Origin of the sequence: Nocardioides bruguierae, assembly GCF_023656415.1 — a bacterium.
Classification (GTDB): Bacteria; Actinomycetota; Actinomycetes; order Propionibacteriales; family Nocardioidaceae; genus Nocardioides; species Nocardioides bruguierae.
In genome coordinates, this window is sequence record NZ_JAMOIL010000001.1 from 166,414 (window position 1) to 281,756 (window position 115,343).

Genomic DNA, 115,343 nt, shown 5'->3' on the forward strand with positions numbered 1-115,343 from the left:
CGCGCCCGCCGTGCTCTTCCTGGCCTCCGCGGACGCGGCCTACGTCACCGGCACGGTGCTCAACGTCGACGGCGGCACCATGGCCTCGACGGGGCAGCCGCACCTCTGAGCCATCAGCTGGCTGCACGCTGACTGCACGGCACGAGGGCCGGCACACCATCGCGGTGTGCCGGCCCTCGCCGTGTCCCTGTGCCCGGCTGCACCTGAACCGAACAGAGCAGCGGGCTCAGTGGAAGCGACCGAGTCGCTCCCGCTCGAGCAGCATGGTCAGCCCGCCGTTCCAGAAGGAGAACCCGGCGCCGGTGATCATGGCGAGGTCGAGGTCCTCGGCCGCGGCCACCACGCCGTCGTCCAGCATGATGCGGGCCTCCTGGGCGAGGCCCTCGAGCACCGTGCGGCGCACGTCGGCGGGCTCCAGGACGACCGGGTCGGCCGGCTTCTCCAGCATCGCGGCGACCTCGGGGTCGAGGGCGCCGTCGGGGCCGAAGTAGGACGGCTTGCGCGCGGCCACCACCCGCTCGAGGGCGGGGGAGACGTAGAAGCGCTCGGGGAAGGCCCCGGCCAGCGTCTCGGTGTTGTGCAGCGCGATCGCCGGACCGACGAGGGCCATCAGGGTGAGCGGCGGCATCGGGGCGACGCCCGAGAACGCGCCGTCGACGACCTCGATCGGGGTGCCGGCGTCCACGACCTTGGACACCTCGCTCATGAACCGGCCCAGGAGCCGGTTGACGATGAAGGAGGGGGAGTCCTGCACGAGGATCGTGGTCTTCTTCAGCGCCTTGCCGGTGGCGAACGCCGTGGCCAGCGTGGCGTCGTCGGTGGCGCCGCCCTGGATGATCTCCAGCAGCGGCATGACGGCGACCGGGTTGAAGAAGTGGAAGCCGACGACCCGCTCGGGGTGCTCGAGGTCGGCGGCCATCTCGGTGATCGACAGCGAGGAGGTGTTGGTCGCCAGCACGCACTCGGCGCTCACGACCTTCTCGACGTCGGCGAAGACCGACTTCTTGACGCCCATCTCCTCGAAGACGGCCTCGATGACGAAGTCCGCGTCCGCGAACGCCTCGGACTTCTCGACGACGCCCGAGACCAGCGCCTTGTGCCGGTTGGCGCGGTCCTGGGAGATCCGGCCCTTGGCCAGCAGCTTGTCGAGCTCGGCGTGCACGTAGGCCACACCCTTGTCGACGCGCTCCTGGTCGAGGTCGGAGAGCACCACGGGGACCTCGAGGCGGCGCACGAACAGGAGCGCCAGCTGAGAGGCCATGAGCCCGGCGCCGACGATGCCGACCTTGGTGACGGGCCGGGCGAGCTTCTTGTCCGGTGCGCCGGCGGGGCGCTTCGCGCGCTTCTGCACGAGGTCGAAGGCGTAGAGGCTGGCCATCAGCTCGGGGGTGGTGGCCATGTCGACCAGGGACTGGTCCTCGGCGGCGAAGCCCTCGTCGCGGGTAGCGGTGCGGGCGCCCTCGATGAGCTCGACGGCGCGCTTCGCCGCGGGGCTGGCGTCGCCGGTGCGGGCGGTGACGATGCCGCGGGCGCGGGCCAGGGCGTCGTCCCAGGCCTGGCCGCGGTCGACCTCGGGGCGCTGCACCTGCTCCTTGCCGGTGAGCACGTCGGCGGCCCACAGCAGGGACTGCTCGAGGTAGTCGGCGCCGGAGAACATCGCGTCCGCCAGGCCGAGCTTGTACGCCTCGAAGCCCTTCAGCGTCTTGCCGTTGTTGAGCGGGTTCTCGAGCATGACCGTGACCGCCTTGTCGGCGCCCACGAGGTTGGGGACGAGGTAGCCGCCGCCCCAGCCGGGGATGAGCCCGAGCATGACCTCGGGCAGGCCGAGGGCCGGCGCGGAGTCCATGACGGTGCGGTAGTCGCAGTGCAGGGCGACCTCGAGGCCGCCGCCCAGCGCGAGGCCGTTGATGAAGCCGAAGGACGTCTTGCCGCCCTCGCCGAGCTTGCGGAAGACCGCGTGGCCCAGCTCCGCGACGACGCGGATGCCCTCCGGGCCGCCGGCGGCGATGCTGGAGAGGTCGGCGCCGGCGGCGAGGATGAACGGCTTGCCGGTCACGCCGAGGCTGGTGACCTCGTCGTCGGCCAGGCCTGCGTCGATCGCGTCGTTGAGGCTGAGGAGGCCGCCGAGGCCGAAGGTGTTCGGCTTGGTGTGGTCCTCGCCGTTGTCCAGGGTGATCAGACCCATGACGCCGGCGCCGCCGGGGAGCGTCACCTTGCGCAGGTGGGCCTGGGTGACGCGCTCGTTCTCGGGGGCCAGCGCCCGCGCCTGCTCGAGCAGGGTGGTCATGTCGGTGCTCATCAGGCGTCGCTCCCGTTCTCGCTGCTGCCGGTCCAGTGGGGGTTCTCCCAGACGACCGTGCCGCCCATGCCGATGCCGATGCACATGGTGGTGAGGCCGTAACGGACGTCGGGACGCTCCTCGAAGCGCCGCGCCAGCTGGGTCATGAGGCGGACGCCGGAGGAGGCCAGCGGGTGGCCCATGGCGATGGCGCCGCCGTAGGGGTTTACGCGCTCGTCGTTGTCGGCGATGCCGAAGTGCTCGAGGAAGGCGATGACCTGGACGGCGAAGGCCTCGTTGATCTCGAAGGCGTCGATGTCCTCGATCGTCAGGCCGGCCTGCTTGAGCGCCTTCTCGGTGGCGGGGATCGGGCCCGCGCCCATCACCTCGGGCTCCACGCCCATGAAGGAGAAGGAGACCAGCCGCATCTTCACCGGGAGGCCCAGCTCGCGGGCGGTGTCCTCGTCGGCGAGCAGGCAGGCGGTGGCGCCGTCGTTGATGCCCGCGGCGTTGCCCGCCGAGACCCGGCCGTGGGGGCGGAACGGCGTCTTGAGCGTGCCGAGGTCCTCCATGGTGGTGCCCGGGCGCATCGGCTCGTCGAAGGTGGCCAGGCCCCAGCCCTGCTCGGCGGAGCGGGTGGCGACCGGCACGAGGTCCGGCTGGATCTGCTCGTTGGCGTAGGCCTTGGCCGTCTTCTCCTGGGAGCGGACGGCGTAGGCGTCGGTGCGCTCCTTGGTGATGGAGGGGTAGCGGTCGTGCAGGTTCTCGGCCGTGCTGCCCATCACGAGGGCCTCGGGGTCCACGATGCGCTCGGAGAGGATGCGCGGGTTGGGGTCGACGCCCTCGCCCATGGGGTGACGGCCCATGTGCTCGACGCCGCCGGCGATGGCGATGTCGTAGGAGCCGAAGGCGATGCCGCCCGCGGTGGTGGTCACGGCGGTCATGGCGCCGGCGCACATGCGGTCGATCGAGTAGCCGGGCACGGACTTGGGGAGGCCGGAGAGCAGGGCGGCGGTGCGGCCGATGGTCAGGCCCTGGTCGCCGATCTGGGTCGTGGCGGCGATGGCGACCTCGTCGACCCGCTCGGCGGGCAGGTCGGGATTGCGCCGGAGGAGTTCGCGGATGCACTTGATGACGAGGTCGTCGGCGCGGGTCTCGGCGTACTGGCCCTTGGCCTTGCCGAAGGGGGTGCGCACGCCGTCGACGAAGACGACCTCTCGCGACTGTCGGGGCACGGGGCCTCCTGTGGTGGGCGGTGCTTGCCCGCCCCACGTTACCCCTGAGTAACTACTCAGCGGTAGCCGGGAGTGTGGGGCGCGTCACGCGCAGTCCTCGCGATCCTGGGCCTCGACGGCGGGGCGCTCGCGGCGCGGACCACCGAGGCCGCGTCCGCGGCGCGCCGGGCGCCGGTGCGGCCACCGCCGTCAGGGCGTCGACGGAATATCGTGGGCGTGCACAGGTTGGTCCTGCCAGGCGGTCCGCCCGCCGCGAAGATGCTGGTCAGGGCGGACGCGACAGAACCACACCGTCCCGAGGGGCGGACGCACGCGTGTCGCCACCGACGAGGTGGACGACCGGGACGGAAGGAGCCCCCGTGGCCGAGGACCGACTGGTCCACATCCTCGACGAGGTGCCCGAGCTGGACGAGCGCCCCGAGGGCTCCGACCTCACGCTCGTGATGCACCTCGACGGCTTCCTCGACGCGGGCAACGCCGCCCGTCGGGCGGTCCAGCACCTCCTGGACGTGGCCGACGACAGCCCTGTCACCGGGCTCGGCGGCGCCGACCTCGCCGGCGCCGGAACCCCGCGGCCCACGGGGTGGCGACCGGGCAAGGTCGTGGCCACCTTCGACGTCGACGAGCTGCACGACTACCGCGCCCGTCGGCCCCCGGTGACGTTCGCGGTCGACCACTACGAGGCCTACGACGCCCCGCGGCTGGTCGTCCGGCTCCTGCACGACTCCGGCGGCAACCCCTACCTGCTGCTGCACGGCCCCGAGCCCGACGTGCGCTGGGAGGCTTTCGTGCGCGCCGTGCGCCGCGTGGTGGAACGCTTCGAGGTCACGCGCGTCGTGAGCCTCGGCGCCGTCCCGATGGCGGCGCCGCACACCCGCCCGCTCGCAATGACGCACCACGCCAACGACGCGGCGCTGCTGCTCGGCACCAGCCCGTGGTCCGGCCAGCTGCGCGTGCCGGCCAGCGCCCAGGCCCTGGTGGAGATCCGGCTGGGGGAGTCCGGGCACGCCGCCCTCGGCTTCGTCGCGCACGTCCCGCACTACCTGGCGCAGCTGGACTACCCCCGTGCTGCGACCGCCCTCCTGGAGCAGGTCGAGCGCGCCGCGCGGCTCACCATCGACCTCTCCGGCCTCGTCGCCGAGTCCGAGGACCGCGACGCCGAGATCGCGTCCTACCTGGAGGCCAACGACGACGTCGCCGACGTGGTGACCGCACTCGAGCAGCAGTACGACACGTTCGAGCGCGCCGAGACGTCCGGGGAGGGCCTGCTGGCCGAGGACGAGCCGCTGCCCAGCGGCGACGAGCTCGGGCGGCAGTTCGAGCAGTTCCTCGCCGACCTCGACAACGGGGGCACCGACCCGGGCGCCGGTGACGGCGAGGGCGAGGGTCCGCCCGAGTCCGGGTGGGGCAGCCCCCAGGGCTGACCCGCCCCGCCACGTCCCCTTCCCCGTCACCGACCCCAGCCCGCTCGCCGACCCCGCCTGCCCTCCGGAGGAGAACCCGCCCGTGCCCAGCACCACCGACGAGCTGCTCGCGCTGCTCGACCTCGAGACCATCGACGACAACCTGTTCCGCGGCATCCAGCTGCCGTCGATGCTGCCCCGGGTCTACGGGGGTCAGGTGGCCGCGCAGGCGGTGGTCGCCGCCGCGCGGACCGTCGAGCCGGGCTACGCGCTGCACTCGCTGCACTCCTACTTCCTGCAGCCGGGCGACACCGAGGCGCGGATCATCTACGACGTGGAGAAGCTGCGCGACGGGCGCTCCTTCACCACGCGACGGGTGCTCGCGCGACAGCACGGTCGGCCGATCTTCGTGATGACGGTGGACCTGGCACGCGACGAGGAGTCCTGGGACCACCAGGACCGGATGCCCGACTACGTCCCCGACCCCGAGTCCTGCCTGGACCCGCGCACCGTGGTCTCGCCCGGGCAGCGGTTCGACGAGTGGGACGTGGCAGACATCCGTTACGCCGGGAGCTCGGCGGACCTCCTGCCCGAGGATGCCGAGCGCCCCGGTCGGCAGCGGGTGTGGCTCAAGGTGGGCACCGACCTGCCCGACGACCCGCTGATCCAGGCCGCCGCCTTCGTCTACGGCTCCGACATGGCGCTGCTGGGCGCCGCCTACGCGCCCCACGGGCTGCGGTTCGCCGACGGGAAGTCGATGGCCGCGTCGCTCGACCACGCCGTGTGGTTCCACCGCCCGTTCCGCGCGGACGACTGGTGGCTCTACGACCAGCACTCGCCCAGCATGTCCGGCGCGCGGGCGCTCGTGAACGCCCGCGTGTTCACGCAGGACGGCCGGCTGGTGGCCTCTGTCGCGCAGGAGGCGTTGATCCGCAAGCGGGACCCGCGCCGCAACGGCTGATCTGCAGCCGAGCGTCGGCCCGGGCGCTGGGCCTGCCGTGCCTCGGGGTTCAGTCGGGTGTGGGGAACGCGCGCCCGAGCAGGTGCCAGGTCGGGTCGGCGCCGGGAGCACCGGGCCGCGACAGACTGAAGTCGAGACCGCCGTCGCCGCGCGGCCGGCTGCCGAAGGCGACCGAGCCGGGCAGCAGGACCGGCTTGCGGAACGACGCCTCGACGGTGGTGGCAGCCGGCAGGCGGTTCTCGAAGGTGGCCACGCAGCGCGCCATCGTCCACATGCCGTGGGCGATCGCCCGGGGGAAGCCGAAGGCCTTCGCGCTGAGCGGGTGCACGTGGATCGGGTTCCAGTCACCCGCGACGGCCGCGTAGCGCCGCCCGAGGCCGGCGTCGAGACGCCAGACCGCGCCGGACGGAGGGGTCTCGGCCAGCTCGAGGCCGCGGGGCGCCGCCTCGTCCCCGGACCCGCGGTGCAGGTAGCTGGAGGTCTCCTCCCAGACCACGTCTCCGCCCTCGTGGCTGACGACCGTCTCGAAGTCGAAGATCCGCCCGCGCGGGTGGGGACGGGGCTCGCCGACGCGGACCTCGACGTCGACGACCTGGCCCGGCAGGACCGGGGTGTGGGAGCGGATGACGTTGTCCACGTGCACGAGCCCCAGAGCGGGCGCGGGGAAGCCGGGCTCGCTCATGAGGGCCAGCTGCAGGTCGAAGCCCAGCAGGTGCGGGTAGGGCAGCGGGACCGCGTCCTTGCGGGGGAACCCGCACACCGCGGCGTAGCGCGCCGCGTGGTCGGCGTCGACGACGACGCCCGTGCGTCGACGCACCAGCAGCAGGTGGCCGCTGCTGGGCTCCTTGCGGACGCCCGGGAGCAGGGACACCCCCGGGACCGACGGCAGTGCCGCCTTGGCGAGGGTGGCGACGGCGTGGGGTGCCACCTCAGGCGCCCAGCATCATCTGGCCGCAGACGCGGACCACGTTGCCGTTGACCCTCGCCGAGCCCGGGGAGGCGAACCAGGCCACCGTCTCGGCGACGTCCACGGGGAGACCGCCCTGGGCCATGGCGTTGAGCCGCTGGCCCACCTCGCGGGTGGCGAACGGCACGGCCGCCGTCATCTGCGTGATGATGAAGCCGGGCGCCACGGCGTTGATGCGGGTGCCGGCGGGGAGGTCGTCACGCAGGGACTCGACGAGGCCGATGACGCCCGCCTTGGACGTGGCGTAGTTGGTCTGACCGACGTTGCCCGCGATGCCGGCGATGCTCGCGACACCGACGACGGAGCCGCCCTCGTTGAGGACGCCCTCGTCCAGGAGCGCGCGGGTGATGCGCTCGGGCGCGGTCAGGTTCACAGCGATGACCTGCTCCCAGCGGTCCGACTTCATGTTCGCGAGCTTCTTGTCACGGGTGATCCCCGCGTTGTGCACGACGACGTCGACGCCTCCGTGCTCGCGCTGCAGGTGCTGGGCGATGCGCGCTGGGGCGTCCTTGGCGGTGATGTCGAGGGCCAGCCAGTCGCCGTCGAGCTCGTCGGTGAGGCGCTGGAGGTCGCTGGCGGCCTGCGGCACGTCGAGGCCCACGACCGTGGCGCCGTCGCGGTGCAGGACGCGCGCGATCTGCTCGCCGATGCCGCGGCTGGCGCCGGTCACGAGCGCGACCTTGCCCTCCAGGGGGCGTCGCCAGTCGGTCTCGGGGGCCTGGGCCACGGCGCCGTGGGCACCCACGCGGACGACCTGGCCGCTGACGTAGGCGGACTTGGGGGAGAGGAGGAAGGCCAGGGTGCTGGACAGGTCCTGCTCGGCACCGTCGGCGACGTAGACGAGCTGCACGGTGCCACCACGGCCGATCTCCTTGCCCAGGCTGCGGGTGAACCCCTCGAGGGCCCGCTGCGCGACGCGCTCCGCGCCGGAGGTCTGCTCCGGGGGTGTGCCGAGCACCACGACGCGCGGGCAGCTCTCCAGGCTGCGCAGCACCGGCGCCACCTGGTCGCGCAGCGCGCCGAGCATCGAGGACTCGGTCAGGCCGGAGGCGTCGACGACCACGGCCCGATAGCGCGTCTCGGGCGCCTGCTCCGCCACGTGCGCCACCTCGAGGGCGTCGAGCTGCTTGCGGACGTCGGCGGCCAGTCGACCGTCCCCGGTGACGAGGACGGTGCCGTCGACCAGCGCGGCTCCCTCCTCCCACCGGCGGAGCCGGACCGGGCTGGGCAGCCCGAGGTTCTTCACGAGCAGCTTGCCGAACGGGCTGGCGGTGAACGCCTGGTAGCGGTCGGACATCGTCGGCGGACCTCCTGGAGCGGGGGGTGGAGTACAGGGCGCGGGGCTGTGTCGGACGACGGAGCCCACCGTGCCACGCCGGCCTGCGCGGGTGGGCGTCGGAGGCCGTGAGAGGAGGGTGGGTTCCCGCCGATGTAACCGACGAGTAACCTCCACTGTCCACGATACGTGACCTGGACCTCACCACCCTCCGGTGAGGCAGCCGAGAGCGCAAGGATCTCCCCATGCTGAAGCAGACCCGCCGCGTCGCCGTCCTGGGCGGCAACCGCATCCCGTTCGCCCGGTCCAACGGGCCCTACGCCACCGCGTCCAACCAGGAGATGCTCACCGCGGCCCTGGACGGTCTCGTCGACCGCTTCGACCTCCGCGGGGAGCGTCTCGGCGAGGTCGTCGCCGGCGCGGTGCTCAAGCACAGCCGCGACTTCAACCTCGCCCGCGAGGCGGTGCTGGGTTCCGGGCTCGCCCCGGAGACGCCGGCGACCGACATCCAGCAGGCCTGCGGCACCGGTCTCCAGGCGGCCATCCAGGTTGCCAACAAGATCGCCCTCGGACAGATCGACGTCGGGGTTGCAGGCGGCACGGACAGTGCCTCGGACGCCCCGATCGCCGTGAGCGATCGGCTGCGGCGCAAGCTCCTCGAGCTGAACAACGCCCGTGACGCCAAGGCGCGGCTCGCCGTGCTCGCCTCGCTACGGCCCGGCGACATCGGTCTGGCGATCCCGCGCAACAGCGAGCCTCGCACGGGTCTGTCCATGGGCGACCACGCTGCCCTGACCGCGGTGGAGTGGAAGATCGCCCGTGAGGCCCAGGACGAGCTGGCCGCGGCGTCGCACCAGCACCTCGGTGCAGCCTACGAAGCAGGCTGGCTGGACGATCAGGTCACGCCGTTCCGTGGGGTCGAGCGGGACACCAACCTGCGCCCCGACTCCTCGGTGGAGAAGCTCGCCACGCTCAAGCCCGTCTTCGGCAAGGGAGAGGCGGCCACCATGACGGCCGGCAACTCCACGCCCCTGACCGACGGTGCCTCGACCGTCCTGCTCGCCTCGGAGGAGTGGGCCGAGGCGCACGGCATCCCGGTGCTCGCCTACCTCACCGAGTACGAGACGGCCGCAGTCGACTACGTCCACGGCGGCGAGGGACTGCTGATGGCTCCTGCCTATGCGATGGCCCGGATGCTGCAGCGGGGCGGACTGACGCTCCAGGACTTCGACTACTACGAGATCCACGAGGCCTTCGCCTCCCAGGTGCTCGCCACGCTGAAGGCATGGGAGGACCCGGTGTTCTGCCGCGAGCGCCTGGGCCTGGACGAGGCGATGGGCTCCATCGACCGCAGCAAGCTGAACGTGCACGGCTCCTCGCTGGCCACCGGTCACCCGTTCGCAGCCACCGGTGGGCGCATCCTGCCGGTCCTGGCGAAGTTGCTGTCGGAGAAGGGCAGCGGACGCGGCCTCATCTCCGTGTGCGCCGCTGGTGGCCAGGGGGTCACCGCCATCCTCGAGCGCGCCTGACGTCGGAACGGCGCGCCGGGCATGCCGACCAGCCGGGCCCGGAGATCCGGGGCCGGCTGGTCGTGCGTGAGGGATACGCCCGGCCGTCAGCCGCGCGGCACCTGAGGCTCTGGCGCCAGTGAGCCGCGGGCCGGGCGACGCAGGCGGGTCCGGTCTCGACGCCACGCGGGCGGTCCGTCAGCCGCGGCTGCCACAGGTTCGAGGAACTCCGGGCGTCCGTCGTCGACCCGGATGCGCACCTGCCACGGCGATCCGTGGATCAGACGGTGGTGCTGACCGCACAGCATCGCCAGGTTCTCCAACGACGTCGCGCCACCCTCGGCCCATGGCTGCACGTGGTGGGCGTGGCACATCACCGGCGCCCGGGCGCATCCGGGGAACGTGCAGCCGGCGTCCCGGGCCACCAGCGCCCGCCACAGCGCGACCGGGACCACCCGGCTCTGCCTGCCGATGTCGAGGATCTCGGACTCGCCGCCCAGGACGACCGGTAGTACGTCTGCGTCGCAGGCCAGACTGCGCAGCGTGGAGGCCGGCAGCGGCGTCCCGTCCTCGGCCACGCAGGCGTGCGCGTCGTCGCCGCTCAGGACCTGCAGCGGCACCGTGACCGCCAGCCGGGCACGTGCGCCGTGGCTCTCGGGAGGCAGGTCGGTGTCCAGCGCGTGCTGGCCGAGCCGCACGAGGGCGTCCCACATGCGGGCGCCGTGGTCGCGCGGATCGAGCGTGCGCTCACCGCCCGAGGGGTCGACCGCACTCACCGGAGATGTGAGCGGCAGCAGCGCGGCCCGCAGCACTGCCGCGTCCTCGAGGGTGCCGCGCCCGCGCAGGCGGACGCCGCCGCAGCCGTCGTCGGTGATCGACAGGAACCGGCGGTGGTGGGCCACCCGGTCGAGTCGCTCGCGGCTCGCCTCGTGCCTCGCTGCTGCCCCGTCAGGGTCGAGGTCGGCCAGCAGCTGGACGGCAGTCCGGTCCAGGTCGGTGGCGTTGAGCCGGTGGGCGTGGTCGAGGAGCGTCAGCTCCGCGACCTCGCGCAGGGCATCGTCGCCCGGCAGTCGGTCGACCTGCTCGAGCACCACCTGCGCCTGCTCCGGGCTGGCGGCTCCGGTCTCCAGGGCCTCCAGCGTGGCCTGACGCTGCTCGCTGAGGATCGTGGCCGCCTCGACCAGGCGCCTGCCGGCCCCGCGCCGCAATCCGGCGAGGTGCGTGTACCAGTCGGTGGTCGAGCCCCAGCCGAAGGCGGTACGGGCTAAGTCGCGCGCCTCCACCGCGGCCAGGGCCCGGGACTCCAGGGCGGCCAGCCGACTGCGTAGCTGCTGCACGCTTTCGACGAGGTCGTGCAACGCGCCGGCGTCGGCCTGGATGGGGTCGAGCGCGCCGACGTCGTCCACGAGGTCGTGGGCCGCGTCCGCGAAGGCCGCGACCCGCGCGGCCGTGAGGACACCGTGCCCGAGCGGTTCGGGTGCCTCGAGTGGAGTGATCGCCATGGCAGCCAGTGCACCCCGTCAGGTGGGTCGGCACGAGGGCGAGGCCGGCACCTGGGGACAACCACGGCCCAGCCGGAGCCTGTGGATGGTTGGCGGCCCGGTGGGCCACCGCCCCGGTCAGAGCGTGTCGGCCGCCAGCACGGTCGCCACGAGACCGACCAGGACCGCCACCGCCAGGAGCGTCGCCCCGTTGGCGACGGCGGCGTTCGACCCACGGCCGATCTGGGCTCGGCCGAGCACGAGGGCCGCCAGCGTGAGCACAGCCAGCAGGGTCAGCAGCAACGTCACGTCCACCTGCCAAGCCAACCACGACGGCTGGTCGACCCGGCGCCGGGGTCGGGGGAGAGGGGGGAGGCTGGACGAGGTCAGGACGACGCGTCGCCGGGAAGCATCGTCCGCACCGTGTCGATCGTGTCGGCTTCGCCGGCGGTCTTGTCGTCGCGGTATCGCACGACGCGCGCAAAGCGGAGTGCGACGCCGCCGGGGTAGCGCGTGGAGCGCTGCACGCCATCGAGCGCGATCTCCACGACCTGCTCCGGTCGCACGGTCACCACCCACCCGTCATCGCTCGTCTCGAGCGAGCGGAACCGCTCGGTCTGCCAGGCCAGCATCTCGTCGGTCATCCCCTTGAAGGTCTTGCCGACCATCACCAGGTCGTCGGACGCGTCACCTGCACGTGCAGCCAGATGGATGTTGGAGAGCCACCCGCGGCGCCGCCCGGAACCGTGCTCGACGGCCACGACGACGAGGTCGAGGGTGTGCACGGGCTTCACCTTGATCCAGGACGCGCCGCGACGACCTGCCTCGTAGGTGGACTCCAACGACTTGATGACGACGCCCTCGTGCCCGGCCGCCACCGCCTCCTGCGCGAACGCGTCAGCAGCCTGCGGGTCGGAGGTGACCAGGCGCGCGACACGGTGGTCGGTGGGGACCAACGAGGTCAGCACCTCCAGCCGGTCGCGCAGAGGCCGCTCGTGCAGGTCCTCGCCGTCGACGTGCAGCACGTCGAAGAACCACGGGGTGACGGCGAGGTCGGGAGAGTCCTGCCGAGCGGTGCGCGAGGAAGTCTCCTGGAACGGGCGCGGGCGGCCGTCGCGCCCCAGGAGCAGGGCCTCGCCGTCGAGCACGACGCGCGTCACCGGCAGGGCGCGGACCACGGCCACCACCTCCGGCAGGCGCGCGGTGATGTCGTCCAGGGTCCGCGTGACGACCCGCACGTCCTCGCCGCTGCGGTGCACCTGCACCCGGATGCCGTCCAGCTTCACGTCGACGGCCACCTCGCCGCCACCGGTCCGCGCCACCGCGGCCGACACGTCGGGGGCCGAGGAGGCCAGCATCGGCAGCACCGGGCGCATCACCTCCAGGCCCACGGACGCGAGCCCGTGCTCGCCGTCGCGCAGCGCCACCACCACGGCGGTCACGGGCGAGCCGGACATCATGGCCGCGCGGCGCACTGCCGCGACGGGCACCTGGGCGGTGACAGCGGCACCCTCCACCAGCACGGCGTCGAGGGCGCCCTGGCGCACCTGGCCGGTCATGACGGCGCGCAGCCAGTCCTGCTCCGGCCCGGAGGCCCGAGAGAACAGGCCCTCGAGCAGGTCGGCTCGCCGCGCCACGGCGCCCGCCCCGGACACGGCTGCGAGGGCCTCCAGGGCAGCCTCCACCTCCGCGACCTCCAACGTCGGCTCGTCGGCGGCCGCGGGGAGCTCCTGGAGGGAGCGCCAGCCGACGCCGGTGCGCCGCTGCCGCAGGGACCCGCCGAGCCACGACGCCACCACCTCCACCTCGGACGCCGGCGTGCGACCGAGCAGGTCGGCCACCGCGTCCCGCTTGGCCAGCCGGGACCGGGTGGCCGCGACCTGCGCGGACGTGGCGACGACCTCGTGGAGCAGCACGCTCCGATTCAACAGGCCACCGCCGACGTCCGCCTCGCCCCGAGGTGCCCGAGCGGGGGGAGTGGCCTGCACGAAACGGGCAGAGAGGGCCACATGGTGGACGAGGTCAACGGCGCGTTGTGACTGGACCTGTCGCCGATGTGCCCCTGATCGGCCGCGAGACGTGCGCGGCGACGGCGACACACTGGCGCAATGCCGGGGCAACCGCGTTGACGCGGTCGGGCAACAGGCGTCGCAGAGCGTGCTCCACGATGAACAAGCGCATCCTGGTCCTCGTCGCGGTCGTGACCTCCTTCGGCCCCTTCTCGATGGATCTCTACCTTCCCGCCCTCCCGGAGCTGCGCGACGAGATGGGCGCCGGCGCCGCGGCCGTGCAGCTGACCGTCACGGCCTGCATCCTCGGCCTCGGCCTCGGGCAGCTCCTCGCGGGGCTGGTCCCGGAGTCCCGCGGCCGCAAGCCGGTCCTCCTCGTGGGATGTCCTGCTGGGTCGTCGCCACACTGGCCTGCGCCGCCGCGCCCACCATCGCGGTGCTGACCGCGGCCCGCGTCGCGCAGGGGATCTCGGCAGGCGTGGCGATCGCCATGGCGCGCGTCGTGATCTCGGACCTCGATCCGGTCAACCTGACCCGACACCTCTCCCGGATGATGCTCGTGCTGGCCGCGGTCCCCGTCCTGGCGCCCACCATCGGCGGGTTCGCCCTCATGGCGGGCGGGTGGCGCTTCCTGTTCGTCCTGCTCGCCGCGGTGGGCGTCGTCTTCACGCTGGTCGCGTGGCGCCAGATGCCGGAGAGCCTGCACCCGGACGAGCGCGTGCGCCGGCACAGCGTCCTGGCCCGCTACGGGGAGCTGCTGCGCAACCGCCGCTTCCAGGTCCCGGTGCTCGGCAGCGCCCTGGGCATGGGCATCATGTTCGCCTACATCGGGGAGTCCTCCTTCGTCTTCCGCGACGGCTACGGGTTCGGGGAGATCCAGTACGGCCTGCTCTTCGGCTGCAACGCCGTCGCGCTGATCGCCGGCTTCCAGCTCAGCCCGTGGCTCCAGACGAGGCTGGGCGACCGACGCCTGGTCGCCACGGCGGGCGTCGTCGGGGCCTGCTCCGCCCTGACCATGCCGCTGTCGTCGACGCTTGCCCCCGGCCAGGCGGCGCCCGTGGTCGTGGCGCTCATGCTGGTGCTGGGGTCGGCCGGGCTGATCGTGCCGGTCACCTCAGCGCGGGCGCTGCTCGCCATGCCCGAGCACCGCACGGTCGCCTCTGGCCTCATGGGGGCCTGCCAGTTCTTCCTCGGCGCGCTCGTCGGTGCGCTGCCGGCCATGCTGGACGTCGGCGGCCCTGCCGCCCCGTTGGGCCTCACTGCCGCCGCGGCACTGGCCGTCATCACCGTGACGGCCGCCCGCCCCGTCCCGGTGGTGGAGCCCGCAGCGATGGAGGTCCCCGACGCCGCCTGAGGGGCGCCTCTATTCCGGCGGAATTCCGTGTGGCCCCCGGGTGAGGCCGCCGTGACGTGCCCCTGACCTGCGACGTCATCTGCGTGTGACACCAGGGCGGTGGCGCAGTCAACCCGGAGCATCCGCGTGATGCGGGGAGAACCTGCCGGGTGTCGACTTGTCGGGGTCAGACGGCCGGGCCGCTCCGTGGCCGTCATCATCCCCTCATCGCGAGTCGTCGGGTGCGGCCGACCGACGACGAGCCGGGAGCTTGGATGACCGCAACGGCAGGCCTCGACCGGACCCACGACCTGCGCCGGGTCCAGCACCCGCGCTCGGTGCGGACCTCGGCGCAGCAGCGCGGACAGCGCCAGAGTGCGTCGCGCCGCGTCTACGACCTGGTCCGCAGCAGCATCCGCCACGGGCTGGCGCCCGCCGGGACGCTCCTGGTCGAGGAGACACTGACCAAGCAGCTGCTCGCCAGCCGACAGGCGGTGCGGGAGGCGCTGCAGTCCCTGACCGCGGACGGCCTGCTCTCGCGTGCCCGCGGGACGGGCACCACGGTGGCCGGGATGATCGGCGTCGTCCACGCGGACCAGCTGATGTTCCTCGGGCCCGACGAGGCCGACCTGCCCGGCTCGGGCATCGAGGTGCTGGAGCAGCGCCTGCTGCCGTGCCCGCGCTGGCTCGCCCAGCAGCTCGAGGTGGACGCCGGCGACGAGGTGCGGCTGACCGAGCAGCTCGTCCGCGTCGGTGACGAGGCGGTCTGCCTGCGCGTGTCCTACCAGCCGGTCTCGCGCCTGCCCCAGCGCGTCGTGGGCACGGTGCACGACCTCGCCGACGCGTTCGAGCAGGCCTACGGCGTGCCGATGGCCTCCGTGCAGTCGGCCGTGGAGGCGGTGGCCGCCGACCACGGGACCGCTGAGCTGCTCGGGCTGGACGCGGGCGCCCCCGTCCTGCTGCGCGAGACCCTCCTGCGCAGCACCGACGGGCTGGTCCGCGAGGTCTCCTTCGCCCGGTACCGCGGGGACCGCGTGTCCCTGCGCCAGTCCAGCTGCCAGTCGAGCTGCCAGTCCAGCTGCCAGTCCAGCCGCTGCGGCGCCTGACGCCGGCCACCGGGGTACCGTCCTGGGCGTGCCGATCCTCCACGAGACCCGCACCTGGCGGCCACCGCCGCTGGTCGGCGCGAGCGGCGCAGCCGTGCCGTGGCCGGTGCGTCGCGTGCTCGGGCTCCAGCGCCACGGCGGCGGGGACCCCACTTTCCGCGTCGCGGCGGACGAGGCGGTGTGGCGCGGCCTGCGCACACCGCTGGGGCCGGCGACCCTGGTGGTCGCGGCCCGTCCGTCCGAGGGCGTCGTGGTCACCGAGGCCTGGGGCCCGGGCGGGACGTGGGCACTGGACTCGGTGCCCGCGCTGCTGGGCAGCGAGGACGACTGGTCGGGCTTCTCCACCGACCACCCGGTGCTCATGGAGGCCCGCCGGCACCACCCGCACCTGCGGCTGGGGCGCACCGGCCTGGTGATGGAGGCGCTGGTGCCCGCGATCATCGAGCAGAAGGTGACCGGCCAGGAGGCGTTCGCCGGCTTCCGGATGCTGGTGCGGCGGTTCGGCGAGCCGGCGCCGGGGCCACACGCCGCGGCCCTCGACCTGCACGTGCAGCCCACGCCCGAGACGATCCGGCAGGTGCCCTCGTGGGCGTGGCTCAAGATGCACGTGGACCCGGCCCGCTCGAAGGCGATCCTGCGCGCCGCCCGCGTGGCGGCCGCGCTCGAGCGCACCATCGGCCTGGAGGGCGACGAGGTCGAGCGCAGGATCACCAGCATCCCGGGGATCGGGGAGTGGACGGCCGCCGAGGTGCGCCAGCGCGCGCACGGCGACCCCGACGCGGTGAGCTTCGGCGACTACCACGTCGCCAAGGACGTCGGCTGGGCGCTCACGGGCACCCCGTGGGACGACGACCAGCTGCGGGAGTTCCTCGAGCCGTACCGGCCGCAGCGCGGCCGGGTCCCCGCGCTGGTCGCGGCGGCGGGGCTGCACCGGCCGCGACGAGGAGCACGCATGGCGCCGCGCGGTCACCTGCCGGCGCGCGTCACGCGGTGGTGACCGGGACCGGAGGCGGGGGAAGGCTCAGAGCAGCGGCCGCAGCGGGCCGAGCACGGCCTCGGTGAACTTGCGGTGCATGTCGCGGGCCTGCCACTCGCCGAGGGTGAGCTCGAGGCTGTTGGAGCAGTCGGTCGCGAAGATCTCCTCCATGGCCTCGGCCAGGGAGCCGTCGACGACCTCGACGTTGATCTCGTAGTTGCCCGAGAGGGAGAGCCGGTCGATGTTCGCGGTGCCCACCGTCGTCCAGGTGCCGTCGATGGTGCAGGTCTTGGCGTGCACCATGGCGCCCACGAACCGGAAGATCCGCACCCCGGAGGCGAGCAGCTGGGCGTAGTAGCCGCGGGAGGCCCAGTCGGCCACGACGTGGTTCGACTTCAGGGGCACGATGATCCGCACGTCCACCCCGCGGGCGGCCGCGTCCTTGAGCGCGTCGACGAAGTCCTGGTCGGGGAGGAAGTAGGCGGTGGTCAGCCAGATCCGCTCGCTGGCCCGGTTGATGGCCTCGAGGTACATGCCGCGGATGGGGAACATCCACAGCCTCGGCACGTTGCGGTGCACGCGCAGCCAGGTCTCCCAGGAGCCGGCGGTCTCGAGCAGCAGCGGGCGCTCGGAGCTGCGGAAGCGCCGGCGTCGGTGGAGGTTCCAGAAGTCGGCGAACGCGCGCTGGAGGTCCCACACGGCGGGGCCCACGATGCGCAGGTGGGTGTCGCGCCACTCGCTGGCGTACTCGTCGCCGACGTTGTAGCCGCCCACGAACGCGGTCTCGGAGTCGACCACGAGGATCTTGCGGTGGTCGCGTCCGTAGCGGCGCAGGTCGAGGAAGCGCAGGCCGGCCGGGTACACGGGGTAGGGCAGCACGTGCACGTTGCCCGGGAAGCGCTTGAACCGGGGGTCGGAGACCAGGTTGGCGAAGCTGTCGTAGATGCAGTAGACCTCGACGCCGCGGTCGGCGGCCGCCACGAGGGCCTCCTTGATCCGCTCGCCCGTGCGGTCGGACTTCCAGATGTAGGTCTCGAACAGGATCTGCCGGGTCGCCGACTGGATCGCCTCGACCATCGCGTCGAACACGTCGGCGCCGTAGGTGTAGGTCGTCACGCGGCTCTCCCCGACCTCCACCGAGCGCGGGTCCGTCACCGGGAACGGGCGCGACCGCTTGCCGCGACGGCGGTAGGCGTCGACCAGGGACAGCGCGGCGGCCAGTGCGAGCTGGAAGCCGACGACGGCCAGCAGGGCGCGGCGCGCCGAGCGCAGGAGCCGCTCGAGGCGGGTGAGAGGGGAGCCCACGACACTCAACGTAGACGACCCGGCCGGGTGGTCACAGCGGTGGTGCGGACGACGGCGCGCCCGGCGTGTCCCTCGTCGCGCCCACCCGGGCGGGGGCGGGCTGTCGGACCTCCACCGTAGGCTTGCCGCATGCGTCCCACCACCGACCTCGAGCGCCGCGTCGCGCCGTTCCACGTCGAGTCCGACTACCAGCCGTCGGGCGACCAGCCGGCGGCCATCGCCGAGATCAGCAAGCGCATCGGCGGCGGCGAGCAGGACGTGGTGCTGCTGGGCGCGACCGGCACGGGCAAGACCGCGACGGTGGCCTGGGTGGCCGAGAAGCTCCAGCGCCCGCTGCTGGTGCTCCAGCCGAACAAGACGCTCGCCGCGCAGTTCGCCAACGAGCTGCGCCAGCTCTACCCGGAGAACGCGGTCGAGTACTTCGTCTCCTACTACGACTACTACCAGCCCGAGGCCTACGTGCCGCAGACGGACACCTACATCGAGAAGGACTCCTCGATCAACGAGGAGGTCGAGCGGCTGCGTCACTCGGCCACCAACTCGCTGCTGACCCGTCGCGACGTGATCGTGGTCAGCACCGTCTCGTGCATCTACGGCCTGGGCACGCCGCAGGAGTACGTCGACCGGATGCTCCGGCTGCGCGTGGGGGAGGAGCACGACCGGGACGCGATCCTGCGGCGCCTGGTGGAGATCCAGTACACCCGCAACGACCTGTCCTTCACCCGCGGCACCTTCCGGGTGCGCGGTGACACCCTCGAGATCTTCCCGGTCTACGAGGAGCACGCGGTGCGGATCGAGTTCTTCGGTGACGAGATCGAGCGGCTGATGACGCTGCACGCGGTCACCGGCGAGGTGATCACCGAGGACTCCGAGCTCTACGTCTTCCCCGCCACCCACTACGTCGCCGGCCCGGAGCGGATGGAGCGGGCGATCGGCGGGATCGAGGCCGAGCTGGCCGACCAGCTGGCCAAGTTCGAGCGCGAGGGCAAGCTTCTCGAGGCCCAGCGGCTGAGGATGCGCACCACCTACGACATCGAGATGATGCGTCAGGTCGGGTCCTGCTCGGGCATCGAGAACTACTCGATGCACATCGACGGCCGCGGACGCGGCTCCGCCCCCAACTGCCTCCTGGACTACTTCCCGGAGGACTTCGTGCTGGTCGTGGACGAGTCCCACGTGACCGTGCCGCAGATCGGCGGCATGTACGAGGGCGACATGTCCCGCAAGCGCAACCTCGTGGACCACGGGTTCCGGTTGCCGTCCGCGATGGACAACCGGCCCCTGCGCTGGGAGGAGTTCCTCGAGCGCATCGGCCAGACGATCTACCTCTCCGCCACCCCGGGCGACTACGAGCTCGACAAGGTCGGTGGCGACAAGCCCCCGCACGTGGTCGAGCAGATCATCCGCCCCACCGGCCTCATCGACCCCGAGGTCGTGGTCAAGCCGACCAAGGGCCAGATCGACGACCTGATCCACGAGATCAAGGTGCGCGCGGAGAAGGACGAACGGGTGCTGGTCACCACGCTGACCAAGAAGATGTCCGAGGACCTGACCGACTACCTGCTGGACGCCGGCATCCGCACCCGGTACCTGCACTCGGAGGTCGACACGCTCAAGCGGATCGAGCTGCTGCGGGACCTGCGGATGGGCGCGTACGACGTGCTCGTCGGCATCAACCTGCTCCGTGAGGGTCTGGACCTGCCCGAGGTGTCGCTGGTGAGCATCCTGGACGCCGACAAGGAGGGCTTCCTCCGCTCGGACAAGTCGTTGATCCAGACGATCGGCCGCGCGGCCCGCAACGTCTCGGGCCAGGTGCACATGTACGCGGACAAGATCACCCCCTCGATGGAGCTGGCCATCGAGGAGACCAACCGGCGGCGCACGAAGCAGGTCGCCTACAACACCGAGCACGGGATCGACCCGCAGCCGTTGCGCAAGCGGATCGCCGACATCACCGACATGCTCGCCCGCGAGGACGAGAACACCCAGGCGCTGCTGGAGACCTGGGCGGGCACCGAGGCCAAGGGGCGCGCCGGCAAGGCCGGCCAGAAGGCGGGCGAGGGCAGGACGAAGCAGCCCGTGCCGGCGCTCGGCGAGGCCTCCGGCCAGCACGCCAAGGACCTCGCCGGCATGCCGAGCGCCGAGCTCGCGCAGCTCATCCAGGACCTCACGGACCAGATGAAGACCGCGGCGACCGAGCTGCAGTTCGAGGTCGCCGCCCGCCTGCGCGACGAGATCGGCGACCTCAAGAAGGAGCTCCGCCAGATGATGGAAGCGACGAAGTGAGGAGGAACGCCGACCGAGGAACGAGGTCGAGCGATCCCGACGAGCGAGGAGCATCACGAGCGCAGCGAGCGTCGGCGACGTGAGCCCAGCCGCTGCAGGACGCGCCCGATTCGCGGCGTGACGCGCACCGCCGGCCGAGGAGGCGCCCCGGCCGGCGGCACGCTCAGCGCGCGGTGGCCCCGGCGGGCGCTCGCCGCCGCGCCAGCACCCAGACGAGCGCCAGCACGACGACGTGCACGAGCAGGCCCTGCCACCAGCTGTCCCGGTCGAGGCCGGGCACGTTGTCGACGGCGATCGCCTGGAACGCCTGCGCCACGACCACGGTGAGCGCGGCGCGCCCCAGCGGCAGGAGCACGGGGCCGAGGACACGCGCGACCGGCGTCCAGCAGGCGGTGAGCACGAGCAGCGCCGCGACCCCGACCAGGGCGAGGTCCACGAGCCGCCCCGGCTGCAGCAGCACGGGGTCGTAGAGGTGGTCGGCCACCCAGGCGTAGGTGCCGTCGGGGAAGGGCCCGGCCACCCCGTGACGCTCCTGCAGCCACAGCCAGCCGAGGCCGGCGCCGTACACGAGCGCGAGCGCCGCGGCGACGACGCGGATCGGCACACCGACCAGGCCGCGCGCCACGTCCTCCCGGTGGTGGGCCAGCACGAGGCCGTGCACGAACGGGAGCTGCCACACGAGCAGCGGGTAGGCGTCGGCGAACTGCGACCCGAGCAGGGTGGCGCCGGAGAGCACCCCCAGCACGTAGGCGGTCCAGGACAGGCCGAGCAGCGCCCACCACAGGCGGCGGTGCAGCAGCCAGACCAGCACCGGGGTCACGAGGCCGAGGACCACGAACAGTCCCAGCATGGAGACGACCCACGGGCCGAGCTGGAGCAGCAGGAGACGGCGCACCTCGTCCCCGGGCGGGGGGTAGGCGAGCAGGTCGGCGCCGCCGGTGTAGAGGTCGTGGACACGTCCGCCGTCGTCGGTCACGGTCGTGACCGCGTCCGTCCGGACGAACGGGATGCGGGCCAGCAGGTACACGCCGACGGTGGTGCCGAGCGCGGCCGCGTAGATGCGCGCCGCGCGACGCCACGTGGTCACGGCGGCGGCCCACTCCCCGAGCCGGGCGATGGTCGGCGTGGTGACGAGTCCGAGGGCGAGGCCGGAGACGAGGACGAACAGCTCCCGGCCGCTGACGGCGAGCAGGGCGGTGTCGGTGACGGCGGTGAACGGCCCCGCCACCTCGACCTGCACGACGACCAGCGCCACGAGGAGGAGCCCGCGGAGCAGGTCGAGGCGGGCGTCGCGGACGATCCCGGCGGTCCTGGTGAGCGGCCCCGCCGGGGCGCCAGGCTCGTCCTCTGAGCCGTCGACCCCGGTGGGCAGCCGGTAGGCCCACCCCGGGCGCACCCGCGCCACCCACGAGGCCACCAGGAGCAGCAGCGCGAGGACGAGCACGCACAGCGCGATACAGCCCAGCTCGTCGTCGGTGGTCTCGGGCTCGGGGAGGCGGGTGGTGGCCGCGGCCTCGTTGGCGCCGGCCTGGTCGAGCACCGAGGTGACGGGGCCGATGTCCGCACCGGAGCGACGCAGGGCCATGCGCAGGTCGTCGGCCAGTGCCGGACGACGGGTGGCGCGCCAGTCGACGACGGCGTCGGCGACCTCCGCCTCGGTCCGCCGCTGCTCCAACCAGCTGATCGCCTTGATCCGCGGGTGGTCGGTCAACGAGCCCAGCACCTGGTCCCACCAGGTGCTCTTGATGTCGTACTCGCTGTCGCCCTCGGCATCGGGCTCCCAGAGAGCCCCGGTCTCCACGATCATCGGGAGCCGGCGGTCCACGGCGTAGCGCTGGTAGAAGGTCTGGCGGGTGCCGGCGTCGGCCGCGTAGCCGTACCGGTCGTCGAGACGCTCGTCGAACGCCTTGCGGGAGGGGCGCACGTTGGGCTCGAAGCCCTCGCCGAGCCCGGCCTGGGTGCCACCGGTGGCAGGGTCGAGGTCGTTGTCCACGCGCTGCTGGTCGACGCCGAAGTGGTAGAGGGTCAGCCCGACCCAGTCGACGTACTGCTCGCCGGGCCAGTAGGGGCCGTAGGGGTCGTCCGCGGCGTCCACCACGCCGTCCCCGGTCGTGTCCAGGCCGGTGGCGGTCGCGTCCCGGCTGGGGGCGACGTCGCCGTACGCCGCACCGTAGGGGTAGCCGGCGCCGTAGACGGGGGACCAGACGATGGACACGACCGGGAGGGTGCCGCGGGCGGTCTCGCGGTCGTCCCCGACGGCCGTGGCCAGCGAGCGGAACGCCTGCACGTACCCGCCGGGCTGCTGGCCCCACAACGTCCAGGAGCCGTTCATCTCGGGGCCGAAGCGCAGGAGCCAGCGAGTGCCGCGGGTGCGGTGCAGCTCGTGCAGCTCGTCGGCGAGGAGCTGGGCGTCGTCCTCGGTGAGGTCGCGCAGGGCCACGGTCGGCTCCACGTCGAGGACGGCGACGGCCCCCTGGCCGGAGGCCTGCTCGGCGAACTGGCCGAGGTAGGTGACGTCGTCGTCGGAGAGCGGGTAGTCCACCCGCTGCGCGTACAGCGACGGGGTCGCCCCCAGCCGCTCGGCGTAGTCGGCGGCGGAGTCGCTGCCCCACTCCAGGCCCGACCCGAACCAGGCGTGGCCGGAGGCGGGCATCGCCGGCGGGTCCGTGGGCACGGAGGCCTCACGGTCCGACGCCGAGGTGATGCGGTGGGCGACGTAGGCGACGACGAGGGCGAGCACGAGGACGACGGCGAGGACGCCGGCCGCCCGGCCGAGCCGACGCCGCGTCAGGAGGTGATGCGGCACGTGAGCGTCCAGGTGTTGCGCGTCTCGGTGCGCGCGTAGGAGAGCTCGTCCACGGAGGCCAGGGCGATCGGCAGGCCACGGCCGGACTCGGCCTCGGCGTCCGGCATGCTGAGGTCGCTGAGGTCCACGGCGGCCGCCTGGCCGTCGTCCTCGACCACCGCGCGCAGGCGCTCGTGGTCGACGTCCAGCGCGAGGGTCAGCGAGTGGTCCGGGGCGGAGCCCTCCTCGGAGACGTGGGCGTAGGCGTGCTCGACGACGTTGCCGACGACCTCGGTGACGGCCAGCTCGAGGCGGAAGCGGTCTCCCGCCGGCGTCCAGGGAGCCTCGTCCCAGACCTCGGCCAGGAGGGCCCCGACCTCGTCGACGGTCTCGGGCACGGCGGGCAGGCGCACGGAGCGGGTGACGGCGTCAGTCACGGAAGGCCTCCTCCACGCTGGGGCGGGCGCGCAGCACGCGGTCCATGTTGGTGAGCTGCAGGACGGCCATGACCGGCTCGGTGACAGCGGCCAGCCGCAGGTCGCCACCGGCCTGGCGGGCGGTCTTGAGGCCCGCGATGATGGCGCCGAGGCCCGAGGAGTCCATGAACTCGGTGGCGGAGAGGTCCACGACCACCCGGGTGCTGCCGGCGGCGACCAGGTCGGCGAGGAGCTCGCGCATCCGGCGCGCGGCCACCATGGTCAGCCGCCCGTGCGGCCGGACCACGCCGACGCCGTCGGCGAGGGTCTCCACGTCGATGTCGATCATCGTCTGTCTCCTGTGTCGTGCTCGTGGACCTGCTCAGCGGTCCCGGTCGGGGGATGGCTCCGGTCGAGGCCGGTGCCGGTGGGAGTGGTCGCGGGGGTGGTGGGCGACGGGGCGGCGGTCTCCCGCGGTCGTACCGAGAGCGCGATGCGCGTCTCGACGTCCAGCGGCGCCCCCGCACCGACGAGCACCGGGACGGGGCGGGGCGGCGCGGCCGCCGGCTCCTCGGTCTCGGGGCGGTAGCGCACGGCCTGGAGGATCACGGAGAAGATCAGCAGGTCGAACAGGACCCAGCCGATGTTCACGAGCGCACCGAGGGCGGTGGCCTGGCCGACGGCCAGCCGGACCAGGCCGATGACGGCCGCCGCGACGAGCAGCCCCATCGCCCACAGCTGGGGGCGCACGAGGTCCCAGCGGTTGCCCTGGTCCTCGCGCCGGGTCTTGGGCGTGACCGCGAAGTCGAGGCTGCGCCCCAGGAACACGTTGCCGAACGCCGAGGTGAACGACTTGATCCAGACCGGGAACAGCGCCAGCGAGTACTGCTGGCCGCGCCAGGTGGGTCTGCCGTTGGCCACCACCGCGAACAACAGCTGGTTGAGGACGAGGAACGGCACCAGCCGCAGGAAGAAGTCCACGCTGAACGCCTGGACCGGCAGCACCCCGAAGACCAGGTAGACGATCGGGGCCGCGATGTAGACGATCGCGGCGAAGCCGGACAGGTAGCTCCACATGGTGGCGAAGTACATGAGCCGCTGCGTCCAGGTGAGCCGGGGCTGGGTCAGCGGGTTCTCGCGGAGCATCACCTGCACGGTGCCCTGGGCCCAGCGCAGCCGCTGGGTGAGCATGGTCGGCAGGTCCTCGGGAGCGAGGCCGTGCGCCAGCACCTCGTCGTGGTAGGCGCTGCGCCAGCCCATGCCGTGCAGGCGCATGCAGGTGGCCATGTCCTCGGTGACCGAGATGGTCGCCAGCGGCATGATCGGCTGGGCCTCGCCCGAGCGGCCGACGTCGACGGCGGCGACGAGCGCCTCCACGCCCTGGACGGCCCCGAGCGGGGACCAGTCGCGCGCCGCGAGGGCGTCGAGCGCGTCCGGCATCGCGTACGGGTCCTCGGGGAGCACGGTGAGCCCGTCCTGCGCGTGGTCGTGCACCCGCGCGTCGAGAGCGGGCGCGCTCGCGTCGTCCAGTCCGGCCTCCAGCTCCGCGATGATGGCGAGGTCGGCCTGGAGCGCCTCGAGGTCGGCGGCGACGAGCGAGCGGCGCACGGCTGCGACGCGCTGCTGGAAGCGGTAGGTGACGTCGAACAGCGCCTCGCCGCGGTCCAGGGCGCGCTGGGCGCGGCCGACGTCGTGGAGCACCTCGGCCAGGGCGCCGCGGACCTGGTGGTCGTCGGGGCCGGTGGACTCCATCGCGTGCCGCAGCACCGTGCGCGCGGTGCGCAGGGCGCGGTGCACGCCCTCCTCCACCTCGGCCGCGTAGCGGGCGATGCCCAGCTGCATGAGCGCCTCGCGCCGGATGACGGCGTTGGAGCCGCAGAAGAACGCGGCGTTCCAGCCGTCCTTGCCCTGCTGGATGGGGCCGTAGAACAGCGGGGCCTGGCTGCCGAGCGGGTCGCGGGCCGGCACGTTCTTGAACCACTGGGGCGTCTGCACGAGCGCCATCTGCTCGTCGTTGAAGTACCCGAGCGTGCGGTCCAGGATCTCCGGGAGCGGGACCTGGTCGGCGTCGAGGATGAGCAGGAACTCGCCCTCGGTGCTCAGCAGCGCGTTGTTGAGGTTGCCGGCCTTGGCGTGCCGGGGCATGCCGATCCAGTCCGAGGAGCGAGTGATCCAGCCGATGCCCGCCGCCTCGGCGGCGGCGCGCATCTCCGGGCGGTTGCCGTCGTCGAGGATCCAGGTGCTGTGCGGGTAGGTGATGTCGCGGGCCGCCAGCGCGGTCTCCATCACCATCTCGACGGGCTCGTTGTAGGTGGTGATGAAGACGTCGACGGTGCGGCCCGGCGGGGGCGGCACGGGCTCGCCGCGTTCACGCAACCGCCACATCGTCAGCCCGAAGAGCAGCGAGTCGATCAGGCTGTAGGTCTCCGCCAGCACCAGGGGCACGGCGATCCACCACGCGTCCCAGGCGACGGAGAAGAGCCACCGCCAGACGACGTAGTTGATCCCGAGGAGCGCCACCAGCACCACGATGACGCGGATGGCGAGCAGCCTGCGGGTCATGCGGCCCCGTCGCGGAACGCCACGAGCACCGTGACGTCGTCGAGCGGCGTGAGGCGGCGGGTGAGCTCCTCGACGGCGGCCAGGAACCCGGCGGCGTCGGGGGCGTCCAGCACCAGCTGCCCGATCTCGTCGCTCCAGCGCACCGGGTCCTGGAGGAGGTCCAGGAGGCCGTCGCTGAGCAGGAGCAGGCGGTCACCCGGCTCGATGGTCTCGGTGTGCTCGGTCCAGCTGTCCTCGCCCAGTGCCCCGACCGGGCGGTCGTGGCTGCCGAGCCGCTGCACCGTGCCGTCGGCGCGCACCAGCAGGGACAGCCCGCTGCCGGCGTCCACGTAGCGCAGGTAGCCGTCCTCGAGGTCCAGCGCGCACTCGAGGAGGGTGACGAAGGACGCGCTGCGGTCGAGGTCGGCCTGCACGGTGCGGGCCACGCGGGTGGTGGTCACGCCGAGGTCGACGCCGGCGGTGACGGCGTCGTGGGTCGAGCGGACCGCGGCGCGGACGGTCGCGCTGAGCAGGGCGGCCCCCGTGCCCTTGCCCATCACGTCGGCCAGCGTGAGGTGGACGGTGCCCCGCGTCTCCTCGTGGTCGAAGAAGTCCCCACCGACCGCCAGCGACGGCAGGCAGGAACCCCGGACGTCCCAGCCCCGGGCCACGAGGGGCCCGCGGGGGAGCAGCGAGGTCTGCACGAAGCGCGCCTGGCGGGACTCCCCGGAGGAGACGAGCTCCTGCTCCGCCCACGCGGCGAGGTCCTCGAGCGCGTCGACGGCCTCGCCCTCCAACGTCCGCGGCGTGGAGTCGTACAGGGCGAACATCCCCACCACGTTGCCCTGGGGGTCGCGCAGCGGCCGGACGAGACGTGGAGCCGGCAGGAGCTCGCCGCGGCCGTGTGGTCGGGGGAGTTCGTGGAGTCGGACTACCTGGTCGACGTGGCGGTGGGCGGCATCCGCACCAAGCTGCGCCGGGCCGGTTCCCGGGCGCGCTGGATCGACGCCGTCGACGGCTCCTCCTACGTGCTGCGGCGCCAGCCCGCCGTCGGCGCCTGAGGAGACCCGCGCCACCCCGGCGCCGGTCGGCGCCCGGCCCGCCTCGCGGGACGCCGCGTGCGGGGGAGCAGGATGAGCCGGTGAGCTCCGCCGCCGTCGTCCCGCCCGCCGACCCGGCCCCTCTGCGTCGTGCCCTGCTCGTGTGGGGCATCGGGCTCGCGGTCTACCTGCTGGCGATCTTCCACCGCACGTCCCTGGCCGTGGCCGGCCTGGAGGCGACCGACCGGTTCGGCATCACCGCCAGCCAGCTGGCGACGTTCACCATGCTCCAGCTGCTGGTCTACGCGGGCATGCAGGTGCCGGTGGGCCTGCTGGTGGACCGGTTCGGCCCCCGGGCCGTGATGCTCACGGGCGTCGTGGTCCTCTCCGCAGCGCAGGTGGGCTTCGCGCTCGCCGAGTCCTACGGGGTGGCGCTGGTGGCACGCACCTTCGTCGGCATGGGTGACGCCATGACGTGGATCTGCCTCCTGCGGCTGGTCAACCGCTGGTTCGGGCCACGCCGGGTGCCCGTGGCCACGCAGCTGTCCGGCGTGATCGGCCAGCTGGGTGCCATCGCGGCTGCGGCCCCGATGACCTGGGCCCTCGGGACGGTCGGCTGGACGACGGCGTACCTGGTGACCGCCTCGCTCGGCCTGCTGGTCGGGCTCGGGGTGCTCCTCGGCGTCCGCGACTCACCGGCCGCGCGGACGGTGCGGGGCGACGCCCTCTCGCTGGGGCGCGTCCGCTCCCTGCTGGCCTCCGCGTGGTCCCACCCCGGCACCCGGCTGGGCTTCTGGTCGCACTTCGTCACCCAGTTCTCGGCCACCACGATGGCGCTGCTGTGGGGGTACCCGTTCTTCGTCCAGGGCGAGCACCGGACCCCGGCACAGGCGAACCTGCTGCTCACGCTGATCGTGGTGGCCTTCATGTACTCCGGGCCGGTCCTGGGCCGCCTCGTCGCCCGGCACCCGTGGCACCGGTCCTCGATGGTCCTGGTGATCGTCTCGGCCATCGTCACCGTCTGGACCGCCGTCCTGCTGTGGCCGGGCGACGCCCCGCTGTGGCTGCTGGTGCTGCTCACGCAGGTCGTCGGTGTGGGCGGGCCCGCGTCCCTCATCGGCTTCGACCTGGCCCGCACCTCCAACCCGGGGGAGCGGCAGGGCTCCGCGTCCGGCCTGGTCAACCAGGGCGGGTTCGTGGCGAGCCTGGTGCTGGTGGCGGCGATCGGCCTCATCCTCGACTGGCGGACCCCCGCCGGCTCCACCGACTACGACGCCTCGGCGTTCCGCTGGGCCATGAGCTTCCAGTACGTGCTGTGGGGCCTGGGCCTCACGCAGGTCTACCGGCTGCGGCAGAGGACACGCCGCTACCTCACCGACCTCGCGCTGCGCGGCGGTGTGGAGGGGAACGCCGTGCCGGGGGCCCAGGAACGGGCCCAGGACCGGGGCTAGCGCCGCCCGTCGGGGCCGCGGCCCTGCTGTCGTCGCCCGTCGAGGCGCTCGTTCACGCGGCGCAGCACGTCCGCCTCGAGCGCGCGGGCGGCCTCGCCCGCCTTCCGCTTGGCGGCGTCCCGCGCCGCGCGCAGAGTCTCCTCGCCACTCGGCGCCCGGGTCCGGCTGCGGGCCAGCTCCTTGGCCCGGCGGCGCTCCAGCTTCTCCCGCTCGGAGGCCACGATCTCGTCGCGCGTGAGGAGCACGCGGAGCAGGTTGGCGAGGGTCGCGGCCATGACGATCAGCGGCCACGGGAAGGAGGCGTGCCCGTCGCTGGCCAGGTAGACCGCGCCCCAGATGGCCCAGGTGATCAAGGAGGGCGCCAGGACGCCCACCAGCGCCGAGGACCGCTGCCGCCGCCACGCGCGCTCGGCCTCCGCCTGGATCTCGGAGCGGGTGCCGGGGGCCAGCGTCGGCACCGGCACGGCGCGGGCGTCGGGCACGAGGTCGAGCAGGAGCGAGGCCAGGTCGCCCAGGGTGCGGGCCGTCTGGGCCACCTCGACCCGCTCGGCGCGCTCGACGGTGTCCAGGCGCCCCTCCGCGTAGGCCTCGTCCAGGAGGCTGCACGTCACCGCGCGGTCGTGGTCCGCGGCGCGCAGGTGCGCGTGCGCGGGGTCGCGCGGGTCCAGCGCGAAGGAGGACCAGACGAAGGCGTCCACGCGGCCAGCGTAACGGCCTGACGGGCAGCTCCCGGGGCGCCGGTCGAGACCGCACGTGACGTGTGCCGCGCCCGGCAGGGTGGCCCGGGCGGTTCTGCCGCGCGGGCGGGGTGGACGGGCCTATGGTTCGGGGGTGCACGACGAGACGGCCCTGCCCTCGCTGGAGCGCCTCGACTGGGCCGCCCAGATCAAGGACTACGCGATCATCACCCTGGACCCCCGCGGGCTGGTGACGTCGTGGAACGAGGGCGCCGTGCTGGTGAAGGGGTGGAGCGCGCCGGAGATCATCGGCCGGTCCTTCGAGACCTTCTACCCGCCGGAGGACGTGGCCGCCGGGCTGCCGCACCAGCTGCTGGCCCTGGCTCTGGCCGAGGGCCGCACGGAGCACCTGGGGTGGCGCGTGCGGCGCGACGGCACCCGGTTCTGGGGCGACGTGGTGATCACCGCCGTCCATGACGACAACGGGCAGCACACCGGCTTCGTCAAGGTGACCCGTGACCTCACCGAGCAGCGGGCGGTCGAGCGTGCGCGCGAGACCTTCATCGCCGGCCTGGGTCACGACTTCCGCAGCCCCCTGACCAGCATCGAGGGCTACGCCCAGCTGCTCGCCTCCGACCTCGACGACCCGGTGCTCGTCGACTTCGCCCAGCGCATCCGCTCCAACGCGAAGCGGGTGATGGGGATGGTCGAGCAGCTGGTCGAGCAGGCCAAGCTCCGGACCGGAACGGTCGAGATCGAACCGGAGCCCGTCGACCTCGGCGCCTTCCTCCCGGCGCTGGTGGGAGACCTCGGGGGCGTGCTGCGCACGCACGAGGTCGTGGTGGAGCCGTGCGAGGGCGTCTACGTGCTCGCCGACCCCGACGCGCTGCGCCGGGTCCTCACCAACGTCCTGACCAACGCCGCGAAGTACAGCCCCCGCGGCTCGCGGGTCGACGTCGTCGTGACGCCCGCGGCCGAGGCGATGGTGGACGTGGTCGTCGCCGACCGGGGCCGCGGGATCGCGGAGGACGACCGGGAGGCCGTGTTCGGCGAGTTCGAGCGCGGCACCCGCGCGGAGCGCGACGGCGGCTTCGGTCTGGGCCTCGCCGTCGTGCGTCAGCTGTGCGAGCTGATGGGCGGTACGGCTCGTGCGGACGCCGGCCGACACGGCGGCACCGACCTGATCGTCACCCTCCCCGCGGTGTGAGGAGACCCACCGCCTCCCACCAGCTGTCCTACCAGTGAGTAGGGTCCGGGGGACGAGGCCGTCGTCCCGGACGGCGGTGAACGGCCGTGGGCCGAGGAGGAGGTGAGCGTGCGCGTCGCGCTGCTGTCGTACCGCTCCCTCCCGCACGGAGGCGGCCAGGGCGTCTACGTACGACACCTCAGCCGGGCGCTCGCTCGCGCCGGGCACACCGTGGAGGTCTTCTCCGGGCAGCCCTACCCCGTCCTCGACGACCTGCCCGGCGGCGAGGCCCCGGACGCACGAACGCTGCCGGAAGGGTCCGGGAGCATCACGCTGACCCCGGTCCCGAGCCTCGACCTCTACCGCGAGCCGGACCCGTTCCGCACACCGCGGCTCGGTGAGCTGCGCGACCTCGTGGACGTCGAGGAGGTGCTCACCATGCGGGCGGGCGGCTTCCCCGAGCCGCGCACGTTCTCCCTGCGGGTGGCGCGGATGCTGGCCGAGCGTGCCGACGAGTTCGACGTCGTCCACGACAACCAGACGCTCGGGGCGGGGCTGCTCGACGTCGAGCGGGTGCTCCCGGTCGTGACCACGGTGCACCACCCGATCACCGTGGACCGCCGCGTCGAGATCGCCGCGGCCCCCCGGCTGCGCGAGGGCAGCCTGCGCCGCCTGAGCCTGCGCCGCTGGTACGGCTTCCTCGGCATGCAGGCCCGGGTGGCCCGCGCCTCCCGCGTGCTCGTGTGCCCCTCCGAGGCCGCGGCCGCCGACGTCGTCCGCGAGTTCGGCGTCGACCCCGCCCGGGTGCGGGTGGTGCCGCTGGGGGTGGAGGAGCACTTCGTGCCGCCGGCGCAGCCGCGGGTCCCCGGCCGCATCGTGGCCCTGGCCAGCGCGGACGCCCCCATGAAGGGGGTGGCGACCCTGCTGCGCGCCGTGGCCGGCCTGCGCGAGTCCGGGCGCGAGGTCGAGCTGGTGCTGGTCTGCCGTCCCCGCCCGGGCGGTCCCACCGAGCGGCTCGTCGCCGAGCTCGACCTGGGTGACAGCGTCCGGTTCGTCCACGGTCTGGACGTCGAGGACCTGGTGGCACTGATGGGGTCGGCCGAGGTCGGCTGCGTGCCCTCGCTCTACGAGGGCTTCTCCCTGCCCACGGCCGAGCTGATGGCGTGCGCGACCCCGCTGGTCGTCTCCGCCGCCGGTGCCATCCCCGAGGTGGTCGGCCCCGACGGCCTCTGCGCCGACCAGGTGCCGCCCGGCGACGAGGCCGCCCTGGAGAAGGCGCTCGCCCGCCTGCTGGACGACCCGGACCGGCGCGCGCGCTACGGCACCGCCGCCCGCGAGCGGGCCCGGTCCCTGTTCACGTGGGAGGCCGTGGCGGAGCGGACGGCGGCGGTGCACGCCGAGACGGTCGCCGCCTGGCACGCCGCCCCGCCGCGTCCTGGCCGACGCTCGCGCGCCCTGGTGCCCACTCGCCTCACCGCGGCCCCCGCCGCGCCACCGCTCGGGCCGCCCGGCACCGGCGGCGTCCCGTCCGACCCCCTGCCCGCACCGCTCCAGGAGGACCTCCGTGCTGACCGTTGACTTCGACCGCCTCGGCCTGGTGCCCGGCGACCGGCTGCTCGACATGGGCGCCGGGGCCGGCCGGCACGCCTTCGAGGCCTACCGACGCGGCGCCGACGTCGTCGCCCTGGACCGCGACGCCGCCGAGCTGCGTGGCGTCGAGGAGCTGTTCGGTGCCATGCGGTTGGAGGGGCAGGTGCCCGAGGATGCGGCGGCCCGTGTCGTCGAGGGCGACGCCCTGGCCCTGCCCTTCGCCGACGGCGAGTTCGACCGGGTCGTCGCCGCCGAGGTGCTCGAGCACCTGCCGGCCGACATCGCCGCCATCGACGAGCTCGTCCGCGTGCTGCGTCCCGGCGGCACCATGGCCGTCTCGGTGCCCCGGTGGTTCCCGGAGATCGTGAGCTGGCGGCTCTCGGAGGAGTACCACACGGTCGAGGGCGGACACATCCGGATCTACACCGACGCCGAGCTGGTCGCGAAGCTCACCGGCGCCGGCCTCGTGGTCGAGGGCACGGGGTACGCCCACGGCCTGCACAGCCCCTACTGGTGGCTCAAGTGCGCGGTCGGCGTGGACAACGACACGCACCCGCTGGTGCGCGCCTACCACCGGCTCCTGGTCTGGGAGATCACCGACGCCCCGCGCGTGCTGCGCTGGGCCGGCCGGGTGCTGGACCCGCTGATCGGCAAGAGCCTGGTGGTCTACCTGCGCAAGCCCGAGGTGCCGTGAGGGTCCCGAGCCTGCCGGGCGTCCTGACGGTCGCGGAGGTCGAGCGGACGGCGGCGTCGCTGGCGTCCATGCAGGAGCCGGACGGCGCGGTGCCGTTCACCACCGGCCAGCACGCCGACGCCTGGAACCACGTCGAGGCGGCGATGGCGCTGCTCGTCGGCGGCCGGGTCGCCGAGGCGGAGGCCGCCTACGACTGGGTGCTGCGGCTCCAGCGGCCGGACGGCTCCCTGCCCATGCGCGTCGAGCGCGGCGAGGTCACCGACGCGCGCGGCGAGGTGAACATCTCCGCCTACCTCGCCGTCGGGGTGCTGCACCACTGGCAGGTGCGCGGCGACTCCTCCCTCGTGGAGCGCTGCTGGCCCACCGTGGCCCGTGCCCTGGACTGGGTGGTGGCCCAGCAGGCCGACTGGGGCGGCCTGACCTGGACGCCCACCGAGGAGGGTGCACTGCTCGCGGGCTCCTCCAGCGTCTACCAGTCGCTGCGCGCCGGCCTGGCCCTGCTGGACCTCGTCCAGGACTCCACTCCCGGTCGACGCGAGCGCTGGGAGGCCGCGACCGGACGTCTCGGCCACGCGGTGCGGCACCACCGCGACCGGTTCCTGGACAAGTCCACCTACTCGATGGACTGGTACTACCCGGTGCTCGGCGGTGCGGTGCGCGGCGCCGAGGCACAGGCGCTCCTGGCGACCCGCTGGGACGACTTCGTGCGGCCCGGCCTCGGCATCCGCTGTGTCGACACCAACCCCTGGGTCACCGGCGCCGAGACCGCCGAGCTCGTCATGGCGCTGGACGCCGTGGGCGCCCACGAGGACGCGCACCGCCTGCTGGCCGACGTCCAGCACCTGCGCGCGGAGGACGGCGGGTACTGGACCGGCTGGGTCTACGGCGACGACGTCGTCTGGCCGCAGGAGCGCACCACCTACACCGCCGCCGCCGTCGTCCTCGCGGTCGACGCCCTCGCCGCCCGGCACGGCACCGGCACGGGCGGGTCGGGGATCATGCGCGGCGAGGGCCTCGCCCCGCACCCGCCCGAGACCGGGCTGCGGTGCGGCTGCCCCGACGCCCTCCCGATCTCCCCGGAGGCGTAGGGCTCAGCCCTCGAGCGGCTCGCCCGCCTCGCCGCGGGTGCGGACGAGCACCCGCAGCGAGCCCACGTGGTCGACCTCGACGAAGCAGCCGGTCGCCAGTGCACGCTGGTGCACGTGCCAGGGGGCCTGACCGCCGTCAGCGGGGTCGGGGAAGACGTCGTGCACGGCCAGCAGGCCGCCGCGGACCAGGTGGTGCGCCCAGCCCTCGAAGTCGCCCTGGGCGTGCTCCTCGGCGTGGCCGCCGTCCACGAAGACCAGCGACAGCGGCGTGGTCCAGAACGAGGCCACCGTGTGCGAGCGGCCCACCACGGGCACCACCACGTCCTCCAGGCCGGTGGCGGCCAGCGTCGTGCGGAAGCGGGGGAGCGTGTCCATCAGACCCAGGCCGGGCACCACCAGGGACGGGTCGTGGTGCTCCCACCCGGCCTGGTTCTCCTCCGCGCCGCGGTGGTGGTCGAGGGTCAGGACGACGGGCGGGGCGCCTTCCCGGCCGATCGCCGAGCGGGCCGCGGCACCGAGCAGGATGGCGGACTTGCCGCAGTAGGTGCCGATCTCCAGCAGCGGGGCCGGCGCCTGGTCGAGGGCCACCCGTGCCCACCGGTGCAGGGCGGCGCCCTCGTCGACCGGCATGAAGCCGTCCGCCTCGTCGGAGAGCCGTTGCAGCCGCGACTCGACGGGCGGCACGGCGGCCGCCCGCGCTCGCAGGGCTTTGGGGTCGACGCGGTCCGGGTCGGCGGGGTCCGGGTCGGCGGGGTCGGCGGGCGCGGGGTGCACGCCCGTCAGCCTAGGAGGCCCGGACGTGTCAGGGCGGGTCGCACTCGCGGGTGACCGGCACGCACTAGGGTATGCGGCATGGCAGTGATCGTGGCGGTCGAGGACGACCCGGACGTGCACCAGCTGCTGCGCCTCCTCCTGGAGGACGCCGGGCACGAGGTGCACATGGCCACCGAGGCCCTGGTGGGTCTCGACCTGGTCGCCGAGCACGGGCCGGGCCTGGTGATCCTCGACGTCTCGCTGCCCGGCGGCGTCGACGGTGTGGAGGCGTGCACCCGCCTGCGCGCGGACGGTGCGCACGCCGACCTGCCCGTGCTGATGCTGACGGCTCGCGCCCGCGAGGAGGACCAGCGCCGCGGCATGGCCGCGGGCGCCTCGGACTACCTGGTCAAGCCCTTCGACATCGTCGAGCTGCTGGGGCGGGTCGAGAAGCTCCTCGGCTGACGGGGCCGCGCCGGCGGTCCCGCGGATCAGCGCCGACGGATCAGCGCCGACGGATCAGCGCGGGAGCACGATCTCGAACGTCGACCCGACTCCGGGCTCGGAGGTCACCTCCACGGCGCCGCCGTGGGCCTGCACGATCGTCTCCACGATGGACAGCCCCAGCCCCGTGCCCTGCACGGTGGCCTCCACGGCGTGGTCGCCGCGGAAGAACCGCTCGAACAGCCGGGCGCGGTCCTCGGGCGGGATGCCCAGGCCGGTGTCGGTGACCCGGACGCGGTCGTGGGCCTCGTCCCGGACGACCTCGACCGTGATCGAGCCGCCGTCGGGTGTGAACTTGACCGCGTTCGTGACCAGGTTGGTCACCGCGCGCTCCATCTGCTCGGCGTCGAGCCAGGAGGGCACCGGGCTGCCCGGCAGGGCCAGGTCCAGGGTGAGGTCACGGGTGCGACGCATCTCGGACGTCTCCTCCACCGCCGCGCTCACGCAGTCGCGCAGGTCGGCGGTGGTCAGGTCGAGGTCGTCGCGGCGCGACTCCAGACGGGAGAGCGTGAGGATGTTCTCGATCAGCCCCAGCAGCCGGCGGCCGCTGCGGTCGATCCGGGCCAAGGACTCCTTCTGCCGCTCCGTCAGCGGGCCGAGGTGCCCCGAGCTCAGCAGCTGGGTGAAGCCCAGCACGCTGGTCATCGGGGTGCGCAGCTCGTGGCTGACCGAGGAGACGAACTCGTTCTTGGTGCGGTCCAGGTCCTCCAGCCGCTCCACCGCCGCCTGCTCGTGGGCCAGCGCGGCCCGCATCGACGCCTCCCGCTTGCGCCGGTCCGTGACGTCGTCGGCCACCACGAGGAAGCCCAGCTCGCGGCCGTCGGCGGCCTGGAGCGGACGGGTGCGCAGCGTGACGGTGAGGTGGCTGCCGTCGGCCCGCACCCAGGTCCAGTCGCGCCGGTCCGGGCCGTGCGAGCGGGCCGCCCGCAGGAGCACCACGTCCGGCTCGTCGGCGCCGGGGTCGAGGTCGGCCAGCGCGTGCGCGATCTCGGCCGGCGGGTGCAGGTCCCGCAGCGGACGTCCGACGAGCACGGCGGCGCTGACGCCCAGCATCCGCTCGGTGCCGGTGTTGACGTAGGTGAGCCGGCCCTCGCGGTCCGTGCCGACGATGCCGATCTCGGTGGTGCCCCGCAGCAGGGCCGTGGTGAACTCCCGCTCGTCACCGAGGTCCTGGAGCGCCTGGCGCTCGTCGGTGAGGTCGACGAGCTGGGCCACCACCAGGTGGCCGCCGGCGGTGCGGCGATCCGCGTCGGCGCCGCGCAGGTAGGACAGGGCCAGGCGGACGGTGCGGACCGGCTCGGTGTCGAGCACCACCTCGTCCTCCCACAGGGGGCTGCCTCCGGCGGCCATCGTCTCGACGACGGCGGACACCTGAGCCCGGTGCGGGCCCAGCCCGGCCTCCCAGGGTCGGCCGAGCAGGACGCCCTGGGGCGGGCCGAGCAGCCGAGCGGCGCGCTCGTTGGCCTCGAGCACCACCAGGCCCTGGTCGGTGGGGCGCAGGATCAGCATGCCGATGAGGGACTCCGAGATCCCCCGGCGGTAGGTCTCGCGGCTGCTCACGGCGTCCTCGATCGCCAGGCGACGCTGCGCCATCGCCATGGCCAGGGGGAGGGCTGCCAGCACGAGGACGACGAGGAACAGCTGCACCATCGCGTCCCGGATCTCGGGGTCGCCGACGGGAGACTGCGAGAACGGCCCGCCGCCGGCGCCGGTGAGCAGTGTCACCAGCACGCTCATCACGATGACCTCGGCCACCAGCCACCGCACCGGCAGCACCATGGCGCCCCACACCACGAACGGCACGGGCAGGAACGCCAGCGGCAGGACCTGACCGGGCAGGAACACCAGCGTCGAGCCCAGCGCGGCCAGGACCTGGACGGGTCGCCACCACGCGCTGAGGTTGCCGGGCGCCCGGGAGGGCAGCCGCAGGAACAGGGGCGCCACGACGAGCAGTGCGGCCGCGTGCGTGGCGGTGACGGTGCGGAACGTGCTGAACGGCGAGCCGTCCGTGAGCGCGGCGACCGCGGTGGCGCCGAGGGCGGCGGTGAGCAGCGAGGCGGCCAGGGAGGCCACGAGGAGGCGCACCAGGTCCTCGAGGGAGGCGAGCGCCGGCAGCCGCCGACGGCCACCGAGCAGGACCGCGAACACCAGGGCCTCGACGGCCTGGATGGGGCCGTAGACCAGGGCGAGGTCCCACGGCCGTCCGCCGAGGAGGTTGGAGAGGAGGCTGACCAGGGCGATCAGCACCGCCACCAGTGGCCAGCGGCGCGCGGGCGAGAGCAGTAGCGCGGCGGCGGCCATGCCACTGGCCGGCCACCAGGGCGCGACTCGGGCGCCGGCGGCGGAGAGCTCCACCGCGGCGAGCCCGAGCACGAGCTGCCCGAGGAGCAGGCCCAGCAGGGACCACGTGCCGAGCGAGCGCGGTCCGGGGGCGGGTGAAGCAGGCACGGGGACATCATGCGGCTCGGACGCCCCGCGGGACGCGGTGAAACGCCCGGGAGCGGGCACGGGGTTCAGCACGGGTTCAGGACACCCCGGGGTCGGGGTCCGGCTCGCCCTCGTCCGGCGAGCCGGCGCCGGTCATCAGCGCCTCCAGCCGGGCCACGAGGGCGTCCACGTCGAACGGCTTGCGCAGCACCGGGACCCCGGCCGCCGCGGCGGCGTCGCGCACCGGCGTGCTGCGGTCGGCGGTGAGGAGCACGGTGCAGCGGGGGCGGCCACCGGGTGCCGCGTCCAGGGCGCGGACGACCGCGAGGCCGTCGGGCCCCGGCATCGCGAGGTCGAGGACGGCGGCGTCGAAGGAACCCTCGTGGACCGCAGGGGACGCGGACGGGAGCAGCAGCCCGAGCGCCTCCTCGCCGCTGCCGACGGTCTCGACGCGGTGTCCGCGGTCAGCGAGGACCATCGCCACCAGGGCGCGGAGGTCCTCGTCGTCGTCGGCGACGAGGATGCGTGCCACGCGTGTGCTCCGTCCTGGGGGTCCGTGCTGCCCCGCTCGCTGTCGCGGGCACCCGCGCGTGGGCGGGGCGCGGGGCCCGGGCGCCGACCCTGCGGACGGCGACCCGGCCCCCTCCGGTCGCCCACCGGGGGGACGTGGAGGGCCGGTGGCACCACGGTCGCTCCCGGGCCGTGAAGGACGCCTGAGAAGTCGACCCGTCGCCCGTGAAGATGACGTGAAGGATCGCGGGGACGGATGTCGGGAGTCGTCGGACGCCGGGCACGGTCGTGCGCCTAGAGTGGCGGCCATGACACGCGTGCTGGTGATCGACGACGAGCCCCAGGTGCGGCTGGCGCTGCGCAGCGCCCTGGCCCGCGCGGGGTTCGAGGTCCTGCTCGCGGCGGACGGTCGCGAGGGGTTCGAGACGCTCGCGACGGCCGCGCCCGACGTCGTCGTCCTCGACCTGTGGCTGCCCGACACCGACGGGCTCACCCTCGTGCGCACGCTGCGGACCTGGAGCAGCGTCCCGGTGCTCATCCTCTCCGGGGTCAGCGACCAGGCCCGGCGCGTGGCCGTGCTGGAGGCCGGCGCGGACGACTTCCTCCAGAAGCCGTTCGGCCTGGACGAGCTGGTCGCCCGCCTCCGGGCCCTCATGCGCCGCACGCAGCCCGCCGGCGACGACGACCTCCAGCGCTCGCGTCGCTTCGGCGGCCTGGAGGTCGACCTCTCCAGCCGGGCGGTCACCCGTGACGGTGGCTCCCTGCACCTCACCCCGACCGAGTGGCGGCTCCTCGAGGCGCTGGTCACCAACCCCGGCAAGCTGCTGACCCACCGCTGGCTGCTGCACACGGTCTGGGACGCCGGCCACGGCGACGAGACGCGGGCCGCGCTGCGTGCCCACCTCCGGTCGCTGCGGGCCAAGATCGGGGACGACGCCGGCTCCCCGATCTACGTGGCCACCGAGTCGGGGGCGGGCTACCGCTGGATCGCTGTCGAGGGCGGCCCGGCGCCGGCGGAGACGCCCGCCGAGGCGTCCGACGGCCTGGGGGCGGTGGGGCACACGCCCGTGCCCGTGCGCGCGGACTACCCCGACGTGCGACCCGCGGACGAGGTCACCCACGAGCTCAACAACGCCCTCACCGCGCTGCGCCTGGCCGTGCACGTGGTGCGGTCGCGTGCCGAACGGGCCGGTGACGAGGCCTCGCGCGAGCTCGCGCCGCCGCTGGAGCGGTTCGACGCGGCCCTGGCCCGGGTGAGCGGCCTCGTGGTCGAGCTGGAGAAGCACCTCGGGACGCAGCCCGAGGTCGGCGCCGAGTCCGATGCCGAGTCCGATGCCGAGTCCGATGCCGAGACCGGTGCCGAGACCGGTGCCGAGACCGGTGCCGAGACCGGTGCCGAGACCGGTGCCGACCCGGAGGGTCCGTCTGCCGGCTGAGGCTCCTCAGGCGGTCCCGGGGAGGACCAGGCGCGACCGCAGGAACCCCAGCACCTCGTCGACGGCGTGCTGGTCGCGCTGCTCGGTGACGGTGGAGTGCCCCGCCCCGTCCAGCTCGACGGCGAGGAACCCCTCGCCGAGCTCGCGCCGCAGGGTGTCGAACCGCGTCCCGACCAGCGGGTCCTCGGCGTAGCGGACCCCCAGCACGGGGCAGCCCGCACTCACGCGCGCCTTCACGGTCTCCAGGTCACCGGGGGAGAGGTTCAGGTCCGCGCTGCGCCGTCGGCCGATCGCGAAGGGCGCTGACGGCTGGCACAGGACCGGCGCGGCGACGGCCTCGTCCACCATCGTGGCGAGGGCGAAGCCACCGGTGAAGCACATGCCCACGACGCCCACGCCGGGTGCGGCGGCCGGGCCGCCGACGCGCTCGTGCAGGTCGCGCGCGAGCGAGCGGAGCCAGCCGGCCACGGGGGTCGTCACCCCGGTGCCGAGCGCGGTGAACTCCCGGCTCACGCACACCCGGGCCACGGTGCGGGCGAGGTACCCGCCGCTGGGCGGGCGGCCGAGGTCGCCGAACAGGTGCGGCAGCGCCACGGTGAAGCCGGCGTCGACGACCTCCTCGGCGAAGGCCACGACGCTCGGCGTGGGCCCCGGGACCTCGTGAACGACCACCACGCCCGGGCCCTCGCCCCGCTGGTGCACGGGGTGGGTGGTCCCGTCGTGGGTGTGCAACCGGCGGTCCCAGCCCGGGAGGGTCGCGTCGTCGTGGCGCATGGCGGCACGCTACGCCCCCGCCGGGGTGAGCGGCCGCGGGTCCGGGCCTGCCTAGCGTCGGGCCCATGCCGGACCGCCCCGACGAGCGCCACCTGCGGCTCGTGCTGCCCCACCAGCTCTTCGTCGAGCACCTCGACGTCCCGGCCGGCACCGTCGTGGTGCTCCTCGAGCACGACCTGCTCTTCCGGCAGTATCGCTTCCACGTGCAGAAGCTGGTGCTGCACCGGGCCTCGATGCGGCGCTTCGCGCAGCGGCTGCGCGAGGCAGGTCTCGCGGTGGAGCACGTCGAGACGGACGGCCGCACCACCAGCCGGCGGGCCCTGGCCCGGGTCGTGGAGCGGGTACGGCCCACGTCGGTGAGCGTCTTCGACGTCGTGGACGACTGGCTCGCCCAGGACCTCACCGCCGCCCTCGCCGACGGCGGCTACGAGCTGCGGCCCGGCGACGTCCTGGAGACCCCCGGCTTCCTCACCACCCGCGCCGACCTGGTCGCGCAGATGGACGGCGCGAGCGGCCCCCGTGGCAAGGCCGCCCGGATGCAGCACTTCTACACCTGGCAGCGGCGCCGCCTCGGCGTCCTCCTCACCGGTGACGGCGACCCCGTGGGCGGGCGCTGGTCCTTCGACGAGGACAACCGCAAGAAGCTGCCGCGCGGCCACCCCGTGCCCCGCGTCGCGGTGCCGCCGGCCCACGACGAGGTCGCCGCGGCCATGGACTGGGTCCGCCGCGCGTTCCCCGACAACCCCGGCCGGCTGCCCGCGCCCGACGCGTTCCGGTGGCCGACCTCCCACGCCGACGCGGAGGCGGGGGTCGAGGACTTCCTGGAGCACCGGTTCGCCCAGTTCGGCCCCTACGAGGACGCGATCAGCGCCGAGCACGCCCACGTCTTCCACGCGTTGCTGACCCCGGGGCTGAACGTCGGCCTCGTGGACCCCCGACACGTCCTCGACAGGGCCCTCGCGGTCGCCGAGGAGCGCGAGGGTGGCCCGGACGAGGTGCCGCTGGCGAGCCTGGAGGGCTTCGTGCGCCAACTGATCGGCTGGCGCGAGTACATGCGCGCGACCTACACGCTCTGGGGCCGGCGCCTGCGCAGCCGCAACCGCCTCGAGCACGGTCGTTCGCTGGCGCCCGGGTGGTGGACCGCGCAGACCGGGCTGGCACCCGTCGACACGGTCGTGGAGCGGGTGCTGGACTCCGGCTACGCCCACCACATCGAGCGGCTCATGGTGCTCGGCAACGCCATGTGCCTGCTGCGCACCGACCCCGAGGCGGTGCACGAGTGGTTCATGGAGCTCTTCGTCGACGCCTACGACTGGGTGATGGTGCCCAACGTGCACGCCATGAGCCAGTTCGCCGCGGGCGAGGCCGTCACCACCAAGCCCTACGTCTCCGGCTCCGCCTACCTGCGCCGGATGTCGGACCTGCCGCCGGGGGAGTGGACCGACGACTGGGACGCCCTGTACTGGACGTTCGTGCGCGACCACCTGGACGTCTTCTCCGCCAACCCCCGCAGCAGCATGATGGCCCGCGGCTACGAGCGGCTGGACCCGGCGAAGAAGGCCGCCCACACCCGCCGGGCCCAGCCGTGGCTGAGCTCGTGACCTCCCGGCGAGCCTCGTCCGCACGCGTGGCAGGCTGAGCGGGTGCGTCGACCCCACAGCCTCGAGCTCGTCCTCGACGACGCCGGCGACGCGCTCGTCCGGGCGCAGTGGGAGGCCCTGCGCGCCGCCGGTCTGCCCTCCCAGGCCGACCACCCCTCGCCGACCAACGCCCCGCACGTGACGCTGGTGGAGGCCCCGGCCATCCCGGAGGCGGCCCTCGACGTCGCGCACGTGCGCCTGCGCGGCGTGCTGCCCGCCACCGCCCGCGTCGGCGGTGTGCTGCTGCTCGGCCGGCGACGGCTGACGCTCGCCCGCCCCGTCCAGGTGGACGACGACGTGGCGCGTCGGGCCCTGGCGGTGCGGGCACAGGTTCCGGACCGGCTGCACGCCGGCTGGCTGCCGCACCTCACCCTGGCCCGTGGGCTGGAGCCGGGGCAGGTGCCTGCCGCGCTGGCGGCACTCACCGAGGGCGGCGGCACCGTGGACGCGGACAGCGCGAACGGGGCCGCCACGTCGGAGGTCCGGCTGGTCGAGGTGCGCCGCTGGAACCCCGACACCGGGCACACCACGACCGTCTGAGCGCGGTTCCTCCGAGCCCGGGACCTCCGAGTCCCGACCGACCGGGCGAGGTACCTCGCGCCGCTGGCGGGCCTCACTAGGGTGGGGCCATGTCGACGACGCACCCGGCCGACGCGGCCGACCTGGACGAGGTGTCCCAGCGCGTGCTGGGCGCGCTGATGGAGAAGCAGGTCACCGTGCCGGGGTCGTACCCGATGACGCTCAACGCACTGCGCACGGCGTGCAACCAGTCCAGCTCGCGCGAGCCGGTCATGGACCTGGACGAGCAGACGGTGGAGGCCACGGTCCGCGCGCTGAAGGAGCAGGGGCTGCTGCGCATCGTGTGGGCCGACAGCGGTCGGCGCACCCTGAAGTACCACCAGGCGCTGGACGAGGTGCTCGGCCTCGCCGAGGACGAGAAGGCGCTGCTCACGGTGCTCCTGCTGCGCGGTCCGCAGTCGCCCGGCGAGCTGCGCTCGCGCACCGAGCGGCTGCACGCCTTCGCCGACCGCGAGGACGTCGAGCGGACGCTGGAGGAGCTGGCCGCCCGCGAGCAGCCGCTCGTGCGCCGCCTCGACCGTCGCTCCGGCGACCGGGACCACCGCTGGGCCCACCTGCTCGGGCCGGAGCCGGGGGCCGCGGCCGCCGCCGCGCCCGCCCTGCCCGACGACGCCGGAGCCGAGGACGGCCCGGAGGCCAGGGACGCCGTGGTCCTGGGGATGTACGACGGCCTGGCCGACGCCTACGCCGAGCGCTATGCCACGGAGCTCGACGGCTGGGGGCTTCCGCTGGAGCGCTGGCTGCTCTGGCGGGTGGCGGAGCACGCTGCCGAGACGGGACTCCCGCTGGTCGAGGCCGGTGCCGGCCCGGGACACGTCACGGCCTACCTGGCCGCCCAGGGCGCCGACGCCCGGGGCCTCGACGTCAGCCCCGCCATGGCCGCGCTCGCCCGCGCTCGGCACCCCGAGCTGCGCTTCGACGTGGGAGACCTGCGTCGGCTGATGCGGCCCGAGGCCGCCGAGGGCTGGGGCGCGGTCGTCTCCTGGTTCTCCACCCACCACTTCAGCCCCGGCGAGCTGCCGGACGTGGTCGCGGCCCTGGCCCGTCCGCTGGCGCCCGGCGGGCAGCTCCTGCTCGCGACGTACACCGGCACCGAGGTGCATCGGGTCGGGGAGTGGCTGGGCTACGACGTCACCGGCCTGGCCGTGGTGCCCACCGATCCGACGCGGCTCGTCGAGGCCGTGCGGGCCGCGGGGCTGGAGGACGTGGAGTGGTACGTCCGGGGCGCCCGCCCCGAGGACGGCGAGGACTCTGACCGCGTGTTCGTGCTCGCGAGGCGGCCCTGAGCGACGCCGGCTCCTCGACTCCCAGGCGCCTGGGAAGCACTCGGGAAGCACTCCGGAAGCACTCCGGCCCGGCCACCCGCGGGTGGCCGGGCCGGAGAACACGTCGAAAGGGTGCTCCGACGTGGGTCAGAGCTTCGTGCGGCGCGGATTGGCCACCATGCCGGTCACGGCGGGGGCGGCAACCTTCTGGTCCTGCTGGGTCTGCGTCTCGGTCGTCTCCATGGGGAGAGGGTAGGCCCCATGGACGCGGAGCGGGAGCGCGGCGGGGTGGGGTGTGCGCCACGTCACCCGATCGGGGTCGCAGGGCCCGGGCCCTGGTCCGGGATCAGTCCCGGGCGGTGAGGACGAGCGGCCCCTCCGCGGTGATCGCCACGGTGTGCTCCATGTGGGCTCCGCGGGAGCCGTCGGCGGACCGGAGCGTCCACCCGTCCGCGTCGGTGTAGATCTCGTCGGTGGTGTGCAGGAACCACGGCTCGATGGCGATCACGAGGCCCTCGGCGAGCTTGAGGCCGCGTCCGGCTCGCCCGTCGTTGGGGACGTGGGGGTCGCCGTGCATGGTCCGTCCGACGCCGTGACCACCGAACTGGGTGTTGATCGCGAGGCCCTCGGCCCGGGCCACGCCGGCGATGGCCGCGGAGATGTCGCCGAGGCGGTTGCCCACCGTGGCGGCCCCGATCGCGGCGTCCAGGGCCCGCGTGGTGGTCTCGATGAGGCGCAGGTCCTCCTCGCGCGGCGTGCCCACCACGACGCTGAGGGCGGAGTCCGCCACCCAGCCGTCCACGGAGGCTGCGAAGTCGACCGAGAGCAGGTCGCCGTCGCGCAGCACGTAGTCGTGCGGCAGTCCGTGCAGGACCGCGTCGTTGACGGAGGTGCACAGCACCTTGCCGAACGGCGAGGCGCCGAAGCTCGGGTGGTAGTCGATGTAGCAGGACTCCGCCCCGCGCTCCCGGATCATGGCGTGCGCGAGCGCGTCCAGCTCGAGCAGGTTGACGCCCACGTCGGCGGCGCCCTGGAGGGCGGTGAGGACGTCGGCCACGAAGCGTCCCGCGGGACGCATCTGCTGGATCTGGGTCGGGGTGCGCAGCTCGATCACGCGCCCGAGCCTACGCACCGGCGCGCGTGTCTCTGCGCGGGGGAGCGGCAGGCGCAGGCCCGGCCGCGCACCTGGCCGTGACGCCCTGGGCTACGGCTCGTTGTGCCGTGCGTCCCGGTCTCTCCCCCCCAGGCGCGCCGCCCGCACGTCGGAGACCGTGAGGAGCCCCCCGTGACCGTGCACTCCGCCCCGCCCGTCGTCCACACGCTCGACACCGCCGTCGGCGCCGCCCTCGACACCGTCCCCGCGCCGGGCCTCGCCCTCCTCCTGGGCCTCGCCCTGGCCGCGTCGCCGGTGCTGCTGCTCGTCCCGCTCCTCTCCATGGCGCGGCCGGCCCTGTCGCCGGCCGTCCCGCAGCCCCCTGTCGTCGAGAGGCCTGTCGTGGAGAGGCGTGTCGCCGAGCCGGCGGTCGCCGAAGGACCCGGCGTGCCGGAGGACGAGGCGAGTCAGCGGGCTGCCGACCGGTGGGCCGAGGAGGTCGCGATCGAGATCGCGGTGGCCCGGCTCATGGCCGAGGCCGAGATGATCCTGCGGGGTGCTGCCACCCGCGACGAGCGTCGCGGTGACGGTGGTCACCCAGGCTGACGACGAGCTGAGCGCACACCTGTAACGGGCCACTGTGCCCTGGATGATGCAGGTCAAACGCCCAGAGGGGCATTTTTGTCCGCCCCAGGGTGAAGATGGCCCGAACGGGCCGTACCAGTAGTCGCAACGGACCAGGGCAGGACTGTCATTACGACCCTCCCGACAGGTGTCCTGGTGCCCCACCATGGAGCCTGTCGACCTGGGAAGCGCGGGCGACCGGTCCACCCCCAGGTCCGGCCACCGCGGCGTCGACGCACCGGACGTCGTCGGCCCCCATCGATCCAGCAAGGTTCGAGTCCTCGGCCTCCGGGAAGGGGAAGAACTGATGATGCTGCTGCTGATCGCGATGACCGGCCTGCTCGGGACGATCGTCTGGTACGTCGTGGCGGCCGGCCGCGCGCCCGCGCCGGCCGGCGCGAGCTCCGGCGTGTCCGCCCGGACCGAGCTGGGTCGTCTGCTGCGCACCGAGGGCCTCCACCACGCCGACGCGGCCTACGTCATGACGGCCACCACGCGCGTGGACGTGTCGGTGCTGAGCGCGTGGGCGCACCGCCACGACGCCCACGTCCTGGCGGCCGTCGTCCGCGCTGGGACCGACGAGGACGAGATGCGCCGCCACCTGGCCGACGACACGCTGCCGGACCTCGCGGCGCTGCGACGCTACGCGGCCGACCAGGAGGTGCGGGTTGTGGCGCGCGCCGCCCGACCGGTCGTCCGTGCCGAGGGCGGCTCGGCGCTGCCCGAGGTCACCGCCCCGGGCATGCCCGCCGCGGACGCCCCCGTGGTGTCGATGCCGGAGCCCACGACCGCCTCGGGCATCCCGCTGCGCGAGATGCTGGGGGACGAGGAGGAGCTGCTGGCTCCGGGCGGAACCGAGACCGTGGCGGGGCTGACCATCACCCACCCGGGCAGCTGGCCCTACGGAGGACTCGAGGAGACCGGCCGCGCCGGCCGCCGTCACGTGGCCTGAGGCTCGCGTGTCACCAGCCCCGCGCTCGCCACTCGGCGAGGCGGGGACGCTCCGTACCGAGGGTGGAGTCGTCCCCGTGCCCGGGGTAGAACCACGTGTCGTCGCGGAAGCGTGCGAAGACTTTCGTCTCCAGGTCGTCCATGATGGAGGCGAACGCCTCGGGGTCCGGCGTCCTGCCCGGACCACCGGGGAACAGCGAGTCGCCGGTGAACAGGTGGGCGCGGCCGCCGGGCTCGGTGAACGCCAGCACGATCGCGCCGGGGGTGTGCCCGGTGACCCGCACGACCTCCACGGCACAGGAGCCCACGGCCACGGTGTCCCCGTCGGAGACCTCCCGCGTGACCGACACCCCCGTCTGCTCGGACACCGCCGCGGCGTCCGGGGCGCCCACGACCACCTCGGCGCCGGTCGCGGCCACGACGTCGGCCAGCGCCCGGTGGTGGTCCCAGTGCTGGTGCGTGGTGACGACCGCACGGAGCCGCTCCGGGTCGAGGACGGTCAGCAGCGTGGGTGCGTCGTCCGCCGCGTCCACCAGCACCTGGTCGCCGGTGGAGAGGCACGTGAGCAGGTAGGCGTTGTTCGCCATGCGCGGGTCGACCGCGACCTTGGTCACGCGCAGGTCGCCGATCTCCCGGACGGCGGGCGGACCGCCGACGGTGACCTGGCCGGTGTAGCTCTCGCTCATGGGGTGCTCCTCGTCCGCCCGCGTGGGGCCCGGTCGTGCGGTGGGCGCTCACCCACCCGGGGTGTCGGTGGCGCGTGAGAGGCTGGGACCTCCCTGGCGAACACCGTAGGCTGGGGAACGCACGTTCGAACGTCTGCCGTCCCCGACACTCCGTGGCCCCGCCACGCCCGTGGGGCGGCACCCTGCCTGGAGAGGACCCCTGTGGCCGAGTCGGAGGCTCCTGTGGTGGACGACGCCCGCACCCCCGCGCTGAACCAGCTGGTGGTGCGTGGTGCCCGCGAGCACAACCTGAAGGACGTGTCGGTCGACCTGCCGCGCGACTCGCTGATCGTCTTCAGCGGCCTGTCGGGCTCGGGCAAGTCCTCGCTGGCCTTCGACACGATCTTCGCCGAGGGCCAGCGCCGCTACGTGGAGTCGCTGTCGGCCTACGCCCGGCAGTTCCTGGGTCAGATGGACAAGCCCGACGTCGACTTCATCGAGGGCCTCTCCCCGGCGGTCTCGATCGACCAGAAGTCCACCTCGCGCAACCCACGCTCGACGGTGGGCACCATCACCGAGGTGTACGACTACCTGCGCCTGCTCTACGCACGGGCCGGCCGGCCGCACTGCCCCACCTGCGGCTCCCTGATCGAGCGGCAGACGCCGCAGCAGATCGTGGACCGGGTGCTGACGCTGGAGGAGGGCCGCCGCTTCCAGGTCCTCGCGCCGGTGGTCCGCGGCCGCAAGGGCGAGTACGTCGAGCTGTTCTCCCAGCTCCAGACGCAGGGCTACTCCCGCGTCCGGGTCGACGGCGCCACCCACACGCTCGACTCACCGCCCACGCTCGACAAGAAGCTCAAGCACACCATCGAGGTCGTGATCGACCGCCTCGCGGTCAAGGAGAGCGCGAAGCGCCGCCTCACCGACTCCGTCGAGACCGCCCTGCGCCTGGCCGACGGGCTGGTCGTGCTCGACTTCGTCGACCTCGAGGAGGGCGACCCGGGCCGCGAGATGCGGTTCAGCGAGAAGATGGCCTGCCCCAACGAGCACGCCATCGACGTGGAGGAGCTCGAGCCGCGCTCGTTCTCGTTCAACGCGCCCTTCGGCGCCTGCCCGGCGTGCTCGGGCATCGGCACGCGGATGGAGGTCGACCCCGAGCTGGTCGTGCCCAACCCGTCCGCGACCCTGGGCGAGGGCGCGATCGTGCCGTGGGCCCACGCGCACGTGAGCGACTACTTCCTGCGGCTGCTCGGCGCGCTGGGCGACGAGCTCGGCTTCGACCTGAACACGCCCTGGGAGGAGATGCCCGCCAAGGCGCGGCGCTCGATCATCGAGGGGCACTCGACCAAGGTGCACGTGGTCACCCGCAACCGCTACGGGCGGCAGCGTGCCTACGACGCCCAGTTCGAGGGTGTCCGCTCCTACATCGAGCGCCGGCACCGCGAGGCCGAGTCGGACACGAGCCGCGAGCGGTTCGAGGGCTTCATGCGTGAGGTGCCCTGCCCCACGTGCGAGGGCACGCGCCTGCGCGAGACCGTCCGTGCGGTGACGGTGACCTCCCGCGACGGTCGCGAGCTCGGCATCGCGCAGGTCTGCGCCCTCTCGATCAGCGAGGCGGCCGAGTTCCTGGCCGACCTGGACATGACGGCGCGCGAGCGGCAGATCGGCGAGCGGGTCCTCAAGGAGATCAACGAGCGGCTCCAGTTCCTCCTCGACGTCGGCCTGGAGTACCTCTCGCTGGCGCGTCCCTCGGGCTCGCTCTCGGGTGGTGAGGCCCAGCGCATCCGCCTGGCGACGCAGATCGGTGCCGGCCTTGTCGGCGTCCTGTACGTGCTGGACGAGCCGTCCATCGGCCTGCACCAGCGCGACAACGCGCGCCTGATCGAGACGCTGGTGCGCCTGCGCGACCTCGGCAACACGCTGATCGTCGTGGAGCACGACGAGGACACGATGAAGGTGGCCGACTGGGTGGTCGACATCGGTCCGGGTGCGGGCGAGCACGGCGGCCAGGTGGTCCACTCCGGCACCGTCGAGGACCTCTACGCCCACCCCGACTCGCTGACGGGCATGTATCTCTCCGGCCGCCGGGAGATCCCCGTCCCCGCCGTGCGGCGCCCCCGCACCAAGGGTCGCGAGCTCGCCGTCCTCGGCGCGCGGGAGAACAACCTGCGCAACGTGGACGTCTCGTTCCCGCTGGGGCTCCTCGTGGCGGTCACCGGCGTCTCGGGTTCCGGCAAGTCCACCCTGGTCAACGACATCCTCTACACGTCGCTGGCCAAGGAGCTCTACAACGCCCGCACGCTGCCCGGGCGGCACCGGGCCATCACCGGCATGGAGCACGTGGACAAGGTGATCCACGTCGACCAGTCGCCGATCGGCCGCACCCCGCGGTCGAACCCGGCCACCTACACGGGCGTCTTCGACCACGTGCGCAAGCTGTTCGCGGCCACCCAGGAGGCGAAGGTCCGCGGCTACCTGCAGGGCCGCTTCTCGTTCAACGTCAAGGGCGGACGCTGCGAGGCCTGCTCCGGCGACGGCACCATCAAGATCGAGATGAACTTCCTGCCGGACGTCTACGTGCCGTGCGAGGTCTGCCACGGCGCCCGGTACAACCGCGAGACGCTCGAGGTGCACTACAAGGGCAAGACCATCGCCGAGGTCCTCGACATGCCGATCGAGGAGGCCGTCGACTTCTTCGAGGCCGTCCCCGCGATCAACCGGCACCTCAAGACCCTGGTCGAGGTCGGCCTGGGGTACGTGCGTCTCGGTCAGCCGGCGACCACGCTGTCGGGCGGCGAGGCGCAGCGCGTCAAGCTGGCCGCGGAGCTGCAGAAGCGCTCGACCGGCCGCACGGTCTACGTCCTGGACGAGCCCACGACCGGCCTGCACTTCGAGGACATCCGCAAGCTGCTCCTCGTCCTGCACAAGCTCGTCGACAACGGCAACACCGTGCTCGTGATCGAGCACAACCTCGACGTCATCAAGTCGGCCGACTGGCTGGTCGACATGGGCCCCGAGGGCGGCTCCGGTGGCGGCACCGTCGTCGTCGAGGGGACGCCGGAGAAGGTGGCCGGCACCCCGGAGAGCCACACCGGACGCTTCCTCCAGCCCCTCCTGGAGGGCAAGGAGGCCGAGCAGCCGAAGCGCATGCTGCCGGCCAGCGAGGCGCCGGCGCCCACGCGCGGGACCCGCCGCCAGGCGGCCAGCCGGGCGGCGAACGAGCGGGCGGCCTCCCGGACGAGGAAGAAGAAGGCCTGACCCCGCGACGCGCTGGTCGCCGCGACGAGCCGCTCGTGCTGGGCGGGCCCCGGTAGGTTCGGCACACCGACGGGGCGCGTGCGCGCCTCGGGACCCGCACCGGACCGCAGGAGAACGCCGTGACCGACGCCCAGCAGACCGACTCCTCCACCACGGACCAGCACTCGGGCTCCACCGGGTGCTGCTGCGGCGCCGGGCACGGCCTGAGCCGCCGCCGCGCCCTCGGGCTGGGCGCAGCCGGCCTCACGGCGCCGGTGCTGGCTGCCTGCGGCTCCTCCGAGGAGGCCGCCACCGACACCGAGCCGACCGCCACGTCCGGCGAGGCCCTCGGGGCCGCGGCCGACGTGCCGGTGGGCAGTGGCGTGATCTACACCGACGCCGAGGTCGTCGTCACCCAGCCCACCGAGGGCGAGTACAAGGGCTTCTCGGCCGTCTGCACGCACCAGGGCTGCATCGTCAGCCAGATCAGCGCCGACGGGATCGTCTGCACCTGCCACAACTCGGTCTTCGACGTCGCGACCGGCGAGGTCGTCTCCGGCCCTGCCCCGTCCCCGCTGGGCAGCGTCGAGGTGACCGTCGACGGCGACGAGGTCACGGTCGCCTGAGACCAGGGCCGCGTCGCGGGTGACGCACCTGTCGGACCCGGCTCGTAGGCTGACGCGGTGGCTGCACGACGCGTGACGAGGACCTCCGACCCCCTGTCCTACCGACCCGAGCCGGGCACCATCCCCACGCAGCCAGGGGTCTACAAGTTCCGGGACGGCCACGGCCGCGTCATCTACGTGGGCAAGGCCAACAGCCTGCGGGCGAGGCTCTCGAACTACTTCCAGCCGATCCACAACCTGCACCCGCGCACGGCGACCATGGTCACGACCGCGCGCAGCGTGGAGTGGACGGTGGTCAACACCGAGGTCGAGGCGCTCCAGCTGGAGTACTCCTGGATCAAGGAGTTCGACCCCCGGTTCAACGTCAAGTACCGCGACGACAAGTCCTACCCGTGGCTCGCTGTGACGATGTCGGAGGAGTTTCCCCGGGTGATGGTCGGCCGGGGCGCCAAGCGACGCGGCACCCGCTACTTCGGGCCCTACAGCCACGCCTGGGCCATCCGCGAGACCGTCGACGTGCTCCTGCGCGTCTTCCCGATGCGCTCGTGCAGCAACGGCGTGTTCAAGCGCTCCGCCCAGATCGGCCGGCCGTGCCTGCTGGGCTACATCGACAAGTGCTCCGCGCCCTGCGTCGGCAAGGTCTCTCCGGAGGAGCACCGCGCGATCGTGGACGACTTCTGCGACTTCATGGGCGGGCGCACCCAGGCGTTCGTCCGACGCGTGGAGAAGGAGATGTACGCGGCCAGCGAGGACCTCGACTTCGAGCGCGCGGCCCGGCTGCGCGACGACCTCGGGGCCATGAACCGCGCCCTGGAGAAGCAGGCCGTCGTCCTCGGCGACGGGGCGGACGCCGACGTCGTCGCCCTGGCGGAGGACCCGCTCGAGGTGGCCGTGCAGGTGTTCTACGTCCGCGGCGGCCGCATCCGCGGGCAGCGTGGCTGGGTGGCGGACCGGATGGACTCCGGCGACACCGCCGACCTGGTCGAGACCTTCCTGCTCCAGCTCTACGCCGGGGAGTCGGGGGAGGCGGTGCCCAAGGAGATCCTGGTGCCGCAGATGCCCACCGACACCGAGACCCTCGAGGAGCTGCTGGGGGAGCGGCGCGGCTCCCGCGTCCAGGTCCGGGTCCCGCAGCGCGGGGACAAGCGCACGTTGCTGGAGACGGTGGAGAAGAACGCGAAGCAGTCCCTGGCGCTGCACAAGACCAAGCGCGCCAGCGACCTGACCACCCGCAACCGGGCCCTGGAGGAGATCCAGGAGGCGCTCGCGCTCGACGACGTGCCGCTGCGCATCGAGTGCTACGACATCTCCAACCTGCAGGGCACCGAGGTCGTCGCGTCCATGGTGGTCTTCGAGGACGGCCTGGCCCGCAAGTCCGAGTACCGGCGCTTCGTCATCAAGGGCGTCGACGGGCAGAACGACGTCGCGTCCATGCACGAGGTCATCACCCGCAGGTTCAGGCGGCTGCTCGACGAGCAGGCGCGCAGCGAGTACCGCCCCGGGGACGGCGACAGCGGTCCGATGCTGGTCGACCCGGAGACGGGCCGCCCGCGCAAGTTCGCCTACCAGCCGGGACTCGTGGTCGTGGACGGAGGCCCGCCGCAGGTCGCGGCCGCCAAGGCGGCCCTCGACGAGCTGGGCATCGACGACGTGCCGGTGTGCGGGCTGGCCAAGCGGCTGGAGGAGGTCTGGATCCCGGACGACGAGGACCCGGTGATCCTCCCGCGCACCTCCGAGGGGCTCTACCTGCTCCAGCGCCTGCGCGACGAGGCCCACCGCTTCGCCATCACCCACCACCGCAGCCGCCGCTCGAAGTCCATGGTCGAGTCGGTCCTCGACGACGTGCCGGGCCTCGGTGAGGTGCGGCGCAAGACCCTCATGACCCACTTCGGGTCCCTGAAGAAGCTCCGTGCGGCCACCGTCGAGGAGATCGCCGCCGTGCCCGGCATCGGCCCGCGCACGGCCACGGCGATCAAGACGGCGGTCGACCCCGGTGGGTCGCAGCCTGCCGAAGGCGCCGCGAGCGGCGAGGATGGGAACGGCACCGACGCGTCCACGACCCCCTCGACCTCCACGGGCGAGCGCGGGTGGGTCGTCAACACCGCCACCGGCGAGATCGAGGAAGCATGAGCACCAGCAGCGAACCCGTGAGCCACACCGGCAGCGACTCCGGCAGCGATGCGCCGGCGTCGCCGGGGCAGGCCGAGGCAGGACCCCTCGTGGTCGTCACCGGGATGACCGGTGCCGGGCGCAGCACCGCCGCCAAGGAGCTGGAGGACCTCGGGTACTACGTCGTGGACAACCTCCCGCCGAGCCTGCTGGTGGACGTGGTCCGGCTGGTCGACGACAGTCGCGGCGTGGCCCAGCCGGTCGCGGTGGTGGTCGACGTGCGGTCGGGGTCGTTCTTCGACTCCCTCCAGCAGCACCTGGCCGAGGGGGCGCACGGACGACGGTCCACGCTGCTCTTCCTCGAGGCCGGTGACGAGGTCCTGGTGCGGCGCCAGGAGGCGGCCCGCCGCCCGCACCCGCTCCAGGGCAGCGGTCGGCTCCTCGACGGCCTGCAGCGCGAGCGCGAGGTGCTCGCCGCCCTGCGTGGCGACGCCGACCTGCTGATCGACACCACGTCGCTGAACGTCCACCAGCTGACCAAGCGCATCCGCGAGTCCTTCGGCGACCCGGAGTCCACGCGCCTGCGCATTCGCGTCGTCAGCTTCGGCTTCAAGTACGGCATCCCGGTCGACGCCGACTACGTCGCGGACATGCGGTTCCTGCCGAACCCGCACTGGATCCCCGAGCTGCGCGCCTCCACGGGCCGCGACGCGGAGGTCTCCGACTACGTGCTCTCCCAGCCGGGCGCGGCCGAGTTCCTGGACGGCTACCTGCCGGTGCTCACGGGCGTCGCCGAGGGCTACGTGCGCGAGGGCAAGCGCTTCATGCGGATCGCCATCGGCTGCACCGGGGGCAAGCACCGCAGCGTCGCCATGACCGAGGAGGTGGCCCGACGTCTCGTCGAGCAGGGCCTCCAGGCGACGACCACCCACCGCGACCTGGGGCGGGAGTGAGCACCCGACGTGTCGTCGCGCTCGGCGGCGGGCACGGGCTGCACGCCACGCTGCGCGCGCTGCGCGAGCTCAGCTACGACGGCGTCGTGGACGAGGTGACCGCGGTGGTCACCGTGGCGGACAACGGCGGTTCCTCGGGCCGGCTGCGGGGGGAGTTCGGGGTGCTGCCGCCGGGGGACCTGCGGATGGCCCTGGCGGCGCTCTGCGGCTCCGACGACTGGGGCGGCACGTGGGAGCGGGTGCTCCAGCACCGCTTCGCCGGCGACGGCGAGATGCGGGGCCACAACGTCGGCAACCTGCTGATCGTGGCGCTCTGGGAGCAGCTGGGTGACCTTGTCGCCGCCCTGGACCTCGTGGGGAGGCTGCTCGGGGCGCAGGGCCGGGTGCTGCCCATGGCGCTCTCGCCGATGGACATCCGGGCGCAGGTGCGCGGCGCCGACCCCGGGGCCCCGGACGCGGTCTCGACCGTCCGTGGCCAGGTGGAGGTGGCCACCACCCCGGGTCGGATCGAGTCCGTGGCCCTGGAGCCGCACGACCCGGTCCCGTGCGACGAGGCGCTCGCCGCGGTGAGCGTGGCCGACTGGGTGCTGCTGGGGCCCGGCTCGTGGTTCACCTCCGTGCTCCCGCACCTGATGGTGCCCGGCCTGCGGGAGGCGCTGGTGAGCACGCGCGCCCGGGTGGCCGTCGTCCTGAACCTGGCCGAGCAGCCGGGGGAGACCGGCGGCTTCGCGCCCGCCGACCACCTGCGCGTCCTGCGCGAGCACGCCCCCGACCTGCGCGTCGACGCCGTGGTGGTCGACCCCCGCATGCTCGACGGCCGGACCCTCCCCGCCCTCGAGCGAGAGGCGGCCGGCTGCGGCGCGCGCCTCGTCGTCACGCCGGTGGCCATGGCCGACGGCACCCCGCGGCACGACGTGCACCTGCTCGCGGGCGCGCTGGAGGGGCTCGTCACCGATTCCGGGGATGACACGGGCCGCGGCACGGGTCACGACACCGGGCACGACACCGGGCGCGACACCGTCCCCGGAACGGGTGCGCAGGGAGTCCGCGTGGCAGGATCGTCCGCATGGCGATGACGGCACAGGTCAAGGCGGAGCTCGCGAACACGCAGGTCACCCGCACGTGCTGCCGCAAGGCCGAGGTGGCGACGATGCTGCGGTTCGCCGGTGGCCTCCACCTGGTGAGCGGCAAGGTCGTCATCGAGGCCGAGCTCGACACGGGTGCAGCCGCACGGCGGCTCCGCAAGGACATCGCCGAGGTCTTCAACGCCTCCTCCGAGATCGTGATGGTGCAGGGCAACGGCCTGCGCAAGGGCAGCCGCTACCTCGTCCGGGTCCACCGGGACGGGGACGCGCTGGCCCGCCAGACCGGCCTCCTGGACCAGCGTGGCCGACCGGTGCGGGGCCTCCCGCCCGCCGTCGTCTCCGGCGGCACCTGCGACGCGGTCGCCGCGTGGCGCGGCGCCTTCCTCGCGCACGGCTCGCTGACCGAGCCGGGCCGCTCGAGCTCCATGGAGATCACCTGCCCGGGTTCCGAGGCCGCCCTCGCGCTCGTCGGCGTCGCACGTCGCCTCGGGATCTCGGCCAAGGCACGGGAGGTGCGCGGCGTCGACCGCGTGGTCGTCCGCGACGGCGACGCCATCGGGCAGCTGCTGACCCGACTGGGGGCGCACGAGTCGCTGCTGGCGTGGGAGGAGCGTCGGATGCGCCGCGAGGTGCGTGCCACGGCCAACCGGCTCGCCAACTTCGACGACGCCAACCTCCGCCGCTCGGCCCGGGCCGCCGTCGCGGCCGGTGCCCGGGTGGAGCGCGCGCTGGAGATCCTCGGCGACGAGGTGCCCGACCACCTCAAGCTCGCCGGCGCGTTGCGGATCGAGCACAAGCAGGCGTCCCTGGAGGAGCTGGGCCAGCTGCACGACCCCGTGCTCACGAAGGACGCGATCGCCGGACGCATCCGCCGGCTCCTGGCGATGGCCGACAAGCGTGCCGAGGACCTGGGCATCCCCGACACCGAGTCGTCGCTGACCGCCGAGATGCTCGCCGACGAGGCCTGAACCGGGCGACGCGCCCGGCGGGGATTTTTCGATCGTTCCAATCGCTCGTCGGGCGTGGCTTGGCAGATGCACGGTGGCCAGCACGTGACACGGCGGCGAGAGGAGTCCGACATCACCTCGTTACCTGCTCGTAGCACGGACGCCGCCATCCCGCTGGGGCCCTCGGCCCGCTAGGGTCGAGGGGTCTGGACCGAACCAGGCCTCGCAGCGGCGGGACCGAACTCGCCGCGACCCTCACCTGACTATCTGAGCAGGAGCAGCAGTGACCGTTCGTGTAGGTATCAACGGATTCGGCCGCATCGGCCGCAACTTCTTCCGGGCCGTGGCGGCCTCGGGTGCTGACGTCGAGATCGTCGGCATCAACGACCTGACCGCCAACTCCGTGCTGGCCCACCTGCTGAAGTACGACTCGATCCTCGGTGTGCTGCCCGAGGACGTCGAGGCGACCGACGACGCGATCATCGTGGGCGGCAAGACCATCAAGGTCACCTCTGAGCGCGAGCCCGCCAACCTCGCCTGGGGCGAGCTGGACGTGGACGTCGTCGTCGAGTCCACCGGCTTCTTCACCGACGCCACCAAGGCCAAGGCCCACGTCGACGCCGGCGCCAAGAAGGTCATCATCTCCGCGCCCGCCTCCAACGAGGACATCACCATCGTGATGGGCGTGAACCACGACCTGTACGACCCGGCCGCGCACACCGTGATCTCCAACGCCTCGTGCACGACCAACTGCCTGGCCCCGATGGCGAAGGCGCTCAACGACGGCCTCGGCATCACCAAGGGCCTCATGACCACGGTGCACGCCTACACCGCGGACCAGAACCTGCAGGACAACATCCACAAGGACCTGCGCCGCGCCCGCGCCGCCGCCCTCAACATCGTCCCCACCTCCACCGGTGCGGCGAAGGCGATCGGCCTCGTGCTCCCCGAGCTCAAGGGCAAGCTGGACGGCTACGCCCTCCGCGTGCCCACTCCGACCGGCTCGCTCACCGACCTCACCTTCGAGGCCTCGCGCGAGACCTCCGTCGAGGAGGTCAACGAGATCGTCAAGGCCGCGTCCGACGGCAAGTTCCTCAAGTACTCGACCGCGCCGATCGTCTCCTCCGACATCGTCACCGACCCGGCCTCGTGCGTGTTCGACGCACCGCTGACCAAGGTCATCGGCAACACCGTCAAGGTGGCCGGCTGGTACGACAACGAGTGGGGCTACTCCAACCGCCTCGTCGACCTGATCGCGCACGTCGGGGAGACCCTCTGACATGAGCGACTTCCCCGGTCTCGGGGACGTCGCCGGCAAGCGGGTCCTGGTCCGCTCCGACCTGAACGTCCCCCTCGACGGCAGCAGCATCACTGACGACGGACGGATCCGCGCCAGCGTGCCGACCATCCGAGCCCTGGCCGAGGCCGGGGCCCGGGTGGTCGTCACCGCGCACCTCGGCCGTCCGAAGGGCGCCCCGGAGGCGAAGTACTCCCTGGCCCCCGTCGCCGGCCGTCTCGGCGAGCTCCTCGGCGCGCCGGTGGCCTTCGCCACCGACACCGTCGGCGAGTCCGCCACCACCACGGTCGCCGGCCTCGCCGACGGCCAGGTGGCCCTGCTGGAGAACGTCCGCTTCAACGCGGGCGAGACCAGCAAGGACGAGGCCGAGCGCCTCGCCTTCGCCCAGCAGCTCGCCGCCCTCGCCGACGCCTTCGTCTCCGACGGCTTCGGCGTGGTGCACCGCAAGCAGGCGTCCGTCTACGACGTGGCCACGTTGCTGCCGCACGCCATGGGTGGCCTGGTCTCCACCGAGGTCGAGGTGCTCGAGCGGCTGACCGAGTCGCCGGTGCGTCCGTACGCGGTCGTCCTGGGCGGCTCCAAGGTCTCCGACAAGCTCGGGGTCATCGACAACCTGCTGGGCAAGGCCGACAGCCTGCTCATCGGCGGTGGCATGGTCTTCACCTTCCTCGCGGCCCAGGGCCACGAGGTCGGCAAGTCCCTGCTCGAGGCCGACCAGCTGGAGACCTGCCGCGGCTACCTGGCGCGCGCCGAGGAGCTGGGCGTGAAGATCGTCCTGCCCACCGACGTCGTCGTGGACACCACCTTCCCGTCCGGGGACGTGGAGCCGCACCCGCAGGTCGTCGCCGCGGACGCGATCCCGGCGGACAGCCTCGGCCTGGACATCGGCCCGGAGTCGGGCAAGGCCTTCGCGGCCGTGCTCGCCGAGGCGCACACCGTGTTCTGGAACGGCCCCATGGGCGTGTTCGAGGTCGCGGCGTTCGCGGAGGGCACCCGGGCCGTGGCCCAGGCGCTGACCGGCGTCGACGGGCTCTCGGTCGTCGGTGGTGGCGACTCCGCCGCCGCCGTCCGTGCCCTGGGCTTCGCCGACTCCGACTTCGGACACATCTCGACGGGCGGCGGAGCCAGCCTGGAGTACCTCGAGGGCAAGACCCTCCCCGGCCTGCAGATCCTGGAGGACTGACACGTGGCACGCACCCCGCTGATGGCGGGCAACTGGAAGATGAACCTCACGCACGTCGAGGCCGTCGCCCTGGTCCAGAAGCTCGCCTGGACGCTGGACGACAAGAAGCACGACTACGCGGGCGTCGAGGTCGTCGTCGTCCCCCCGTTCACCGACCTGCGGTCGGTGCAGACGCTGGTGGACGGCGACAAGCTGAAGATCGCCTACGGCGCGCAGGACGTCTCCGCGCACGACGCGGGCGCCTACACCGGCGAGGTGTCGGCCGCGATGCTGGCGAAGCTCGGCTGCGGCTACGTCGTCACCGGTCACTCGGAGCGTCGTGAGTACCACGGCGAGTCCGACGCGCTGGTCAACACGAAGTCGCGCAAGGCGCTGGACGCCGGCATGACGCCGATCGTCTGCGTGGGCGAGCCCCTCGAGGTCCGCAAGGCGGGGGAGCAGGTCTCCTACACCCTCGAGCAGGTCGCCGGCAGCCTGGCGGGCTTCACCGCCGAGGAGGTGGCCGGCCTGGTCGTCGCCTACGAGCCCGTGTGGGCCATCGGCACCGGCGAGGTCGCCACCCCCGAGGACGCCCAGGAGGTGTGCTCGGCCATCCGTGGCTGGGTCGCGGAGAACCTGGGCGCCGAGGCCGCGGACGCCGTCCGCGTGCTCTACGGCGGCTCGGTGAAGGCGGCCAACGCCGCCGCGATCATGGCCAAGGACGACGTGGACGGCTGCCTCGTGGGCGGGGCGAGCCTCGTCGCGGACGAGTTCGCAGGCATCTGCCGCTTCGCGGAACTGCCGGCCGTCTGAGCAGCACCCGACCCGTCGTCAGCGGGTCGTCGCAGGAACGTCGGGCACCGGCGGCGGGTCGCAAGGACCCGCTGCCGGTGCCCTTCACCTTCGTCGCCTAGGATGACGCCGTGGCTACCGTCTTCACCGTCCTGCTCGTGATCACCAGCGTGCTGATGATCATGCTCGTCCTCCTGCACAAGGGCCGCGGTGGCGGCCTGTCCGACATGTTCGGTGGTGGCATGTCGAGCTCGCTGGGCGGCTCGTCGGTGGCGGAGAAGAACCTGGACCGCCTGACGATCGGCACCGGCGTGCTGTGGTTCGCCGTGACCATCGCCCTCGGGCTGATCCTGGCGTACTGACCGACCTGGCCTACTGACGCGACGGGGACGAGGAGAGCACGATGGCTGGTGGGGGAAACGCGATCCGGGGCAGCCGGGTCGGTGCGGGTCCGATGGGCGAGGCCGAGCGCGGCGAGGCGGCTCCCCGCCAGGCCGTCTCGTACTTCTGCTCGCGCGAGCACCGCGTGGTCGTGGCGTTCTCGGTCGAGGCCACCGTGCCCGACACGTGGGACTGCCCGAAGTGCGGCCTGCCGGCCAGCGTCGACTCCGACAACCCGCCCCCGGCGCCCAAGATCGAGCCGTACAAGACGCACCTGGCCTACGTGAAGGAGCGCCGCTCCGACAAGGAGGCCGAGGACATCCTGGACGAGGCGCTCAGCCTGCTGCGCAGCCGCCGCAAGTCCGGCGACCTGATCTTCTGATCCACGGCCGGTCCGCGCGAGCGGCCGGCCCCGGGACGACGAGAGCCCCTGACCCGTGCGGGTCAGGGGCTCTCGTGCGTCCGGAGCGGTCTCAGAGCCGGGAGGCGGCGTCGCGGTCCAGGAACCAGCGGGTGTCCTCGGTGCCGGTGAGCCCGACGGCGGGGATCTGCTCCTTGGTGGTGCCCGGGGCGTGCGCGGCGGCCACGGCCTCGGCCTTGCCCTCGCCGGAGACGAGGAACCACACGGCCCGCGCCCGGCGCAGGGCGGGGTAGGTGAGGGTGACGCGCTCGGGCGGCGGCTTGGGGGCGTCCCGGACGCCCAGGACCGTCGCGGTCTCCTCGGCGAGCTGGGGGAAGCCCGGGAAGAGGGAGGCGATGTGGCCGTCGGGGCCGACGCCGAACATCACGACGTCGAACTCCTCGGGTCCGTGCTCGGCCAGCTCCTGCGCGTAGGACGCGGCGGCGGCGTCGACGTCCGAGGCGTCCTCGGTGGCGGGAATGGCGTGCACCCGACGCGCCGGCACGCCGGCCGGGTCGAGGAAGGCGCGCCTGACCTGACCGACGTTGCGGTCGGCGTCCTCGCCGCCGACGAAGCGCTCGTCGCCGAACCAGAGCTCGACCTCGCCGAGGTCGACCCCCGAGGCGGGGGCGAGCCGGGTCAGCTCGTGGTGCATGGCGTCCGCGATGGTGCCGCCGGTCAGCACGACGTGCGGGGTGCGGCCGGCCGCCTGCGCGTCGGAGAGGCGGTGCAGCAGCTCTCCGGCGATGGCGGTGGCCAGGGCGTGGGCGTCGGGGTGGACCTCGACGCGGGGCGCGGCGCGCTCGGGAAGGGGGGACACGGGGGACCTCCGTGGTCGTGCGGCACGTGGTCGGGCCCGGCCCGCGCCCGCGGGGCGTGGACCGGGCCCGGTGTGCCTGTCCGGGTGGTACGGGTCAGGAACGGTGCTGCCGGTAGTAGGCGACGAGGGCCTGCGTGGAGGCGTCCTGGGACGCCGCCACCTCCTCGTCGCCGCCGACGGCGGGGGTGAGCGCCTGGGCGAGCTGCTTGCCCAGCTCCACGCCCCACTGGTCGAAGCTGTCGATGCCCCACACGACACCCTGGGTGAAGGTGATGTGCTCGTACAGGGCGATCAGCTGGCCGAGCACCGACGGGGTCAGCGCGGGGGCCATGATCGAGGTGGTCGGCCGGTTGCCCGAGAAGACCCGGGCGGGGACGACGGCCTCGTCCGTGCCCTCGGCACGGACCTCGTCGGCGGTCTTGCCGAACGCCAGCGCCTGCGTCTGGGCGAAGAAGTTCGCCAGGAACAGCTCGTGGACGTCGGTCTCGCCGTCCTTGAGCGGGTAGGCGGGCTCGGCGAACGCGATGAAGTCCGCCGGCACGAGCCGGGTGCCCTGGTGGATGAGCTGGTAGAACGCGTGCTGCCCGTTGGTGCCGGGCTCGCCCCAGAAGACCTCGCCCGTGGCCGTGGACACGGCGTTACCGGCCCACGTCACGCTCTTGCCGTTGGACTCCATGGTCAGCTGCTGCAGGTACGCCGGGAAGCGGTGCAGCAGCTGGCTGTAGGGCAGCACGGCGTGCGTGTGGGCGTCCAGGAAGTTCGTGTACCAGACGTTGAGCAGGCCCATGAGCGCCGGGACGTTCTCGGCCAGGGGAGCGGTGCGGAAGTGCTCGTCCATGGCGTGCATGCCCTCGAGCAGGTCCGCGAAGGCGTCCGGGCCGATGGCGACGGCCAGGGAGGTGCCGATGGCGGAGTCCATCGAGTAGCGGCCGCCGACCCAGTCCCAGAACCCGAAGGCGTTGGCGGGGTCGATGCCGAACTCCGCGACCTTCTCCAGGTTCGTGGAGACCGCCACGAAGTGCTTGGCCACGGCGGTGCCGGTCTCGGCCCCCGCCTCCTCGAGGCCGTCCAGGAGCCACGCCCGGCACAGGCGGGCGTTGGTGAGCGTCTCCAGCGTCCCGAAGGTCTTGGAGGAGACGATGAAGAGCGTGGTCTCCGGGTCGAGACCTGCCAGCGTGGTGGCCGCGTCGGTCGGGTCGATGTTGGAGATGAAGCGGCACTCCAGGCCCTCGCGGACGTAGGGCTGCAGGGCCTCGTACGCCATGACCGGGCCGAGGTCCGAGCCACCGATGCCGATGTTGACCACGGTTGCGACCGGCTTGCCGGTCACACCGGTCCACTCGCCCGAGCGGACCTGGTCGGCGAACTCGTAGACCCGGCCGAGGACCTCGTGGACGTCGGAGACGACGTCCTGGCCGTCCACCTCGAGCGAGGCGTCGGACGGCAGGCGCAGCGCGGTGTGCAGCACCGCGCGGTCCTCGGTGACGTTGATGTGCTCACCGGTCAGCATGGCGTCGCGGCGCGCCGCGAGCCCGACCTCGTCGGCCAGCGCCACGAGGTCGGAGACCAGCGCGTCGTCCGCCAGGTTCTTCGACAGGTCGACGTGGAGGTCGGCGGCCGTGTGGGTCAGCTTCTCCACCCGGGCGGGGTCGGCGTCGAACCAACCCCGCAGGTCGGGCGTGAAGTCCGCTGCCCGAGCGGCCAACCGACCCCACGCCTGGGTGGACGTGGGGTCGATCGGCGTGCTCACTGGGCGGCCTTCTCCATCTGGGCCTGGACGCTGGCGACGAGGTCGGTCCAGGAGTCCTTGAACTTCGAGACGCCCTCGTCCTCGAGCAGGGTCATGACCTCGGCCCAGTCGACGCCGGCGGCGACGACGGCGTCCAGGACACCCTGGGCCTCGGCGGAGGTGCCCGAGACCTGGTCGCCCTTGACCTCGCCGTGGTCGGCGACGGCCATCATGGTCTTCTCCGGCATGGTGTTCACGGTGTCCGGCACGACCAGGTCGATGACGTACATCGTGTCGGAGTAGTCCGGGTTCTTGACGCCGGTGGAGGCCCACAGCGCGCGCTGCGGGTTGGCGCCGGCCGAGGCCAGCTGCTGCCAGCGGTCGGTGGAGAACGTCTCCTCGAACGCGCCGTAGGCGACGCGGGCGTTGGCCACGGCGGCCTTGCCGCGCAGCGCCAGCGCCTCGTCGGTACCGATCTTCTCGAGGCGCTTGTCGACCTCGGAGTCCACGCGGGACACGAAGAAAGACGCCACCGAGTTGATGGTCGACAGGTCGAGGCCGGCCTCCCGGGCCTGCTCCAGGCCGGTGAGGTAGGCGTCCATCACGGCCTGGTAGCGCTCGAGGCTGAAGATCAGCGTGACGTTGACGCTGATGCCCTCGGCGATCGCGGCGGTGATGGCCGGGAGGCCCTCGACGGTCGCCGGGATCTTGATCAGGGCGTTGGCCCGGTCGACCTCGGCCCACAGGGCGCGAGCCGAGGCGATGGTGCCCTCGAAGTCGTTGGCCAGACCGGGCTCCACCTCGATGGAGACGCGGCCGTCGTACTTGGTGGCGGCCGCGACGGGCTCGAGGATGTCGCAGGCGTTGCGGACGTCCTCCGTGGTCAGCGCGAAGATGACCTCGTCGACGCTCTTGCCGGCGGCGACGAGCTCGCGCACCTGGGCGTCGTAGCGCTCGCCGTTGGAGATGGCGCCCTGGAAGATGGTCGGGTTGGTGGTGACACCGACGACCGACTTCTCCTTGACCAGGTCGGCCAGGTTGCCGGTCTCGATGCGCTCGCGGGACAGGTCGTCGAGCCAGATGGACACACCGGCGTCGGCGAGGGCCTTCAGACGATCACTCATGGTTGCTCCTTCGGATCAGTGCTGTGCGGTGGACCGGGCGCTCAGCCCAGCGAGGCGATCGAGTCGCGTGCGGCGTCGGCGACGGCCTGGGCCGTGATGCCGAACTCGGAGAACAGGCGGGCCTGGTCGGCCGAGGCGCCGTAGTGGTCGAGGGAGACGATGCGGCCGTGGTCGCCGACGTACTCGCGCCAGCCCATCTTGATGCCGGCCTCGACCGAGACACGGGCCTTGACCGAGGGCGGGAGGACGGTGTCGCGGTAGGCGACGTCCTGCTCCTCGAACCACTCCAGGCAGGGCAGGGAGACCACGCGGGCCTTGATCCCGTCCGCCGCGAGCAGGTCGCGGGCCTCCACGGCCAGCTGGACCTCGGACCCCGTGCCCATGAGCACCACGTCCGGCTCGCCGTCGCTGTCGACCAGGACGTAGCCACCCTTGGCGACGCCCTCGGTGGTGCCCCAGCCGTCGGTGCCGCGGGGGAACGTGGGGACGTTCTGGCGCGTGAGCGCCAGCGCGGCCGGTCGGTCGGTGTTCGCCAGGAGGGCGGCCCAGGCCGCGGCGGTCTCGTTGGCGTCCGCCGGGCGGATGAAGTCGAGACCGGGGATCGCGCGCAGGGCGGCGAAGTGCTCGATCGGCTGGTGCGTGGGGCCGTCCTCGCCCAGGCCGATGGAGTCGTGCGTCCACACGTAGGTGACGGGCAGCTTGGAGAGAGCCGCCACGCGGACGGCACCGCGCATGTAGTCGGAGAACGTGAGGAACGTGCCGCCGAAGACGCGGGTCAGCGTGTCCGCCGCGATGCCGTTCATGATCGCGCCCATGCCGTGCTCGCGGATGCCGAAGTGCAGCACGCGGCCCTGGAACGGGTCGACGTCGTACTCCTCGACCTTGCTGGTGGCCGGCAGGAACGACGGGGCGCCCTTGATCGTGGTGTTGTTCGAGCCCGCGAGGTCGGCCGAGCCGCCCCACAGCTCGGGCATGACCCCGGCGATGGCGTTGATGACCTCGCCGGAGGCCTTGCGCGTGGCGACGCCCTTCGGGTCGGCCTCGAACACCGGCAGAGCCGCGTCGAAGCCCTCGGGCAGGGCCCGGGCCTTGAGCCGGTGCAGCAGCTCCGCCTTGTCGGGGTGGGCCTGCGACCAGGCCTGGTACGCCTGGTCCCACTCGGCACCCCAGGCCGCGCCGCGCTCGGTGAGCGAGCGGGTGTGCGCCAGGACGTCGTCGGGCACCTCGAAGGTCTGCTCCGGGTCCCAGCCGAGGATCTTCTTGGTCGCCGCGACCTCGTCGGCGCCCAGGGCCGAGCCGTGGGCGGCCTCGGTGCCCTGCGCGTTCGGCGCGGGCCAGGCGATGACGGTGTCCAGCACGATCAGCGAGGGCTTGTCGGTGACGGCCTCGGCGGCGCGGACCGCGGCGTGCAGGGCGTGCACGTCCTCGGTGTACTCGGTGCCGCCGTTGGTCCAGTCGACGTTCTGGACGTGCCAGCCGTAGGCCTCGTACCGCTGGGCGACGTCCTCGGTGAACGCCACGTCGGTGTCGCCCTCGATGGAGATCTTGTTGCGGTCGTAGATCATCGTCAGGTTGCCCAGCTCCTGGGTGCCGGCGATCGAGGAGGCCTCGCCGCTGACGCCCTCCTCCAGGTCACCGTCGGAGCACAGCGCGTACACGTGGTGGTCGAACAGGCTCTCGCCCGCGGCCGCCTCGGGGTCCAGGAGGCCGTGGACGCGGCGGGCCGACATGGCCATGCCGACGGCGTTCGCGACGCCCTGGCCCAGGGGACCGGTGGTCACCTCGACGCCGGCGGTGTGGCCGAGCTCGGGGTGGCCCGGGGTCTTGGAGCCCCAGGTGCGCAGCGCCTTCAGGTCGTCGAGCTCGAGGCCGAAGCCACCGAGGAAGAGCTGGGTGTACAGGGTGATGCTGGAGTGTCCGCACGACAGCACGAAGCGGTCACGCGAGATCCAGGTCGGGTCCGCCGGGTCGTGCTTCATGACCTTCTGGAAGAGCAGGTAGGCCGCGGGCGCCAGGCTCATGGCGGTACCGGGGTGGCCGTTGCCGACCTTCTGCACCGCGTCCATCGCCAGGACGCGGGCCGTGTCGACGGCCTTGGCGTCGAGGTCGGTCCACTCGAGCTGCTCGCTTGTGGTTGCCACAAAGTTCCTCTCGTCGCTGCTCGCCGGCAGCGTCCTCGTCCGTGTCTGCGTCACCCTGGAGGGGCGGGTTGCGACCCTCCACGGCAACGGGCTGGAGTCCCGGCCTGTTCCCAGGCGATTCCGAGCCTACTCACGTCGGGCAGTAGACTTCTCGCCGCACCTCCCCGCATCACCCGTCCGCACGATCGAAGGTCATCTGTGACGTACGTCGGTTCCTCGTCCGCCTCCCCGCGTGACGACCAGCACGCCGACCAGCAGGCCTCGGGCACCAGCGGTCCGGCGGAGGGTGTGCAGGCAGCGGACGCGGCCGGCGGCCGGGCGGGGGAGCAGCACGAGGCGGCCACCTGGCGAGACGTCGTGGCGGCGTACGTGGGACTCACCAAGCCCCGCGTCATCGAGCTGCTCCTGCTGACCACCGTGCCGGTGATGTTCTTCGCGGCGCGCGGCGTCCCGGACCTGCTGACGGTCGTGGCCACGGTCGTGGGCGGAACGTTCTCCGCAGGTTCCGCGTCGGTCTTCAACTGCGTCTACGACCGGGACATCGACGAGCAGATGCGCCGCACGCGTCGGCGTGCCCTGCCGCGCCACATCGTCAGCCCGCGGGCGGCGCTGGTCTTCGGCGCGGTGCTGGCCGTGGCCTCGACCGCCGTGCTCTGGGGGTTCGTCAACGGGCTCTCGGCCGCACTGTCGCTGGGCGCGAACGCGTTCTACGTCTTCGTCTACACGATGGTGCTCAAGCGTCGGACGACGCAGAACATCGTGTGGGGCGGCCTCGCGGGCTGCTTCCCGGCCCTCATCGGCTGGACGGCGGTCACCGGGTCCCTGGCGTGGACGCCGGTGGTCCTCTTCCTGGTCGTCTTCTTCTGGACCCCGCCGCACACCTGGGCGCTCGCGCTCCGCTACCGCGAGGACTACGCCGGCGTCGACGTCCCCATGCTGCCGGTGGTGGCCCCGGCCGCCGAGGTCGGCCGCCAGGTCGTTCTCTACACGTGGGCGACCGTCGCCACGTCGCTGCTCCTGTGGCCCGTCGCCGGCACCGGGCTGCTCTACCCCGTGGTCGCCGTCGTCCTCGGCGCGGTGTTCCTGGTCGAGGCGCACAAGATGTGGGGCCGGGCGCGCCGCAGCGACGAGCTGTCCGAGATCCAGCCGATGCGGCTCTTCCACCTCTCGAACCTCTACCTCAGCCTCCTCTTCGTGGCCGTGGCGGTGGACCCGCTCCTCTTCATCGGCTGAGTCACCGACTGTTTCCTCGTCCCCCGAGGCCGAGCACGGCCCGCCCTCAGGCGAGCCCCAGGTGAGACTCAGCACCGTGCCGCCTGATGGTGGTCGGCGTCGCCCAACGCCGGTGCGGCCGCGAGGTCACGGGTGGACGCGTGTGATCTGCGAGGCGTCACCCAGGTGGTGTAGACCGCGCCGCAGTGGGCAAGGTCGATAGCAGCGGACACAGATGTGCACCGCAGTGACACCATGGGGGGTTTCACGCATGACCATGCACGCCCAGATCGAGGCGCCGACGACCAGGTCGGCCACCCCGACGGTGAGCGTCGTCGTCCCGGCACTCAACGAGGCCCGCAACCTGGAGGTCGTGCTTCCGACGCTCCGGGCCGCGGACCACCGGATCACAGAGGTGCTGCTCGTCGACGGCGGCTCCGTCGACGACACCGTCGCGACCGCACGACGGGTCCTGCCCGACGTCCGCGTGCTCACGCAGGGACGCAAGGGCAAGGGCAACGCCCTGGCCACCGGATTCTCCGCCGCCACCGGCGACGTGATCGTGATGTTCGACGCCGACGGCTCCGCCGACCCGGCCGAGATCCCGGCGTTCGTCGACGCGCTCGTGGAGGGGGCCGACTTCGCCAAGGGCAGCCGGTTCACCCTCGGTGGCGGCAGCGCGGACATCACGCCCGTGCGCCGGGCCGGGAACTACGGGCTCAACGTCGCCATGAACCGCACGTTCGGGACGCACTTCACCGACCTCTGCTACGGCTACAACGCCTTCTGGACCGACGTGCTCCCGGTCCTCGACCTCGCCGATCCCCAGGCCCCGTCCCGCGACGGGGACATGCTGTGGGGGGACGGGTTCGAGATCGAGACCGTCATCAACTGCCGCTTCGCCGCCGGGGGTGCACGCATCGCCGAGGTGCCCAGCGTCGAGCGCGAGCGGATCTTCGGCCACAGCAACCTCAACGCCGTGAAGGACGGGCTCCGGGTGCTGCGCACGATCGCCACGGAGCGGGTCCGTGCCCGCCGCGGGGTCCCGGCACGCCCGGGCTCCCGCCAGACCGCCGGCGTGACCCGGATAGCGTCGTGAGCGCCCGCGCACGCCGGCGTGGCACGACCCGGACGCTGGGCCTGGCGGTCGCCGGCCTGGCCGGGGTGCTGGCACCCCTGCTCACCAGGCTCAGGGAGCGTCGGCACGGTCTCGTGGCGGTCCCGTCTGCCGGGCCCCGGCCGCGGCTGACGATGGTCACCACGCAGGCCCACCCCGACCTCGGGGGCATCGAGTCCCACGTGGCCGAGGTTGCCGGGCGGCTGGCCGCCCGCGGGTGGGACCTGGAGGTCCTCACCACCGACCGCACCGGCCGGCTCCCGCGCGCGGAGCGCCACGACGGGTACCTGGTGCGCCGCTACGCCGCCTACCCGCGGAACCGGGACTGGTTCGCCAGCCCGGGGCTGCTGCTCGCCCTCCTGCACCGCCGCCACGAGCTGGTCCACGTGCAGGGCGTGCACACGCTCGTCCCGCCCGTGGCCATGCTCGGTGCGCTGCTGCGCCGCAGCCCGTACCTGCTGACGTTCCACTCCGGCGGGGCCACCTCGGACCTCCGGGCCCGCGCGCGCTCGACCCAGTGGCGGCTGCTGGGCCCGCTCCTGCGGCGCGCCCGCGTCCTGATCGGGGTCTCCGACTACGAGGTCTCCCGCTTCGAGGAGGCGACCGGCGCTCCCGTGCGGCTCGTCCGCAACGGCGGTTCCCTGCCCGAGCCGGAGCCCCGCCCGCAGGTCGAGCCGGGGCTCGTGGTGAGCGTCGGTCGGCTCGAGCGGTACAAGGGCCACCACCGGGCGATCGCGGCCCTCCCGGCCCTGCTGCGCCGCCGCCCGGACGCCCGCCTGGAGATCCTCGGCGCCGGGCCCTACGAGGCCGAGCTGCGCAGCCTGGCCGCCGACCTCGGCGTGGCCGACCGGGTGAGCATCCGCTTCGTGCAGCCCGCCGACCGCGTCGGCATGGCCCGCGCCGTGGCCGCCGCCGGCTGCGTGGTGCTCCTCAGCGACTACGAGGCTCACCCGGTCGCGGTCATGGAGGGACTCGCGCTGTCCCGCCCGGTCGTGGTCGCGCGCACCTCCGGCCTGACCGAGCTGGGGGAGCGCGGCTGGGCACGCACGGTCGAGGCAGACGCGCCCGCCGCCGACGTGGCCGAGGTGATCGCGGCCCAGCTCGAGGACCCGCTGGTGCCCGAGGTCAGCGACCTGCCCACCTGGGAGGGGTGCGTCGACGCCCTGGAGGTCGCCTACGCTGACGCGCTGGGCAGGCCGGTCGAGGCGGTGCCGCCCGTCACGGCTGCTCACGCCGCTGCCCACCGCCGGTGAGGAGCCCGGCAGCCCCGATGAGCGACGAGCAGAACCCCGACGGCTCGTCGGCACCCGGTCGCGCCTCCGCGGCGCCCGGTGCCGGTCCGTCGCCCGAGGACCCGGGGACCCCGGTGGGCCGCACCGGCCGGTGGCGGGCGCTGGTGTCCCGGGCCCCGGTCCGCCTCGCCCTGCTCGTCGCCGCCCTCGGGCTCGCGGTCCAGGCCGGCGGGTACGCGGTGGGCTGGGCCGGTCACCCCGGCCTCGCGCTCGTGCCGTACTACGCGGGCCTGGTGGCGATCATCGTGCCGTTCGGCGCGCTGCTGACCGCACCGGGGCTGCGCGCCCGACAGCGGTTCGCCGGCGCCCAGCTGCTGGGCCTGACCATGTGGCTGAGCTGGTTCCTGTCCAACCCGGTGATGGCCACCCGGTTCGACGAGACCCTGCACGTGCGGACCCTGCTGGACCTGCTGGAGGGCGAGGGCCTGTTCACCGCGAACTCCATGCTGCCGGTCTCCCCGTACTACCCCGGCCTGGTGCTGATGGCCGCGGCCGTGCGCTGGACCACCGGGCTGCCCACCATCGTCAGCATCGGGGTCGTGGACGCCGGGTCGCGCGCCGTCCTCGTCGCCGCGCTGTTCGCGCTCGGCACCCTGGTCGGCCGCCTGGCCCAGCGCTGGGCACCCGCCGACGCCCTGCGCCCCGGCTCTGCCTCGCTCGTCGGCGGCCTCGCTGTCCTGCTGTACGCGGCCAGCCCGCAGTTCTACTTCTTCAACGCGCAGTTCGCCTACCAGACCCCGGCGCTGGCGCTCAGCGTGGCCGCCGTCGTGCTGCTGCTCCGGGCGCTGAAGACCTCGGTGCTCACCGGGCCACGCCGGCCCCGCCTCGTCCTGCTCGGGACGGCGCTGGTCGCGGTGGCCGCGACCGCCGTGACGCACCACCTCACCTCCTGGCTGCTGCTGGCCACCTTGTGGGCGCTCGCCGCGCTGCTCGGGCTGGAGGCACGACGTGTGCGGGCCGACGAGCAGGTCGCGGAGACGGCACGGCTGCGCGCCAGGACCGTGCTGGTCGTGGCCGAGCTGGGCACGGTGCTCGCCGCGGCGTGGACGACGGTCGTGGCCCCGCTGCTGCTGACCTACCTGGCCCCCATCTTCGACACCACCGGCTCCGAGCTGATCAACCTGGTCACGCTCAACTCCACCGGCAGCCGGGAGGTGCTGGCCGACACCTCGGGCAGCCGCAGCCCGCTGTGGGAGATCGCCGTCATGGCGCTCTCGATCCTGCTGTGGCTGGCGCTGCTGGTGCCTGCGCTGTGGTCGGGCTGGCGAGGTCGGCTCCTGGGCCCGTCGCGTGCCCGCCTGCTCCTCCTCGCCATCGCGCTGGTCTACCCCGCGCTCTACGCGGTGCGGTTCTTCCCGACCGCCGCAGAGGTCGCCGACCGGGCGACCACCTTCGTGTGCCTGGGCACCGCCGTCCTGGCTGCCGTCTGGGTCGCGCCCCGCCTCGCGTCGGTGCGCAACCTCGTCGTGCCGGCCGTGCTGGTCATGCTGCTCGGCGGCGTGATGCTCGGCGGAGGACCCGACTGGCAGCGGGTGCCGGGCCCGTACCTCGCAGGCGCCGAGCAGCGCTCGGTGGACGCGGGCACCGTGGCCGTGGCCCGGTGGGCCGGCCGCTACCTGCCCGCCGGCTCGCGCATCGTCTCCGACCTCACCCTCGACCGGGTCATCCCCGACTTCGCTCCCGTGGACGCCGTCACCAAGCAGTCCGGCGGCGACAACATGACCCCGGTCTTCATCGACACCAGCGTCGACGACGAGGTGCTCGACCTGCTCACCGACAACGACGTCGACTTCCTCGTGGTCGACGAGCGCATCATCGGGCAGAAGGTCCTCTCCAACGCCTACTTCGAGGCCGGCGCCAGCTACGGCGACGACGCCCAGCAGCCCAACCGCCAGATGCTGACGAAGTTCCGCGGCGTCGAGGGCTTCGACGTGGTCTACGACGACGGCGACGTGGTCGTCTACGACGTCCGCTCCCTGCGTGGCGAGGACGCGACCTTCGCCGACCGCGCCGACCCCGGCCTGCCCGGCGACGCCGACCTGCTCCAGAGCGGCCTCGTCCTGCTCGGCGCCGCGGTCCTGGCCTGGTGGCGCCGCCGCTACCTGCTCACCGTGCTGCGGCACCCGCGCCGCTCCCACCTGGTGGGTGCGACGCTCGTCCTGCCCGTCGCCGTCGTCGTGGGCCTCCTCGGCTCCGTCGGCGGGTACCCGCCGGTGCAGGGTGCCCTCGTGCTCCTGCTGCTGGCGCTCGCAGCGATCCTGCTGCGTGCCGGTCGCGGCGACCCGCCTGCCGAGCCGGCAGCGCCCTGGCGCGAGCGGCTCCCGGGCCTGGTCGCGGGCGGCCTGGCCGTCGTCCTGCTCGTCGGTGCCGGCACCCTCGCCGCCCTCAGCGCGCGGCACGCCCTCCTGGACGAGGACCTGCAGCCCGCCCCCACGGCCTCGAGCAGCGCGAGCACCTCGGGCACCTCGGGCACCTCGGACGAGGGGGGAGCCTCATGAGCACCACGGACACCCCCCGGCGTGAGCACGGCGTGCTGGCGCCGTTCCGCTCGCTGCTCACCGCCCAGCTGGTCGGCACCGGCCTCGGCCTGCTGTTCTGGGTGGTCGTGGCGCGCGTGGTGCCCGCCGACTCGGTGGGCACCGCCTCGGGTGCGATCAACACCCAGACGCTCCTGGGCTCGCTCGTCTCCCTGGGCCTCGGCACCCTCCTCATCGCCGAGCTGCCCCGCCTCGTCCCCGGGCGCCAGCGCGCCCTGCTGCTGCGCGGCGTCCTGGTGGCCGCCACGGTGGGCGCCTCACTGGCGCTCGCCGTCGGGCTCGCCGCGCGCGCCGGCCTGCTGGGGCCGACGCTGCGCGCCGCGCTCGAGCCCGTGGCCGGCCTGGTGGTCTTCGTCGTGGGCGTGGCCGCGGCCGCCTGCGGCGTCGTGGTCGACGAGTCCAGCCTCGGGCTGGGTCGCTCGTCAGTGCAGGTCTGGCGCAACCTCCTGGCCGCCGGCTCCCGCTTCCCGGTGGCCGCCGTGCTCGTGCTGGCCGGGGTCCGCGACCAGCTGGTGCTGCAGGTCTGCTGGGTCGCACCCATCGTGCTCTCCGTCGCCGTCGTGCTGTGGCGGGTGCTGCCGCGCGAGCGGGCGGGCTCCGGCCCCGGGCTGCTGGCCGACCTGCGCGGCTACGCGGCCGCCGCCGCGCACCACCAGGTGCTGAACGTCGCGGTCGCGGCCGCCACGCAGCTCGTGCCCGTGGTCGCGGCCGTCGTGCTGCTCCCGCGCGACAACGCGGCCTTCGCGATCGCCTGGCTGGCAGCCGGCTTCGCCTTCCTGCCGCCGTACCTGCTCGCCGTCGCGCTGTTCGCCCACGGCGCGGACGCCGGGGAGGCGGCGCTGCGCCGCAGCATCGGCACCACCCTGCCCGCCGGGCTGCTGCTCAGCGCCTGCCTCGTCGCCGGCGCCTGGCTCCTGGGGCGTCCGGTGATGTCCTTGTTCGGGCCGACGTACGCCGAGGAGTCGGCCCACCTGCTCGCGCTGCTGGTGCCGGCCGGCCTCTGGATGGTCGTCAAGGACCACCTCGTCGCACTGCTCCGCACCCAGGAGTGCTTCACCCTCGCCTCCCGCCTGGCCGTGGTCGCCCTCGTGCTGGAGCTGACGGGAGCCGTCATCGGTGGCCTGCTGCACGGCGCCGACGGGGTCGCGCTCGGCTGGATCGCCGCCATGGTCCTCGAGGCCCTCCTCGCCGCGCCGCTCGTGCGGCGCACGCTGGGCGGTTCCCCGTGGGTCGCTCCCTCGCCCCGGCGCCTGCTGGCGGCCCGCGCCGGTGGTGGCGGGACGTCCGGCGAAACGGGCGAGGCGCACGCCGAGCGCGGCGCCGTGAGCCTGCGCACCACCACCATCCTGCTCGGGGTCCTCACGCTCGTCCTGCTCCTCGTGGTCGTCGGCATCGGCGTCCGCAGCGTCCGCGCGCCCTCCGACGACGTCGCGGACGGCGGCACCGGGACCGCCGGCACCACCCTGAGCACCTGCATGCCCACCGCGGCGCGGCCGGGCCCGCTGCTGGACCTGGGGGTGCAGGCCGCCACCGGCGACGCCTCCGACCCCGTGCTCGATCCCGAGCAGGTCGACGCCCTCGTCGCCGCGGCCGCCGACGCCGGCGCCGACGTCGTCTCCACTGCCGTGGCGCGGCAGGCCGTCGAGCCCAGCCGGGGCGCACGGCGCTGGGCGGCCGTGGACGAGGTGGTCGACAGCGCCCTGGCCGCCGGGCTCGAGGTCCGCGTGGTCCTCACCGGCTCGCCGTCCTGGGCCGTGGGCGACGGCACGCTGAGCGACGCCGAGGCCCGGTGGCGGGCGCCCACCACACCGGCCGAGCTGCGCCGGTGGCGCTCGTTCGTGGCCGCGGCGGCCGAGCACCTCACCGGCCGGGCCACCTACGTCGAGGTCTGGTCGGAGCCGGACACGCCGGAGTTCTGGACGACGGGCCCCTCGCCCCGCGCCTACGCGCGCCTCCTGACGCAGACCTCGCAGGTGCTCCGCCGGGTCGCGCCCGACCTCACGATCATCTCCGGCGGGCTCGGCGGCAACGACATCGGCTTCCTGCGCCGGGTCTACCGCGCGCTCGGCCCGGGGGAGCGTCCCTTCGACCTCGTCGGCGTGCACCCCTGGCCCGGTGACGACGCGCCCGAGGCCGTCGATGCCTCGGCGCCGCTGACCGGCACGTTCGGCGCCTACGACGACACGTTCGCCGGGTACCGCGACGTGTGGCGGGTGCTGGTGGCACACGGCGACGACGACCTCGGTCTGTACGTGGGCGAGTTCGGCTACAGCACCAGCGACCACGACGACGTCCGGGGAACCGACGACGCCACCCGCGCCGACTACGTCGCCCAGGCGCTCGGCATCGCCACCTGCACCCCGTACGTCGTGGGGTTCTCCTGGTACTACCTGAACCCCACCCCGTGGAACCCCGCCTCGTGGACCCTGCTCGACGACCAGGGCACCACCAACCGGACCTACGCCGCGCTGCGCACCTGGACGCAGGGCCGCCAGGATCTCCTGGACGACACCGGTACCGACTCCGGCACCGGCACGGGGGACGAGTCGTGACCCTCGGCCCGCCGACCGCTCCCACCTGGGACGACTCCGCGCGTTCCTACCCCTTCGAGGAGACTCGCTTGCTACTCTCAAGCGCCGCCTGGGTCCCCGCCCGGCCCGACCAGCACGAACGTCGGACCGTCCAGTCGCGGCTCGTCCCCCCTGGAGGTAGCCGAGATGGCGTTCCGCCCCGGCCACGCGCTGCGCTCCGCAGCGGCCACGATCAGCTGCCGCTGCGGTCACCCGCGCAGTGTGCACCAGCACTACCGGGCCGGCAGCGACTGCGGTCTCTGCGAGTGCCGGGTCTTCCTGCTCCGACTGCTCGGGCGGGTGCGCAGTGAGCGCCCGGCCGGCAGCGGCGGGGCTGCCTGACGCCACCGTCGTCGTCTGCGCCTACACCGAGAGGCGCTGGGACCAGGTCGTCGCCGGCCTCGCGGGCGTGGACGCCCAGACGCGGCCCGCGGCGCGCTACGTCCTGGTGATCGACCACAACGACGCCCTGCTGGAGCGCGCCCGAGCGGCCCTGGCACGTCCCGCGTCGCAGGAGGGGTGCGAGGTCGTGGTCGTGCCGAACACCGGTGCCCGGGGCGCCTCGGGGGCCCGCAACACGGGCACGGCCCTCGTCGACACGCCCGTCACCGTCTTCCTGGACGACGACGCGGTGCCCGAGCCCGCGTGGCTCGAGCACCTCCTCGCTCCGTACACCGACTCCACGATCGAGGCGGTCGGCGGGCACGCCGAGCCGGTCTGGCCCGACGGGGACGCGCCGCCCCAGCTCGCGCCCGAGCTGTGGTGGGTCGTGGGCTGCACGTACCGCGGGATGCCGACCCGCACCTCCCCGGTGCGCAACCTCTGGGGCTGCAACATGAGCGTGCGCACCCAGGTGCTGCGCGAGGTCGGTGGCTTCGACGAGACGGCCGGCCGGGTGGACACCTTCCCGCTGGGCTGCGAGGAGACGGAGCTGTGCATCCGCATGGCGGACCGGCACGGGCGCGGGCGCATCCTGCTCGAGCCGCGGGCCCGGGTGCACCACCACGTCTCCCGCGACCGCGTGGCCTGGTCCTACCTGCGTCACCGCAGCCTCCTGGAGGGTGTCTCGAAGGCCGCGATGGCCGCCCGCGTCGGCGACCACCGCGCCACCGAGACCGAGTGGGGCTACGTCGCCTCGGTGCTGCCTCGCGGCGTGCTGGCCGGTCTCGGCCGAGGTCTGCGCGGCGACCCCGCCGGCTGGTCCGCCGCGGCCGGGATCGTGGTCTCGCTCGCCCTGGCCTCCCTCGGGTACGCCCGGGCGCGGCTCGGGCTGGCCGGGCGTCTCGGCAGGCTCCCCGCCGGAGGTGCCTCGTGACGGACCTGCCCGTGCTGATGTACCACTCGGTCGGCGGACACGTGCCCGCCGCGCTGCGCGAGCTCTGCGTGCCGCCCGGCCTGCTCGCCGAGCAGCTCGCGGCCCTGCGGGGCGCCGGCTACGCCCTCACGGGGCTGACGCACGCGCTGGCCCTCCGTGACCAGGGGGTCGCGGCCGCGGCGGTCACCGTCGACGACGGCTACACCGACTACGTGGAGCACGCGCTCCCCGTGCTGCGCGGCGTCGGTGCCGCCAGCACCCTGTACGTGCCGACCCGGGAGCTCGGTGGCGCCCCCGGCTGGCTGGCGGACGCGGGGGACCTGCGCCTGCTCGGGATGCCCGAGGTCGCGCGACTGGGGGCGGAGCCCGACGTGGAGATCGGCAGCCACGCCGCCGTCCACGTGCCCCTCGACGCGCAGCCCGCGGCCCGCACCGCCCGCGAGGTGGCCGAGAGCCGTCGGGTGCTGCAGGACGCCACCGGGCAGGAGGTGCGCTCCCTCGCCTACCCGCACGGCTACCACGACGGACGGGTGAGAATGGGTGTGCACGCAGCCGGGTACGAGAGTGCGTGCGCCATCGGTCACCGGGTGAGCCCCGCGGGGGAGGACCCGCTGGCCGTCAGTCGCCTGCTGGTCGGCCCCGACGACAAACCGGAGGGGCTGCTGGCACGGGTGCGAGACGCCGGGACTCCCGGCCTCTCCGCCCGGTTCAAGCAGGTGGCGCGCCCACCCTGGCGGTGGACCCGGCGCGCCGTGCACAGCGCCACCGGGAGGTACCTGACATGACGACCAGCAGCCGCGTCGAGGACGACACCACCAGCGCGTCCGCACCCCAGCCGGGGCGGCCCCGACCCGTGGGCACGGTCGGTGTCCTGGTGTGCACCCACGACGCCGCTCGCCTGGACCAGGTGACGGCCGCCGTCGCCTCCGTCCGGGCCCAGACGGCCACGGTGGACGAGGTGCTCGTGATGGTGGACGGCACCGACGACCTCCGCGACCTCGTGCGCGCCCGCCTCCCGCGCGAGCGCGTGGAGGGCCTGGGTGCCAACCACGGGGTCTCGGTGGCCCGCACCCGGGGGGCGCAGGCGCTGGACACCGACGTCGTGGTCTTCCTCGACGACGACGCCGTCGCGGACCCGGGCTGGGTGGAGCACCTCCTGCAGCCCCTGGCCGAGGACGACGTGCTCGGCGTCAGCGGCCGCTCCGCGGGGCTGTGGGACTCCCCGCGCCCCGACTGGCTGCCCGAGGAGTTCCTCTGGACGGTGGGCCTCAGCTTCGCCGGTCAGCCGACGCGCTGCACGCGGGTGCGAAACGTCTACGGGGGCTGCGCGGCGCTGCGGCGCGACGTCTTCCTGGCCGTCGGCGGCTTCGACCCCGACCTCGGCCACCGCGCCGGCGTCAGCGGCGGGGGAGAGGAGGCGGAGTTCTGCCTGCGCGCCTCCGCGCGCACCGGTGGCACCTTCGCCTACCACCCGGACGCGGTCATCCGGCACCACGTGCCCGGTGACCGGCTGACCTGGCGCTTCTTCTGGGACCGGTGCTTCAGCGAGGGGGTGCAGAAGGTACGGCTCTCGCGACTCGTCGCGGGCGCCGCGCTCGGCGACGAGCGGGCGTTCGCGGCCCGCCTGCCGCGCTCGGTGCTCGCCGCCGCGCTGCACCGCGAGACCCGGCCGCGTGCCCTGGGCCTGGTGGTGGGTGCCCTGGCCGTCCTCGCGGGCATGGGGCGTGCACAGGTCGACGGCCGGCGGCTGCGGGGCGGTCGCGCGTGAGGGTCCTGCTGCTGGCGCAGTTCTACCCGCCCGTCATCGGGGGCGAGGAGCGGCACGTGCGCAACCTCGCCACCGCCCTGGCCGCACGAGGGCACGACGTCCACGTCGCCACGCTCGGCACCGACCGCGGGGCCCCGCAGGAGGACGACGGCGTCACCGTGCACGTGCTGGAGCACACCGGCTCCCGCGTCCCCGCGCTCTACCCGACCGCCGACCGGCCCCTGGCGCTGCCGGTGCCCGACCCGTTCACCGTGCGTGGCCTGGCGCGCCTGGCCCGTGAGGTCCGACCCGACGTGGCCCACAGCCACAACTGGATCATCAACAGCTGGCTCGCCGTGCCGGCCGCCCACCGGATCCCGCTGGTGCACTCGCTGCACGACTACAGCCACGTGTGCGCCACCAAGCGCCTGGTGTACGAGGGCGAGGTGTGCCCGGGCCCGTCCCCGCGGCGCTGCCTGTCCTGCGCGCCCGGCCACTACGGGCAGGGGCGGGGCCAGGCGATCTACGCGATGGTGCGGGCCGGGCTGCCGGTGCGACGCCGGTCGGTGGACCTGTTCACGCCCGTCAGCACCTTCGTCGGGGAGGCGAACCGGCTCTCCGAGCAGGGGGTCGACTGGGAGGTCGTGCCGAACTTCGTGCCGGACGACCTTGCCGCCGACGCCCCGGTGGACAGGGACCCGGCCCTGCCCGGCGGCGACTACCTGTTCTTCGCCGGCGACCTCTCCGAGCAGAAGGGCGTGCACACCCTGCTGGAGGCGTGGCGACGCCTGCCCGGCACCGTGGGCGCGGACAAGCCGTCCCTGGTGATGGTCGGACGACCGGACGCCGACCTCGGCACCCTGCCGCCCGGGGTGCTCGTGGACCACGGCTGGACCCACGACCGGGTCGTGTCCGGCTTCCGGCACGCCCGCGCCGCCGTGCTGCCCAGCGAGTGGCCCGACCCCTGCCCGACGACCGTGCTGGAGGCCATGGCCCTGCGCGCCCCGCTGGTGACGACCCGGCAGGGCGGCATCGCCGACATGGTGACCCACGAGGAGTCGGCCCTCGTGGTCCGCACCGGGGACGCGGCCGGCCTGACCGACGCGATCCGGCGCCTGCTCGACGAGCCGGCGCTGGGGGCCCGCCTCGCCGAGGCCGCGGAGCGCGAGGTCGTCCGCTACCGCCAGGGCAGCGTGGCCGACCGGTTCTCCCAGATCTACGCGGACGTGGTGGCGGCCAGGTCCTGAACCGGCTCGTCGCCCCGCGGCTCTCGGGGGGGCTGGCGCACCTGGAGCAGCAGCCACGTCGTCCAGCCCGCGACCATCGTCGTGCCGGCCATGTGCGCCCCGACCAGCACCTCGGGCACTCCGGTGAAGTACTGGACGAACCCGATCACCGCTTGCGCCAGCTGCACCCCGATCAGCCACCAGGCGGCCCGCACCGAGGCCCGAGGCGCGCCCGTGGCCAGCAGGAGGAGCAGCAGGCCGACGGTGAGGCCGATGTAGAGGAACACCGCGTCCGCGTGCAGCTGGGAGACCTGGAGGGTGTCGAGGCCACTGCGCGGCACGTCGGCGTCGCCGGCGTGGGGCCCGGCTCCGGTCACCACGACGCCCAGCACGATCACCAGGGCGGCAGCCGCGAGGACGATCCACGCGAGGACGACGGCAGGGCCACGCCGCGGGGCCGAGGTGCTGTAGGTCCGGTGCAGGAGCAGGACGGAGAGCCCGATCAGGATCATCGAGAGGATCATGTGGGCGCCCACCACCCACCAGGTCAGCCCGGTGAGCACGGTGATGCCGCCCAGGACGGCCTGGACCGGGATGCCCAGCGCCGCCAGGAACGCGATCTTGCGCAGGTCGCGGCGTGCGGTGCGCCAGGCCGCGACGAAGGCCCAGATGGCGATCGCCACGAGCACGTAGGTGAGCAGTCGGTTGCCGAACTCGATGATGCCGTGCAGGTGCGCCTCGGGCGTGAAGCTCGTCGAGGTGCACTTCGGCCACGTGGGGCAACCGAGCCCCGAGGCCGTGAGGCGGACGGCTCCACCGGTCACGACGATCACCGCGTTGGCGACGATCGAGGCCCAGGCGGCCCGTCGCATGGTGCGCAGGCGACCGGCGGGGACGACGTCGGGGTTGCTCATCGGGGTCACTCCCAGGTGAAGGTGCGGGCGGTCACCACGGTGCCGACCAGGGTCCAGGCCGCCAGCACGAGCAGGCTGGCGGCATCGATCGTGCCGTGCAGGAGGCCGGCGCGCAGCGCCTCGCCGAGCGCGCCCGACGGCAGCCAGGCGACCACGTCGCCCACCCCGCCGTACGCGGAGGCGGGCAGGACGACGGCCCCGCCGGCCATCAGCAGCAGGTAGACGAGGTTGGCGCCGGCCAGGGTCGCCTCGGCGCGCAGGGAGCCCGCCATCGCCAGGGCGAGGGAGGCGAACGCGGCCGTGCCCAGCACCGCGGCGAGAAGCGCGCCCAGCAGCCCGACGGCGCCCGGCTCCGGTCGCCAGCCCAGGGCGAGCCCCACCGCGGAGACCACGAGCACCTGGAGCACCTCGACCACCAGCAGGGCCAGGACCTTGCCGGCCAGCAGGCCGGAGCGCGGCAGGGGAGAGGCCCCCAGCCACTTGATGACGCCGTAGCGACGCTCGAAGCCCGTGGCGATGGCCAGCGAGGTGAACGACGTCGACATCACCGCGAGCGCCAGGACGCCCGGGGTGAGGACGTCGGCGACCGGCTGGTCGAAGGTGAGGCCCACCCGCTCGGCACCCAGCACCCCGCCGACGAGCACCACCACGGGGATCACGACGGCGATCAGCAGCTGCTCACCGTTGCGCAGCAGGAGCCGGGCCTCCATCGAGGCCTGGGCGAGCACCTGCCGGCCCCAGGGGGCCGCGCCGGGCTCGGGACGGAACGTGCCGCGCGCGGTCACGTCCTGCTCGTTCGACGACTGGCTCAGCTGCTCGCTCATCGGGCCACCTCCACGGAGCCGTCGGTGCCCGCAGGCAGGGGCTCGCCGCCCGGCTCCGCCGAGTCGCGCCCGGTGAGCTCCAGGAAGGCGTCCTCGAGGGAGCGGGTGCCCAGGCTCAGCTGCACGGGCACCACGTCGTGCTGCTCGCACCAGGCGGCCACGCGGCCGAGCGTGGTCGAGTCGGCCGGCCCGGTGAGCACCAGCGACGTGGCGTCGAGCACCTGGAGCGTGGCGTCCAGCTCGGCGGCCAGTCGCTGCGGCGCGCCCTCGGGCACGGGGCGCTCGAGCACGAGGCGCAGCGTGGAGACCCGGCCGCCCCGGGTGAGCTCGCTGGGCGTGCCCGTGGCCACCAGCCGGCCGCGGTCGATGATGTGGACGACGTCGGCGAGCCGCTCCGCCTCGTCCATGTAGTGCGTGGTGAGGACGACGGTCACGCCGTCCCCGCGCAGCTCCTCGAGCAGCTCCCAGGTGGCGCGACGCGCCTGCGGGTCCATGCCGGCGGTGGGCTCGTCCACGAAGACGAGCTCCGGACGACCCACGACGGCCACCGCGAGGGCCAGCCGCTGCTTCTGGCCACCGGAGAGCCGGCGGTAGGGCGTGCGCCCGCACTCGGCCAGCCCCAGGCGCTCCGAGAGCATCGCCTGGTCCAGCGGGCGGGCGTGCAGGCGCGCGACGTGGCGCAGCATCTCCTCCGCACGCACCCCCGACCAGGCGCCGCCGGACTGGAGCATGACGCCGATGCGCGGCAGGAGGGCACGGCGGTCGGCGACGGGGTCGAGCCCGAGCACGCGCACGCTGCCCGCCTGCGGACGGCGGTAGCCCTCGCACGTCTCCAGGGTCGTGGTCTTGCCCGCGCCGTTGGGGCCCAGCACCGCGGTGATCGACCCGCGCGGCACCTCGAGCGAGAGACCGTCCACGGCCCGGGTGCTGCCGTAGGTCATGGAGAGGTCGCGGACCTCCAGGGCCGGTCCGAGGCCCGCCGACGTGGCGGGGGACGACACCGGGGAGGACACCGGCGAGGACGCGGCCGGGCGGTGGGACGGTCCGGCGTCGGCGCCGGCAGGGTGGGGCACGGGTCGAGTGTAGGAGCGGGCAGCACGCGGGCCCCAACCCGTGGCCGGCGACCCGGCGTCGTGCGTGGCGTCGCCCACGCCCCTAGGCTCCCTGGTCGTGACAACGTGGATCGTGGCGCCGGTGCTCGCCCTCAGCCTGGCGGCCGCCGTGTGGACGGTCGTGATGATCGTGCGGGCCCAGCACCCGCCGAGCGATGCCTACTTCGTGCTCCTCGGCGCGCTGCTGGTGCTGTTGGTCGTGCAGATGGTCGTGGGCTTCGTGGCGCTGGGCGCCACCGACCGCCCCGTCGAGGGCGTGACCTTCGTCGCGTACCTGCTCACCACGGTGGCCGTCGTGCCGGTCGGCGCGGCGCTCGCCCTGGTGGAGCGCAGCCGCTGGGGCACCGCGGTGCTGCTCGTCGCCGTGCTGACGGTCGCGGCGTGCGAGCTGCGGCTCGAGGCCCTCTGGGACGTCGCGGCGGTGGCCGGTGCCTGAGCAGCGCACCACCCTCTCCACCGGGCCCGGGCGGCTCCTGGTCGCCCTGTACGGCCTTTTCGCCCTGGCCGCCACCGGTCGCTCGGCCGTCCAGCTCGGGATGGAGCCGGGCCGTGCGCCGCTGGCCTACACGTTGTCCCTGGTCGCAGCGGTCCTCTACCTCGTCGCCACCGTCTGCCTCCTGCTCGGCGGGCGACGTGCCCGGGTGGTGGCCCTCGTGGCGGTCAGCATCGAGCTGGTGGGCGTGCTCGGGATCGGCACGCTCACGTACCTGGAGCCGCAGCTGTTCCCCGACAAGACCGTCTGGTCGCACTTCGGCCAGGGCTACGGGTTCCTGCCCCTCGTCCTGCCGTTCCTCGGACTCGCCTGGCTGCGCAGCCGGCGCTGACGGTCCGCGCCGGCGGCACCCCGACGGGCAGGCCGTGAAGATCGCGTGAGGACGCCGCCTGGCACGCCCGCGACAGGTTAGGGGAGCCTTCCTTGAAGCCCCGCGAGCATTAACGGCACACTGACGTTGTGGAATTCACCGGGACCGAGCAGAAGCAGGAGCAGAGCACGCGACGCCGCGTGGCCTCGACGCTGCTCGCCCGGGGCCCGCAGACGGCGGCAGCCCTGGCGAGCGAGCTGGGGCTCACCCCTGCGGCCGTGCGACGCCACCTCGAGGCGCTCCAGGCGGACGGCGCCGTGGAGCCCCGCGAGCCCCGCACCGTGGGCTCGCGCGGCCGTGGCCGTCCGGCCAAGGTCTTCGCCCTCACCGAGCAGGGCCGTGAGGGCTTCGCCTCCGGCTACGACGACCTGGCCGTGCAGGCGCTGCGGTTCCTCGCCGAGACCGGCGGGGACGACGCCGTGCGCGCCTTCGCCGAGCAGCGGGTGTCCTTCATCGAGGACAACTTCGAGGACACGATGACCGAGCACCCCGAGGCCACCCCGGCCGAGGTGCTCGCCCTGGTGCTCAGCCAGCAGGGCTACGCCGCGTCCGTGCGCGACGTGCCCGCCCCGGCCGCGACGGGGGAGCAGCTGTGCCAGCAGCACTGCCCGGTCTCCCACGTGGCCCACGAGTTCCCGCAGCTGTGCGAGGCCGAGACGGCGGCGATCAGCCGCGTCCTCGAGCGGCACGTCCTGCGGCTGGCGACCATCGCCCACGGCGACGGCGTCTGCACCACCTGCATCCCCGAACCACCCGCCGCGCCGTCCTTCCCACAGGCCTCGCAGGCCTCCGCGTACTCCCGCCCGTCCGACGAAAGGAAGCAGGTCACCTCATGACCTCCATCGAAGAGCTCAACCCCGAGCTGCAGGGCATCGGCCGCTACGACTTCGGCTGGGCCGACCCGGACGTGGCCGGCGCCTCCGCGCAGCGCGGCCTCAACGAGGCCGTCGTCCGCGACATCTCGGGCAAGAAGAACGAGCCCCAGTGGATGCTCGACCTGCGCCTCAAGGGCCTGAAGCTGTTCGACCGCAAGCCCATGCCCACGTGGGGCTCGGACCTGTCGGCGATCGACTTCGACAACATCAAGTACTTCGTGCGCTCCTCCGAGAAGCAGGCCACCAGCTGGGAGGACCTGCCCGAGGACATCAAGAACACCTACGACAAGCTCGGCATCCCCGAGGCAGAGAAGCAGCGCCTCGTCGCCGGCGTCGCGGCCCAGTACGAGTCCGAGGTCGTCTACCACTCGATCCGCGAGGACCTCGAGGAGCAGGGCGTCATCTTCGTCGACACCGACACGGGCCTGCGCGAGCACGAGGAGCTCTTCAAGGAGTACTTCGGCACCGTCATCCCCGTCGGCGACAACAAGTTCTCCGCGCTGAACACCTCCGTGTGGTCCGGCGGCTCGTTCATCTACGTGCCCAAGGGCGTCCACGTGGACATCCCGCTCCAGGCCTACTTCCGCATCAACACGGAGAACATGGGCCAGTTCGAGCGGACGCTGATCATCGTCGACGAGGACGCCTACGTGCACTACGTCGAGGGCTGCACCGCGCCGATCTACAAGTCGGACTCCCTGCACTCCGCCGTCGTCGAGATCGTCGTGAAGAAGGGCGGCCGCTGCCGCTACACGACCATCCAGAACTGGTCGAACAACGTATACAACCTGGTGACCAAGCGCGCGACCTGCGAGGCCGGCGGCACCATGGAGTGGGTCGACGGCAACATCGGCTCCAAGGTCACCATGAAGTACCCCGCCATCTACCTGATGGGCGAGCACGCCAAGGGCGAGACGCTCTCCATCGCGTTCGCCGGCGAGGGCCAGCACCAGGACGCCGGCGCGAAGATGGTCCACGCGGCGCCGCACACGTCCTCCTCGATCCTGAGCAAGTCCGTCGCCCGCGGCGGCGGCCGCACCTCCTACCGCGGCCTGATCCAGGTCAACGAGGGCGCGCACGGCTCGAAGTCGAACGTGCTGTGCGACGCGCTGCTGGTCGACCAGGTCAGCCGCTCGGACACCTACCCGTACGTCGACATCCGCGAGGACGACGTCTCCATGGGCCACGAGGCGTCCGTCTCGAAGGTCTCCGACGACCAGCTCTTCTACCTCATGTCGCGCGGCATGGAGCAGGACGAGGCCATGGCGATGATCGTCCGCGGCTTCGTCGAGCCCATCGCCAAGGAGCTCCCGATGGAGTACGCGCTGGAGCTGAACCGCCTCATCGAGCTGCAGATGGAGGGCGCGGTCGGCTGACGCCGGCCCTCCCACGTACGCCCCTCCTCGCTCACGACCAGAAAGAACTGCAGTGACCGTCACCGATGCTGCCCGCGACACCGTCGCGGCCGCGCTCGAGTCCGACCGGGTCGAGTCCCACCTCAACCCGCCGCCGTCCTACGACCTCGCCGACCACCCGCTGCCCACCGGGCGCGAGGAGGTCTGGCGCTTCACCCCGCTGAAGCGCCTGCGGGGCCTGCTGGACGGTGAGGCTTCGGACGCCCACCTGACCTGGGACACCACGATCCCCGCGGGTGCGAACCTGACCGAGATCTCCGCCGACGAGGCCCGCGGCCTCGAGCTGCCCCCGAACGAGCGGCCCGCCGCCCTGGCCGCCTCGCTCTCCGGCACGGCCACGCTGCTCGACGTGCCCGCGGACACGCGGGTCGAGGAGCCGATCGTGCTCCGGCTCTCGGGCGCCACGGTCGAGGACCTCGTCCACGGCCGGATGATCTACCGCTTCGGCGCGCACAGCGAGGCCACCGTCGTGCTGGTCCACGAGGGCTCGGCCCGCTACAACGCCATCTCCACGTTCCTCGTGGGCGACGGCGCCAAGGTCACCGTGCTCTCCCTCCAGGACTGGGCCGACGACGCCGTGCACCTGGGCCGCGACTCGATCCGCGTGGGGCGCGACGCGAGCGTCAAGCACGCCTCGATCTCCTTCGGCGGCGACGTTGTGCGGCTGCACGCCAACGTCGAGTACGCGGGCCCCGGCGGCGAGGCCGAGCTGCTCGGCCTGTACTACGCCGACGCCGGCCAGCACCTCGAGCACCGGCTCTTCGCCGACCACAACGCGCCGAAGACCAAGAGCAACGTCAACTACAAGGGCGCGCTCCAGGGCACCGGTGCCCACACCGTGTGGATCGGCAACGTCCTGATCCGCAAGGTCGCCGAGGGCATCGAGACCTACGAGGAGAACCGCAACCTCGTCCTCACCGACGGCTGCCAGGCGGACTCCGTGCCGAACCTGGAGATCGAGACCGGCGAGATCGAGGGCGCCGGCCACGCGTCGGCCACCGCGCGCTTCGACGACGAGCAGCTCTTCTACCTCAAGAGCCGCGGCGTCTCCGAGACCGAGGCCCGCCGTCTCGTCCTGCACGGCTTCTTCGTCGACCTGATCCGCAAGGTGGGTGTGCCCTCCCTCGAGGAGCGCCTGACCGACACGGTCGAGGCCGAGCTGGCCAAGACCGTGACGAGCGGACTGAACCAGCGATGAGCCTGGTCCGCGCCTGCACGCTCGCCGAGGTCCCCTCCGGGGAGGCGCTCGCGGTCGACGTCGAGGAGTACACCCTCGCGCTGACCCGGGACGGCGACGCCGTGCTGGCGATCCAGGACCTGTGCAGCCACGCCGCCGTCGCGCTGAGCGAGGGCGACGTCGAGGCCGGCCCCGACGGGGCCTGCGAGATCGAGTGCTGGCTGCACGGCTCCCGCTTCGACATGCGCAGCGGCGCCCCGAGCGGCCTGCCCGCCACGTCCCCCGTGGCGACCTTCCGCACGGAGGTCCGCGACGAGGACGGCCAGCAGGTCGTCTACGTCGACGTCGCCACCACCCTCAACGGCGTCCGGCCGGACTGACCCGGCCACCGCCCACCCCACACACGCACCCGGCGCTCGCAGTGAGCGCACACCCGCACGCAGCACCGCGAGAACCCGCGAAAGAGAGACATCAATGAGCACCCTGGAGATCAAGGACCTGCAGGTCTCGGTCGAGACCGAGGACGGCCCCAAGGAGATCCTCAAGGGCGTCACGCTGACCATCAAGGCCGGCGAGACGCACGCGATCATGGGCCCCAACGGCTCGGGCAAGTCGACCACCGCCTACTCGATCGCCGGTCACCCCAAGTACACGATCACCGGCGGCACCGTGACGCTCGACGGCGAGGACGTCCTGGCGATGAGCGTGGACGAGCGCGCCCGCGCCGGCATGTTCCTGGCCATGCAGTACCCGGTCGAGGTGCCCGGCGTGTCCATGGCGAACTTCCTGCGCACCGCCAAGACCGCCCTCGACGGCGAGGCCCCCAAGCTGCGCACCTGGGTCAAGGACGTCAACGGCGCGCTCGAGCAGATGAACCTCGACCCGCAGTTCTCCTCCCGCTCGGTCAACGAGGGCTTCTCCGGTGGTGAGAAGAAGCGCGCGGAGATCGCCCAGCTGGACCTGCTCGACCCGAAGATCGCGATCCTCGACGAGATCGACTCCGGCCTCGACATCGACGCCCTCAAGGTCGTCTCCGACGGCATCAACCGCTTCTCGGCGCGCGAGGACAAGGGCCTGCTGCTCATCACGCACTACACGCGCATCCTGCGGTACGTGAAGCCCGACGTGGTGCACGTGTTCGTCGACGGCCGCGTGGCCGAGTCCGGCGGCCCCGAGCTCGCCGAGGAGCTTGAGGCCAACGGCTACGAGAAGTACACCGCCGTGTCGCGATGAGCGGCGCCGGGCGGCGTTGTCGACGCTCGACGGCCCGCTCCGCTCCAAGGCCGCCTTCGCGCCTCCGCCTTGCCCGGCACCACACCTCGCACCACGTCGTCGCACTTCACCCCACTAGGAGATCCACATGATCGAGGGTCTGCTGCCTGACCTGGAGGTCGTCCGCAAGGACTTCCCGATCCTCACCCGGACGACCCCGGGTGGCGGTCCGCTGGTCTACCTCGACAGCGCCAACACCTCGCAGAAGCCGCAGGTCGTCATCGACACGATGGTCGACCACCTCGAGCGGCACAACGCGAACGTGGCGCGGGCGATGCACATGCTGGGTGCCGAGGCCACCGAGGCCTTCGAGGGTGCGCGCGACAAGGTCGCGTCGTTCCTCGGCGCTCCCAGCCGGGACGAGATCGTCTTCACCAAGAACGCCTCCGAGGCGCTCAACCTCGTGGCGACGACGCTCGGCCTCAAGGGCGACCTGCAGGTCGGCGAAGGCGACCTCGTGGTGACGACCGAGATGGAGCACCACTCCAACATCGTCCCGTGGCAGATGCTCTGCGAGCGCACGGGTGCGGAGCTGGCGTGGTTCACCTTCGACGAGCAGGGCTACCTCGACCTCTCCGACATGGACCGCCTCATCACCGAGCGGACCAAGGTCGTCACCCTCACCTGGGTCTCGAACATGCTCGGCACCGTCAACCCGATCGGTGAGATCGCCCGCCGGGCCCACGAGGTCGGCGCCGTGGTCGTGGTGGACGCCAGCCAGGCGGCCCCGCAGCTGCCCATCGACCTGGCCGCCATGCCGGCCGAGGAGCGGCCCGACGCGCTCGTCTTCACCGGCCACAAGGTCGTGGGCCCCACGGGCATCGGCGTGCTCTGGGGCAGCCGCGCGCTGCTCGAGGCCCTGCCCCCGTTCCTCGGCGGCGGCGAGATGATCGAGACGGTGCGGATGACCGGCTCCACCTACGCCGGCATCCCGTACAAGTTCGAGGCCGGCACCCCGCCGATCGTCGAGGCCGTCGGCCTCGGCGCCGCGGTCGACTATCTCTCCGCCCTCGGCATGGAGGCAGTGCACGCGCACGAGCAGGCCATCACCGGCTACGCCCTGGAGGGCCTGGCGAGCGTGAAGGGCCTGAAGGTCCTGGGCCCGCTGGACGTCACCCGCCGCGGCGGTGCCGTCTCCTTCGAGATCGAGGGCGTGCACCCGCACGACGTGATGACGGTGCTGGACACCCGCGGCGTCGCCGTCCGGGCCGGCCACCACTGCGCCCGGCCAGCGCACGAGAAGTACGGCGTGCAGAGCTCGACCCGCGCGTCCTCGTACCTCTACACGACGCCCGCGGAGATCGACGCCCTCGTCGACGCCGTGGAATACACCCGCTCCTACTTCCGCTTGGACAACTGATGAGCAGCGAGCTGGACGCCCTGTACCAGGAGATCATCCTGGACCACTACAAGAACCCGCACCACCAGGGCCTGCGCGACCCCTTCGAGGCCGAGGTCCACCACGTGAACCCGACCTGTGGGGACGAGCTGACCCTGCGCGTGCACCTCGAGGACGGCGCCGTCGCCGACGTCTCCTACGACGCGGTCGGGTGCTCGATCAGCCAGGCGTCGACCTCCGTGCTCGCCGACCTGCTGATCGGCAAGTCCGTGGAGGAGGCGCTTGGCGTGCACCAGACCTTCCTCGAGCTCATGCAGTCCAAGGGCACCATCGAGCCGGACGAGGAGGTCCTGGAGGACGCCATCGCGTTCGCCGGCGTCTCCAAGTTCCCCGCCCGCGTCAAGTGCGCGCTCCTGGCCTGGATGGCCTGGAAGGACGCCACCGCCCAGTCGCTGGGGACGCTCCCCGAGCCGGCCACCACCACCTCGACCCAGGAGGGCTGAGAGAGATGACCGAGAACGCCACCACCGAGGCCACCGCCCCCGACCACGGCGACCTGCCCGAGGTCCCCGAGGCGACCGGCGCCGCCGCGCCGGGCACCTCGCCCGTGTCCGAGGACGAGGTCGTCGAGGCCCTCAAGGACGTCGTCGACCCCGAGCTCGGCATCAACGTCGTCGACCTGGGCCTGGTCTACGGCGTGCACGTCGACGAGGGCTCCAACGTCGTCGTCGACATGACGCTGACCTCCGCGGCCTGCCCGCTGACCGACGTGATCCAGGACCAGACCGACGCCGCCCTCGAGGGCATCGTCAACGACGTCGCGATCAACTGGGTCTGGATGCCGCCGTGGGGCCCGGACAAGATCACCGAGGACGGCCGCGAGCAGCTGCGCGCCCTCGGTTTCAACGTCTGAGCGCTGACGTCCCGAGGAACGAGGGACGTCAGCACGCGCAGAGGTCGAGGAAGCGCACCGTCGAGCTTGCGAGACGGTGACCGCGGCTCGAGACCCGGATCGCGTCAGGCACGTCGCCCGGCCTCGGCTGAGAACAGCCCGCCGACCACCCGGTCGGCGGGCGGCGGCGTTCCGGAGGCGTCCCTAGGCTCACCCCATGACCGACGACGCGGCCGGCCCGGACGACGCTCTCCTGCAAGCCTTCTGGGACGTGGCGCGCGTCCACGCCCGGCTGGGCAGCACCGTCCCGAACTACCTCGGCCCGTCCACGCTCGAGATGCTCCGTCCGCCGTGCTGGTCGTTCGGGGACGACGAGGAGGCTCGCGTGCACACCGCCGAGGTGGTGGGTGGCCTGGTGACGGCCGGGACGTCCCTGCTCAGCGACCACGAGCCCGACGACCTGCCTCAGCCAGGCTCCCTGTCGGTGCTCCTGGACCACGAGATGAGGCCGGTGGCCCTGCTCGCCACCGACGACGTGCAGGTCGTCGCCCTGGCCGACGTCCCCGACGCCCACGTGGCCGCCGAGATGCCGGGGGAGGCCTCGCGGGAGGAGTGGCTGGCGGCGCGCCGCGCCGACCTGGTGGAGCACCCCGACGACCTGCGGCCCGAGACCGAGGTCGTCCTCGAGTCCTTCCGCGTCGTGCACCGTGCCGACTGACGGGGCGACCACGCTGCTGCTGCCCGCGCAGCGACTGCCCCGCTGGCTCGAGAACTTCGCCCGCCGCCACGGGGACCCCGCGTTCGACCTGGACGCCGGCGTCCTCGTCGGGCGCGCCCCGGACGGGGCGTGGTGCCGCGTCGCCCTGCCCGGAGGTCACGAGGCGACGGCGCCCGACGCGGCGGACGTCGCCGCGCAGGCGGGCGCCCTGGCGCGCGCGGACCGCGGTGTCCTGCTGGTGCGGCGCGGCGGCTTCGCGGTCGCGCTCGTGCGCGACGGCGCGGTGGTCGCCAGCAAGGTCGGCCAGCGGCACGTCCAGGGCCGCACGAAGGCGGGCGGCTGGTCGCAGCAGCGGTTCGCGCGGCGCCGGGACGCGCAGGCTCGCGTCGCAGGGGAGGCCGCGGCGGGCCACGCGGCGCGGGTGCTCGACGGCCTGGTCGGTCCGTTGGTGACCGGCGGCGACCGGGCCATCGTGGGCGAGGTCCTGGAGGACCTGCGGCTCGGGTCCGCGCACCCGGACGCGGCGGTGGCCGGCGTCGTGGTCGACGAGCGCTTCCTCGACGTGCCCGACCCCCGCCGCGACGTCCTCGACCGAGCCGTGGTCGACGCGGCCGCGCTGCAGGTGGTCGTGCACAACGGCTGAGCCGTCCAGCCCGGTCCCCGACCGACCCCCGCAGGCGGCCGCGGAGGTCTAGCGTGGGGGCGTGAGCGAGCACGTCATCCACGTGGCCGGCCTGGTGAAGACGTTCGGCCGGTTCCGGGCGCTCGACGAGCTGGACCTGCGGGTGCGGGCCGGCGAGGTGCACGGCTTCCTCGGGCCGAACGGCTCCGGCAAGTCCACGACCATCCGGGTGCTGCTGGGCCTGCTGCGCAAGGACGCCGGGGAGGTGCGCCTGCTCGGCGGCGACCCGTGGCGACAGGCGCCGGCCCTGCACCGTCGCCTGGCCTACGTGCCGGGGGACGTGGCGCTGTGGCCGAACCTCACGGGCGGCGAGGCCATCGACCTGCTCGGGCGGCTGCGCGGCGGGCTCGACCCGGCGCGGCGCGACGCCCTCGTCGACGCGTTCGACCTGGACCCGACGAAGAAGGGCCGCAGCTACTCCAAGGGCAACCGGCAGAAGGTCGCGCTGGTGGCGGCGCTCGCCGCGGACGCGGAGCTGCTGGTGCTGGACGAGCCGACGTCGGGCCTGGACCCGCTGATGGAGGCCGAGTTCCAGCGGCACGTCGAGGCGTTCCGTGAGCGTGGGGGCACGGTGCTGCTCTCCAGCCACATCCTGGCCGAGGTCGAGCGCCTGTGCGACCGCGTCAGCATCGTGCGGGGCGGGCGGACGGTCGAGTCGGGGAGCCTGGCCGAACTGCGCCACCTGACCCGCACCTCCGTGGTGGCCGACCTCGACACCCTCCCGCGTGGGCTCGGCGACCTGGCCGGCGTCCTCGACCTGACCAGCGAGCCGCTGGTGGGCGACAGCGGCGGCGACACGGGCACCGGCACCGGGGTGCGGGTCCGCTGCGAGGTGGACACCGCCCGGCTGGGCGCGGCCCTGCCGCTGCTGACCGCGGCAGGCGTCCGGGCGCTCACCGCGCAGCCGCCGACCCTGGAGGAGCTGTTCCTGCGCCACTACGGCGACCCCGCCCCGTCCGAGCCCCGGGAGGGGGACGGACGGCAGGGCCGGCACCGGAGCGCCCACCGGGACAGGCGAGCGCGGTGAGCCCGCGGGAGGCGCTGCGGGGCCTCGGCACCCTGGTGCGCGCCGACCTGCGGCGCGACCGGGTGATGATCCCGCTGTGGGCGGCCGGCATCGCGCTGCTCTACGGCAGCCAGGGCCCGGCCATCGACGGCCTGTACGCGACGCAGGAGGAGTTCGACGCCGCCGCGGCCGCGATGGGGGCCAACAGCGCCTTCGTCGCGATGGCCGGCCCGGCCCGGGCGCTGAACACGATCGGCGGTCAGGTCACCTGGCAGGCCACCGCCTTCGGGGCACTGGCTGCCGACCTGATGAGCGCCCTCGTCGTGCTGCGGCACACCCGCGCCGAGGAGGAGCAGGGCCGCGACGAGCTGGTCCGGGCCGCGGCGGTGGGACGCTGGGCGCCGCCGGCCGCCGCCCTCGCCGTGGCGGTGGGGGCCAACGTCCTCGCCGGCGTCCTCGTGGCCCTCTCCCTGGTGGTGTTCCCGCTGGCCGTCGCCGACTCCGTCGCGCTCGGGGCGGGCCTCGCGCTCACCGGCTCGGCGTTCGCGGCGCTCGCCCTGGTGGCCGCGCAGCTGACCACCAGCAACCGCGCGGCGGGCGGGCTGGTGGCGGTCGTCCTGGGTGCCTCCTACGCCCTGCGGGCCGTGGGGGACGTCGGCGGTGGCACCCTGTCCTGGTTCTCGCCCATCGGTTGGTACCAGGCCACGCACGCCTTCTCGGGGCTGCGCTGGTGGCCGCTGCTGCTGACGGTGGGCCTGCTCGTCCTGGCGGTCGTCGCGTCGGCGGCCCTGCTGGAGCGCCGGGACATCGGCTCCGGCCTGTGGGCGACCCGTCCGGGCTCGGCTCGCGCCGGGCGGACGCTCGCCGGCCCGGTGGGGCTGGCCTGGCGGCTCCAGCGGGGCGGGGTCCTGGCCTGGTGCGCCGGCCTGTTCCTGACCGGGCTCTCCTACGGGTCGATCGGCGACGACGTCGACTCGCTGCTGGGGGAGGGCGGTGCCTCGTCGGAGATGATGACCCAGGGCCTGGGGGTGGCGACGCCCGAGGCGCTGACGGACGCGTTCTACGCCACGAGCCTGGTGATGATGGCGTTGATCGGCGCCGGCTTCGCGGTCTCCTCGGCGCTGCGGCTGCGCGGGGAGGAGACCGCCGGCCGGGCGGAGACCCTGCTCGCGGCCGGCCTCTCCCGCGGGCGCTGGGCGGGTGCCTCGGTCCTGGTCACCGTGCTGGGCACGCTCGCCGTCGTCGTGGCCGGCGGTCTGGGGATCGGGATCGGCTACGCGCTGGTCACCGGCGAGGCCGGCGCCTGGGCGCAGTACGTGCTGCCGGCGCTGGTGCCCGGTGCCGGGGTGCTGCTGCTGGCGGGGCTGGCCCGCCTGGTGCTGGGGGTGCTGCCGCGGCGGTCGGGTCTGGCGTGGGCGCCGCTCGGGCTGGCCGTCGTGGTGCTCTTCTTCGGAGAGCTGCTCCGGCTGCCCGGCTGGCTGACCGCGCTGTCCCCGTTCGATCACCTGCCGCTGGTGCCCGCCGAGTCGTTCGACGCGGCCCCCGTCGTGGTCGTGCTGGGTCTCGCCGCGCTCGCCTCCGCCGCCGGGCAGCTGGCGTTCCGGCGCCGCGACGTCGGCTGAGCGCGCTCTCCCACGCACGCCAGCGCATCGAAGGACTCGCCGACACCAGGCCCTGACCTGCACCGATCGGGGGAGAACTTCGCTACCGTCGAGCCATGTGGCAGCCACAGCCGGGCTGGCACCCGCTCCCGGGTGGTAGCGCGCCGAGCACGCTGGGGGTCTGGCGCGCCGTCGTGGGGGACGAGCCGGTGTCGGTGAAGCGGCTCGCCCGCCCCGTCCCGGGGGACCCCGAGGAGCTCTCGGACCCCGGCCACTTCGCCTACTGGCGCCGCGCCGCCGACGTGGCGCTCTCGGGGGTGCTGGCCCGGTCCGCCGGGCTGCGGCCGCCGGTGCGCAGCCAGGTCGTCGAGGACGACGAGGGCATCACGATCACCGACGACTGGGTCGAGGACGCCGCGGTCAACGGCCTCTTCGCCGCCCACGCGCTCGGACGCTTCGCCGGCACGCCCGTGCCCGAGGTCGACTGGCTCGCCCGCGACCAGCTGCGCAGCCGCCTCGCCCGCACCGAGACCCGCGGCGGGTGGCCGACGCTGGCCAGGACGCCGGTGGCCGACCTCGCCGACGTCCTGTGGCGCGCCCGCCTGCACCACCTGGCCACGCTGGACGGCCTGCCGCGGGTGCTCCAGCACGGTGACCCGACGCCCGCGAACCTGCTGGGGCGCGAGGGCGACGACGTGGTGGCGGTGGACTGGGGGACGCTCGGCACCGGGGCGCTCGGCGGCGACCTGGGCTACTACCTGCTCTCGGCGCGCGAGGAGTTCGAGCCGCTCCTGGACGCCTACCTCCTGGGTCTTCCGCCCGCCCTCGCCGACCTGCCCGACGTCCGCCACCTGGCGGGCACCGGCGCCCGGGTCGTCGCCGTCTACACCGCCCTGAGCCGCGCCGAGTGGGCCCTGGCCCGCGTCGCGCCGGGCGAGGGCCCCCTGCTGGCCAAGCTCCGGCACCCCGCCGTCGCCCCCTACATCCGCTCCCTCCAGCGGCAGTACCAGCTGATCGAGGCGCTCGTCGACGGGTGATCGCGGTGGGTCCTGCGGCCGGTGGGTGAGGTGCTGGGCACACCGGGGCGCCGTCACGGTCCAGGGAATCGCCCGCCGGGGTCGGGCGACCCTAGACTCGGTGGACGATGATCACCGCTCACCAGCTCGAGGTCCGCGTCGGCGCCCGACTCCTCATGGACGACGTCAGCTTCCGTGTCGGGGCGGGGGACAAGGTCGGTCTGGTCGGGCGCAACGGCGCCGGCAAGACGACCCTCACCAAGATCCTCTCCGGCGAGGCCCTGCCGGCGTCCGGCAACGTGACGTCCAACGGTGAGGTCGGCTACCTGCCGCAGGACCCGCGGACCGGCGACCCCGAGGTCATCGCCAAGGACCGCATCCTCTCCGCGCGCGGGCTGGACACCATCGTCGCCCGGATGCGCAAGGCCGAGGAGATGATGACCTCCGAGAAGGCCAACGAGCGGGAGAAGGCCATGCGCCGCTACTCCCGCGCCCAGGACGAGATGCAGGCGGCCGGCGGCTACGCGGCCGAGTCCGAGGCCGCGACCATCGCCTCCAGCCTCGGCATCCCCGAGCGCATCCTGGAGCAGCCGCTGAAGACGCTCTCGGGCGGCCAGCGCCGCCGGGTCGAGCTGGCGCGCATCCTGTTCTCCTCGGCCGAGGTGCTGATCCTCGACGAGCCGACGAACCACCTGGACGCCGACTCCATCATCTGGCTGCGGGACTTCCTCAAGGCCTACTCCGGCGGCTTCATCGTGATCTCCCACGACAACGACCTGCTCGCGGCCACCGTCAACAAGGTGATGCACCTCGACGCCAACCGGCAGGCCATGGACGTCTACAACATGGGCTGGAAGAACTACCTGGTCCAGCGGGAGACCGACGAGAAGCGCCGCAAGCGCGAGCGGATGAACGCCGAGAACAAGGCCAAGACGCTCACCGACCAGGCCAACAAGATGCGCGCCAAGGCCACCAAGGCCCAGGCGGCGCAGTCCATGCTCAAGCGGGCCGAGAAGCTGATGGCCGGCATCGAGGGGGAGCGGCAGAGCGACAAGGTCGCCGCGATCGCCTTCCCGAAGCCCGCGCCGTGCGGCAAGACGCCGCTCACGGGCGAGGGCCTGTCGAAGACGTACGGCTCGCTGGAGGTCTTCACCGGCGTCGACCTGGCCATCGACCGCGGCTCCCGCGTCGTCATCCTGGGTCTCAACGGCGCCGGCAAGACCACGCTGCTGCGCATCCTCGGCGGCGTCGACCAGGCCGACAGCGGCGAGGTCGTGCCGGGCCACGGGCTGAAGATCGGCTACTACGCCCAGGAGCACGAGACCCTCGACGTGAAGCGCACCGTGCTGGAGAACATGCAGTCCGCGGCGCCTCAGCTGACCGACACCGAGGCGCGCAGCGTGCTGGGCTCCTTCCTCTTCTCCGGGGACGACGTGCACAAGCCGGCCGGCGTGCTCTCCGGTGGCGAGAAGACCCGGCTGGCGCTGGCGTCCCTGGTGGTCTCGGCCGCCAACGTCCTGCTGCTCGACGAGCCCACCAACAACCTCGACCCGGCCTCCCGCGAGGAGGTGCTCGGCGCCATCCGGGCCTACGAGGGCGCGATCATCCTCGTCACCCACGACGAGGGCGCCGTGCACGCCCTCGAGCCGGACCGGGTGCTCCTGCTGCCCGACGGCACCGAGGACCTCTGGAACCCCGACTACGCCGACCTCGTCTCGCTGGCCTGACGCACCTGACGACCTCACGTTCGGTCACCAACGTGGTGCCGGACGGCCTCGGACACGGCGTTGGTGACCGAACCCGGTGCTGCGCCGGGGGTTCACCCCACCCCCGGATGCGCTCCTAGACTGCGTGGCATGACGCCCCAGGAACTCGCGCAGGTCGGACTGTCGCTGTCGGTCACGGACGGCGTGGCCACGCTGACGCTGGACCGGCCGGAGGTGCGCAACGCCCAGACGCCGGACATGTGGCTCGCGCTCGGGCAGGTCGGCGAGGACCTCCTGGCCGACGAGGCGGTCCGGGTGGTCGTGCTGCGGGGTGCGGGGGCGGGCTTCTCGGCCGGCCTGGACCGCTCCGTGCTGGCCCCCACCGCACCCACGCCCGGGCAGCCCGCCCGGGAGAGCGTGCTCGACCTCCTCGCCCTCGACGACGCCGGCATGGCCGACCGGATCGAGGTGTACCAGCGTGGGTTCACCTGGCTGCGCGACCCCCGGATCGTCTCCGTCGCGGTCGTCCACGGGCACGCGGTCGGCGCCGGCTTCCAGCTCGCGCTCTCCTGCGACCTGCGCCTGCTCGCCGACGACGCCTCGTTCTCCATGAAGGAGGCGGCGCTCGGCCTCGTCCCGGACCTCACCGGCACCCTGCCGCTGGTCGAGGCGGTCGGGTACGCCCGCGCCCTCGAGCTGTGCACCACCGCCCGCACGGTGGACGCCGGGGAAGCGCTGCGTCTCGGTCTCGCGCTCGACGTCGTGGCGGCCGACGACCTGGACGGGGCCCTGGCCACCCTGGTGGGCGCCCTCACAGCGACCCCTGCGGCCAACGCCCGGGCGGTGAAGACGATCCTGCGCGCCGCGGTGCCGGGCGACCTCGACGCCCAGCGTCGCGTCGAGCGCGAGCACCAGGTCGGCAGGTTCCGCGAGCTCGCGGCCCTGATGGCCGCTCGCTGAGCCGGACAGCCACCAGCACCAACCAGCACGAACCAGCACGAACCAGCACCACCGCAGCACCGCACCACAGCAGCAGAGAGGAGCCGACACCTCCGTGTCCGGCATGATGAACGCAGGTGGCGCCTGGCGGCACCTGCGCACCGACCGCAGCGTCGTCCACCAGCGCGTCGGCTGGCCCACCGTCCGCCGCATCCTGCGCTTCGCCCGCCCCCACCGCCGGGTGATCGCGGTCTTCCTGGCGCTCACGGTGCTGGACTCCGCCCTCGTGGTGGTCGTGCCGCTGCTGACCAAGCGGGTCGTGGACGTCGGCATCGCCGAGGCGGACACCTCGCTGGTGGTCGAGCTCGCGGCAGCCATGGCCGTGTTCGCCCTGTTCAGCGCCGTGCTCAGCGTGCTCAGCGGGTGGCTGTCGTCCCGGATCGGCGAGGGCCTCATCTTCGACCTCCGCACCCAGGTCTTCGCCCACGTGCAGCGGCAGTCGATGGCGTTCTTCACCCGCACCCAGACGGGTGCGCTGGTCTCGCGCCTCAACAACGACGTCATCGGCGCCCAGCGCGCCTTCACCTCGACGCTGTCGAGCACGGTCTCCAACGTCGTGGCCGTGGTGGTCGTCGGCATCACCATGCTCGCGCTGTCGTGGCAGGTCACGCTGCTGTGCGTCGCGGTGTTCCCGGTGCTGCTCCTGGCCTCCCGCATGGTCGGGCGACGGCTCGCCGGCCTGACCCGGCAGCAGATGGACGGCAACGCCGAGCTGGGCAGCCTCATGACCGAGCGCTTCAACGTCGGCGGCGCGATGCTGCTGAAGCTGTTCGGCCGCCGGGCGGACGAGGACGCCCTGTTCGCCTCGCGCGCCGCGACCGTGCGCGACCTGGGCATCCGCATCGCCCTGGTGACCCGCATCTTCGGGGCCGCCATGACGTCCGTCCCTGCCCTGGCCGGTGCGCTCGTCTACGGCGTCGGCGGCGTGCTGGCCATCGAGGGCCGGCTCAGCGTCGGCACGCTGGTCGCCCTGGCCCTGCTGCTGCTCCGCCTGCTCGGGCCGCTCCAGGGGCTCTCGAACGTCCGGATCGACGTGATGACCGCCCTGGTCTCCTTCGACCGCGTCTTCGAGGTCCTGGACCTGCCCTCCCTGGTGCAGGAGAAGCCCGACGCCGTGGCCGTGCCGCGGGGCGCGGCCACGCTGGAGCTCGACGACGTCACGTTCGCCTACCCCGACGGCTCGGAGGCCTCCCTGCCGTCCCTGGAGGGGGTCACCCGCGAGGGCCAGGTGACGGACGCCGGACCCGTGCTGCACGGGGTCAGCCTCCGTGCCGAGCCCGGCCGGATGGTGGCGCTCGTGGGCCCGTCGGGTGCGGGCAAGACGACGGTAACCAGCCTGGTCGCCCGGCTCTACGACGTGGACGCCGGTGCGGTGCGCGTGGGCGGGCTCGACGTCCGCGACGTCACCCTGGACTCCCTGGAGGACACGGTCGGCTACGTCACCCAGGACGCCCACCTCTTCCACGACACCATCCGCGGCAACCTCCTCTACGCCCGGCCGGACGCCGACGAGGACGCCATGTGGTCCGCCCTGGAGGCCGCCCAGGTCTCGGGGATGGTCCGCCGGCTCCCGGAGGGCCTCGACACCGTGGTCGGCGACCGCGGCTACCGGCTCTCGGGTGGCGAGCGGCAGCGGCTGGCGATCGCCCGGCTGCTGCTGAAGTCGCCGTCCATCGTCGTCCTCGACGAGGCCACGGCCCACCTGGACTCCGAGTCCGAGGCCGCCGTCCAGCGTGCCCTCGACGCCGCCCTGGAGGGCCGCACGAGCCTCGTCATCGCCCACCGGCTCTCCACCGTGCGCGACGCCGACACCATCGTGGTGCTCGAGGACGGTCACGTGGTCGCCCGCGGCACCCACGAGGAGCTCCTGGCTGCCGGTGGCCTCTACGCCGACCTGTACCGCACGCAGTTCGCCACCGACGCTCCGGACGTGGCCCGCGGCTGAGCCCGGCCGCCTGCGCGCCGGGGTCCAGGGGCCCCTCAGGAGCGTGACTGGTCCCGGTCGGCGTCCTGCTGCGCCATCATCCGCGCGTACGGGTGGTTGGTCTGACGCGGCTTGCGCTCCCGCCGAGCCGCCGGCTGCGGCGGGTGCGGCCGTGCGGGGGAGCCGTCCTCGGTCGGGGACGTCGAGCCCGCTGGGCCCGTCGCACCCGTCGCGTCGGCCGCGGCCCTGGCGGCACGCCGCCCCGTCCGCCGCTCGTCGATGGCGAGCCAGACGAACCCGACGACGGCCAGCAGCGCGAAGAACCACCACTGCAGGCCGTAGAAGAAGTGGGGGCCGTTGCCGAGGTCGGGCAGCTCGACCGGTTCCAGGGCGGTGGCCGGCTCGGGGGACTCCGAGCGGAGCTCGACCCAGCCACCGAGCACGTCCAGGCCGAGGGCCTGCCCGACGGCGGCGCTGTCGACGGCACGCGTGGACTGGTCGTCCACGGCGGTGCTGTCGCCCTCCGCGTCCACCCGGACGTAGCCCGTGACGTCGACCTCGCCCGACGGGGGAGCGGGCACGTCGCCCGGGTCGGCGGTGCCGGCGTTGTCCGTGGCCAGCCAGCCGCGGTCGACCAGCAGCGCCGTGCCGTCGTCGAGCAGCAGCGGGACGACGACGTCCACGCCGGCCTCGCCGTCGCGGGTGCGGTAGCGCACGATGACGGTGTCCTCGGGCTCGTAGGTGCCGGTCGCGGAGACCACCCGCCACTCGTCGGCGTCGTCGACCTCGGTGCCCACCGCGAGGACGTCGGTCGCCGGCGAGGCGTCGGCGTTCTCGTTGGCCGTGACCTGGGCGTTGGACGCCTTCTTGTCGGCCAGCCGGCCGAACTGCCACTGGCCCAGCGAGTACGCCAGCCAGGCCAGGAGCACGACCACGACAGCGAGGACCAGCCACCGGCGGCTGAGCAGGAAGGACCAGGACCGCACGGCCTCAGGGTACGGGCCCCGCCTGAGAGCGAGGTGATCCGCGTCCGGCCCGGGCAGGGCTCGCCGCTCCGGGTGGCGTCCCGACATGCCCCCGCAACAGGGCCGACGTACCCTGGTGGTGATGAGGACGCTCCCGCTGCTCGACCGGTTCGGCCGGGTCGGGCGTGACCTCCGGGTCTCGCTCACCGACCGGTGCAACTTGCGCTGCACGTACTGCATGCCGCCCGAGGGCCTGCCCTGGCTGCCCGACGAGCAGGAGCTCTCGGACGACGAGGTGGTGCGTCTGGCCACCGTGGCGGTCGAGCGCCTGGGCATCACCGGCATCCGGTTCACCGGCGGCGAGCCGCTGCTGCGTCGGGGCCTGGTGGACATCGTGCGGCGCGTCCGCGAGGTGCAGCCCGACCGCGGCCGCCTCGGCCTCTCGATCACCACCAACGCGCTCGGCCTGACCCGCCGCGCCGAGGACCTGGCCGCCGCCGGCCTGGACCGCGTGAACGTCAGCCTGGACACCGTCCGCCCCGACACGTTCCAGCAGATCGCCCTGCGCGACCGGCTGCACGACGTCGTCGCCGGCCTCGAAGCCGCGCACCGCGCCGGTCTGGGCCCCGTGAAGGTGAATGCCGTGCTCCTGCGCGGCGTCAACGACGACCAGGCGCCGGAGCTGCTGCGCTGGTGCCTCGAGCGCGGCTACCAGCTCCGGTTCATCGAGCAGATGCCGCTGGACGCCCAGCACGGGTGGGACCGCTCCTCCATGGTCACCGCGGACGAGATCCACGCGCGGCTCGCCGAGGAGTTCGACCTGGCGCCGGCGTCCGAGCCCCGGGGCTCCGCCCCCGCCGAGCTGTTCGCGGTGGACGGCGGCCCGGCCACCGTCGGCGTGATCGCCTCGGTGACGCGGCCGTTCTGCGGCGACTGCGACCGGGTGCGGCTGACCGCCGACGGGCAGGTCCGCACCTGCCTGTTCGCCCGGGACGAGTCCGACCTGCGCACGGCCCTGCGCGCCGGGGCCACCGACGAGGAGCTCGCGGAGCGGTGGGTGGTGGCCATGCGCGGCAAGGCCGCGGGCCACGGCATCGACGACGAGAGCTTCCTCCAGCCCGACCGGCCGATGTCGGCCATCGGCGGCTGACACGGCCTCGGGCCCGCCGCCGACGTGCGGACGGCGGGCAGCCGTGGACGCGGCTAGACCGCCAGGTCCGCGCCCGGCTCGAACGGCACGACGTCCTTGAGGAAGCCGCGGCTGCTCAGGAAGGACGTCAGGGTGGGGCGGTGCTCCTCGCAGGCCAGCCAGACCTTCCGGCGCTCGGGCGTGTGCACCTTGGGGTTGTTCCACAGCAGCGCGTGCTCGGCGGCGGCCGTGCACCCCTTGGACGAGCACACGTCGGGCTCGGTGGCGGGAGGCTCGGGGAGGGTCATCGTCCGCCCTCCACGGCGTCGCGACCCGACGACCCACCCAGCTGGCGCTGGACGTAGGCCGACGAGCGCAGGTCCGCGCCGTCGTCCTTCGTGGTCTGCACGTTGGCGAGGATCACGGCGACGTAGGGCAGGAACAGGGCGCCCACGATGAGGATCGGCCAGAGCCAGCTGACGCCGAAGACCCCGGCCAGGCCCGCACCCACGAAGCAGGCGCTGCGGATGCCCATGGAGATCAGGTAGCGCCGCTGGCGCACCTTCAGGTCCTCGGCCCGGCTGGTCGGCGCGGTGGTGATCCGGACCGGTTCGTCAGCGCGCTGCCTTGCCATGGCTCGAGTGTACGGAGGCGGTCCACAGGTGCCTCATCCCCCGGGCGCCGGGGCGACGTGGCTGGCCTAGGGTGGTGGGACGCGTGAGGCGCCTCACGCGGAACCGGCTCCAGGAGGCTCCCATGACCGACCGCACCTACCGCGTCACCGAGATCGTCGGCACCTCGCCCGACGGCATCGACCAGGCCATCCGCAACGGCATCAGCCGCGCGTCCAAGACGCTGCGGCACATCGACTGGTTCGAGATGACCCAGGTCCGCGGGCACGTCCGCGACGGCGAGATCGAGCACTTCCAGGTCGGCCTCAAGGTGGGCTTCCGCCTCGAGGACGAGTGACGGGCCAGCGCGACCTGTGACACAGCCTTTGCGGTCCGTGCGGCGGGCCGCACTGTGCCTACTGGCCGGTCACCACTAGCGTCCGGGGCGTGAGCGAAGCAGAGCAGAGCAGCACCGACGCACCGCAGGGCCGGTCGGTCCTCGTCACCGGCGGCAACCGAGGCATCGGCCGCGCCATCGCCGAGGCCTTCCTGGCCCAGGGCGACAAGGTCGCCGTCACCACCCGCAGCGGCGGCGCCCCCGAGGGCGCCCTCGACCTGCGGTGCGACGTGACGGACCCCGACCAGGTCGAGGCGGCCTTCAAGGCGGCCGAGGAGGCCCACGGGCCGGTCGAGGTCCTCGTCGCCAACGCCGGCATCACCTCCGACACCCTGCTGCTGCGGATGAGCGAGGACGACTGGGACAAGGTCATCTCGACCAACCTCACGGCCTCGTTCCGGCTCGCCAAGCGCGCCGCGAAGGGCATGCTGCGGCTGCGCCGCGGCCGCATCGTGCTCATCTCCTCGGTCGTCGGACTTCTCGGCTCGCCGGGCCAGGTCAACTACGCCGCGTCCAAGGCCGGCCTCGTCGGCATGGCGCGCTCCATGGCGCGCGAGCTCGGGTCGCGCTCGATCACCACCAACGTCGTCGCGCCCGGCTTCATCACCACCGACATGACGGCGGAGCTCCCCGAGGAGCAGCGCGCCGAGTACGCCTCCCGCATCCCGCTGGGTCGCCTGGGCGCCGTCGAGGACGTCGCGCAGACCGTCACCTGGCTCGCCGGCCCCGGTGCCGGCTACGTCACCGGCGCGGTCATCCCCGTCGACGGTGGCCTCGGCATGGGCCACTGAGCCCGCTCGGCCCCGCAGCCCCGCACCACACCCGCAGACATCCCGCAGCACCACGCTGCACCCACAGGCAGGAGCATCACCACCATGGGCATCCTCGACGGCAAGCGCATCCTCGTCGCCGGCGTCACGATGGACACCTCGATCGGCTTCGCGACGGCCAAGATCGCGCAGGAGCAGGGCGCCACGGTGCTCATCTCCAACTTCGGGCGCGCGCTCGGCATCACCAAGCGGATCGCCAAGCGCCTCCCCGTGGAGCCGCCGGTCCTCGAGCTCGACGTGACCGACCCCGAGCACCTCGAGCGGCTCCCCGACCTCGTCCGCGAGCACGTGGACGGCCTCGACGGCGTCGTCCACTCCATCGCCTACGGCAACCCGGAGACCCTGCTGGGCGGCAAGTTCCTCACGGGCCCGTGGGAGGACGTCTCGCAGGCCGTGCAGGTCTCCGCCTACTCCCTGGCCAGCCTGACCAACGCCTGCCGCCCGCTGATGAGCGAGGGCGGCTCCGTGGTCGGCATGACGTTCGACGCGACCGTCGCCTGGCCCGCCTACGACTGGATGGGCGTGGCCAAGGCCGGGCTGGAGTCGACCTCCCGCTACCTGGCCAAGAACCTCGGCTCCGAGGGCATCCGGGTCAACCTGGTCTCCGCCGGCCCGCTCAAGACGCTGGCGGCCAAGGCCATCCCCGGCTTCGAGGACCTCGAGGAGCTGTGGCAGAACCGCGCCCCGCTCGGGTGGGACAACACCGACCAGATCCCCACCGCCAAGGCGGTCGTGGCGCTGCTCTCGGACTTCTTCCCCGCCACCAGCGGCGAGATCGTGCACGTCGACGGCGGGTTCCACGCCACCGGCGCCTGAGCCCGGCCACCCACGCCCGACGGCGCCCCGCGACCCCGCGGGGCGCCGTCGGTGCGTGTAGGGCACGCTGTGTCCATGCCCATCCCGCCCGCGTCGCCGTCACGCCGCCTCGTCCTGCTGCGCCACGCCCAGGCCGAGCAGCTGGGCAGCAGCGACCACGAGCGGGCGCTGACCGCGCGCGGCTCCCGCAACGCGGTGGCTGCCGGCCGCTGGTTGGCCGAGCAGGGCGTCAGCCCCGAGGTCGCGCTGGTCTCCTCGGCCCGGCGCACCCGCAGCACCTGGGCCGGCGTCGCCGACGGTGCGGGCTGGTCGCTGGACCCCGTGGTCGAGGACGGGCTGTACGAGTCGGGTCCCGCCTCGGTGCTCGACCTCGTCTGGGCCACCGACGACGCCGTCCGCACCCTGCTGGTCGTCGGCCACAACCCGACCATGGCGATGCTCGCCAGCACCCTGGACGACGGCGAGGGCGACCCGGACGCCGGCAACGCGCTCGCGCTGGGCTACCCGCCGGCGTCGGTCGCGGTGCTCAACGTGCCCGGCGGCTGGACGTCGGTCCAGCAGGCCGCCCTGCGGCTCACCGCGTTCCACACCGCCCGGGGCTGACCGAGCCGACCCCACTCCACGTTTGGTCACCAACGTGGGGCTGGGCGGCGTCGGGCACCGGGTTGGTGACCAAACCCGACCCGCTACCCGACCCTTCGACCCGCGCCGGAGGTCAGCCCAGCGGGGGAGCGGGGGTGGTGATGCCGGCGGCGGCGTCGGCCGCCTCGATCTCCTCGCGGGTGATCCCGAGCAGGTACATGATCGTGTCGAGGTAGGGCACGTTGACGGCGGTGTCGGCACGCTCGCGCACCATCGGCTTGGCGTTGTAGGCGATGCCCAGGCCGGCGGCGGCCAGCATGTCGAGGTCGTTGGCACCGTCGCCGATCGCGACCGTGGCGTCCGGCTCGACGCCCACCTGGGCGGCGAACTCGCGCAGGGCCGTGGCCTTGGCGGCCCGGTCGACGACCTGGCCGACGACCCTCCCCGTCAGGCGGCCGTCCACGATCTCCAGCTGGTTGGCCCGGGCGTAGTGGATGCCCAGGTCGACGGCCAGCCGGTCGGTGATCTGGGTGAACCCGCCGGAGACGATGGCGAACCGGTAGCCGAGGCGGCGCAGGGTGCGCACCATCGTCCGTGCCCCCGGAGCGAGCTCGATGCTGTCGTAGACCTCGTGCAGCGCGGAGGCCGGCACGCCCTCCAGCAGCGCGACGCGGGCCCGCAGCGACTCCTCGAAGTCCAGCTCACCGCGCATCGCCCGCTCGGTCACCTCCGCGACCTCGGCCTCGCACCCGGCGTGGGCGGCGATCATCTCGATCACCTCGCCCTGGATGAGGGTGGAGTCGACGTCCATGACGATCAGCCGCATCCCGCGGCGCAGCATGCCCGCCGGCTGCACGGCCACGTCGATCTGCTGCCGGGCGGCCTCGGTGGCCAGCAGCTCGCGCAGCCGCTCGGGCGCGGCACCGGAGACGTGCAGGTCGATCGCGGTGACGGGGTAGCTCGCGAGCCGCTGGATGCGGTCGATGTTCGCCCCGGCTTCGGCGATCGTCGAGGTGATGCCCGACATCGCGGCGGCGCTGAGCGGGGTGCCGAGCACGGTCACGTGGGCGCGTCCGGCCTTGGGCGCCACGGTCAGGCCGGTGCCCGGCTCGACCTCCACCGACATCTCCAGCCGTGCGGCGGTGCCCGCGACGGCCGCGGTGATGGGGGCGGTGTCACCCTCGACGGCCACCAGCACCCCGAGGATCAGCCGGCGTCGCAGCACGATCTGGTCGAGGTCGACCACCGTGCCGCCGTGCTCGGCCAGGGTCGCCAGGATCGCCGAGGTCACGCCCGGCCGGTCACGACCGGAGAGGGTGACCAGGAGGGTGTGGGAGTCGGGACGCGGGGTGGCCGCGGGGACGGCCGGCTGCTCGCTCATCGGGTCAGAAGGCTAGCGCCAGGAGACCGCGGGAGAGGCGTCGGTCCACGGCGGCCACGCCGACGCGGCTCAGCCCGCGGGCGGCCAGCCCTCGGGCGAGCCCGCGGCCACCAGCGCCTCCCGGGCGGCGCGGGCGAGGGGCCGCAGGACGTCTGCCCGCCGCTGGGCCTCCCCGAGGCTCACCGCACCGCCGTCGTCCTCGAGGGCGAGGTCGCAGATCTCCTGAGCCTGGAGCGCGCGAGCCGCCAGGTCGACGGCCCGGGACGGCACCCCCGGCGGGCCCGCCAGCTCCTCGCGGCGCCGCAGGTTCATCAGCACGTCGGCCACCTCGGGCCGCCACCGCGCCACGTCGAGCGCCGCCAGCGCGTCGGCGGCCGCCGGCAGGGCGGCGCGGAGGCCGCGGTCGGCCTCGCCCAGGTCCGTGAGCGGACGACGGCGGGCCGGCTGCGCCACCCAGGTGGTGGCACGGCCGGTCTCGTGCGGCACGAGGCCCACGGGAGGCTCGACCCCCGGCCCGGAGACGACGACCGCCTCGCCGGCGTCCAGCGCCGCGGCGTTGAACGGGGCCGGCCCGCCCAGCCCTGCGGGGTGCCCCTCGGCAGGGAACGCGGCACCGATGGTGTCGGCGCCCTCGGCGCGCAACCGGCCGAGCCCGCCGATGAGCGTCTCGGTCTCGGCGCCACCGAGCCCGAGCCCGGCGAGGCCGTGCACGGCGTGGGTGGCCTGGTGGGCCACCACCTCGTCGATCAGGTGGTCGGCGACCACGTGGCCACGCAGCCACGCGGTGCCCCACCAGGCGAGGCGGAGGGCGTCGGGGAGCGGGCTCGTCACGGACGCGACCGTACGCGGCGCACGCATCCTCGGGCACACCGTCGACACCGTGGGTCGAGCGCTGGGTGGAGTGCTGGGTCGAGCGCTGGGCCGGGCGCTGGATCGAGCCACGGCCACCCGCCGGAGGGCGGTCCCCGGACGGGTGCGGCGGCGCGGCTAGGGTGGCGGCATGCCCGCAGTCCTGGACCTCGTCGACGTCACCGTCCGCAGGGGGAACAACCTCCTCCTCGACCGCGTCAGCTGGACCGTGGAGGCCGAGGAGCGCTGGGTCGTCCTCGGGCCCAACGGTGCCGGCAAGACCACCCTGATCTCGGTGTGCTCCACGCAGATGCACCCCACCTCGGGCATCGCGAGCGTGCTGGACGAGCTCATGGGGGACGTGGACGTCTTCGAGCTCCGCCCCCGCATCGGCCTCACCTCCGCCGCGCTGGCGGACCGCATCCCGGGCCACGAGATCGTCCACGACGTGGTCGTCTCCGCCTCCTACGGCGTGCTCGGCCGCTGGCGCGAGACCTACGACGAGATGGACCACGACCGCGCGACCCAGCTGCTGCGCGAGCTGCACGCCGCGCACCTGACGGACCGGCGCTTCGGCACCCTCTCCGAGGGAGAGCGCAAGCGGGTGCAGATCGCCCGCGCGCTCATGACCGACCCCGAGCTGCTGCTCCTCGACGAGCCGGCCGCCGGCCTCGACCTCGGTGGCCGTGAGGAGCTGGTGGGCACCCTGTCGATGCTGGCGTTCGCGCCGGAGTCGCCCGCCACGGTGCTCATCTCCCACCACGTCGAGGAGATCCCGCCGGGCTTCACCCACGCGCTGCTGCTGCGCGACGGCCGGGTCATGCAGGCCGGCCCCATCGACGAGGTCCTCACCGAGGAGCACCTCTCCTCGACCTTCGGCGTGCCCCTGCAGGTCACCCGCAGCGAGGACGACCGCTGGAGCGCCCGGCGCAAGGCACCGCGCGCCCGCTGACGCTCGCTGACCCCACGACTGACGCCGGCCCACCGGTGGGTGCGGCCTGGCTCACAGCCATACCGCTAGGGTCGAGGGCATGGACTGGCTCTCCGACCACGGCTGGGCCGTGTGGCTCGGCCTCGCGGTGCTGCTGGGCGTGGGCGAGATGCTCACGCTCGACCTCATCCTCGCGATGCTCGCGGTCGGCGCGCTCACCGGCATGGTCGCAGGCCTGCTCGACGCCCCGCTGGTCGTCCAGGCACTCGTCGCCCTCGCCTCCAGCGCCGCCACGCTGGCACTGCTGCGTCCGCGACTGATCGGTCGCCTGCACCGCGGCCCCGACCTGGTCATCGGCCCGGCGCGGCTGATCGGCACGCAGGGCGAGGTGCTGGAGGCGATCACCGGCAACGCCTCGGGCACCGTCCGGCTCGGCCACGACACGTGGACCGCCGTGCCCTACGACCCCACCCTCACCATCGCCCCCGGCGAGCAGGTCGAGGTGATGGAGATCCGCGGTGCGCGCGCCGTCGTCCACCCGGTCTCCGGCTTCACCGGGCTCGGCCCGGCCGGCGACCAGACCTGACAAGCCCGTCCCACACCCGCCCCCCACCGACCGGAGGAACCCGTGGACTCCCTGCCCGTGCTCGTGCTGCTGCTCCTGGTGGCCGTCTTCGTCATCACCGTGCTGAGCAAGGCGGTGCAGATCGTGCCCCAGGCACGCAACGGCATCGTCGAACGGTTCGGCAAGTACAACGGCACCCTCTCCGCGGGCCTGAACCTCGTGGTGCCGTTCATCGACAAGGTCCGCTACATCGTCGACATGCGCGAGCAGGTCGTCTCGTTCGCCCCGCAGGGGATGATCACCGAGGACAACCTGTCGGTCGAGATCGACACCGTCATCTACTTCCAGGTCACCGACGCCGTCACGGCCACCTACGAGATCGAGAACTACATCTCGGCCGCCGAGCAGCTGACCATGACCACGCTGCGCAACATCGTCGGCGGCATGGACCTCGAGGCCGCGCTGACCAGCCGCGACTCCATCAACACGGCGCTGCGCTCGGTGCTGGACGAGGCCACCAGCAAGTGGGGCCTGAAGGTCAACCGCGTCGAGATCAAGCAGATCGACCCGCCGCCCTCCATCAAGGACTCGATGGAGAAGCAGATGCGCGCCGACCGCGACAAGCGCGCCGCCATCCTCAACGCCGAGGGCGACCGGCAGGCCGCCATCCTCACCGCCGAGGGCCAGAAGCAGTCCGCGATCCTGCGGGCCGAGGGTGACCGGGAGTCGGCCATCCTGCGTGCCCAGGCCGAGCGCGAGTCCGCGATCCTCAAGGCCCAGGGCGAGGGGCAGGCCATCAAGACGGTCTTCCAGGCCATCCACGACGGCCGGGTCGACCAGTCGCTGCTGTCCTACCAGTACCTGCAGATGCTGCCGAAGATCGCCGAGGGCGACGCCAACAAGGTGTGGGTCATCCCCAGCGAGGTCGGCAAGGCGCTCGAGGGCCTGGGCTCCACCATGAACCAGATCAGCGGCGTGCCCCAGCAGGTCGACGGGCCCAAGGAGCGCGTCGACATGGGCCCGAGCGAGCCGCAGGTCCCGGACGCCGGCTCCAGCCCGTCCGACGACGTGGTCGCCGAGGCCATCGCCGAGGCCCAGCGCGCCGCCAACCCGGGCAAGCCGGACGACGAGGCCTGAGCCCAGCCCGGCTCCGCCAACGCCGCCCGACCCGGACCGGGCGCCCCGGCCTCAGGCCGGGGCGTCCGCCAGCACGTAGGCCTCGTGCCAGCGGTCGATCTCGGCGTAGGCCCGCTCGCGCACCGGGCGCCGGCTGAGCACCACGTCGTGGATCGCCCCGGGCACGGCGGTGTAGGTCACCTGCGTGGAGAGGCTGGAGGCCCAGCGGCGGATCTGCCGCACGTCGAGCACCACGTCGGTGGAGACGAGGTCGTCGTCGAAGGACGTGGGGTGCGAGCTGCGGTCGGAGGAGAGCACGAGGACCGGCGCCCCGACGTCGAGCCCGCGGTGGACCCGCGCGTGGCCGCGGCGGATCGCCCGCAGCCACCCGGCGTAGACCTTCATCGACTCGGCCGGCTTCCAGTCCAGGTCGAAGTCCCACTCGCCGTGGTGGTCGCGGTGCAGCGCCTCGGTGTAGAAGCCGTCCACCGCGCGCTTGATCTCGAACCGGGGCCTGCGGGCACCCAACTGGTCGATGGCCACCGTGCCGACCGTGCGCAGCCAGACGCTGCCCTGCATGTCGAGCCAGGGGGAGTTGAGGACGAGGCCCGCGAGCTCCGCCGGCCGTGCCTGGTCGAGCCACAGCGGCAGCACGAGGCCGCCGGTGGAGTGGGCGGCCCCGATGACGTGCTCGTGCCCGTCACGCTCGGTGATCCGCGCCCACGCCTGGCCGAGCTCGGCGCCGTACTCCGCCACGTCCGTCACGAACGCCGGCGTCTGGCCGTCACGCAGGGAGCGCCCGTACTTGCGCAGGTCCAGCGCGTAGAAGTCGTAGCCTCGCTCGAGCCACCATGCCGCGAAGTCGACCTGGAAGAAGTAGTCGCTGAAGCCGTGCACGTAGAGCACCGCCCGACGCGTCGGCTGCGGCGCCCGACGGTGCACGAGGGTGGCCACGACCGGACCCTCGTCGTCGTGGCCGAGGTCGAGCGTCTCGGCGGTCCACGGGTCACCGAGGACGTCGGTGACCCGCTCGCCGGCGGGGTCGCCTGCGGGGTCGGAGGTGCCGGGACGGGAGGCGGGGGAGGTGCTCACGGGTCGATCCTGCCAGCCCGCAGCCCGCGGGCGCGCGCCCCACGGGCGGTCACGGTGCGGCGGCGACGTCGCACGCGGTGCGGACGCAGGGCGACCCGCTCCTCGGGGTGCAGCCACCGCGCACCGATGCCGTAGCGGCCACCGCGGTGGGCGTCGCGCACCGCCAGCGCCCGGTCGGGGTGGTTGCTGGTGACCAGCCAGGCCCGCCCCGGGCGCAACCAGCGGCGCAGCCCGCGCTCGGAGTCGACGGTCCACACCAGCAGCGGGATGCCGTGACGGCGTGCGAAGGACGCCGCCCCCAGCCGCGCCACCGTGTACTGCGCGACGACCAGGTTCGCGCGGCTCGCCCGGATGCGGCGGGCGGGCCTGATCTCGGAGAGGCGGGCCGCCACCTGGCGCCACCAGGGCAGCTCGGTGACCGGCCGCCCGAGGCTCAGCCCGACCAGGATGTCGTGGCCGTGGGCGTCGGCCCAGTCGCGGACGGCCCGGACCGACTTGTCCACCAGGGTGGTCACGATGACGTCGGCGGGGCGCAGGTGCTCGAGCGCCAGGCGGGTCACCGCGACCTCGTGCGTGGACGCGGGGTCGGCGTAGGACGAGGTGGGGGAGGTGAGCTTGAGGTCGACGTGGGCGCGGGCGCGGCCGGCGAGCAGGCGCAGGACGTCCTCGAAGAGCAGGTGCTGCGGCGCGGCGGCGGCGAACGCGGCGTAGTCCAGCGACTCCAGGCGTACCCGGCGTCCCTGGAGCGTGACCCTCTCGTCGTGGAAGCAGACCAGCGTCCCGTCCGCGCAGCGGCGCACGTCGACCTCGACGAAGTCGACGCCGGAGGCCAGGGCTGCCTCGAGCGCGGGCCGGGTGTTCTCCAGCGAGCGGTCGTCGCCCGCGCCGCAGCGGTGCGCGCTGACGAGGACCGGGCGTCCGGGCAGCCGGGGATGGATCGGCATTCCTCGAGCGTACAAGCGTGGACGCCCCGACCCAGCAGGGTCGGGGCGTCCTGGTCGCGGTGCCGGGGGAGGCGTCCGCCTCAGACGGTCTCCTCGGCGTCCGTGGGGTGCGGCGCGGGGTCGCCGTGGTCGCCGGAGCGCACGGCCTCCTCGATCCGCTTGCCGATCTCGGCGTCGACGTTGCGCCAGTACTCGAACGCACGCTCCAGCACGGGCTCGCTGACCCCGCCGGCCAGGTGACCGGCCACGTTGCCGACGAAGCGCTCGCGCGCTGCGTCGTCGAAGACGTCGCGGACCATGGTGCCGGCCTGGCCGAAGTCGTCGTCCTCGGCTCGCAGCGTGTACGCCTCGCGCACCATGTCGCCGTCGGTCTCCCAGCCGTCCTCGGCCGGGCCGGTGAGGTCGGAGTAGGGGTCGTCGTAGGTGTTCGGGGCGTACTTCGACCGGTCGCCGACGTGGTCGTAGGCCATGGGGCCGTCGAACTGGTAGGTGTAGGCGCCCTCGACCCGGTGCCGGTTGACCGGCAGCTGCTGGTAGTTCGGGCCGATCCGGTACCGGTGGGTGTCGGCGTAGGCGAAGACGCGGCCGAGCAGCATCTTGTCGGGGGAGAACCCGATGCCGGGGACGATGGCGGAGGGCTCGAACGCCGCCTGCTCGATCTGGGCGAAGTGGTTCTCGGGGTTGCGGTTCAGCGTCATCGTGCCGACCTCGATCAGCGGGTAGTCGCTGTGCGGCCACACCTTGGTCAGGTCGAACGGGTTGAACCGGTAGGTCTTGGCGTCCTCGTACGGCATCACCTGGATCTTCAGGGTCCAGGCGGGGTGGTCGCCGTTCTCGATGGCCTCGTAGAGGTCGCGGCGGTGGAAGTCGGAGTCCTCGCCGGCGATGCGGTTCGCGTCGGCCTGGGTCAGGCACTCCACGCCCTGGTGGGAGATGAAGTGGAACTTCACCCAGAACTTCTCGCCGGCCTCGTTGTAGAGCATGTACGTGTGGCTGCCGTAGCCGTTCATCGTCCGCCACGACGCGGGTATCCCGCGGTCGCCCATGAGCCAGGTGACCTGGTGGGCGGACTCCGGGTTCAGCGTCCAGAAGTCCCACTGCATGTCGTTGTCGCGCAGCCCGGAGCCACCGCGCCGCTTCTGGCTGCGGATGAAGTGCGGGAACTTCATCGAGTCGCGCACGAAGAACACCGGGGTGTTGTTGCCCACCAGGTCCCAGTTGCCCTCGGAGGTGTAGAACTTCAGCGCGAAGCCACGGGGGTCGCGCCAGGTGTCCGGGGAGCCCATCTCGCCGGCGACGGTGGAGAACCGGGCGAGCATCTCGGTCTCGGCACCCGGTTGGAAGACGGCGGCCTTGGTGTAGGCGGTGACGTCGCCGGTGACCGTGAAGGTGCCGAACGCGCCGGAGCCCTTGGCGTGGACGTTGCGCTCGGGCACGCGCTCGCGGTTGAAGTGCGCCATCTGCTCGACGAAGTGGTGGTCGTGCAGGAGCATCGGCCCGTCGGGGCCGACGGTCAGGCTGTTGCGGTCGGACGGCGCGGGAGCGCCGGTGCCGGTGGTGCTGCCGGTCGTGCTGCCGGTCGTACTGCGGGTCTGCTGGGTCGTCATGGTTCCTCTCCCTGGTGGGCGACGGGGACGGACGCGGCGGCGTCCGTCGTCCTCCCTCCACCTTTCTCCCTGGAACGGTTCAGGAAGACACCCGCTCGGGTGGTCGGTCCGCGATCCGCCGACCACCGGGGCCGCGCCACGCGTCGTTCGTTGCCCGTGTCGACCACTCGCCCACTACTGTCGTCCCGTGCCTGACCGTTCACCCCGCCCGGCCTCCGCGCTGCGCGCCCTGCTGCACGCCGGCGACGACCTCGCCGGTCAGTGGCGCTCGGGCACCACGCGCAGCCAGGGCACCGTGCTGGGCGTGCTGCTGGTCGGGGTCGCGGTGTGCGTGGCGATCTCGCTGTGGCGCTATGCGGTGATGCCTGTCAGCACCTACTACGTGTGGCTGGTGCTGGGGATGCTCCTGCTCCGCTTCCGGGCGCTGCTGCTGCTGACCGCGGTCACGCTGCCCGCCGCCTACGTGGTCGGCCTCGTGGACTGGATCTCCGGCGGCGAGTTCGGCTCGGCCCGGGCGTCCGGGATGATCGCGCTGGCCCTGGGGTCCGCGCTGGTGCTGTGGCAGTCCAGCCGGCAGCGCAGCGGCCTGCCGGCCCCGCTGAGCGAGTCGATGCTCGCCGACCTGCGCGACCGGCTCGCCAAGCAGGGCAACGTGCCGCCGCTGCCGGACGGCTGGCGCGTGCAGACCGCCACCAAGGCCGCGCACTCGGTCGGCTACGCCGGCGACTTCATGGTGGCCCGGCTCGACGAGGACCAGCACCACCTGGAGATGATCCTGGTGGACGTGGTCGGCAAGGGCGTGGCCGCCGGCACCGACGCGCTCCAGTTCGCGGGCGCGCTGGGCGGGCTGCTCGGCTCGCTGCCCCCGGTCGCCCTCATGGAGGCCGCCAACGACTTCCTGCTGCGGCAGGACTCCGACGAGGCCATGGCCACCGCCGTGCACGTGCTCGTCGACCTGCGCAGCGGCCGTTTCCAGGTGCACAGCGCCGGGCACCCGCCGGCGCTGTCGTGGGTCGGCACCCGCGGCACCTGGGCCGCGGACGAGGCCCGCGGGCTGGCGCTCGGCGTCATGCACCGGGCCCCGTTCGAGTCCAGCTGTGGGGTGCTGGAGCCCGGCGACGCGCTGCTCTTCTACACCGACGGCGTGGTCGAGGAGCCCGGCGGGGACATCGAGGACGGCGTCGAGTGGCTGCGCGAGACGGCACGACTCGCCGTGCGTCCCGGCTTCGACGGCGCCGCGCGCCGCATCCTGCGGTCGGTGCCTCGTGGCGACGACGACCGTGCCGTCCTCCTGCTCGAGCGCTACGCCCCCGTCCAGCTGCCGCCGGAGCTGCGGGTGGGTCTGGCCGTGCCGCCGCGGCGCTCGACCGCGCAACCGCCGGCCTGACGGGCCCGCGCCGGTGCGCGCCGGTCCGGCGGCAGCCGATCAGCCGGGGCGTGCGGTCGAGTAGAGCCGGGAGATGACCTGCTCGATGTCCGGCTCCTGCAACGAGAGGTCCGCCACCGGGTAGCGGGCGGCGAGCGCGGCGACCAGCGGTGCGGCACTGGCGTCGGCCGGGAACGACAGCCACTGGCGCGGGCCCTCGACCCGGACCACCTGGGCGCCCTCGACCTCGACCGCCGGCCCCGGCTCGGCCAGGTCGACCACGAGCGTGCGGGTCGCCCCGGCGTGCGCCCGCAGGTCGTTCAGGCGGCCGTCGAAGGCCAGCGAGCCGTGGTCCACCACCATCACCCGGTCGCACAGCGCCTCGATGTCGCCCAGGTCGTGCGTGGTGAGCACCAGCGTCGTGCCCCGCTCGCGGTTCAGCTCGCGCAGGAAGCTCCGCAGCCGCGCCTTGCTGACGACGTCCAGGCCGATCGTGGGCTCGTCGAGGTACAGAACGTCGGGGTCGTGCAGGAGGGCCGCGGTGATGTCGCCGCGCATGCGCTGGCCGAGGCTGAGCTGGCGCACGGGGGTGTCGAGGAGCGCGGTGAGGTCCAGCAACGAGGTGAACCGCTCGAGGTTCTCGGCGTACCGCGCGGCCGGCAGGTCGTTGATGCGGGCCAGCAGGTCGAAGGAGTCGCGCAGCGGCAGGTCCCACCACAGACCCGTGCGCTGGCCGAAGACGACGCCCATGCGCCGGGCCAGGTCCGTGCGGCGGCGGCTCGGGTCGACGCCCGCGACGCGCAGGTGGCCCGAGGTGGGCACGAGGATGCCGGTGAGCATCTTGATCGTCGTCGACTTCCCCGCGCCGTTGGGCCCGATGTAGCCGACCATCTCACCGGGCTCGACGGTGAAGCTCACGTCCGAGACCGCGGTCACGACGTCGCGCTCGCGGCGCAGACGACCCCTCCGACGGTGGACGACGAAGTCGCGGCGTAGGTCACGGGCCTCGATGAGCGGCACGGTCGGCTCCTCCTCCCCGGCCCTCACGAGCCGGTCGAGCGGTAGTGGCGGACGCCGAGACGCCACACGAGCCCGGCCAGGGCCAGGACGAGGGCGGCGACGACGGGGGAGGCCAGCCCGAGCCAGCCGGGGTAGCCGGAGGCCTCGGGACGGTCGAGCACCAGCAGGGCGGGGT

105 protein-coding genes and 1 pseudogene (2 of these 106 only partly in view) are annotated in these 115,343 nt (G+C 73.4%); 69 read left to right on the plus strand and 37 right to left on the minus strand.

The window, feature by feature from the left end:
* Window positions 1–109: the 3' portion of a meso-2,3-butanediol dehydrogenase gene (gene budC, locus M8330_RS00860; RefSeq protein WP_250825798.1), read on the plus strand. It extends 665 nt beyond the left edge of the window; the window shows 109 of its 774 coding nt (coding positions 666–774); its start codon lies off the left edge, out of view; the stop codon is at window positions 107–109.
* Window positions 110–226: 117 nt separating this feature from the next.
* Here budC and M8330_RS00865 read toward each other — a convergent pair whose 3' ends face one another.
* Both M8330_RS00865 and M8330_RS00870 read right to left on the minus strand, forming a co-directional pair.
* Window positions 227–2,299, minus strand: a complete 2,073-nt coding sequence (locus M8330_RS00865) for a 3-hydroxyacyl-CoA dehydrogenase NAD-binding domain-containing protein (RefSeq protein ID WP_250825799.1) — start codon at window positions 2,297–2,299, stop codon at window positions 227–229.
* A complete protein-coding gene (locus tag M8330_RS00870; RefSeq protein ID WP_250825800.1) occupies window positions 2,299–3,513 on the minus strand; it encodes a thiolase family protein in 1,215 nt (404 codons plus the stop codon). Before M8330_RS00870 ends, M8330_RS00865 begins: the two co-directional genes overlap by 1 nt.
* Window positions 3,514–3,872: 359 nt before the next feature.
* Between M8330_RS00870 and M8330_RS00875 the strand changes: the two genes are divergently transcribed.
* Window positions 3,873–4,937: a proteasome assembly chaperone family protein gene (locus tag M8330_RS00875; RefSeq protein ID WP_250825801.1), complete on the plus strand. Its 1,065-nt coding sequence runs from the start codon at window positions 3,873–3,875 to the stop codon at window positions 4,935–4,937.
* A gap of 82 nt (window positions 4,938–5,019) precedes the next feature.
* A complete protein-coding gene (locus M8330_RS00880) occupies window positions 5,020–5,877 on the plus strand; it encodes an acyl-CoA thioesterase (protein ID WP_250825802.1) in 858 nt (285 codons plus the stop codon).
* 49 nt (window positions 5,878–5,926) lie between these two features.
* Here the strand turns inward: M8330_RS00880 and M8330_RS00885 are convergent, their stop codons facing one another.
* Complete coding sequence (locus tag M8330_RS00885; protein ID WP_250825803.1) at window positions 5,927–6,805, minus strand: MaoC/PaaZ C-terminal domain-containing protein; 879 nt, start codon at window positions 6,803–6,805, stop codon at window positions 5,927–5,929.
* Window position 6,806: 1 nt separating this feature from the next.
* A complete protein-coding gene (locus M8330_RS00890) occupies window positions 6,807–8,141 on the minus strand; it encodes a 3-oxoacyl-ACP reductase (protein WP_250825804.1) in 1,335 nt (444 codons plus the stop codon).
* A gap of 224 nt (window positions 8,142–8,365) precedes the next feature.
* Here M8330_RS00890 and M8330_RS00895 point away from each other — a divergent pair, with 224 nt between their 5' ends.
* Complete coding sequence (locus M8330_RS00895; RefSeq protein ID WP_250825805.1) at window positions 8,366–9,649, plus strand: acetyl-CoA C-acetyltransferase; 1,284 nt, start codon at window positions 8,366–8,368, stop codon at window positions 9,647–9,649.
* Between the two features lie 86 nt (window positions 9,650–9,735).
* Here M8330_RS00895 and M8330_RS00900 read toward each other — a convergent pair whose 3' ends face one another.
* The 3 genes from M8330_RS00900 to M8330_RS00910 all read right to left on the minus strand — a co-directional run bounded on the left by M8330_RS00900 (window position 9,736) and on the right by M8330_RS00910 (window position 13,025).
* Window positions 9,736–11,130 carry an HNH endonuclease signature motif containing protein gene (locus tag M8330_RS00900; protein WP_250825806.1) on the minus strand — a complete coding sequence of 465 codons (1,395 nt, stop codon included), beginning with the start codon at window positions 11,128–11,130 and terminating at the stop codon, window positions 9,736–9,738.
* A gap of 117 nt (window positions 11,131–11,247) precedes the next feature.
* Window positions 11,248–11,418, minus strand: a complete 171-nt coding sequence (locus M8330_RS00905; protein ID WP_250825807.1) for a hypothetical protein — start codon at window positions 11,416–11,418, stop codon at window positions 11,248–11,250.
* 77 nt (window positions 11,419–11,495) lie between these two features.
* Window positions 11,496–13,025, minus strand: coding sequence for an ATP-dependent DNA ligase (locus M8330_RS00910; protein WP_250825808.1), 1,530 nt, complete (start codon window positions 13,023–13,025; stop codon window positions 11,496–11,498).
* Window positions 13,026–13,276: 251 nt separating this feature from the next.
* On the opposite strand from M8330_RS00910, the gene M8330_RS00915 reads away from it, so the two are divergent.
* From M8330_RS00915 to M8330_RS00930, 4 genes are all read left to right on the plus strand, one after another.
* Window positions 13,277–13,561, plus strand: a complete 285-nt coding sequence (locus M8330_RS00915; protein ID WP_250825809.1) for a hypothetical protein — start codon at window positions 13,277–13,279, stop codon at window positions 13,559–13,561.
* Window positions 13,501–14,472 (plus strand): MFS transporter, encoded by a 972-nt coding sequence (locus tag M8330_RS00920; RefSeq protein WP_250825810.1) that lies wholly within the window; start codon window positions 13,501–13,503, stop codon window positions 14,470–14,472. Before M8330_RS00915 ends, M8330_RS00920 begins: the two co-directional genes overlap by 61 nt.
* Window positions 14,473–14,726: 254 nt before the next feature.
* Window positions 14,727–15,557: a GntR family transcriptional regulator gene (locus M8330_RS00925; protein ID WP_250825811.1), complete on the plus strand. Its 831-nt coding sequence runs from the start codon at window positions 14,727–14,729 to the stop codon at window positions 15,555–15,557.
* Window positions 15,558–15,585: 28 nt separating this feature from the next.
* Complete coding sequence (locus M8330_RS00930) at window positions 15,586–16,554, plus strand: DNA-3-methyladenine glycosylase family protein (protein WP_250825812.1); 969 nt, start codon at window positions 15,586–15,588, stop codon at window positions 16,552–16,554.
* A 24-nt stretch (window positions 16,555–16,578) separates the two neighbouring features.
* Here M8330_RS00930 and M8330_RS00935 read toward each other — a convergent pair whose 3' ends face one another.
* The gene (locus tag M8330_RS00935; protein ID WP_284704099.1) at window positions 16,579–17,805 is read right to left on the minus strand and encodes a phospholipase D-like domain-containing protein; all 1,227 of its coding nucleotides are present in this window, start codon (window positions 17,803–17,805) and stop codon (window positions 16,579–16,581) included.
* 162 nt (window positions 17,806–17,967) lie between these two features.
* Between M8330_RS00935 and uvrB the strand changes: the two genes are divergently transcribed.
* A complete protein-coding gene (gene uvrB / locus M8330_RS00940) occupies window positions 17,968–20,124 on the plus strand; it encodes an excinuclease ABC subunit UvrB (protein ID WP_250051944.1) in 2,157 nt (718 codons plus the stop codon).
* Between the two features lie 163 nt (window positions 20,125–20,287).
* Here the strand turns inward: uvrB and opgC are convergent, their stop codons facing one another.
* The 5 genes from opgC to M8330_RS00965 are packed head-to-tail and all read right to left on the minus strand — an operon-like array spanning window position 20,288 to window position 26,696.
* Window positions 20,288–22,930 carry an OpgC domain-containing protein gene (gene opgC, locus M8330_RS22270; RefSeq protein WP_250825814.1) on the minus strand — a complete coding sequence of 881 codons (2,643 nt, stop codon included), beginning with the start codon at window positions 22,928–22,930 and terminating at the stop codon, window positions 20,288–20,290.
* The gene (locus M8330_RS00950; RefSeq protein ID WP_250051948.1) at window positions 22,912–23,346 is read right to left on the minus strand and encodes an ATP-binding protein; all 435 of its coding nucleotides are present in this window, start codon (window positions 23,344–23,346) and stop codon (window positions 22,912–22,914) included. The genes opgC and M8330_RS00950 overlap by 19 nt, the downstream gene beginning before the upstream one ends.
* Window positions 23,339–23,674, minus strand: coding sequence for an STAS domain-containing protein (locus tag M8330_RS00955; RefSeq protein WP_250051950.1), 336 nt, complete (start codon window positions 23,672–23,674; stop codon window positions 23,339–23,341). Before M8330_RS00955 ends, M8330_RS00950 begins: the two co-directional genes overlap by 8 nt.
* A complete protein-coding gene (locus M8330_RS00960) occupies window positions 23,671–25,887 on the minus strand; it encodes a glycosyltransferase family 2 protein (RefSeq protein ID WP_250825815.1) in 2,217 nt (738 codons plus the stop codon). Before M8330_RS00960 ends, M8330_RS00955 begins: the two co-directional genes overlap by 4 nt.
* Window positions 25,884–26,696 (minus strand): PP2C family protein-serine/threonine phosphatase, encoded by an 813-nt coding sequence (locus M8330_RS00965; RefSeq protein ID WP_250825816.1) that lies wholly within the window; start codon window positions 26,694–26,696, stop codon window positions 25,884–25,886. Before M8330_RS00965 ends, M8330_RS00960 begins: the two co-directional genes overlap by 4 nt.
* A gap of 15 nt (window positions 26,697–26,711) precedes the next feature.
* Between M8330_RS00965 and M8330_RS00970 the strand changes: the two genes are divergently transcribed.
* Both M8330_RS00970 and M8330_RS00975 read left to right on the plus strand, forming a co-directional pair.
* A complete protein-coding gene (locus tag M8330_RS00970; protein WP_284704101.1) occupies window positions 26,712–26,927 on the plus strand; it encodes a winged helix-turn-helix domain-containing protein in 216 nt (71 codons plus the stop codon).
* Window positions 26,928–27,007: 80 nt separating this feature from the next.
* Window positions 27,008–28,357 (plus strand): MFS transporter, encoded by a 1,350-nt coding sequence (locus M8330_RS00975; RefSeq protein ID WP_250825818.1) that lies wholly within the window; start codon window positions 27,008–27,010, stop codon window positions 28,355–28,357.
* Here M8330_RS00975 and M8330_RS00980 read toward each other — a convergent pair.
* A complete protein-coding gene (locus tag M8330_RS00980) occupies window positions 28,354–29,055 on the minus strand; it encodes a DUF1707 SHOCT-like domain-containing protein (RefSeq protein WP_250051960.1) in 702 nt (233 codons plus the stop codon). The two genes, M8330_RS00975 and M8330_RS00980, sit on opposite strands and share 4 nt — an antisense overlap.
* Window positions 29,056–29,188: 133 nt before the next feature.
* On the opposite strand from M8330_RS00980, the gene M8330_RS00985 reads away from it, so the two are divergent.
* From M8330_RS00985 to M8330_RS01000, 4 genes are all read left to right on the plus strand, one after another.
* Window positions 29,189–30,241 (plus strand): PAS domain-containing sensor histidine kinase, encoded by a 1,053-nt coding sequence (locus tag M8330_RS00985; RefSeq protein ID WP_250825819.1) that lies wholly within the window; start codon window positions 29,189–29,191, stop codon window positions 30,239–30,241.
* Window positions 30,242–30,349: 108 nt separating this feature from the next.
* Window positions 30,350–31,798 carry a glycosyltransferase family 4 protein gene (locus tag M8330_RS00990; RefSeq protein ID WP_250825820.1) on the plus strand — a complete coding sequence of 483 codons (1,449 nt, stop codon included), beginning with the start codon at window positions 30,350–30,352 and terminating at the stop codon, window positions 31,796–31,798.
* Window positions 31,785–32,504: a class I SAM-dependent methyltransferase gene (locus M8330_RS00995; protein ID WP_250051966.1), complete on the plus strand. Its 720-nt coding sequence runs from the start codon at window positions 31,785–31,787 to the stop codon at window positions 32,502–32,504. Before M8330_RS00990 ends, M8330_RS00995 begins: the two co-directional genes overlap by 14 nt.
* On the plus strand, window positions 32,501–33,592 hold the full coding sequence (locus M8330_RS01000) for a prenyltransferase (RefSeq protein ID WP_250825821.1): 1,092 nt from the start codon (window positions 32,501–32,503) through the stop codon (window positions 33,590–33,592). The genes M8330_RS00995 and M8330_RS01000 overlap by 4 nt, the downstream gene beginning before the upstream one ends.
* A 3-nt stretch (window positions 33,593–33,595) precedes the next feature.
* Here M8330_RS01000 and M8330_RS01005 read toward each other — a convergent pair whose 3' ends face one another.
* Entirely contained in the window at window positions 33,596–34,366 is a 771-nt protein-coding gene (locus M8330_RS01005; protein WP_250825822.1) for a class I SAM-dependent methyltransferase, read from the minus strand.
* Window positions 34,367–34,444: 78 nt separating this feature from the next.
* On the opposite strand from M8330_RS01005, the gene M8330_RS01010 reads away from it, so the two are divergent.
* Window positions 34,445–34,810, plus strand: coding sequence for a response regulator transcription factor (locus M8330_RS01010; RefSeq protein WP_250051972.1), 366 nt, complete (start codon window positions 34,445–34,447; stop codon window positions 34,808–34,810).
* A 54-nt stretch (window positions 34,811–34,864) separates the two neighbouring features.
* Here the strand turns inward: M8330_RS01010 and M8330_RS01015 are convergent, their stop codons facing one another.
* On the minus strand, window positions 34,865–37,297 hold the full coding sequence (locus tag M8330_RS01015; protein WP_250825823.1) for an ATP-binding protein: 2,433 nt from the start codon (window positions 37,295–37,297) through the stop codon (window positions 34,865–34,867).
* Window positions 37,298–37,373: 76 nt separating this feature from the next.
* Window positions 37,374–37,808 (minus strand): response regulator transcription factor, encoded by a 435-nt coding sequence (locus tag M8330_RS22275; protein WP_250825824.1) that lies wholly within the window; start codon window positions 37,806–37,808, stop codon window positions 37,374–37,376.
* Between the two features lie 286 nt (window positions 37,809–38,094).
* Between M8330_RS22275 and M8330_RS01025 the strand changes: the two genes are divergently transcribed.
* Window positions 38,095–39,222 (plus strand): response regulator transcription factor, encoded by a 1,128-nt coding sequence (locus tag M8330_RS01025; RefSeq protein ID WP_250825825.1) that lies wholly within the window; start codon window positions 38,095–38,097, stop codon window positions 39,220–39,222.
* A 6-nt stretch (window positions 39,223–39,228) separates the two neighbouring features.
* On the opposite strand, the gene M8330_RS01030 is transcribed toward M8330_RS01025, so the two are convergent.
* Window positions 39,229–39,996, minus strand: a complete 768-nt coding sequence (locus M8330_RS01030) for a dienelactone hydrolase family protein (protein WP_250825826.1) — start codon at window positions 39,994–39,996, stop codon at window positions 39,229–39,231.
* 65 nt (window positions 39,997–40,061) lie between these two features.
* On the opposite strand from M8330_RS01030, the gene M8330_RS01035 reads away from it, so the two are divergent.
* The 3 genes from M8330_RS01035 to M8330_RS01045 all read left to right on the plus strand — a co-directional run bounded on the left by M8330_RS01035 (window position 40,062) and on the right by M8330_RS01045 (window position 43,501).
* Window positions 40,062–41,597: a cryptochrome/photolyase family protein gene (locus tag M8330_RS01035; protein ID WP_250825827.1), complete on the plus strand. Its 1,536-nt coding sequence runs from the start codon at window positions 40,062–40,064 to the stop codon at window positions 41,595–41,597.
* A gap of 42 nt (window positions 41,598–41,639) precedes the next feature.
* Window positions 41,640–42,176: a 2'-5' RNA ligase family protein gene (locus M8330_RS01040; protein WP_250825828.1), complete on the plus strand. Its 537-nt coding sequence runs from the start codon at window positions 41,640–41,642 to the stop codon at window positions 42,174–42,176.
* Window positions 42,177–42,265: 89 nt separating this feature from the next.
* A complete protein-coding gene (locus M8330_RS01045) occupies window positions 42,266–43,501 on the plus strand; it encodes a DUF480 domain-containing protein (RefSeq protein WP_250825829.1) in 1,236 nt (411 codons plus the stop codon).
* Between the two features lie 325 nt (window positions 43,502–43,826).
* Here M8330_RS01045 and map read toward each other — a convergent pair whose 3' ends face one another.
* Window positions 43,827–44,594 carry a type I methionyl aminopeptidase gene (map, locus tag M8330_RS01050; protein WP_250051986.1) on the minus strand — a complete coding sequence of 256 codons (768 nt, stop codon included), beginning with the start codon at window positions 44,592–44,594 and terminating at the stop codon, window positions 43,827–43,829.
* A gap of 171 nt (window positions 44,595–44,765) precedes the next feature.
* On the opposite strand from map, the gene M8330_RS01055 reads away from it, so the two are divergent.
* The gene (locus M8330_RS01055; protein ID WP_250825830.1) at window positions 44,766–45,179 is read left to right on the plus strand and encodes a hypothetical protein; all 414 of its coding nucleotides are present in this window, start codon (window positions 44,766–44,768) and stop codon (window positions 45,177–45,179) included.
* Between the two features lie 325 nt (window positions 45,180–45,504).
* Window positions 45,505–46,149 carry a hypothetical protein gene (locus tag M8330_RS01060; RefSeq protein ID WP_250825831.1) on the plus strand — a complete coding sequence of 215 codons (645 nt, stop codon included), beginning with the start codon at window positions 45,505–45,507 and terminating at the stop codon, window positions 46,147–46,149.
* Window positions 46,150–46,159: 10 nt separating this feature from the next.
* On the opposite strand, the gene M8330_RS01065 is transcribed toward M8330_RS01060, so the two are convergent.
* Window positions 46,160–46,834 carry an MBL fold metallo-hydrolase gene (locus tag M8330_RS01065; RefSeq protein WP_250825832.1) on the minus strand — a complete coding sequence of 225 codons (675 nt, stop codon included), beginning with the start codon at window positions 46,832–46,834 and terminating at the stop codon, window positions 46,160–46,162.
* A 225-nt stretch (window positions 46,835–47,059) separates the two neighbouring features.
* On the opposite strand from M8330_RS01065, the gene uvrA reads away from it, so the two are divergent.
* The 11 genes and pseudogenes from uvrA (at window position 47,060) to M8330_RS01120 (ending at window position 59,784) form a co-directional block, all read left to right on the plus strand.
* On the plus strand, window positions 47,060–50,071 hold the full coding sequence (uvrA, locus tag M8330_RS01070) for an excinuclease ABC subunit UvrA (RefSeq protein WP_250825833.1): 3,012 nt from the start codon (window positions 47,060–47,062) through the stop codon (window positions 50,069–50,071).
* Window positions 50,072–50,190: 119 nt separating this feature from the next.
* On the plus strand, window positions 50,191–50,676 hold the full coding sequence (locus M8330_RS01075; RefSeq protein WP_250825834.1) for a Rieske (2Fe-2S) protein: 486 nt from the start codon (window positions 50,191–50,193) through the stop codon (window positions 50,674–50,676).
* 57 nt (window positions 50,677–50,733) lie between these two features.
* A complete protein-coding gene (gene uvrC, locus M8330_RS01080; RefSeq protein ID WP_250825835.1) occupies window positions 50,734–52,806 on the plus strand; it encodes an excinuclease ABC subunit UvrC in 2,073 nt (690 codons plus the stop codon).
* Entirely contained in the window at window positions 52,803–53,738 is a 936-nt protein-coding gene (rapZ, locus tag M8330_RS01085; RefSeq protein ID WP_284704048.1) for an RNase adapter RapZ, read from the plus strand. Before uvrC ends, rapZ begins: the two co-directional genes overlap by 4 nt.
* Window positions 53,735–54,688, plus strand: a pseudogene (locus M8330_RS01090) (gluconeogenesis factor YvcK family protein); the annotation flags it as partial. The gene rapZ and the pseudogene M8330_RS01090, both read left to right, overlap by 4 nt.
* Before the next feature lie 116 nt (window positions 54,689–54,804).
* Window positions 54,805–55,791 (plus strand): DNA-binding protein WhiA, encoded by a 987-nt coding sequence (gene whiA, locus M8330_RS01095; protein ID WP_250051999.1) that lies wholly within the window; start codon window positions 54,805–54,807, stop codon window positions 55,789–55,791.
* Window positions 55,792–56,053: 262 nt separating this feature from the next.
* Window positions 56,054–57,049 (plus strand): type I glyceraldehyde-3-phosphate dehydrogenase, encoded by a 996-nt coding sequence (gene gap, locus M8330_RS01100; RefSeq protein WP_250052000.1) that lies wholly within the window; start codon window positions 56,054–56,056, stop codon window positions 57,047–57,049.
* Between the two features lies 1 nt (window position 57,050).
* Entirely contained in the window at window positions 57,051–58,250 is a 1,200-nt protein-coding gene (locus tag M8330_RS01105; protein WP_250825837.1) for a phosphoglycerate kinase, read from the plus strand.
* A gap of 3 nt (window positions 58,251–58,253) precedes the next feature.
* Window positions 58,254–59,042 carry a triose-phosphate isomerase gene (tpiA, locus tag M8330_RS01110; protein WP_250825838.1) on the plus strand — a complete coding sequence of 263 codons (789 nt, stop codon included), beginning with the start codon at window positions 58,254–58,256 and terminating at the stop codon, window positions 59,040–59,042.
* 110 nt (window positions 59,043–59,152) lie between these two features.
* Window positions 59,153–59,383 (plus strand): preprotein translocase subunit SecG, encoded by a 231-nt coding sequence (gene secG, locus M8330_RS01115; RefSeq protein WP_250052003.1) that lies wholly within the window; start codon window positions 59,153–59,155, stop codon window positions 59,381–59,383.
* 41 nt (window positions 59,384–59,424) lie between these two features.
* Window positions 59,425–59,784 (plus strand): RNA polymerase-binding protein RbpA, encoded by a 360-nt coding sequence (locus tag M8330_RS01120; RefSeq protein ID WP_250052004.1) that lies wholly within the window; start codon window positions 59,425–59,427, stop codon window positions 59,782–59,784.
* A gap of 91 nt (window positions 59,785–59,875) precedes the next feature.
* Here the strand turns inward: M8330_RS01120 and pgl are convergent, their stop codons facing one another.
* The 4 genes from pgl to tkt form a co-directional block, all read right to left on the minus strand.
* On the minus strand, window positions 59,876–60,622 hold the full coding sequence (gene pgl / locus M8330_RS01125) for a 6-phosphogluconolactonase (protein ID WP_250825839.1): 747 nt from the start codon (window positions 60,620–60,622) through the stop codon (window positions 59,876–59,878).
* Between the two features lie 94 nt (window positions 60,623–60,716).
* Entirely contained in the window at window positions 60,717–62,372 is a 1,656-nt protein-coding gene (pgi, locus tag M8330_RS01130) for a glucose-6-phosphate isomerase (protein WP_250825840.1), read from the minus strand.
* On the minus strand, window positions 62,369–63,475 hold the full coding sequence (tal, locus tag M8330_RS01135; RefSeq protein WP_250825841.1) for a transaldolase: 1,107 nt from the start codon (window positions 63,473–63,475) through the stop codon (window positions 62,369–62,371). Before tal ends, pgi begins: the two co-directional genes overlap by 4 nt.
* A gap of 41 nt (window positions 63,476–63,516) precedes the next feature.
* Window positions 63,517–65,616, minus strand: a complete 2,100-nt coding sequence (tkt, locus tag M8330_RS01140; RefSeq protein ID WP_308196217.1) for a transketolase — start codon at window positions 65,614–65,616, stop codon at window positions 63,517–63,519.
* A gap of 288 nt (window positions 65,617–65,904) precedes the next feature.
* Between tkt and M8330_RS01145 the strand changes: the two genes are divergently transcribed.
* From M8330_RS01145 to M8330_RS01185, 9 genes are all read left to right on the plus strand, one after another.
* On the plus strand, window positions 65,905–66,849 hold the full coding sequence (locus M8330_RS01145; RefSeq protein ID WP_250826036.1) for a heme o synthase: 945 nt from the start codon (window positions 65,905–65,907) through the stop codon (window positions 66,847–66,849).
* A gap of 250 nt (window positions 66,850–67,099) precedes the next feature.
* Window positions 67,100–67,927, plus strand: coding sequence for a glycosyltransferase family 2 protein (locus M8330_RS01150; RefSeq protein WP_250825842.1), 828 nt, complete (start codon window positions 67,100–67,102; stop codon window positions 67,925–67,927).
* Window positions 67,924–69,198 (plus strand): glycosyltransferase family 4 protein, encoded by a 1,275-nt coding sequence (locus M8330_RS01155; RefSeq protein WP_250825843.1) that lies wholly within the window; start codon window positions 67,924–67,926, stop codon window positions 69,196–69,198. Before M8330_RS01150 ends, M8330_RS01155 begins: the two co-directional genes overlap by 4 nt.
* Window positions 69,199–69,215: 17 nt before the next feature.
* Window positions 69,216–71,735, plus strand: a complete 2,520-nt coding sequence (locus tag M8330_RS01160; protein WP_250825844.1) for a hypothetical protein — start codon at window positions 69,216–69,218, stop codon at window positions 71,733–71,735.
* Entirely contained in the window at window positions 71,732–74,326 is a 2,595-nt protein-coding gene (locus M8330_RS01165; protein WP_250825845.1) for a hypothetical protein, read from the plus strand. The genes M8330_RS01160 and M8330_RS01165 overlap by 4 nt, the downstream gene beginning before the upstream one ends.
* Window positions 74,327–74,651: 325 nt before the next feature.
* The gene (locus tag M8330_RS01170) at window positions 74,652–75,659 is read left to right on the plus strand and encodes a glycosyltransferase family 2 protein (RefSeq protein WP_250825846.1); all 1,008 of its coding nucleotides are present in this window, start codon (window positions 74,652–74,654) and stop codon (window positions 75,657–75,659) included.
* A complete protein-coding gene (locus M8330_RS01175; RefSeq protein ID WP_250825847.1) occupies window positions 75,656–76,444 on the plus strand; it encodes a polysaccharide deacetylase family protein in 789 nt (262 codons plus the stop codon). The genes M8330_RS01170 and M8330_RS01175 overlap by 4 nt, the downstream gene beginning before the upstream one ends.
* The gene (locus M8330_RS01180; RefSeq protein WP_250825848.1) at window positions 76,441–77,427 is read left to right on the plus strand and encodes a glycosyltransferase family 2 protein; all 987 of its coding nucleotides are present in this window, start codon (window positions 76,441–76,443) and stop codon (window positions 77,425–77,427) included. The genes M8330_RS01175 and M8330_RS01180 overlap by 4 nt, the downstream gene beginning before the upstream one ends.
* On the plus strand, window positions 77,424–78,653 hold the full coding sequence (locus M8330_RS01185; protein WP_250825849.1) for a glycosyltransferase family 4 protein: 1,230 nt from the start codon (window positions 77,424–77,426) through the stop codon (window positions 78,651–78,653). Before M8330_RS01180 ends, M8330_RS01185 begins: the two co-directional genes overlap by 4 nt.
* On the opposite strand, the gene M8330_RS01190 is transcribed toward M8330_RS01185, so the two are convergent.
* The 3 genes from M8330_RS01190 to M8330_RS01200 are packed head-to-tail and all read right to left on the minus strand — an operon-like array spanning window position 78,623 to window position 81,443.
* On the minus strand, window positions 78,623–79,546 hold the full coding sequence (locus M8330_RS01190; protein WP_250825850.1) for a COX15/CtaA family protein: 924 nt from the start codon (window positions 79,544–79,546) through the stop codon (window positions 78,623–78,625). The genes M8330_RS01185 and M8330_RS01190 overlap by 31 nt on opposite strands.
* Before the next feature lie 5 nt (window positions 79,547–79,551).
* The gene (locus tag M8330_RS01195) at window positions 79,552–80,370 is read right to left on the minus strand and encodes an ABC transporter permease (protein WP_250825851.1); all 819 of its coding nucleotides are present in this window, start codon (window positions 80,368–80,370) and stop codon (window positions 79,552–79,554) included.
* A complete protein-coding gene (locus tag M8330_RS01200) occupies window positions 80,367–81,443 on the minus strand; it encodes an ABC transporter ATP-binding protein (RefSeq protein WP_250825852.1) in 1,077 nt (358 codons plus the stop codon). The genes M8330_RS01195 and M8330_RS01200 overlap by 4 nt, the downstream gene beginning before the upstream one ends.
* A gap of 97 nt (window positions 81,444–81,540) precedes the next feature.
* Between M8330_RS01200 and M8330_RS01205 the strand changes: the two genes are divergently transcribed.
* From M8330_RS01205 to M8330_RS01290, 18 genes are all read left to right on the plus strand, one after another.
* Window positions 81,541–81,918: a hypothetical protein gene (locus tag M8330_RS01205; RefSeq protein ID WP_250052036.1), complete on the plus strand. Its 378-nt coding sequence runs from the start codon at window positions 81,541–81,543 to the stop codon at window positions 81,916–81,918.
* Window positions 81,911–82,306, plus strand: coding sequence for a hypothetical protein (locus M8330_RS01210; protein WP_250825853.1), 396 nt, complete (start codon window positions 81,911–81,913; stop codon window positions 82,304–82,306). The genes M8330_RS01205 and M8330_RS01210 overlap by 8 nt, the downstream gene beginning before the upstream one ends.
* A 128-nt stretch (window positions 82,307–82,434) precedes the next feature.
* Complete coding sequence (locus M8330_RS01215) at window positions 82,435–83,181, plus strand: helix-turn-helix transcriptional regulator (protein WP_250825854.1); 747 nt, start codon at window positions 82,435–82,437, stop codon at window positions 83,179–83,181.
* Window positions 83,178–84,596: a Fe-S cluster assembly protein SufB gene (gene sufB / locus M8330_RS01220; protein WP_250052042.1), complete on the plus strand. Its 1,419-nt coding sequence runs from the start codon at window positions 83,178–83,180 to the stop codon at window positions 84,594–84,596. The genes M8330_RS01215 and sufB overlap by 4 nt, the downstream gene beginning before the upstream one ends.
* Before the next feature lie 52 nt (window positions 84,597–84,648).
* Window positions 84,649–85,833 carry a Fe-S cluster assembly protein SufD gene (sufD, locus tag M8330_RS01225; RefSeq protein WP_250825855.1) on the plus strand — a complete coding sequence of 395 codons (1,185 nt, stop codon included), beginning with the start codon at window positions 84,649–84,651 and terminating at the stop codon, window positions 85,831–85,833.
* The gene (locus M8330_RS01230) at window positions 85,830–86,192 is read left to right on the plus strand and encodes a non-heme iron oxygenase ferredoxin subunit (protein ID WP_250825856.1); all 363 of its coding nucleotides are present in this window, start codon (window positions 85,830–85,832) and stop codon (window positions 86,190–86,192) included. The genes sufD and M8330_RS01230 overlap by 4 nt, the downstream gene beginning before the upstream one ends.
* Window positions 86,193–86,286: 94 nt before the next feature.
* The gene (sufC, locus tag M8330_RS01235) at window positions 86,287–87,045 is read left to right on the plus strand and encodes a Fe-S cluster assembly ATPase SufC (protein ID WP_250052048.1); all 759 of its coding nucleotides are present in this window, start codon (window positions 86,287–86,289) and stop codon (window positions 87,043–87,045) included.
* 127 nt (window positions 87,046–87,172) lie between these two features.
* Complete coding sequence (locus M8330_RS01240) at window positions 87,173–88,444, plus strand: cysteine desulfurase (RefSeq protein ID WP_372490071.1); 1,272 nt, start codon at window positions 87,173–87,175, stop codon at window positions 88,442–88,444.
* Window positions 88,444–88,926 (plus strand): Fe-S cluster assembly sulfur transfer protein SufU, encoded by a 483-nt coding sequence (gene sufU / locus M8330_RS01245; RefSeq protein ID WP_250825857.1) that lies wholly within the window; start codon window positions 88,444–88,446, stop codon window positions 88,924–88,926. The genes M8330_RS01240 and sufU overlap by 1 nt, the downstream gene beginning before the upstream one ends.
* A gap of 5 nt (window positions 88,927–88,931) precedes the next feature.
* Window positions 88,932–89,336, plus strand: a complete 405-nt coding sequence (locus M8330_RS01250; protein ID WP_250052052.1) for a metal-sulfur cluster assembly factor — start codon at window positions 88,932–88,934, stop codon at window positions 89,334–89,336.
* A gap of 196 nt (window positions 89,337–89,532) precedes the next feature.
* Window positions 89,533–90,033, plus strand: coding sequence for an ASCH domain-containing protein (locus tag M8330_RS01255; protein WP_250825858.1), 501 nt, complete (start codon window positions 89,533–89,535; stop codon window positions 90,031–90,033).
* Window positions 90,023–90,676: an acVLRF1 family peptidyl-tRNA hydrolase gene (locus tag M8330_RS01260; RefSeq protein ID WP_250825859.1), complete on the plus strand. Its 654-nt coding sequence runs from the start codon at window positions 90,023–90,025 to the stop codon at window positions 90,674–90,676. Before M8330_RS01255 ends, M8330_RS01260 begins: the two co-directional genes overlap by 11 nt.
* 61 nt (window positions 90,677–90,737) lie before the next feature.
* The gene (locus tag M8330_RS01265) at window positions 90,738–91,742 is read left to right on the plus strand and encodes an ABC transporter ATP-binding protein (protein WP_250825860.1); all 1,005 of its coding nucleotides are present in this window, start codon (window positions 90,738–90,740) and stop codon (window positions 91,740–91,742) included.
* On the plus strand, window positions 91,739–93,343 hold the full coding sequence (locus M8330_RS01270) for an ABC transporter permease (RefSeq protein ID WP_250825861.1): 1,605 nt from the start codon (window positions 91,739–91,741) through the stop codon (window positions 93,341–93,343). The genes M8330_RS01265 and M8330_RS01270 overlap by 4 nt, the downstream gene beginning before the upstream one ends.
* A 95-nt stretch (window positions 93,344–93,438) precedes the next feature.
* The gene (locus tag M8330_RS01275) at window positions 93,439–94,359 is read left to right on the plus strand and encodes a phosphotransferase (protein WP_250052062.1); all 921 of its coding nucleotides are present in this window, start codon (window positions 93,439–93,441) and stop codon (window positions 94,357–94,359) included.
* Window positions 94,360–94,466: 107 nt separating this feature from the next.
* On the plus strand, window positions 94,467–96,065 hold the full coding sequence (locus M8330_RS01280; protein WP_250052064.1) for an ABC-F family ATP-binding cassette domain-containing protein: 1,599 nt from the start codon (window positions 94,467–94,469) through the stop codon (window positions 96,063–96,065).
* A 129-nt stretch (window positions 96,066–96,194) separates the two neighbouring features.
* Window positions 96,195–97,004 carry an enoyl-CoA hydratase/isomerase family protein gene (locus M8330_RS01285; RefSeq protein ID WP_250825862.1) on the plus strand — a complete coding sequence of 270 codons (810 nt, stop codon included), beginning with the start codon at window positions 96,195–96,197 and terminating at the stop codon, window positions 97,002–97,004.
* A gap of 103 nt (window positions 97,005–97,107) precedes the next feature.
* Entirely contained in the window at window positions 97,108–98,988 is a 1,881-nt protein-coding gene (locus M8330_RS01290; protein WP_250825863.1) for an ABC transporter ATP-binding protein, read from the plus strand.
* Between the two features lie 35 nt (window positions 98,989–99,023).
* Here M8330_RS01290 and M8330_RS01295 read toward each other — a convergent pair whose 3' ends face one another.
* On the minus strand, window positions 99,024–99,953 hold the full coding sequence (locus tag M8330_RS01295; protein WP_250825864.1) for an SURF1 family cytochrome oxidase biogenesis protein: 930 nt from the start codon (window positions 99,951–99,953) through the stop codon (window positions 99,024–99,026).
* 121 nt (window positions 99,954–100,074) lie between these two features.
* Between M8330_RS01295 and moaA the strand changes: the two genes are divergently transcribed.
* Window positions 100,075–101,082: a GTP 3',8-cyclase MoaA gene (moaA, locus tag M8330_RS01300; RefSeq protein ID WP_250825865.1), complete on the plus strand. Its 1,008-nt coding sequence runs from the start codon at window positions 100,075–100,077 to the stop codon at window positions 101,080–101,082.
* 53 nt (window positions 101,083–101,135) lie between these two features.
* On the opposite strand, the gene M8330_RS01305 is transcribed toward moaA, so the two are convergent.
* A complete protein-coding gene (locus M8330_RS01305; RefSeq protein WP_250825866.1) occupies window positions 101,136–101,369 on the minus strand; it encodes an acetone carboxylase in 234 nt (77 codons plus the stop codon).
* Window positions 101,366–101,695, minus strand: coding sequence for a DUF3099 domain-containing protein (locus tag M8330_RS01310; RefSeq protein ID WP_250052077.1), 330 nt, complete (start codon window positions 101,693–101,695; stop codon window positions 101,366–101,368). The genes M8330_RS01305 and M8330_RS01310 overlap by 4 nt, the downstream gene beginning before the upstream one ends.
* Window positions 101,696–101,817: 122 nt before the next feature.
* Here M8330_RS01310 and M8330_RS01315 point away from each other — a divergent pair, with 122 nt between their 5' ends.
* From M8330_RS01315 to M8330_RS01330, 4 genes are all read left to right on the plus strand, one after another.
* Window positions 101,818–102,030, plus strand: coding sequence for a dodecin (locus M8330_RS01315; RefSeq protein ID WP_250825867.1), 213 nt, complete (start codon window positions 101,818–101,820; stop codon window positions 102,028–102,030).
* 89 nt (window positions 102,031–102,119) lie between these two features.
* Window positions 102,120–102,860 (plus strand): 3-oxoacyl-ACP reductase FabG, encoded by a 741-nt coding sequence (fabG, locus tag M8330_RS01320; RefSeq protein WP_250054380.1) that lies wholly within the window; start codon window positions 102,120–102,122, stop codon window positions 102,858–102,860.
* Between the two features lie 84 nt (window positions 102,861–102,944).
* On the plus strand, window positions 102,945–103,715 hold the full coding sequence (gene fabI / locus M8330_RS01325; protein ID WP_250825868.1) for an enoyl-ACP reductase FabI: 771 nt from the start codon (window positions 102,945–102,947) through the stop codon (window positions 103,713–103,715).
* Window positions 103,716–103,790: 75 nt separating this feature from the next.
* Window positions 103,791–104,318 (plus strand): SixA phosphatase family protein, encoded by a 528-nt coding sequence (locus tag M8330_RS01330; RefSeq protein ID WP_250825869.1) that lies wholly within the window; start codon window positions 103,791–103,793, stop codon window positions 104,316–104,318.
* 112 nt (window positions 104,319–104,430) lie between these two features.
* On the opposite strand, the gene serB is transcribed toward M8330_RS01330, so the two are convergent.
* Complete coding sequence (gene serB / locus M8330_RS01335) at window positions 104,431–105,678, minus strand: phosphoserine phosphatase SerB (protein WP_250054386.1); 1,248 nt, start codon at window positions 105,676–105,678, stop codon at window positions 104,431–104,433.
* A gap of 69 nt (window positions 105,679–105,747) precedes the next feature.
* Complete coding sequence (locus M8330_RS01340; RefSeq protein ID WP_250825870.1) at window positions 105,748–106,509, minus strand: Rv1486c family protein; 762 nt, start codon at window positions 106,507–106,509, stop codon at window positions 105,748–105,750.
* 169 nt (window positions 106,510–106,678) lie between these two features.
* Between M8330_RS01340 and M8330_RS01345 the strand changes: the two genes are divergently transcribed.
* The 3 genes from M8330_RS01345 (at window position 106,679) to M8330_RS01355 (ending at window position 109,160) form a co-directional block, all read left to right on the plus strand.
* The gene (locus M8330_RS01345) at window positions 106,679–107,479 is read left to right on the plus strand and encodes an ABC transporter ATP-binding protein (RefSeq protein WP_250054389.1); all 801 of its coding nucleotides are present in this window, start codon (window positions 106,679–106,681) and stop codon (window positions 107,477–107,479) included.
* Window positions 107,480–107,558: 79 nt separating this feature from the next.
* Entirely contained in the window at window positions 107,559–108,044 is a 486-nt protein-coding gene (locus M8330_RS01350; RefSeq protein ID WP_250054390.1) for an NfeD family protein, read from the plus strand.
* A 51-nt stretch (window positions 108,045–108,095) separates the two neighbouring features.
* Window positions 108,096–109,160, plus strand: a complete 1,065-nt coding sequence (locus tag M8330_RS01355) for an SPFH domain-containing protein (RefSeq protein ID WP_250826038.1) — start codon at window positions 108,096–108,098, stop codon at window positions 109,158–109,160.
* 51 nt (window positions 109,161–109,211) lie between these two features.
* On the opposite strand, the gene M8330_RS01360 is transcribed toward M8330_RS01355, so the two are convergent.
* The 3 genes from M8330_RS01360 to M8330_RS01370 form a co-directional block, all read right to left on the minus strand.
* Entirely contained in the window at window positions 109,212–110,231 is a 1,020-nt protein-coding gene (locus M8330_RS01360) for an alpha/beta hydrolase (protein ID WP_250825871.1), read from the minus strand.
* Entirely contained in the window at window positions 110,228–111,175 is a 948-nt protein-coding gene (locus tag M8330_RS01365) for a glycerophosphodiester phosphodiesterase (protein WP_250825872.1), read from the minus strand. Before M8330_RS01365 ends, M8330_RS01360 begins: the two co-directional genes overlap by 4 nt.
* An 80-nt stretch (window positions 111,176–111,255) precedes the next feature.
* Window positions 111,256–112,782: a catalase gene (locus M8330_RS01370; RefSeq protein WP_250825873.1), complete on the minus strand. Its 1,527-nt coding sequence runs from the start codon at window positions 112,780–112,782 to the stop codon at window positions 111,256–111,258.
* 187 nt (window positions 112,783–112,969) lie between these two features.
* On the opposite strand from M8330_RS01370, the gene M8330_RS22280 reads away from it, so the two are divergent.
* Window positions 112,970–114,169 (plus strand): PP2C family protein-serine/threonine phosphatase, encoded by a 1,200-nt coding sequence (locus M8330_RS22280; protein WP_250054395.1) that lies wholly within the window; start codon window positions 112,970–112,972, stop codon window positions 114,167–114,169.
* Between the two features lie 39 nt (window positions 114,170–114,208).
* Here the strand turns inward: M8330_RS22280 and M8330_RS01380 are convergent, their stop codons facing one another.
* Together M8330_RS01380 and M8330_RS01385 are read right to left on the minus strand one after the other, a co-directional pair.
* Window positions 114,209–115,168, minus strand: a complete 960-nt coding sequence (locus M8330_RS01380) for an ABC transporter ATP-binding protein (protein WP_250825874.1) — start codon at window positions 115,166–115,168, stop codon at window positions 114,209–114,211.
* A gap of 23 nt (window positions 115,169–115,191) precedes the next feature.
* On the minus strand, window positions 115,192–115,343 hold the 3' portion of the coding sequence (locus M8330_RS01385; protein ID WP_250054397.1) for an ABC transporter permease. The gene runs 688 nt beyond the window's last position; 152 of the gene's 840 nt are visible here — the last part of the coding sequence; its start codon lies off the right edge, out of view — the gene reads right to left on this strand; the stop codon is at window positions 115,192–115,194.

Coding starts and splice junctions, on each gene's coding strand:
- M8330_RS00865 (WP_250825799.1), bottom strand. CDS start 2,299: ATGAGCACCGACATGACCACCCTGCTCGAGCAGGCGCGGGCGCTGGCC.
- M8330_RS00890 (WP_250825804.1), bottom strand. CDS start 8,141: ATGTCCGACCGCTACCAGGCGTTCACCGCCAGCCCGTTCGGCAAGCTG.
- M8330_RS00895 (WP_250825805.1), top strand. CDS start 8,366: ATGCTGAAGCAGACCCGCCGCGTCGCCGTCCTGGGCGGCAACCGCATC.
- M8330_RS00900 (WP_250825806.1), bottom strand. CDS start 11,130: ATGGCGATCACTCCACTCGAGGCACCCGAACCGCTCGGGCACGGTGTC.
- M8330_RS00915 (WP_250825809.1), top strand. CDS start 13,277: ATGAACAAGCGCATCCTGGTCCTCGTCGCGGTCGTGACCTCCTTCGGC.
- M8330_RS00920 (WP_250825810.1), top strand. CDS start 13,501: ATGTCCTGCTGGGTCGTCGCCACACTGGCCTGCGCCGCCGCGCCCACC.
- M8330_RS00925 (WP_250825811.1), top strand. CDS start 14,727: ATGACCGCAACGGCAGGCCTCGACCGGACCCACGACCTGCGCCGGGTC.
- uvrB (WP_250051944.1), top strand. CDS start 17,968: ATGCGTCCCACCACCGACCTCGAGCGCCGCGTCGCGCCGTTCCACGTC.
- M8330_RS00955 (WP_250051950.1), bottom strand. CDS start 23,674: ATGATCGACATCGACGTGGAGACCCTCGCCGACGGCGTCGGCGTGGTC.
- M8330_RS00960 (WP_250825815.1), bottom strand. CDS start 25,887: ATGACCCGCAGGCTGCTCGCCATCCGCGTCATCGTGGTGCTGGTGGCG.
- M8330_RS00965 (WP_250825816.1), bottom strand. CDS start 26,696: ATGTTCGCCCTGTACGACTCCACGCCGCGGACGTTGGAGGGCGAGGCC.
- M8330_RS01010 (WP_250051972.1), top strand. CDS start 34,445: ATGGCAGTGATCGTGGCGGTCGAGGACGACCCGGACGTGCACCAGCTG.
- M8330_RS01025 (WP_250825825.1), top strand. CDS start 38,095: ATGACACGCGTGCTGGTGATCGACGACGAGCCCCAGGTGCGGCTGGCG.
- M8330_RS01030 (WP_250825826.1), bottom strand. CDS start 39,996: ATGCGCCACGACGACGCGACCCTCCCGGGCTGGGACCGCCGGTTGCAC.
- M8330_RS01035 (WP_250825827.1), top strand. CDS start 40,062: ATGCCGGACCGCCCCGACGAGCGCCACCTGCGGCTCGTGCTGCCCCAC.
- M8330_RS01045 (WP_250825829.1), top strand. CDS start 42,266: ATGTCGACGACGCACCCGGCCGACGCGGCCGACCTGGACGAGGTGTCC.
- M8330_RS01060 (WP_250825831.1), top strand. CDS start 45,505: ATGATGCTGCTGCTGATCGCGATGACCGGCCTGCTCGGGACGATCGTC.
- M8330_RS01065 (WP_250825832.1), bottom strand. CDS start 46,834: ATGAGCGAGAGCTACACCGGCCAGGTCACCGTCGGCGGTCCGCCCGCC.
- rapZ (WP_284704048.1), top strand. CDS start 52,803: ATGAGCACCAGCAGCGAACCCGTGAGCCACACCGGCAGCGACTCCGGC.
- whiA (WP_250051999.1), top strand. CDS start 54,805: ATGGCGATGACGGCACAGGTCAAGGCGGAGCTCGCGAACACGCAGGTC.
- M8330_RS01105 (WP_250825837.1), top strand. CDS start 57,051: ATGAGCGACTTCCCCGGTCTCGGGGACGTCGCCGGCAAGCGGGTCCTG.
- M8330_RS01120 (WP_250052004.1), top strand. CDS start 59,425: ATGGCTGGTGGGGGAAACGCGATCCGGGGCAGCCGGGTCGGTGCGGGT.
- tal (WP_250825841.1), bottom strand. CDS start 63,475: ATGAGTGATCGTCTGAAGGCCCTCGCCGACGCCGGTGTGTCCATCTGG.
- M8330_RS01150 (WP_250825842.1), top strand. CDS start 67,100: ATGACCATGCACGCCCAGATCGAGGCGCCGACGACCAGGTCGGCCACC.
- M8330_RS01160 (WP_250825844.1), top strand. CDS start 69,216: ATGAGCGACGAGCAGAACCCCGACGGCTCGTCGGCACCCGGTCGCGCC.
- M8330_RS01165 (WP_250825845.1), top strand. CDS start 71,732: ATGAGCACCACGGACACCCCCCGGCGTGAGCACGGCGTGCTGGCGCCG.
- M8330_RS01180 (WP_250825848.1), top strand. CDS start 76,441: ATGACGACCAGCAGCCGCGTCGAGGACGACACCACCAGCGCGTCCGCA.
- M8330_RS01190 (WP_250825850.1), bottom strand. CDS start 79,546: ATGAGCAACCCCGACGTCGTCCCCGCCGGTCGCCTGCGCACCATGCGA.
- M8330_RS01195 (WP_250825851.1), bottom strand. CDS start 80,370: ATGAGCGAGCAGCTGAGCCAGTCGTCGAACGAGCAGGACGTGACCGCG.
- sufB (WP_250052042.1), top strand. CDS start 83,178: ATGACCTCCATCGAAGAGCTCAACCCCGAGCTGCAGGGCATCGGCCGC.
- M8330_RS01230 (WP_250825856.1), top strand. CDS start 85,830: ATGAGCCTGGTCCGCGCCTGCACGCTCGCCGAGGTCCCCTCCGGGGAG.
- sufC (WP_250052048.1), top strand. CDS start 86,287: ATGAGCACCCTGGAGATCAAGGACCTGCAGGTCTCGGTCGAGACCGAG.
- M8330_RS01240 (WP_372490071.1), top strand. CDS start 87,173: ATGATCGAGGGTCTGCTGCCTGACCTGGAGGTCGTCCGCAAGGACTTC.
- sufU (WP_250825857.1), top strand. CDS start 88,444: ATGAGCAGCGAGCTGGACGCCCTGTACCAGGAGATCATCCTGGACCAC.
- M8330_RS01250 (WP_250052052.1), top strand. CDS start 88,932: ATGACCGAGAACGCCACCACCGAGGCCACCGCCCCCGACCACGGCGAC.
- M8330_RS01255 (WP_250825858.1), top strand. CDS start 89,533: ATGACCGACGACGCGGCCGGCCCGGACGACGCTCTCCTGCAAGCCTTC.
- M8330_RS01275 (WP_250052062.1), top strand. CDS start 93,439: ATGTGGCAGCCACAGCCGGGCTGGCACCCGCTCCCGGGTGGTAGCGCG.
- M8330_RS01280 (WP_250052064.1), top strand. CDS start 94,467: ATGATCACCGCTCACCAGCTCGAGGTCCGCGTCGGCGCCCGACTCCTC.
- M8330_RS01285 (WP_250825862.1), top strand. CDS start 96,195: ATGACGCCCCAGGAACTCGCGCAGGTCGGACTGTCGCTGTCGGTCACG.
- M8330_RS01290 (WP_250825863.1), top strand. CDS start 97,108: ATGATGAACGCAGGTGGCGCCTGGCGGCACCTGCGCACCGACCGCAGC.
- moaA (WP_250825865.1), top strand. CDS start 100,075: ATGAGGACGCTCCCGCTGCTCGACCGGTTCGGCCGGGTCGGGCGTGAC.
- M8330_RS01305 (WP_250825866.1), bottom strand. CDS start 101,369: ATGACCCTCCCCGAGCCTCCCGCCACCGAGCCCGACGTGTGCTCGTCC.
- M8330_RS01310 (WP_250052077.1), bottom strand. CDS start 101,695: ATGGCAAGGCAGCGCGCTGACGAACCGGTCCGGATCACCACCGCGCCG.
- M8330_RS01315 (WP_250825867.1), top strand. CDS start 101,818: ATGACCGACCGCACCTACCGCGTCACCGAGATCGTCGGCACCTCGCCC.
- fabI (WP_250825868.1), top strand. CDS start 102,945: ATGGGCATCCTCGACGGCAAGCGCATCCTCGTCGCCGGCGTCACGATG.
- M8330_RS01330 (WP_250825869.1), top strand. CDS start 103,791: ATGCCCATCCCGCCCGCGTCGCCGTCACGCCGCCTCGTCCTGCTGCGC.
- serB (WP_250054386.1), bottom strand. CDS start 105,678: ATGAGCGAGCAGCCGGCCGTCCCCGCGGCCACCCCGCGTCCCGACTCC.
- M8330_RS01345 (WP_250054389.1), top strand. CDS start 106,679: ATGCCCGCAGTCCTGGACCTCGTCGACGTCACCGTCCGCAGGGGGAAC.
- M8330_RS01350 (WP_250054390.1), top strand. CDS start 107,559: ATGGACTGGCTCTCCGACCACGGCTGGGCCGTGTGGCTCGGCCTCGCG.
- M8330_RS01365 (WP_250825872.1), bottom strand. CDS start 111,175: ATGCCGATCCATCCCCGGCTGCCCGGACGCCCGGTCCTCGTCAGCGCG.
- M8330_RS01370 (WP_250825873.1), bottom strand. CDS start 112,782: ATGACGACCCAGCAGACCCGCAGTACGACCGGCAGCACGACCGGCAGC.